Source organism: Bradyrhizobium sp. CCBAU 45394, assembly GCF_028128655.1.
Lineage (GTDB): Bacteria > Pseudomonadota > Alphaproteobacteria > Rhizobiales > Xanthobacteraceae > Bradyrhizobium > Bradyrhizobium diazoefficiens.
Genome location: NZ_LBIX01000001.1, coordinates 551 through 115,230 on the forward strand (window position 1 = coordinate 551; position 114,680 = coordinate 115,230).

Below are 114,680 nucleotides of genomic sequence, written 5' to 3' on the forward strand. Positions count from 1 at the left end.
ACCAGTTGAGCCTGAGCGCCGAGCCATGATTCAAGCCACCAGACGGAAGGGCCGAATCATGCGCTACGAACTCACAGACAATGAGTGGTTTGCCATTAAGCCGATGCTGCCGAATAAGCCGCGCGGCGTGCCACGAGTGAATGACCGTCGTGTCCTCAATGGCATCTTCTGGGTCTTGCGCTCTGGAGCACCATGGCGCGACCTGCCAGAAGGCTTCGGTCCGTACACGACCTGCTACAATCGGTTCGTTCGCTGGCGACGGGCGGGCGTGTGGGCGAAGCTCATGAGTGCACTGGCTGGCGCTCATGATGCTGCCGTGCAGATGATCGACACGTCTATTGTTCGCGTGCATCAACATGGGGCCTGCATCGCAAGGAACCAGCGCCAATCGATGGGAAGATCACGCGGCGGCTTGACGAGCAAAATCCACGCGGTGGTCGATGGCAATGGTCTGCCTGTACGGCTGGCGTTGAGTCCCGGCGAGGCGCACGACGTTCGACTGGCCGGAAAACTGCTGTCTCGTCTTAAATCCGGATCAATGCTGCTCGCAGACCGAGGCTATGACGCCGACTGGATCAGGGAGCTTGCCATGAAGAAGGGCGCGTGGGCCAACATCCCGCCGAAAAGCAATCGCAACGATCCGATCTGCTTTAGCCCGTACCTCTACCGCGCTCGCAATCAAGTCGAACGGTTCTTCAACAGGATCAAGCAATGCCGTCGGGTGGCGACACGCTACGACAGGCTCGCCGCCAACTACCTTGCATTTGTTCAACTCGCGTCAATCCGGTTGTGGCTGCGCCTTAATGAGTCCGCGTCCTAGCACTACTTTGGCAGATTGTTGATTTCACCTCGATTTATTGGATTCCCGAATCAATTNCAGGGTCACAAGCCGCCGATCACGCTCAAGGTGGCAGACTTCCGCTTTGCGTTGGTAAGCCGACTTTATGAGTATANGACTAAAAAGCGGCGACTTGAATTGCCTCCCTGTCTTCAGTTGCAGACCGAGGACGGAGGACTGAGTTACTGAGCTTCGGCGATCTTCGGTCCGGATGACAGCATCTGCGCGTTGGCTGCCGAGGGCCGGTTCGACGGCGATGCCGGGTCCGGCGATCGGGAAGCGGCGTCGGGCGACGCTCCCTGCGATGGCCGACGGGCAGCGGTTGCCGGAAGCACGATCACTTTCGCTCCGACTTTCACCCGCTCATAGAGGTCCACGACGTCCTCGTTGGTCAGCCGGATACAGCCGGACGAAACCCGCTTCCCGATCGTATCGGGCTTGTTGGTGCCGTGAATTCGATACTCCGTCTCGCCCAGATACATCGCCCGGGCGCCGAGTGGGTTGCCGGGACCGCCGGCCATGAACCGCGGCAGATAAGGCTGACGCGAGACCATCTCCGCAGGCGGGTGCCAATCCGGCCATTCTGCTTTGCGAGCCACCGTCTGCTCACCGGACCATGCGAAACCTTCGCGGCCAACACCGATGCCGTAGCGCATCGCCTGCCTGTCGTTCAGAACGAAATAGAGGAATGTGTTTTGGGTATCGATGATCACAGTGCCCGGTGTCTGGTGGCTGGCGTAGTCAACCACCTGCCGGACAAGTGCGCCGGGACCGTCAGCGGCTTTTGGCGGTTCGACCAGCGGCGCCGGGGCCGGGGCCGGAATCGGAGCCGGAGCTGGCGCCGATGCATGAACCGGAGTTGCCACGTAAACCGGGGATGACGATGCCATGGCTTGGGGTGCGGACGGCTTCCCTATCGGTTGCACGCTCGCCGGGCGAGACAGCAAACCGTACCCTAACGCGGCGACGGCCACGACGCCAACTGCAACTCTCGCGGCCATCGGTAGTGCGAACGTCTTCGCCTTTCCACGTTTGGCCCGCTTGCTCATATCTTTCCCCAGGTCACCATGCCCAAGAGAGGTACCCGGCAACATTTAAGAAACTTCGAAGCGATCTCTCTCAGACTGGAACCCGTTGACGGTGGTTAACGCCGGACTCTTGCTCGGCGGAGCGCACACGCCCCGCGCTTTCGTTAACGGCGGCTTCGGGTCAGTCGCTGCTGGCCAAGCGGAGCGACTTCCGCTCTGTCCGCGACATCTGACGTTTAGAAGTCCACGCCCTAACGCGCGGCTCCGAGGCCGAGCTCCGCGAGGCGCGTTGCGAACCAGCGCGACAGCGGCTCATCGACGAGGCCGCCGACATAGACCTCCGACATCGTCACATGGTGCTTGTCCAGCACCAGCAGCACGCCGATCCAGCAGGCGAACCAGACATGCGGATCGGTCAGCGCCCGCAGCTTGTGCTGGTCGTGCGTCACCGACGTGTGATTACTCGCTTTGCGGATCTCGACGCTAAGCAAATTGTTCGGGATCTCGCGCTGATGCACGACGACATCGGGATAGATCGACTTGTCCAGATGGTCGTCGGTCGAGACGATGGTGCCGTGCGGCAGATGCAGCGTGCGTTCGCCGAGCCGGTCGTAGTTGCAATCGACTGACCAGCCGGCGAACTGCTTCTCCAGATGCACGGCGAAGCGATGCGTGATCGCGCGCTCGCCGATGTCCTTTTCGAACAGGAATCCTTCGTGGGCGTAGAAGTCCCGGAGCGCCGCGATCACCTTGTTCAGCTCGGTCTGCATCGTGCCCCCCGGCCCTCGGCGCTCCGTATGATACGCCCTACATCTGGACTTCGATCAGCCGCGGCCCGGGCTCGGCGACGGCTTCGGCCAGTGCCTTGTTGAACTCGTCCGCGTTGGTGACGGCGCGGCCGGGCACGCCCATGCCCTTGGCCAGCGCCACGAAATCCAGCGTCGGACGGTCGAGCCGCAGCATGTCGTTGGCACGCTGGCCGGGCTCGCCGGCGCCGACATTGTCGAACTCGCCGCGCAGGATCTGGTAGATGCGGTTGGCGAACACGATGGTGACGATGTTGAGGTTCTCGCGCGCCTGGGTCCACAGCGACTGGATCGTGTACATCGCGCTGCCGTCGCCGACCATGGTGATCACCTTGCGGTCCGGGCAGGCGATCGCGGCGCCGATCGAGAGCGGTGTGGAGAAGCCGATCGAGCCGCCCATGTTCTGCAGCCAGTCGTGCGGCGCGGCGGCGGCCGTCGGCGGGAAGAAGGCGCGGCCGGTGGTCAGCGACTCATCGACCAGGATCGCGTTCTCGGGGATCGCATAGGCGATCGACTGCGCGATGGACGCGTGGGTCAGCGCGCCGGTCGGCTTGACCAGCTCCTGCACTGCCTGCGGCTTGACGTCCTTGGCACTGGCCTTCACCGCGCCGGCGAGCGCTTCCAGCGCCGCGACCGAATTCTCGCCCCAGGAGGTCATGCGATGGACGTCGCAGCCTTCGGGCCTCAGCACGCTCGGCTTGTTCGGATAGGCGAAGAACGCCACGGGATCGTCGGACTCGACCAGCACGATATGGCGGAACTTCGCCAGCATCGGCAGCGCGTTCTCGATCACGTAGTGGATGCGATCGATCGAGAAGCGGCCGCGGCCGCGCGCCATCTTGGGACGGAAGGTCGGGCCCATCACGGTGCAGCCGGTCTTGGCCGCGATGCGCTCGGCCAGCGCGAGGCCCTGCTCGCTCAGCGCGCTGCCGGTCATCAGCAGCAGCGTGCCCTCGCCGTCGCCGTGCAGGATTTTTGCGGCCTGCTCGACCGCCTGCGGCGAATAGCTCGCGCGCTGCTGCTCGGCCGGGACCTCGGCGATGCCGTCGGCCTCGTTCCAGGCGGTGTCGGCGGGCAGGATCAGGGTCGCGATCTGCGGCGGCGCGCTTTTGGCGGCGGCAATCGCCGCGGCGCCGTCAGCGGCCACCGATTTGGAATCCGGCGAGGTGCGGACCCAGGACGACATCGGCCGGGCGAGGCCCTCGATGTCGGAGGTCAGCGGCGCGTTGTAGCCGATATGGTAGACCGCGTGCTGGCCGACGATGTTGACGATGCCGGAATTCGCCTTCTTGGCGTTGTGCAGATTAGCAAGGCCGTTGGCGAGGCCCGGGCCGAGATGCAGCAGGGTCGAGGCCGGGGTGCCCTTCATGCGGAAATAGCCGTCGGCAGCGCCCGTCACCACGCCTTCGAACAGGCCGAGCACGCAGCGCATGCCCGGGACGCGATCCAGCGCTGCGACAAAATGCATCTCGGAGGTGCCCGGGTTGGTGAAGCAGACGTCGACCCCACCCTTGACCATCGTCCGCACCAGGCTTTCCGCACCGTTCATTCTTTTTGCTCCCACAACCGGCGATTTCGAGTGATCCATCTGACCAATCATTGTTCGCGGCATCCGTCAAAGCAATAGGGGGCATCGCGGCCCTGCCCCGCGCCGCGACGCGCTGGTTTGGCTAACGCTTTTTGGCAAACTGGCCCGGTTGCCGATTTGGTAACGCCATTCGTTAAGGTTGGCTTGTTCGGAAAGGACTTGCCTCACGGGGCCGTGGCTTGCGAAATGCCGGCAAATATGGCCTGTGGCCTTCGTTGAATCGATTTTTTTGCTGGGGGAAACAATGATCCGGTTTTTTGCCGCGCCGATTGCCGCCATTGCACTGCTGACGGCCACCGCCGGCGGCGCCTTTGCCGAAGAGTTCGACTCGCGCGACATCATGGGCGGCGGCCCGAACTTCTTCCGCGGCGGCTCGAGCCCGATCCCCCGCACCACCGTCAACTACTCCGGCAACTATGCCCCCGGCACGATCGTGGTGAACACCTCCGAGCGGCGGCTCTATCTGGTGCTCCAGAACGGCCAGGCGCTGCGCTACGGCATCGGCGTCGGCCGCGACGGCTTCCGCTGGGGCGGGGTGCACAGGATCACCGCCAAGAAGGAGTGGCCGGACTGGACGCCGCCGTCGCAGATGCTGGCCCGCCGACCCGACCTGCCGCGCCACATGAAGGGCGGCATCGAGAACCCGCTCGGCGCGCGCGCGATGTATCTCGGCTCGACGCTGTACCGCATCCACGGCTCCAACGAGCCGGAGACGATCGGCCAGGCGGTCTCCTCGGGCTGCTTCCGCATGACCAACGACGACGTCAGCGACCTCTATAGCCGCGTCTCGGTCGGCACCACCGTGGTCGTGCTGAACAACTGAAGCGCAATTGCCTCCACGCACGTGATGTGCTCCCTCTCCCGCTTGCGGGAGAGGGTTGGGGAGAGGGTCTCTCCGCAACGGGACAATCCCCCAGAGGAGAGAGCCCTCACCCGCCGCTACGCGGCGACCTCTCCCGCAAGCGGGAGAGGTTGAGGGAGCCGCGGCTTCGGCTGAATCACACGAAGTCTGTCACGCTTTTGCTACAGATGATTGGCGGGAACCCGCAGGGCGCGTGAATTTGCGGTCTTGTGCGCGCGACGCGAATACGGCAGCGTCGGGTGACGATGAGCGCATTGAATCCGCCCTCGCTTTCCCTCCGCATCGCCCTCCTGGCGCTCGCAGCGCTCACCGGTGTGCCTGACACCGCTACCATGGCCGCCGCGGGCGAATTGCCCGCGATCGCCTCGCGCCAGCGCGCCGAGAAGAAGAGCTTTACCGACAGCGAGATCGTCGAGGGTTTCCTCAAGACGGCTTTCGGCGCCGAATACCACCTCGCCGGCCGCGTCGACCGCATCCGCAAGTTCGACGGGCCGGTGCGCGTGTTCGCCGAGAGCGACCGCGCCGATCGCAAGACCCAGCTCGCCAAGGTCGTCGCCGACATCGGCACGCGCGTGCAGCATCTCGACATCGCCATGGCCGGCAGCAGCGAGGCGGCGAACGTGCGGGTGAAGCTCGTGCGCGACCGCGATCTGTTCCGCACCATCTCGAGCTTCTACGGCGCGGAGAAGGCGCGCGAGATCCGCACCTCGCTCGATCCGCAATGCCTGTCCGGCTTCCGCAAGAACGACAATTTCGAGATCGAGCATTCCGACGTCATCCTCACCGTCGACAACGGCGACTTCACCTTCCTCGACTGCGCCTATGAGGAGCTGCTGCAGTCGCTCGGTCCGATCAACGACACCACGAGCGTGCCCTGGACCATGTTCAACGACAACGTCTCGATGGGCTATTTCGACGTCTACGACCAATACATCCTCAACCTGCTCTACGACCCCCGCATCAAGCCCGGCATGACCGTGCTGGAGGTCAAGGCGGTGCTGCCCGCCGTGCTCACCGACGTGCGCGCCTGGGTGAGGCGGGTGAACGATCTGAAGGAGTGAGGGATTCTTACCTCTCGCCGCCTCACACCTTCCTTGCCTTCGTCATCAGGAACTGCTGGCGCATCACGTTGTGGCCGGCGTCGAAATACTCCGAGATCAGCGCCTCGAACTCGGCACGGAAGCTCTTGAGCTTGTCCGGCTCGTCCTTGTACTGGGCGACGAGCTTGATCAAGGGCCCGATCGTCGATTCCATGGTGCGGCGGAAATGCTGCGGGCTGAGTGCCGACGGCGTCATCATGTCCATCTCGAAAGAGAGATCCTTCGCTTTCCCTGCGAGACGCTCGGCGACGATCTTCGGATCGCCCCACAACACCGGTGATGCCACGCCCTCGGGCGGCGGCAGATGGCGGCCGATCATCGCGAACATCCGTCCGACATACAGATGCGGCGGCCAGGTGGAGAACGCGATGGTGCCGCCAGGCTTCAGCACGCGCAGCATCTCGCCGATGGCAACGTCCGGGCGCGGCGCGAACATGTGGCCGAACTGGCTGAGCACCACGTCGAACTCGTTGTCGCCATAGGGCAGGCTTTCCGCGTCGCCGTCGACGAAGTCGACATCGAGGTTCGCCAGTTGCGCATGCTCGCGGGCGCGCTCGATCAGAACCGGCGACAGGTCGAGACCCCTCACCTTTGCCCCGCGACGCGCCGCCGTGATCGCGACAACGCCGGTGCCGCATCCGACGTCGAGCAGCCTTTGACCGGCGGCAACGCCGGCAAAACCGACGAGCTTGGCGGCGGTCGGTGTCGTGAAAACCTCCATCGGCGTGAACAGCGACCAGGCTTCCTTCTGGACAGCCTTGAAACTTGCAAACGGATCCTGCGCGGTCATGGAACTCTCCCATCGCTCGAGGTCGATCCCCATGAGGCGGGCGACGGGCGCGGAAGGTTCAACGCGGGCTGATGGTCGCGGCACTGCGTTCCGGCTGGCGGACCGCCTCACCTGGCATCGGCATACACCGTGGCGCGCGACACGCCGAGATGGGCGGCGATGATGTCGGAGGCGCGGCGCACCTGCATGCCGCCGGCATCGCGCAATTCGCGCAGCAGGGTGCGGCGGTCTTCCGTGGAGAGGGCGCGGGGCGTGGTGGCGCGGCGCGCGGCGAACCGGTCGATATGGGCGCGGATGGCGTCGGCGCCGACGGGGTTGAGGGATTCGGGCGGATTGTTTTGCGCATCGACGCTGACGAACTGGCCGATCGCGCTCTGCAAACCCTGGAACAGCGTCAGATCGACGTTGAGGCAGAGGGCGGCGACGTATGAACCGTCCGCGCCCTTGATGCCGATCGAGGTGCTCTTGGCCTGCCGTCCGTCGGCGAAGCTGTTGGCGTAGTTCGAGATCACCTGCGCGTAGTTGGGATCGGCGATGCGGGCGAGGCCAAGCTCGGTCGCGCCCTGGCCGACCTTGCGGCCCGACAGGTTGTTGTGAATGGCGACGATCGCGTTCGTGGGATCGGTGAGATCGTGCAGCACGACCTCGCAGAAGGGCGCAAAGGTCTCCCCCAGCCCCTGCGCGATCTGCTGCAGCTGGTCGAACAGCAGCTTTCGTTCGGCCGTGGCCCTGCCCGATGCGGCGGACGCGGATTTGCTGCGGCTCATCGCCCGGCCCTACTGCACGAGATCGGCGACGATTGTGGCGGCCTTCAGCCCCGTGCCGGTGAGCACCGCGACCGTGGTCTCGTTCGCCTTGATGGCGCCAGCGGCGGAGAGCTTGTCCAGCGCGGCGGCTGCGCTGGCACTGGTCGGCTCGGCGAACAGGCCTTGCCGTGCAAGTCGTCGCAGGGCGGCGACGATCTCGTCCTCGGCGAGCGCAACGGTGCCGCCGCCGCTCTCGCGCAAGGCGGCGATGATCTCGCGCAGACGCAGGGGATTCTTGATCGCGGTGCCCTCGGCGATGGTCTTGCTTACCTCGCGCGCGACCGGCGTATCGACGCCGGCCTTGAAGCTCGCATCGATCGGCGAGCAGTTTTGCGGCTGCGCCGCGAACAGGCGCGGCAGCTTCGCGATCTGGCCGGCCTTCAGCAGCTCGCGGAAGCCGAAGGCGCAACCGAGCAGGCTGCTGCCGGCGCCGACGGGGACGATGACGTTGTCGGGGGCGCGGAAGCCGAGGTCTTCCCAGATTTCATAGGCGAGCGATTTCGTGCCTTCGAGAAAGAACGGCTGCCAGTTGTGGCTGGCGTAAAAAGTCTGGCTCGACTGGCGGATCGCCTCGGCCTCCGATTCCTCTCGCGGCCCCTCGACGAGCTGCACCGCCGCGCCATAGGCGCGCACCTGCGCGATCTTGGCCGGCGACGTCGAGGCCGGCGCCAGGATCTTCACGCGCATGCCGCCGGCGGCACCCAGCCCCGCCATCGACGAGCCGCCATTGCCGGAAGAGTCCTCCAGAATGGCGTCGACACCGATCTGCCGAAGGAAGGACAGCATCACGGAGGAGCCGCGGTCCTTGAAGCTGCCGGTCGGGTTGAACCATTCGAGCTTGAACAATGGGCGCAGGTCGCCCCATTCCTGCGCGACTAGCGGCGTGCGGCCCTCGCCGAGCGTGATCGGATTCTTGATCTCGACCGGCAGCGCCGCCCGGTAGCGCCACAGCGATCGCGTGCGCGGCTCGATCTCCTCGCGCGAGATCCCGGCCCCCGGCGTCACCAGCAGCGGCGTGCGCTCGTCCGAGCACCAGCGCGGCTGGTCGAGCGGATAGAGCTTTCCGGTGCGGGGGTCGATGTAGCTGGCGGCGGGCATGGCAGGCTCCATGGCAGAGACGATCTATACGCTTTGTCTGATTATATACGTTCTGTCCAGTCGCGGCGCAATCGCCACAACACCTCTTGAAAACAGGAAAACTAAAATTATTTCAAATCTTTAGGTCTACCGCACGGATCGAACGGCAGGGTTCGACCGGAGCGAGGGCGCGGGATTCACGCGGACCGGGCTGGTTCGCCGACGATGGAATTTGGCGATGAACGCTTGCCGGGCGCTGCACCATTAACTTGTCTGTCGCCGTCGGCCGCTACAATATGTTGGATTGAGCTTGCGCCGCCGGTGCTCCGCATTGGTAACGCAAAGTGAGCCAGGCCCGTCCGAGCGGCGGGCCGTTGGCTTTTTGGGAGCCTGGACATGAGCCGCGCGAACCGTACCGATCACATCCGCCTGACCTCCCATCCGGAGCCGGGCAGGAAGGCCGCCTTTCCGATCCATTGGGGCGCAGCCGATGCGCGCACCCGCGGGCCGATCATCGGCACGGTGTCGCGCGCTGGGGATCGCAACGTGATCGGCAGCCATGGCGGCTCCTATGCGATGTACCGCGCGCTCGCCGTCTCCGCCGGGGCGCTCGATCCCATCAGGCGTCCCGACCTGACCAACACGTTTCCGGCGGCCACCATCGGGCCGTTTCCGCAATGGAACGATCCCGCCAAGATCGTCGCGCTCGACCCCTGGGGGCATCTCGTCGCCGAGAATTTTGGCAAGGAGATCGCCGAGGGCTCCGACATCCGGCCGAGCATCGCGGTGACGCGCGCCCGGCTCGACCTGCCCGAGATCCGCGAGGCGCTGGCCGCAAAACGGCTGCGCGCCGACGGCGAGGTCGTGCATGCCAATGGCAGCGTGTCGGTGGTGAAGATCGCGATCGATCCGGTCTGGTATCTGCCGGGCCTCGCCGCGCGCTTCGGCACCGGCGAGACCGAGCTGCGCCGCACGCTGTTCGAGCAGACCGCCGGCATGTTCCCGGAGCTGGTGACGCGGCCGGACATGAAGGTGTTCCTGCCGCCGATAGGCGGCACCACGGTCTACATGTTCGGCGACGTCAGCAAGCTGCCCGACCATCGCACCAAGATCACCTGCCGCGTGCATGACGAGTGCAACGGCTCCGACGTGTTCGGCTCCGACATCTGCACCTGCCGGCCCTATCTCATCCACGGCATCGAGGAATCCGCGCGCGGCGCGCAGGAGGGCGGGCTCGGGCTCGTCGTCTACAACCGCAAGGAAGGCCGCGCGCTCGGCGAGGTCACGAAATTCCTGGTCTACAACGCCCGCAAGCGCCAGGAGGACGGCGATGCCGCCGCCGCCTATTTCGAGCGGACCGAATGCGTCGCCGGCGTGCAGGACGCGCGCTTCCAGCAATTGATGCCGGATACCATCCACTGGCTGGGGCTGAAGCGCATCGACCGCTTCCTGTCGATGAGCGACATGAAGCACGACGCGCTGACCTCGCAGGGCATCGACATCGTCGAGCGCGTGCCGATCCCGCCGGAGCTGATTCCAGCCGACGCCTATGTCGAGATCGCGGCCAAGAAGGCTGCCGGCTACTACTCGACCGACATCGCGCCGGAGAAGGACGTCAACGGCGTGGTCGGGCGTTCGCTGGAAAAATACTGATCGATTGATGGCGGACACCAGAGAACAACAGGCCCGCTCGCTGCTCACCGCAACAGCGGTTCGCGCGCGCGCCGGGCAGATGCTCGAGCTTGGCCTCAAGCGCGGGCTCAGCCACTTCACGATCGATCTCGACCGCATGGACGGCGTTGCGGACGCGGTGCTCGCGGTCACGCGAAAAGCCTATCCGACGCTGGACGTCCCCTTCCACGCCCGCTGGCGGCATTTTGTGCTCGGCGGCGGCGATCGCTGGGCGCGCCTTGCCGACGCCGCGTCGTGGCCGGACCGCGCCGCGCGGGCGCGCGCGGAGTTCGACCTTGCCATCGTCAGCGTGCTGCTCGATGCCGGCGCCGGCGCTGCCTGGCGCTATCGTGACGCGGTGACGGGCGAAAGCATCGGCCGGTCCGAGGGGCTTGCGATCGCGAGCCTCGACATGTTCGCAAGCGGGCTCTTCTCCAGCGATGCCCGCGCGCCGTTCAGGGCCGACGCCGACGTGCTCGCAAAACTGCCGCTTGCCGCCCTCACCTCTGCGTTTCAGGTCAGCGACGCCAATCCGCTGCTCGGCCTCGACGGACGCACGGATCTGCTGCGGCGTCTGGGCAAGCAGGTGGCGGACCGCGCCGAGGTTTTCGGCCTGCACGATACGCCGCGGCCCGGCGGCCTGTTCGACCATATCGCGGCGCAGGCTGTGGGCGGCGCCATCGCCGCGCCGGCGATCCTGTCCGCGGTGCTGAACCAGCTCGGGCCGATCTGGCCGTCGCGGCTCGAGCTTGCCGGGATTCCGCTCGGCGATTGCTGGCGCCATCCGGCGATCAAGGCGGATGATGCGACCACGGGCCTCGTGCCGCTGCACAAGCTGTCGCAATGGCTGAGCTATTCGCTGATCGAGCCGCTCCAGCGCGCCGGCTTCGCGATCACCGATATCGACGGCCTGACCGGACTTGCGGAATACCGCAATGGCGGCCTGTTCGTCGATCACGACGTACTGCGCCTGCGCGATGCCGCTGATGCCGGGCGCGCGCATGCGGTGGATTCCCTGCTCGTCGTGGAATGGCGCGCGCTGACCGTCGCGTTGCTGGATCGTCTTGCCGAACCGGTTCGTACCAAGCTCGGCCGCACGCCTGACACCTTGCCGCTCGCCAGCATCCTGGAAGGCGGCACCTGGGCCGCGGGCCGCGCCATCGCCTTCGCACGCCGTCCCGACGGTTCGCCGCCGCTCAAGGTGATCAGCGACGGCACGGTTTTCTGACCCTCTCCCCCTGTGGGAGAGGGTGGCTTCGCGAGAGCGAAGCCGGGTGAGGGGTATGTCTCTGCGGGCATATCTCTCACCGGAGTTTGCTGAAACAGACCCCTCATCCGGCGCTTCGCGCCACCTTCTCCCACAAGGGGAGAAGGAAGAAGCGCCGGCTGGTTGCATTTCAATCAACGCGCATTTCGTTAGGAGCGTTACATGGAAGGCGTCACGATCGTCGATCATCCGCTGGTGCAGCACAAGCTGACGCTGGTGCGGGACAAATCCATCTCGACCAAGTCGTTTCGCGAGCTGATCAAGGAGATCGGCATGCTCCTGTGCTACGAGGTGACGCGCGACCTGCCGCTCGCCGACACCGTCATCGAGACGCCGCTGGCGACGATGCACTCGGCCAAGATCGCCGGCAAGAAGCTGGTGTTCGTGCCGATGCTGCGCGCCGGCACCACCTTCGTCGACGGCATGATGGACCTGGTGCCGACCGCCCGCGTCGCGCATATCGGGCTCTACCGCGAGCCGCACAGCTTTGCCGCGGTCGAATATTTCTTCAAATCGCCGTCCGACCTCGGCGAGCGGCTGGCGATCGTGGTGACACCGGTGGTCGCCACCGCCAACACGGCCGTCGCCGCGATCGACCGGCTGAAGGAGCGCGGCGCCAAGGACATCCGCCTCGCCTGCCTGATCGCAGCGCCGGAAGGGTTGGAGCGGCTGCGCGGATTGCATCCGGACGTGCCGATCTGGACGGCCGCGGTGGACGAAGGTCTCGACGAGAACGGCTTTATTTTGCCGGGCCTCGGAGACGCCGGCGACCGCGCCTACGGGACGCGGTAGTTCAGAGCACGATGTTAGGTTCGGTCCGCTGTCCGTGGCTTACCTCTCCCCAGCGGGGAGAGGTCGGATTACGCCTGGCGATGCGAAGCATCGTCCAGTGCAATCCGGGTGAGGGGCCGCGGCGTTCAGTGAGAGTGCAACCCCTCACCCGGATCGCATCTTTCGATGCGATCCGACCTCTCCCTACGGGAGAGGTGCTTCGAGTTCTGGGCTCGCACCAATTCAACAAAGGCTGATCCCGCTTCAGATCTTCCCGCTGCCGCAAATGCCCTTCAGCGCGTGCCACTCCGCATCTGTCAGCAGCGGCGGGCCGCTGACGGGACGATCTTCCTTGGTCATGCGGGCGAGACGGTCCTCGGTCAGCGGGTGGCTCGACAGGATCGCGAAACCGCTGCCGCCTTCCTTGCCGGTGATGCGGAACATCAGCTCGGCGGAGGGCTTCGGCGAGCGGCCGAGCGCGTGCATGATGTCGATGGCGAAGGTGTCGGCGCCGGTCTCGGCCTCGCGCGAATAGGAGGCCTCGACCACGCTGCGCGAGGCGAAGATCACGGCGGATGAGCCGGTGACGTCGCCGAACAGCAGGCCGATCAGGAACGAGGTGCCGCCGTTGTAGATCAGGCCGCGCATGTTGTCGTGATGCTTGAGATGGCCGAGCTCGTGGGCGAGGATGCCGGCAAGCTCGTCGGGGCTTTCGGCCCTGTCGAGCAGGCCCTGCAGCAAGAACACCTTGCCGCCGGGCAGCGCGAACGCGTTCGGCACCGGGGTCGGCAGCACGCCCGCGGTCATGGAATCGTCATCGAGGCCGGCGGCATCGCGCAAGCGGTTGACCAGTTTTGTGAACGCGGCCTTGCCCGCGGGGTCTTCGCACGTGCGGCCGCCGAAGATGGTCTTCACCTGGACCTCGGACGCATCGCCAATGCGGCGCTCGATCGGCTTCGGCACCAGCGGCGCGAGGCGATCGGCAGCGAGCGGCACGCCGAACAGCACGACACAGACGATCGAGACGGCGGCGGCCACCGACCAGCCGACGATTTTCGCGATACCGCGGCGCGTGGTCTGGTGCTCGTCGAGACGCATGCAGCGGACGCTCACGTCTGCCGCGAGTGCAGTATCGCGAATCTCCAGCCGTGCCAGCGGCGGCGCGGACGTCGAGGCCAGACGCAGGACACCGGCCGGACTGTCGGCACGCCGAATGTCGGCATAGGCCCAGCGAACGGGCGTCGCGCCCTCTTCAACGATCTCGAGCGCATCACCGAGCGTCAGCGTCACCTGCCGCCTGCGGCTCGACACGCCGTCGAAGTAGATCGTCGGCTTTGCGGACTGCGCCGGAGCCTCGGTGGACAACTCACTCACAGATCAGAATCCCGCGACATCGAGCCCATCGGCAAAGCCTTCGCCGAGCGCGCTGGCGAGCTCGCCGCTGCCGCGCACGTCCGCCGCGGCTCCGATGTTATGCACCTCGACGGTCTCCAGCACCTTGGCCCAGAGATCGCGCTGAAGATAGACCCGCATGATGATGTTGATCGCAAGCGCCAGGGCGAAATAGCCGATGACCATCATCGCCAGCATCGGAATGCTCTTGGCGGTATTGTCGGGGCCGAACACCTGCTCGACCGGAAGGCCGCTCAGCTTGACGACGAGCATGGTGGCACCGCCGAGATAGGCGGCGAAAATGATCGAGAGCAGCATCCACCAGCCGATCACCTTCCAGTACAGGCCGTAGAATGCGTTATGCGGCAGCTCCGAGGACAGGCTGACGCCGCCGATGCGGATGCCGTCCAGCCACCAGCGCCATTCGCGCGCCTTGAACTCGGCATAGAAGAACGGGGCGAGCGGGAAGATGACCAGCGCGATCGGGCTGAGCAGCCAGAGCCACCAGCCGCGCTTGAAGAACGTCCAGCCATCGCCTTCGAAATCGCCGGAGAGATCACCGTAATGGGTGTGCTGCATCTTGTAGCGTTCGAGCGAAGCCTCGCGCCAGGGCAGCGCCAGGCCGAGCGTCAGGAACACCAGCAGGCCCCACAGCATGGCCCGGAACGAATAGGCCCAGCCCGAGCCGTCCATCCAGAACCGTACGCCGCGCCAGACCGTGCGGGTCAGGCGATAGCGCCGCGCGCGAAAAATCGCGAACTGGCCGAAGGCATAAAAGCTGATGAAGAGCGGCGTCGAGGCAAAGCCCTGCCAGCGCTCGAACTCGATACCGATGAGGAAATAGGCGAGATAGATCGGCACGAGGATCGCCAGCGCGAACAGGAAGCCGATCAACAGCTCCTTGCCCCGGCCGGTATATTCGGCGGCGTCGCCGTCGATCGACGTGTTCGACCACAAGTGACGGCGGATGTCGGTGACGAGCCAGAACCGGTAGAAGCCGAAAGTGACCAGCTCCAGCATGGCACCTTTGGTGACCATTTTGCGGAACACGGAGCGGTCGCCGGCGAAGTCGACGCGCGTGGGCGGCAGTGGCGGCGGGACGGGCTCGGAGCCGATAGGGGCCCATTGCATGTCGTTCACGGCGGCAACCTCGGGATGTTGGCCTGTTGCGGTCAAACTATAGATCAGGGATTGGTCGATCCCCAAGACGGGTGGGTTCGATTTGCCTCGATTCCAGTCGATTTCTGGCACGTTTCCCGGTCCAACGGCGTGCGGGAGATCACGTTGACACATCTGCGTGACGGGCCCCGGATGCTCACGCAAAGGTTGGATGTGGCAAAACTCGCCCTTGCCCCGACGCAGACAACCGGCTGTAATTGCAAATCAAATACCGCAGCGCAGAATTCAACGAGAACGCGCGGTTCACGTCAGGGAGAGCGGTCATGCACGGGACCATCGAAAGCACGGCAAAGCTCGATGCATTGCGCGAGCGCGCCACGTCACTGCCGCTGGAGCAATTCGATCCCGGCGATCCTGAATTGTTCAGGACCGATACGTTCTGGCCCTATTTCGATCGCCTGCGCCGTGAAGACCCCGTGCACTACTGCAAGGACTCGATGTTCGGGCCGTACTGGTCGGTGACGCGCTACAACGACATCATGGAGATCGAGACCAACCATTCGGTATTCTCCTCGGCCTCCGCGCTCGGCGGCATCACCATCCGCGACATCGATCCCGACCTGCGCCGCGAAAGCTTCATCTCGATGGACCCGCCACGCCATGCGGCACAGCGCAAGACCGTCGCGCCGATGTTCACGCCGACGCATCTGGACAATCTCGCGCTCAACATCCGCGCCCGCTCGGCCGAGTGCCTCGACAATCTGCCGCGCGGCGAGGTGTTCGACTGGGTCGACCGCGTCTCGATCGAGCTCACCACGCAGATGCTGGCGGTGCTGTTCGACTTCCCCTGGGAGGACCGCCGCAAGCTGACGCGCTGGTCGGATATCGCCACCACCATTCCCGGCCCCGACGGCCTCGTCGCCACCGAAGACGAGCGGCAGGCCGAGTTGACCGAATGCGCCGGCTATTTCGCGCGCCTGTGGAAGGAGCGCATCGAACAGCCTCCTAAGAGCGACCTGCTTTCCATGATGGCGCATGGCGCGGCGACGCGCGACATGGACGCGAAGAACTTCCTCGGCAATCTCGTCCTTTTGATCGTCGGCGGCAACGACACCACCCGCAACACCATGTCGGGCTCGATCTACGCGCTGAGCCAGCATCCGGAGCAATATCGCAAGCTGCGCGAGAATCCGGCGCTGCTCGACAGCTTCGTGCCGGAAGTGATCCGCTGGCAGACGCCGCTGGCGCATATGCGCCGCACCGCACTCTCCGACTTCGAGTTCCGCGGCAAGCAGATCAAGAAAGGTGATAAGGTCGTGATGTGGTACGTCTCGGGCAACCGCGACGAGGAGGCGATCGAGAAGCCCTACGATTTCATCATCGACCGCGCCCGCCCGCGCACGCATCTGTCCTTCGGCTTCGGCATCCACCGCTGCGTCGGCTTGCGGCTTGCCGAACTCCAGCTCAAGATTATCTGGGAAGAGATCCTCAAGCGCTTCGATCATATCGACGTGGTCGGCGAACCCAAGCGGGTCTATTCGAGTTTCGTAAAGGGACTTGAAACCTTGCCGGTGAAGATTGCGGCGTAGATTCGCAGTAAGATGAGCGTGAACGACATCCACAAGGAAGCTGCGCCCCCTCTCCCGCTTGCGGGGGAGGGCTGGGGTGGGGGTGTTTCCGCGGGCGAGAGCCCCCAAGAGGAAAGAGCCCTCACCCGGCGCTACGCCATAGCCGAGGCTGCGCCTCGGCGTTCTAAGTGGACGGCCGCCGAAGGCGGCCTATGCCTCTCCCGCAAGCGGGAGAGGTTAGAAAAACAACTGGAGCCACGACCATGAACATCCAGACGCCGGTTAAAGTGGACAAGGCCGAACGCATGCGCAGGGCGCGCGAGGAAGCCTACGCGACCCCGCTCGCGCAGTTCCACCCCGGCGCCCCCAGGCTGTTCCAGGACGACACGCTGTGGCCGTGGTTCGAGCGGCTGCGCAAGGAAGAGCCGGTGCATTACTGCACCAACGCGCCGATCGAGCCGTACTGGTCGGTGGTGAAGTACAACGACATCATGCATGTCGACACCAATCACGGCATCTTCTCCTCCGACTCGACGCTCGGCGGCATCTCGATCCGCGACGTGCCGGAAGGCTACGACTACCCGAGCTTCATCGCGATGGACCAACCCCGGCATTCGGCGCAGCGCAAGACGGTGTCGCCGATGTTCACGCCGACGCATCTGGACGAGCTGGCAAAGTTGATCCGCCAGCGCTCGCAGACCGTGCTCGACAACCTGCCGCGCAACGAGACCTTCAACTTCGTCGAGCGCGTCTCGATCGAATTGACGACGCAGATGCTGGCGACGCTGTTCGACTTCCCCTGGGAGGAACGGCGCAAGCTGACCCGCTGGTCCGACGTCTCGACCGCGCTGCCCAAGAGCGGCATCGTCGCCTCGGCCGAAGAGCGCCGCCGCGAGATGGACGAATGCTACGCCTACATGTCCAAGCTGTGGAACGAGCGCGTCAACTCCGCCCCGCGCAACGATCTGTTGTCCCTGATGGCCCATAACGACGCCACGCGCTTCATGGACCCCGACAACCTCATGGGCAACATCATCCTGCTCATCGTCGGCGGCAACGACACCACGCGCAACACCATGACCGGCTCGGTGCTGGCGCTGAACGAGAACCCCGAGCAATACGACAAGCTGCGCGCCAACCCTGCGCTGATCGAATCCATGGTGCCGGAGGTGATCCGCTGGCAGACCCCGCTCGCCCATATGCGGCGCACCGCGCTGCAGGATACCGAGATTGGCGGCAAGCAGATCAGGAAGGGCGACCGCGTCGTGATGTGGTACGTCTCCGGCAACCGCGACGAGGAGGCGATCGACCGCCCGAACGAGTTCATCATCGACCGCCCGCGACCGCGCACCCACCTCTCCTTCGGCTTCGGCATCCACCGCTGCGTCGGCATGCGCCTCGCCGAACTCCAGCTCAAGATCGTCTGGGAGGAGATGCTGAAGCGCTTCGACCGCATCGAGGTGGTTGGCGAGCCCAAGCGGATCTATTCGAGCTTCATCAAGGGGTATGAGTCGCTGCCAGTGCGGATTCCGGGGTAGGCTCTATCCTCCGTCATTGCGAGCGCAGCGAAGCAATCCAGAATCCCTTCGCGGAGACAGTCTGGATTGCTTCGCTGCGCTCGCAATGACGAGTTCCGGGATGCACATGCGCACCAAATTCGCAGTGCCCCTGGCCCAGCTATAAAATTTCGGCATGACAGGTCGCGCCAGAAGCGAAGGGTCGGCGGCGGGCTTCTGGCCTAAACCGCATTGAGAACACTCACCGCGCGCTCGCTGCGCTCCCTCGCCCCGTTCTTACGGGGAGAGGGTTGGGGTGAGGGGCTGCATCCGCGAAGACGATGACAATTCGACTCGCGGAGACTCCCCCTCACCCGGATTGCATCTTCGATGCAATCCGGCCTCTCCCCGCAAGCGGGGAGAGGCGAAGGCGGCACCGTTCACGCGAGCCGGATGTCCCACAGGCCTTCCTTGCGGCAGGCGGCGACCTCCTCGCGCAGGAGCGCGGTGATGGCCAGCGAGGCCGTCGAGGCCGGGCGGTCGATCGGAGAAGCGAAAATGAGCTCGCGCGTCATCGGCCTGGACACGACAGCGGTTTCCAGCCGCCCGTCCGCGACCTCGCCATGGACCGACGAGGGCGGCAGCAGCGCGAAACCGAGCCCCTCCTCCACGAGGCTCGTCAGCACGCGAAACGAATCCGCCTCGAGCTGGACGTTGAGCTTGATCTTGCGCTGGGCGGCGGCGTGCTCGATCAACGCACGGAGGCCGTGGGAATGACTGGGCAGCACCAGCCGCTGCCGCAGCAGCCAGCCGATCTCGACGCTCTTCTTGCGCGCGAGGCCGCAGCCGCGCGGGCCGACCGCAACGATGTTGTCGCGGCCAAGGCTCTGCACGTTGAGATGCAGATCGGCCGAGCGGCCGTAGAGGATGGCGAGATCCATCTCGCCGCGGTGCAGCCATTCGACCAGGTGGCCGCTGTAGCTCTCGACGATGCGCAGCGAAATGCCGGGAAATGTCTCGACGCAGCGCCGCGCGAAGCGCGCCGACAGCACGCAGCTCACGGTCGGAACCAGGCCAAGCACGACCTGGCCGGACGGCGGCCCCTTGGCCGACTGGATGTCGTCGCGGATCTGGTCGATCTGCCGCACGATGCCGGAGGTGCGCGCGAGCAGAAGCCGCCCGGCCTCGGTCAGCACCATGCCGCGGCCGTTGCGCGTGAACAGCTCGACGCGCAGCTCGTGTTCCAGAAGCTTGATCTGCCTAGAGAGCGCCGGCTGCGCCACGCGCAGCGTGTCGGACGCCTTGGAGAGGCTGCCGAGCTCCGCCACGCAACTGAAGGTCCTGAGCTGCCGGAAATCCATGCTTGCCAATCCTCGAAGGCTACTCCATACGCTATAGCAAATGAGCATAGGGGGCGGGCGTTGTTTTCACAACGCCAGAGGATCGGCCGGCGTTATCTTAACTGCCGCTACAATTGGGAAACGCCATGAGTGAAGAACACCACAGCGAAGATCACGCCGACATCCGCGAAGCCGTCGCAAAGCTCTGCGCGCAGTTTCCCGGCGAATATTGGCGCAAGCTCGATCGCGAGATGGCCTATCCTAAGGCCTTCGTCGACGCGCTGACCGAGGCCGGGTATCTCTCGGTGCTGATCCCCGAGGAATATGGCGGCGCGGGCCTGAAGCTTTCCGCGGCGGCCGCAATCCTCGAAGAGATCCAGCGCGCAGGCTGCAATGGCGGCGGCTGCCATGCCCAGATGTACACGATGGGCACGGTGCTGCGGCACGGCAATGCCGAGCAGAAGGCAAAATATCTGCCGAAGATCGCGAGCGGCGAATTGCGCCTGCAGGCCTTCGGCGTCACCGAGCCGACCAGCGGCACCGACACCTCCTCGCTGAAGACCTTTGCGCGCAAGGAAGGCAACGACAGCTACATCGTCAACGGCCAGAAGATCTGGACCAGCCGCGCCGAGCATTCCGACCTGATGGTGCTGCTGGCGCGCACCACGCCGAAGGAGCAGGTCAAGAAGCGCACCGACGGCCTTTCCGTGTTCATCGTCGACATGCGCGAGGCCAAGAACAATGGCCTCGAGATCCGCCCGATCCGCACCATGATGAACCACGCCACCACCGAAGTGTTCTTTACCGACATGAAGGTGCCGGCGGAGAATCTGATCGGCGATGAAGGCAAGGGCTTTCGCTACATCCTCTCCGGCATGAATGCCGAGCGCATCCTGATCGCGGCCGAATGCGTCGGCGACGCCAAATGGTTCATCGCCAAGGCCACGAACTATGCCAAGGAGCGCAGCGTTTTCGGCCGGCCGATCGGCCAGAACCAGGGCATCCAGTTTCCGATCGCGAAAGCCTACGCCTCGATGCGCGCGGCCGAGCTGATGGTGAAGGAAGCCACCCGCAAATACGAGGCCGGGCTCGACTGCGGCGCGGAAGCCAACATGGCGAAGATGCTGGCGGCGGATGCGTCCTGGGAAGCGGCCAATGCCTGCATCCAGACCCATGGCGGCTTCGGCTTTGCCGAGGAATACGACGTCGAGCGCAAATTCCGCGAGACGCGGCTCTACCAGGTGGCGCCGATCTCGACCAATCTGGTGCTGTCCTTTGTCGCCGAGCATGTGCTCGGCATGCCCCGCTCGTACTGAGGCGGCGATCATGGGAGCACTTGACGGGATCAGGGTGATTGCGGTCGAGCAGGCGGTGGCGGCGCCGTTCTGCTCCTCGCGCCTGGCGGATGCCGGCGCGGAGGTGATCAAGATCGAGCGGCCGGAAGGCGATTTCGCCCGCGGCTATGATGCGGCGGCCAAGGGCCAGAGCAGCTATTTCGTCTGGCTCAACCGCGGCAAGCAGTCGGCGGTGGTCGATCTCGCCACCAAGGAAGGCTGCGCCGAACTGGAGAAGCTGATCGCGAGCGCCGACGTGCTGATCCAGAACCTCAAGCCGGGCTCGATGGACAAGCTCGGCTTCTCGCGCGAGCGGCTCTTGAAGGACTATCCGAAGCTGATCTCGTGCACGATCACCGGCTATGGCGACGAGGGTCCCTACGCGCACCGCAAGGCCTATGACCTCCTGATCCAGGCCGAGAGCGGGCTTGCCTCCATCACCGGCAACCCTGATGGCGCCTCGCGCGTCGGCATGTCCATCGTCGACGTCGCGACCGGCGCCACCGCGCATGCGGCGATCCTGGAGGCGCTGATCGCGCGCGGGCGCACCGGCAAGGGCGCAGACATTCGCATCTCCATGTTCGACGTCATGGCCGACTGGTGCACCGTGCCGCTGCTCAACTCCGAGGCCGGCAATCCGCCGAAGCGCATGGGCCTGCGCCATCCCTCGATTGCGCCCTATGGCGTGTTCACCTCGAAGGACGGCAAGGACATCCTGATCTCGATCCAGAGCGAGCGCGAGTGGAAGACGCTCTGCGTGAAGGTGCTTGACCAGCCGGACCTGCCGGCCGATCCGCGCGTCGCCAACATGGTCGAGCGCGTGCGCAACCGCGATTTCACCGACAAGACCGTCGCCGACATCTTCGGCAAGATGACGCGCGACGAGCTCTTGAAGCGGCTGTCGGATGCCGACATCGCCTTTGCCGAGGTCAACACCATGGCCGACCTCACCAACCACCCGCATCTGCGCCGCATCGAGGTGGACACGCCGAACGGCCGCGTCAGCTATCCCGCGCCGGCGCCGATCATCGTCGGCGAAACGCGCAGCTATGGTGCCGTGCCTGGCATCGGCGAACGTCCATCCAAGAAATAACAAGAGCGAGGCATCATGACCGGGAAGCTCGACATCGATCACTTGCGGCAATGGATTGGCCGCAGCACGGAGGCCACCGACATCGTCACCGCGCAGCTCGTCATGGGCTTGCGCGCGACGCTGTTCCAGGAGGTCGGCGAGCCGAAAAAGGGCGATGCCGCACCGTTCACGGTGCACTGGTGCCTGGCGCAGCCGGTGTTTCCGATGTCGATGCTCGGCCCTGACGGCCACCCGACCCGCGGCGGCTTCCTGCCGCCGGTGCCGCTGCCGCGCCGGATGTGGGCCGGCGGCGAGATCGAATTTTTGCAGCCGCTCTGCGTCGGCGATGAATCGACGCGGACCTCGCGCATTGCCGACGTCACGGTGAAGACGGGCTCGACGGGCACGCTGTGCTTCGTCGCGGTCGAGCACACCGTGACCTCGCCGCGCGGCGTTGCCATCCGCGAGCGGCAGGACATCGTCTATCGCGAGATGACGAGCGGCGCGCCCGCTGGCGCCAAGGCCCCGCCTCCGCCGCCGAAGGCGCAGCATCGCGAGACCCACGTCTCCGATCCCGTGCTGCTGTTCCGCTATTCCGCGCTGACCTTCAACGGCCACCGCATCCATTACGACCGCGACTACGTCACCAAGGTCGAAGGCTATCCGGGCCTGATCTTCCACGGCCCGCTGCAGGCGGCGCTCATCATCGAGCTGGCGGCGAAATTGCGGGGCGGCAAGGCGCCGAAGAAGTTTACCTATCGCGGGCTTCAGCCGCTGTTCGAGGGCACCGAATTCTCCATCAACGCCAACGACGGCGGCGAGAGCATGGAGCTGTGGACCGCGAACGCGGAGGGGCAGCCGACGATGAAGGGCACGGCGGTGTGGTGATAGATACACCGTCATTCCGGGGCGGTCCGCAGGACCGAACTATGGTGCGCAATTGCGCACCTGAGAATCTCGAGATTCCGGGTTCGCTTCGCGCCCCGGAATGACGAGCCAAACAATAGGCACGCGGGAACGGAAACCATGTCCAAGAACGGCAAGGCCGGCAGCAAGTCCGTCACCGTCAAGCAGGCCACGATCGACCTGCTGCGCTCCTTCGGCATCGACAGGGTGTTCGGCAATCCCGGCTCGACCGAGCTGCCGTTCCTGAGCGACTGGCCCGACGACATCGACTACGTGCTGGCGCTCCAGGAAGCCTCCGCGGTCGGCATGGCCGATGGTTACGCGCAGGCGACGCGCAATGCCGGCTTCGTCAATCTGCATTCGGCGGCCGGCGTCGGCAACGCGCTCGGCAACATCTATACCGCGCATCGCAACCAGACGCCGCTCGTGATCACCGCGGGCCAGCAGGCGCGCTCGATCCTCCCCTTGCAGGCGTTCCTCTATGCCGAGCGCGCGTCGGAGTTTCCGCGGCCATACGTGAAGTACAGCGTCGAGCCGGCGCGGCCCGAGGACGTGCCGGCCGCAATCGCGCGCGCCTATTACACCGCGATGCAGCCGCCCTGCGGGCCGACCTTCGTCTCGATCCCGATCGACGACTGGACGCATGCCACGGCGCCGGTCGAGGCGCGCAAGGTCAGCCGCGAGATCGGACCCGAGCCGGAGGCGATGAAGGCGCTGGTCGCGGCGTTCGGTTCAGCAAAACACCCTGCCCTCGTCGTCGGCCCCGGCGTCGACCGCGCCGGCGCGGTCGATCTGATGGTACGCGTCGCCGAGAGAGCCAAGGCGAGCGTCTGGGTCAGCCCGTTCTCGGCGCGATGCTCGTTCCCCGAGCGTCATCCGCAGTTCGCGGGCTTCCTCCATGCCTCGCCGGCGCAACTCTCCGACGCGCTGCGCGAGCACGATCTCGTCGTCGTGGTCGGCGCACCCGTGTTCACCTTCCATGTCGAAGGGCATGCCGCAATCTTCGACGGCGGCGCGACGATCTTCCAGATCACGGATGATCCGGACGCCGCAGCCGTGACGCCGGTCGGCACCAGCATCGTCGCCACGATGAAGCCGGCGCTGAGCCTGCTGCTCGACCTGCTGCCGGAGAGCAAACGGGCGACGCCCAAAGGCCGCACGCTGCCGCCGGCGCCGCAGGCCGCCGATCCCCTGCCGGTCGAATTCCTGCTGCACTCGCTGGCGCAGGCGATGCCCGACGGCGCATCGCTGGTCGAGGAAGTGCCCTCGCACCGGCCGGCGATGCAGAAGTTCATGCCGATGCGCGGCCAGGACAGTTTTTACACCATGTCGAGCGGCGGCCTCGGCTACTCGCTGCCGGCCGCGGTCGGCATGGCGCTCGGCAAGCCGAAGAGCCGCACCGTGTGCCTGATCGGCGACGGCTCGGCGATGTATTCGATCCAGGCGCTGTGGACCGCCGCGCAGCGCAAGCTGCCGCTGACCGTCGTCGTCATCAACAATTCCGGCTACGGCGCGATGCGCTCGTTCAGCCAGGTGATGCAGGTGAGGAACGTGCCCGGGCTGGAGCTGCCGGGCATCGATTTCGTACGGCTTGCGGAGGGCATGGGCTGCCACGCGGTGCGGGTGAGCAAGGCCACCGAGCTCGGCGAGGCGCTGAAGCGCGGGATGGCGCACGAGGGCACATGCCTCGTCGAGGTGGTCGTGGATTCGGCGGTGCCGGTGCTTTACGGGCAGAAGCATTAGAGAGGCACGCCACATCCACATCGTCGTCCTGGCGAAAGCCAGGACTCATTACCACCGCCGGATATTTGGCGAAGGTTGGTAATGACAATCTCGCGCCACAACTGCGCCCTGGGGTAATGGGTCCTGGCTTTCGCCAGGACGACGGCGGAATGTGCCGCACCACCGCCCGAAACTACGACGCCAGAAATCCTCCGTCCGCGGCCAGCATGTGCCCGACCACGTAGGACGCGGCGTCGGACGATAGCCACACCACCGCTTCCGCCACCTCCTCCGGGCTCCCCATCCGCCGCAACGGCAGGCCTGCGGCTACCGTCGCGACGTCGCCGACGCCGGCACGCAGCATCATGTCGGTGACGACGCGGCCGGGGGCGATGGCGTTGATGCGGATGCCGCGCGGGGCGTTCTCCATGGCGGCTGAGCGCGTCAGCGAGATCGCCGCGGCTTTCGAGGCCGAATAGAGCGAGAAGCCGGGATTGGGATTGCGCACGCCGCTGACGGAGGCATTGACGACGATGCTGCCGCGGCCTTGCGCCAGCATCGCCGGCAATTGATGGCGCAGGCACAGGAACAGCGCGCGGACATTGGTGTTGAACACGCTGTCGTAGATCTCCGTGCCTTGCTCTTCCAGCGGCGCGCGGCGCTCCTGGAAGCCGGCATTGTTGAAGGCAACATCGAGCCGGCCGCAACGCTCGACGGCGGTTCCGACGAGGCGCGCGACGTCGTCCTCGCGCGTGATGTCGGTCTTGAGCGCGATCGCGGCCGCGCCGACCTCGCGGCACGCCGCAGCGGTCGCCTCGATCTCGGCTTCGCGCCGGCCCGCAATGATGAGCGCTTCCGCGCCTTCGGACGCCATCCGTAGCGCGGTGGCGCGGCCGATGCCGCTGCCGCCGCCCGTCACCAGACAGACCTTGCCCCTCATCCGCTGACCAGCCGGCAAAGTTCCGCTCATGGGCCACTCCAAAACGCTTGCGGGCGCCGCTGCACGCATATAGTTGTATGATACAACTATATGCCAAGAGTCAAGATGGCCGGGCTTTCTCTGATCGACGACATCCGCGCCGCCTCGCGCCTGATGGTGCGCGAGCTCGGCTTCATGGATGCGACGGTGGCGGCGTCGGACTATCCGCCCTCAGCCGTGCATACCATTCTGGAGATCGGCATCCGCGGGCCGATGACCTCGGGCGAGCTCGGCGATTTCCTGCGGCTGGAAAAATCCAGCGTCAGCCGCCTGGTGCGCAAGCTGATCGATTGCGGGGAACTGAAGGAGACGCCTGACGAGCTAGACGCACGCAGCAAGCTGCTGTCGCTGACGGCCAAGGGCCGGCGCACGCTGGAGGCGCTGCATGAATTCGGACGGCAGCAGGTGCGCGGCGCACTGGCGGCATTGACGGAGGCCGAGCAGCGCACGGTGCGCGAGGGCATGATGCTCTATGCCCGGGCGTTGCGGCAGAGCCGGGTGGAGGACGAGGCGGAGACGGCAGCGTAGCCCGAGCCTCGCCATCGTCGTCCTGGCGAAAGCCAGGACCCATTACCCCAGGGGGTAGTTTGGCGAAGACTCGTCGTTCGGTACGACGACCTCCCACAATAGATAGATCACGCGGTATGGGTCCTGGCTTTCGCCAGGACGACACCGAGATGGCGGCACCAGCCCTCCCTATTTCCCGAACTCTTCCCGCATCTTCGCCTGGATCTTCGCCATGCCGCCGATCCAGCGGTCGTAGTTCTCGGTCTTCTTGCGCATGTAGCCGAGCACCTGGGGGTGCGGCAGGATCAGGAAGGTTTCCTGCGCCAGGCCCGCGAGCACGTCACTTGCGACCTGCTCGGGCGTAAGATCGCCGTCGCCGGATTGCGGGCCCTTCGGGATCGAGCGCAGCATGTTGGTGTCGACGCCCTGCGGGCAGAGGATCGAGACCTTGATGTTGTCGGCCTTGTGCGAGATCGCGAGGTTCTCGGCAAAGCCGACCGCGGCGTGCTTGGTGGTGGAATAGGCGGGGCTGCCGACCTGCGACAGCAGGCCCGCGGCCGAGATGGTGTTGAGGAAATAGCCGCCGCCCCGCGCCTTCATCCGCGGGACCAGATGCCGGGCCGCGTAGACATGCGCCATGACGTGGATCGCCCAGCTCCGCTGCCAAGGCTCGTCGGAGGCGCCGCCGGCATTGACCGACATCGGATCGAAGCCGCCGCCGATGCCGGCATTGGAGCAGAACAATTCGATCGGTCCGAACTGCCGCTCGGTCTCCTCGATGACGTGGGCGATCTCTTTTTCCTGCGCGACGTCGCATCTGAAGGCTGCGCCATCGACCATGGCAGCGACGGCCCTGGCGTTGGCGGCGTCCATGTCCGCGACGACGACCTTGGCTGCGCCCGCCTTGTGAAACGCCTCGCACAGCGCCTTGCCGATGCCGTTTGCGCCGCCCGTGACGACCACGACCTTGCCGGTCACCTGCATGCGACGTCTCCTCTTTTCTTATAGCGCTTCGCTTGTCTTATACCGCTCTTATACCGCTTGGCTTATTCCGCGTCGCGGGTCCTGCTCAGCTCAACACGAGGTCGAGCACCGCGGTATAATGGCACGCCGCACCGGCCAAGACAAAGCCGTGCCAGATCGCATTCTGGAAGCGCAGCCGCCGCCAGGCATGGAAGATCACGCCGAAGCTGTAGAGCAGCCCGCCCGCAAGGATGAAGCCGAGCACCAGCGCGGGCAGCGCCTTGACCACCGCGTCGTAGAGCATCACGCCGCTCCAGCCCATCGCGAGGTAGATGCCGACCGCGACGCGGTCGAACCGGCCGGGATAGCGCAGCTTCAGCACGATACCGACGATCGCCACGCACCAGACGCAGACGAGCAGCGCCAGCGCGAAGACGCTGGCTTTCAGCTCCAGGATGAACGGCGTGTAGGTCGCGGCGATCAGGAGATAGATCGCCGAATGGTCGAAGCGCCGCAGCAGCCATTTGACCGGCGAGACCGGCCAGAGATTATAGGTCGCCGACAGCACCAGCATCGAGAGCAGGCCGGCGACATAGATCGAGACCCCGACGATGTCGGTGGCGTCGGCATAAAGCACCGCAAGCACCACCAGAACGGTCGCGGCGACGGTACCGGAGAACACACCAACCGCATGGATGATCCCGTCGGCGATCAGCTCGGCCCGGTCGTAGTTCCAGCCGATCGCGTCGGCTGCAGCATGGACGGAGGTGGATGCAAACTGTTTCAATTGGAAGACGGTCATGGCAATCCGCAAGGCAAGACAATGCCCTTGTTGTATGGGTCTTTCGGGATCGGCGCGTCGTTCAAACGGCTGATTTACCGACAAAGGCGGTGGAAGTATGAAGCTTGATTTTCCTCATGCAATTGCCACCTTTGTGAACAGCTTCACTTTTCCGCCCGCCGAGATCCCCTAACGTTCACATGGCATTCAGTTTCCAGGATATGGTCGAAGAGGCGCGCCTGTCGGCCCGGGCGCTGATCGACTATGGCGAGCACTTCTTCAATCCGACGGTGCGGCTCGGGGTCACCGGCCTGTCGCGGGCCGGCAAGACGGTGTTCATCACCGCGCTGATCCATGGGCTGACGCGCGGCGGCCGGTTTCCGGTATTCGAAGCCTATGCCTCGGGCCGGATCGCGCGGGCGCATCTCGCGCCGCAGCCGGACGATGCCGTGCCGCGCTTTGCCTATGAGACCCATCTGCGCGCGCTGGTCGAGGAACGGCACTGGCCGAATTCGACCGTCGACATCAGCGAGCTTCGCCTCGTCGTCGACTACCAGCGCCACAACGGCGCCGATCGCACCCTGACGCTCGATATCGTCGACTATCCCGGCGAGTGGCTGCTCGACTTGCCGCTGCTGCAAAAGAGCTACGAGCAATGGTCGGCGGAGAGTCTTGCGCTCTCGCGCGAGGCGCCACGCGCTCATCTTGCCGCCGGCTGGCACGCGCATCTTGCCACGCTCAAGCCTGACGCGCGCGAGGACGAGCAGGCGACACTGACAGCCGCAGGGCTCTTCACCGATTATTTGCGCGCGTGCCGCGAAGAACGCTTTGCCATGAGCCTGCTGCCGCCCGGCCGCTTCCTGATGCCCGGCAATCTCGCAGGCTCCCCGGCGCTGACCTTCGCGCCGCTCGACGTGCCCGTCGGCGGCCAGGCGCCGGACGGCTCGCTGTGGGCGATGATGGTGCGCCGCTTCGAAGCCTACAAGGACGTCGTGGTGCGTCCTTTCTTCCGCGATCACTTTGCGCGCCTCGATCGCCAGATCGTGCTGGCCGATGCGCTCGCCGCGTTCAACTCCGGACCCGAGGCGCTGCACGATCTCGAAGCCGCGCTCGCCGGCATTCTCGACTGCTTCAACATCGGCCGCAGCACCTTCCTCACCAGCCTGTTTCGGCCGCGCATCGACCGCATCCTGTTCGCGGCGACCAAGGCGGACCACCTGCATCATTCCAGCCACGACCGTCTCGAGGCCGTGCTCCGCCGCGCCGTGACGCAGGCGGTGGCGCGCGCGGAAAATACCGGCGCGCAGATCGACGTGGTGGCGCTCGCCGCGGTGCGCGCCACGCGCGAGGCGCAGGTCGCCCACGGCCGCGACAAATTGCCGTCGATCCTGGGAACACCGGCGGCGGGCGAAAGCGCCGGCGGCGAGTTCTTCGACGGCAACACGGAGGTTGCGACCTTTCCCGGCGACCTGCCCCTGGATCCCGAGCCGCTGTTCAACGGCACGGATGCCTTCCGCGGCCTCTCGACCGAGGCCGCCGAGAAGAGCGACTTCCGCTTCCTGCGCTTCCGCCCGCCAAAGCTCGCGCGCGAGGGTGACGGCGAGCCGGCGCTGCCACACATCCGCCTCGACCGTGCCTTGCAGTTCCTGATCGGAGACAAGCTCTCATGAACGAGCGATCCCCGCCGCGGCGGCCGGCGACGTTCCGGCTCGACGATCCCGGCGTCGTCGTCACCGAAGCCGACGAGACGGCGCGGCTCGGCCGCGGCACCATCCAGATCACGCCGGAGCACGATCCAGCGACATTGCCGGTGCCGATTGAAGCCGTGCTGCCCGCACGACGCGGCCTCCCCTGGGGCGCGCTGTTCTGGTCCGGCCTTGCCGGGCTGACGCTGCTCGGCGTCGGGCTCGGCGTGGTTCATCTGATCGAGGATTTGTTTGCGCGCAGCGAAAGCCTCGGCTTCGTCGGGCTCGCCTTCGCATTCGTCACCGCGCTTGCGCTCGCGGTGGTGATCGGGCGCGAGGCGTATGGACTGGCGCGCCTCGCGACGATCGAGAAACTGCATCAGCGCGCAGCCGCAGTCCTTGCCAGCGACGACCGCAAGGAGAGCCGCGTCATCGTGCAGGACCTCCTGAAGATCGCGCACCAGAATCCGCAGCTCGCACGCGCCCGCGCCACGCTGGAGAGCCACACCGGCGAGATCATCGACGGCGCCGACATGATCCGCCTCGCCGAGCGCGAATTGATGTCGCCGCTGGATGCGGAGGCGCGACGGCTGGTGTCGTCAGCCGCGCAAAAGGTCTCGATCGTCACGGCCGTTTCGCCCCGCGCGGCGATCGACGTGATGTTCGTGTTCGTCGCCGCGCTGCGTCTGATCCGCCAGCTTGCGTACCTCTATGGCGGACGGCCCGGCGCGCTCGGCATGATCCGCCTGCTCCGCCACGTCATCGCCCATCTCGCCATCACCGGCGGCATGGCCGCGAGCGACAGCCTGGTGCAGCAGATGCTGGGCCACGGGATTGCAGCGAAGCTGTCGCAGCGGCTGGGCGAAGGCGTGCTCAACGGATTGCTGACGGCGCGGCTCGGATTGGCCGCGATCGAGGTGACACGCCCGCTGCCCTTCGCGGCGCTGCCGCCGCCGAAGCTGTCGGATCTCGCGACGGATCTGCTGCGGAAGAAGGAGGGCGAGGAGGAGTAGCTTCTTCGCCTCTCCCCGCTTGCGGGGAGAGGCCGGAGCGCATCGCCAGATGCGATCCGGGTGAGGGGGACTCTCCGCGAGTCCAACTGTCACCTCCCCCGCGGAGACTCCCCCTCACCCCAACCCTCTCAGCGCGAGCGAAGCTCGTCGCGCATCGGCCTTCGCCAAGGCTTCGGCGGACAAGAGCGGGGAGAGGGAGAGGAAAGCCAGCACCCGCCACTGGAACAGCGGCGAATCCTTCGGCGGGGACAGCTCCGGGGTCCAGCCGGTGAGCTTTTCAAGCACGTAGGTATCGGTCAGAACACCGCGCCAGCGGCGTTCGACCCGACCGAGCTGCTCGCGCTTCGCGGGGATGTTCTCCCACAGCGATAAACGATTGTCGGGCTCGCGCCCGACATAGATGCCGGAATGTCCCTTGATCCGATCGATGCCGGGATCGCGGAAATCCTGGAAGCGGCCGCGCTCGTTGATCTCGATGACAGGCACGCGGCCCCTGAACAGCCAGCGCATCATGGCATAGGTGCGGTAGTCCGTGGTCGCGATCCAGGTCGCGCCGGTCTCGTCCAGCGCAGCCTGCGCGCGCGCTGCAACCTGCTCGTAGCCGGCTTCGGCGCCGATCGGATCGATCTTGCCGAGGAAATTCCAGGGCGCGGCGACGTAGTAGAGGAACACGATGACGACGAAGGCGATGCCCGAGACGATCGCCGTATTCGCCCAGAACAGGCTCGACCGGATCATCCGCGCCGACCATTTTTCACGCGGCAGCATGACGAGGTTCACCGCCGCAGCCGCGAAGCCGACGGGCCACATGAACATCGGCCAGGTGTCGCCGACCCGGAGCGTCAGCGATTTCACGAGGAAATAGAGGAACGGCACCAGCACCGCGGTGGACAGCAGGATCGCGACCGGCTCGCGCGTGCGATAGCCGCGCCATGCCGTGATCACGAGGCCCGACAGCACCACCGGGAACATGACGAAGCCGACCAGACCGAATTGCAGGCCGATGTAGTCACCGACGGTGCGGAGCGAGATGCCGTAGTTGGCGGTGGCGCGCACGCCCTGGAACCGGAACGAGGCCCAGTCGTGCTGCGCATTCCAGATCAGCACCGGCGAGAACACGGCGATCGCAACCAGCACGGCCAGATAAGGGTAAGGACCGCGCAGCCAGCGCCAGCGCCAATCCGGCACGAGAAGAAAAGCGGCCACCGCCGGCGCGAACATGATCACGGTGAATTTCGACAGCATCGCCAGCCCGGCGAACAGGCCGGCCGCCAGCCACCAGCGTCCATCATCGCTCTGCGCCAGCCGCACCAGCGACCAGATCATCGCGACCGCGAACGGGATCATCGCGACGTCGGGGGCGACCTTGGCCATCAAGAGGCCGTAGTAGAGCGCAGCCTCCGGCATCAGCACCGCCAACACGACCGCACGCGCATCATGGGTGAGGCGGCGGACGATGTCGGCGAGCAGGAGTTGCGTCACCAACATCGCGACGATGCCGCCGAAACGAACGCCGAGCGCAGTGTCACCGAAGATCGCGGTGCCGAAACGGATGAGCCAGGCGATGCCCGGGGGATGATCGAGGAAGCTGAGCGCCGCCTCCTTCGACCAGGTCCAGTAATAGGCCTCGTCGGTGCGCAGCTCGATCGCGGAGGCGTAGACGATGCGCAGCAGCGTCATCGCGGCGATGACGAGCACGGCAGCAAGGATGAGACGGCGTTCGGCGCCGTCTGGCTTCGCGGAGATGTCGGGAGCGATCGTCACGGCCGCGCTTTTCCCCGACTTGGGAGGGGGAGTCAATGTGGGGGATATTGCCGCCATCTGCCGTCGTCCCGGACCAACGAGCGAAGCGAGTGCAGATCCAAGACCCATACCCACAGGGAGGGGTTTGGCGAAGACTCGGAGTTACCAGCCTGCCCGCAACTACTCCCTGTGGTATCGCGACGAGCGCAAGCGCTCGCGCGGGGGTCCCGGATCGGCGCGCGCCTGTGGGCGCGCTTGTCCGGGACAGCGGAGGCTGACCGCGGCAGCGCGCCTTTGCCCACCCTACGGTTTCGTAACCTTGCCGCGCATGTGATCCCGAAAACTGTCCACCGCTGGAATTAAACGCTAGGCTGGCTGTTCTCCTTCATGAACTGATACAACCGAATCATGGCCACCGCTCCTGTCCACATGCCCGAACTCGTCCGCGCGACCAGCGTGCGGCAGGTGCGGCTTGTCTGCGGCGTCATCCTGTTCTCCTATGTGATCAGCCATTTCCTCAACCATGCGCTCGGCAACGTCTCGGTCGATGCCATGGAGGTCGGGGTCTACTACCACACCGCATTCTGGCAGTTCCTGCCGGTCGCGATCGTGTTCTACGCCGCCGCGCTCACCCATATGGGGCTCGGCATCTATGCGCTGTATCAGCGGCGGCAGTTCCGCTGGCGAACGATCGAGCCGCTCCAGCTCGTGCTGGGCTTGAGCATCCCCGCCCTGGTCATGGCGCACGTGATCGGTGTGCGGCTCGGCCAGACGCTGTACGGACACCAAAAACTCTATCCGCAGGAACTCTACCTGTTCTTCGTCGCGTCGAACCGCATCTGGACCATGACGATCCTGCTGATCATCGCCTGGATCCACGGCTGCATCGGCATTTATTTCTGGCTCCGCCTCAAGCCATTCTTCACGCGCGCCGCGCCCTATCTGCTCGCGGCCGCAGTGCTGATCCCGACGCTGGCGCTGCTCGGCGTCTATCAGGGCGGCCGCAGCGTCGCGATCGAAGCCGACGACGGGGAATGGCGCACGCACAACCTCACCCGCCGCCAGGTCGGCACGGTCGCGGAAGCCGACACGCTCGACCGCATCACCGGCGGCCTCACCATCGGCTATGTCGGCCTGCTCGGACTGGCGCTGGCCGCGCGCGGCGTGCGCGCCTTGCGCGAGCGGCGCGGCGGCATGATCGCGCTGTCCTACGGCAACGGCAAGACCGTGCGGGTCCCCAAGGGCCTCTCCGTGCTGGAAGCGAGCCTGCGCCACAATGTGCCGCATGCCAGCGTCTGCGGCGGCCGCGCCCGCTGCTCGACCTGCCGCATCCGCATCATCGGCGATCATGGCGCCCTGCCCGAGCCGTCACAGCGCGAGGCCTTCGTGCTCACCCGTGTCGGTGCCACCGACCCTTCGATCCGCCTCGCCTGCCAGCTGCGGCCGACGTCGGATCTCTCCTTCTTCCAGCTCTTCACGGCGCATACGCTCTCAGCGAGCGGGCAGGCCTCGACGCCCGCCAGGATCGGCCAGGAGCGCTATCTCGTCAGCCTGTTCGTGGACATGCGCGGCTCGACGCAGCTCGCCGAAAAGCGGCTGCCGTTCGACACCGTCTTCATCGTCAACCGCTTCCTCGGCGCGGTCTCGCAGGCCGTGGTCGAGAACGGCGGCCAGCCGAACCAGTTCGTCGGCGACGGCATGCTGGCGCTGTTCGGGCTGTCAGCCGATCCGCAAGAGGCCTGCCGGCAGGCGCTGAAAGCCGCCGCAGGCATCGCCACGCATATCGACGAGCTCAACGAGCTCCTGAGCCACGATCTGCGCCAGCCGATCCGCTTCGGCATCGGCATTCACGGCGGCGAGGTCATCATCGGCGACATCGGCTATCGCGATCACATCGTGTTCACGGCGCTGGGCGACGCCGTCAACGTCGCCGCCCGCCTCCAGGATATGACCAAGACGCTGGCCTGCGAGGCCATCGTCTCGGAGGAGGTCCGCCGCACCGCGGGCCTCGCCGACGACGCGCTGCCGCAGCAGGAGGTCGCGATCCGCGGCCGCGACGAGCCGATGGCCGTGCGCGTGGTTGCGGACGCCACGGAGCTGGCGATGCTGGTCGATCGCGGCGCGCGGGTGGCGGCGTAAGACAACAACGAGCGCGGTGCGCTCCCTCTCCCGCTTGCGGGAGAGGGTTGGGGAGAGGGTGTCTCCGCAACGGGACAGTCCCCTAGAGGAAAGAGCCCTCACCCGCGCCTTCGGCGCGACCTCTCCCGCAAGCGGGAGAGGTGGAGCGCACCACCGTCGCGGCGACAGCTCGACTCTCATTACGAACGCAACACCGGCTTGCTGCAACGCAGCGGCATGGGCCTGCTGCGAAAGCACGAATTGACTTCATCGGCATCGTTGCGACAGATGAATGCAGGATCGCGGTGATGACCGCGAGCCAACGAAAAGCTCCGGGAGGGGACCAGATGTTCGATCGACGCGACCTGCTCAAGGGAGCGGGGCTTGCCGCCATGGCGGCCACACTGAATTCAACCAAAGCGCTGGCGCTGGACACCGTCACCCTGCCCTTCGCCAACGGCGAACGGCCGCTGGTGAAATATCCGCAGAAGCGGCCGATGATCGGCCTAACCAGCCGGCCGCCGCAACTCGAGACCCCGTTCGCGGTGTTCAACGACGGCCCGATCACGCCGAACAACGCATTCTTCGTGCGCTATCATCTCTCGGACCTGCCCTACAATCTCGACCCCGACAAGTTCACGCTCGAGATCAAGGGCAAGGTCGACAAGCCGCTCAAGCTGTCGCTCAAGGACATCCGCAAAATGAAGGCGACCGAAATCGTCGCCGTCAACCAGTGCTCCGGCAACAGCCGCGGCTTCTTCGAGCCGCGTGTCGCCGGCGGCCAGCTCGCCAACGGCGCGATGGGGAATGCACGCTGGCGCGGCGTGCCGCTGAAGACCGTGCTCGAGATGGCGGGCGTGCAGGCCGGTGCCAAGCAGGTCACGTTCAACGGCATGGACGGCCCGGCCAGCGACAAGACGCCTGACTTCGTCAAGGCGCTCGACATCGATCACGCCAGCGACGGCGAGGTGATGCTGGCCTACGGCATGAACGGCGAGGACCTGCCGTTCCTCAACGGCTTCCCGCTGCGCCTGATCGTGCCCGGCTATTACGGCACCTACTGGGTCAAGCACCTCAACGAGATCACCGTCATCGACAATGTCTATGACGGCTTCTGGATGAAGTCGGCCTATCGCATTCCTGATACCCCGAACAATGCAATCGAGCCGGGCACCACGCCGAAGGCGACGATCCCGATCAACCGTTTCACCATCCGCTCCTTCATCACCAGCGTGCCTGACGGCGCCAAGCTGAAGGCGGGAGCTACGACGCTGCGCGGCATCGCCTTCGACGGCGGCAAGGGCATCAAGGACGTCGCGGTCTCCACCGACGGCGGCAAGACCTGGACGAGCGCGAAGCTCGGCAAGGATCTCGGCAAATACTCGTTCCGCGAATGGAAGCTGCCGGTGAAGCTCGCGGCCGGCACCATTGAGCTCAAGGTTCGCGCCACCGGCAATGGCGGCGAGACCCAACCGGATCAGCCGCGCTGGAACCCGGCGGGTTATTTGCGCAACGTCGTCGAAACCGTCCGCGTCAGCGTGGCCTGAGGGAGAATGATCATGCAGCGCACCGTTCTCCTCGCCATCTCGCTCGCTCTCGCCGCCGGCATCAGTGCCGCGACCGCGGCGCCCGTCAATTACCAACTCCCGGACGAGGTCGCCGCCTTCAAGCCCGGCCCCAATCTCGAGGTCGTGCAAGGCAATTGCAGCGCCTGCCACTCGGCCGACTACATCAACACGCAGCCGCCGATGAAGGACAAGAAGGGCTTCTGGCAGGCCGAGGTGACCAAGATGATCAAGGTCTATGGCGCACTGATCGACGATGCCGATGTCGGCAAGATCGTCGATTACCTGGCCGCGACGTATTGACGGAGCGCGGGCCAATTGACCGCGAAACGGGCAAAACCGGCAAAAACGCCGCGAAGTTGAGCGGAATTCGGCAAAAGGCTGATGTGGTTTGAGCTACCAAGCCTGCCACAATCCGCGTATCCTGTTAGGACCGAACCGGCCGGTTGGCGGGGACTGGCGGTTCGAGATCTCGGAGGAAGACCCGCGGAGAAGTCGTGATGGCTAAAGGTACGGTCAAGTGGTTCAACCCGACGAAGGGTTATGGATTTATCCAGCCTGCGTCGGGTGGCAAGGATGTGTTCGTGCATATCTCGGCAGTGCAGAAAGCCGGTCTGTCGACCCTCAACGAGGGACAGACGGTTGAATACGAAGAGATCGCAAACCGGGGCAAGACCTCCGCAGAAAACCTCAAAGTATAAGCCCGCCAGCGTTTCGCTGCCTCCCGGATCAAATCCGGGAGCGAGGCCAAGAAAATTTCAGAAGACGGCCAGTGCATTCGACGACGGGCGTTGCGACTGCACACGGATAGCTATTTTTTCCGCGAAGACCGCTCATTCAACGCTACGGCAATGACAATCGCGACGGCACTTCCCTAGCCCACCGGCAACGGTGCGTCGCGCTTGATCTCCTCCATCACCGCGTAGGTCCGCGTCTCGCGCACGCCCGGCATCGACAGCAGGGTCTCGCCGAGGAAACGCCGATACGCCGTCATGTCCGCAAGCCTCGCCTTCACAAGATAGTCGAAGCCGCCGGCAACCATGTGACACTCCAGGACTTCAGGCGCGAGTTTCACCGCGCGCGCAAAGCGCTCGAAATTGTCCGGCGTGGTCTTGTCGAGCAGCACCTCGACGAACACCAGAAGCCCGAGGCCGAGCCGGTGCGGATTGAGTCGCGCGCCGTAGCCTTCGACAAAACCCTCGCGCTGCAAGCGCTTCAGCCGCTCGCCGATCGATGTCGGCGACAAGCCGATGCGTTCGGCGAGCTCGACATTGGCGATTCGCCCATCCTCCTGCAAAATCGAGAGGATTCTCCGGTCTAATCGATCAAGTTCCATATTTTATCTGGCTATAGTGGCATCTATCTTCATTTACTAAGGCAAATCGGCTAACTTGTCTATCGAACTCCGGTAACGCGGGCCTTATCCTGGATTTGAGCCACAGGACACGCCATGCCGAACATCCAGCCTCCCTTCACCGCCCCCTACGCGCCCGATGATGCCGAGATCGCCGCGCGCCTGTTGCCGGCGTCGCATCTCAGCCCGCCGCAGGAGGCGCGGATCGACCGCACCGCGACACGGCTGATCGAGGCGATCCGCAAGCGCGACGACCGGCTTGGCGGGGTCGAGGACATGCTGCGGGAGTTCGCGCTCTCGACCAAGGAAGGCCTCGCACTGATGGTGCTGGCGGAGGCGCTGTTGCGCGTGCCGGACGCGCGCACCGCCGACCAGTTCATCGAGGACAAGCTCGGCGAGGGCGACTTCATCCATCACGAGACCAAGTCCACCGCCTTCCTGGTCAACGCCTCGGCCTGGGCGCTCGGCCTGTCGGCGCGGGTGATCCAGCCCGGCGAGACGCCCGACGGCACCATCGGCCGGCTGGTGAAGCGGCTCGGCGCGCCGGCGGTGCGCACCGCCACGCGCCAGGCGATGCGGCTGATGGGCAATCATTTCGTGCTGGGTGAGACCATCGAGCAGGCGCTGGAGCGGGGTAAGCCGCGCTCTGGCCAGAAGACGCGCTACTCCTTCGACATGCTCGGCGAAGGCGCGCGCACCGCGGCGGACGCCAGGCGCTATTTCGACGCCTATGCCAGCGCGATCGAGACGATCGGCAAGGCGGCCGGCAACCATGCCCTGCCCGACCGGCCCGGCATCTCCGTCAAGCTCTCGGCGCTGCATCCGCGCTTCGAGGCGATCAGCCGCGCGCGCGTGATGGTCGAGCTGGTGCCGCAGCTGCTCGATCTGGCGCAGCGCGCCAAGGCCCATGATCTCAACTTCACCGTCGACGCCGAAGAGGCGGACCGGCTGGAGCTGTCGCTCGACGTGATCGCGGCAATGCTGGCCGATCCCTCGCTCAAGGGCTGGGACGGTTTTGGGCTCGCGATCCAGGCCTATCAGAAGCGCGCCAGCGCAGTGATCGACTATGTCGACGCGCTCGCCCGCGCCCATGACCGCAAGCTGATGGTGCGGCTGGTCAAGGGCGCCTATTGGGACACCGAGATCAAGCGCGCGCAGGAGCGCGGGCTCGACGGCTATCCCGTGTTCACGCGCAAGGCGATGACGGATCTGAACTACGTTGCCTGCGCGCAAAAGCTGCTCGGATTGCGGCCACGCATCTTCCCGCAATTCGCCACCCACAACGCGCTGACGGTCGCGACCGTGCTGGAGATGGCCGAGGGCAGCAGCGGCTTCGAATTCCAGCGCCTGCACGGCATGGGCGAGGCGCTCTACGAGCAGCTCGCCAAGGATCACGCAGACATCGCCTACCGCACCTACGCCCCGGTCGGCAGCCATCGCGACCTGCTCGCCTATCTGGTGCGGCGCCTGCTGGAGAACGGTGCCAACTCCTCCTTCGTGGCGCAGGCAGCCGATTATCGCGTCCCGGTCCCGGCGCTGTTGCAGCGTCCGGCGGATGCGATCGTCCGGCCGCAGGCGGCGGCGCATCCCAGGATTCCGCTCCCCTGCGATCTGTTCGCGCCGGAGCGGCGCAATTCGCGCGGCGTCGAGTTCGGCGCGCGCACCGCGCTCGACCAGCTGCTGACCGACGTCAAGGCCGAGACAGCCGACCTCAAGCCGATCGCCGATGCAACGCCGGACCAGGCCAATGCAGCGGTGGCCGCAGGGCGCGCGGGTTTCGCCGGCTGGAGCCGGACGCCCCCGGGCACACGCGCGGCGGCGCTGGAGCAGGCCGCGCACCTGTTGGAGAGCCGTAGCGCCCATTTCATCGCGCTATTGCAGCGGGAGGGCGGCAAGACGCTCGACGATGCGCTCTCGGAGCTGCGCGAGGCCACCGACTTCTGCCGCTACTATGCCGCGCAGGGCCGCAAGCTGTTCGGCAGCGAGACGGCGATGCCAGGCCCGACCGGCGAGAGCAATGCGCTCGCCATGCGTAGCCGCGGCGTCTTCGTGGCGATCTCGCCGTGGAATTTCCCGCTGGCGATCTTCCTCGGCCAAGTCACGGCGGCGCTGATGGCCGGCAACAGCGTTGTCGCAAAACCCGCCGAGCAGACGCCGCGCATCGCGCGCGAGGCCGTAGCCCTGCTGCACGAGGCCGGCATCCCCGAGAGCGCGCTGCATCTCGTCACCGGCGACGGCCGCATCGGCGCCGCGCTGACCGCGCATCCCGATATCGCCGGCGTCGTCTTCACCGGCTCGACCGAGGTCGCCCGCAGCATCAACCGGACGCTCGCGGCCAAGGACGGACCAATCGTGCCGCTGATCGCGGAGACCGGCGGCATCAACGCCATGATCGCAGATGCCACCGCGCTGCCGGAGCAGGTCGCCGACGACGTCGTGACTTCGGCGTTTCGTTCCGCCGGCCAGCGCTGCTCGGCGCTGCGGCTGCTGTTCGTGCAGGAGGACGTCGCCGACCGCATGATCGAGATGATCGCGGGCGCGGCACGCGAACTGAAGATCGGCGACCCCAGCGACGTCGCAACCCATGTCGGGCCGGTGATCGACGTCGAGGCCAAGCAGCGCCTCGATGCGCATATCGCGCGGATGAAGACGGAGGCGCAGCTGCACTTTGCCGGTCCCGCGCCGGAGGGCTGCTTCGTCGCGCCGCACATCTTCGAGCTCACGGAGGCCGGCCAGCTCACCGAGGAAGTGTTCGGCCCGATCCTGCATGTCGTGCGCTATCGGCCCGAGAACCTCGAACGCGTGTTGCAGGCGATCGAGCGCACCGGCTACGGGCTCACGCTCGGCGTCCACTCCCGCATCGACGACAGCATCGAGGCGATCATCGACCGCGTCCAGGTCGGCAACATCTACGTCAACCGCAACATGATCGGCGCCGTGGTCGGCGTGCAGCCGTTCGGCGGCAACGGCCTGTCCGGAACCGGCCCGAAGGCCGGCGGCCCGCACTACCTCGCGCGCTTTGCCACCGAGCAGACCGTGACGATCAACACGGCTGCGGCCGGCGGCAATGCTGCCCTGCTGGCTGGGGAGGAGTGAGTCCCGGAAGGAGCGTTGCATCCCGCCGAAACATCGGTCTAATGCAGCCTTGATCCGGCCCGCGCCAATTCCAGCGCGCGGGAAACAACAAGAGCGAGGGAGCAACGCCGCGATGGACAAGGGCATTTTTGCGGGGCTGAAGGTTCTGGACTGCGCGAGCTTCATCGCAGCGCCCGCGGCCGCGACCGTGCTGTCGGATTTCGGTGCCGACGTCATCAAGATCGAGCCGCCCGGCGCCGGCGACCCCTACCGCAACCTGCCCAACCTGCCGGGCTACCCGACCGGCGAGCACAATTTCGCCTGGCTGCTGGAGGCCCGCAACAAGAAGAGCCTCGCGCTCGATCTCTCCAAGCCGGAGGCGCAGGCGGTGCTCTACAAGCTGGTCGAAGAGACCGACGTCTTCATCACCAACATGCCGCCGCCGGTGCGCACCAAGCTCGGCATCACCTATGACCACCTCGCCCATCTCAACGACCGGCTGATCTACGCCTCGTTCACCGGCTATGGCGAGAAGGGCGAGGAAGCCAACAAGCCCGGCTTCGACAGCAACGCCTATTGGGCGCGCTCCGGCCTGATGGACCTCGTTCGCGCCGATACCGATACGACGCCGGCCCGCTCGGTCGCCGGCATGGGCGACCACCCCTGCGCGATGGCGTTGTACAGCGCGATCGTCACCGCGCTCTATCAGCGCGAGAAGACCGGCAGGGGCTCGCATGTCGCTTCCAACCTGATGGCGAACGGGGTGTGGGCGGCGAGCGTGCTGGCGCAGGCAAAACTCTGCGGCGCCAAGTTCGGCGAGCGGCGCCCGCGCGAGCGCGCGCTGAATGCGGTCGCCAACCACTACCAATGCAAGGACGGCCGCTGGCTGATCCTGTCGCTGCTGAGCGAGGAGAAGCAGTTTCCGACGCTGGCCAAGTGCCTTGGCCGCGAAGACCTGATCACCGATCCACGTTTTGCCACCAAGCCCGACCGCCACGCCCGCTCGGTCGAGCTGATCAAGATTTTCGACGAGACTTTCGCCACCAAGGACCTTGCCGAATGGCGCAAGATCCTCGACGGCAACGGCCTCGTGTTCGGCATCGTCGGCATTCTGGACGACATCCCGAACGACAAGCAGATGCTGGACAACGAAGTGCTGGTGCCGTTCGAGAACGACACCATGCTCACCATCTCCAGCCCGATCTGGGTCGACGGCACCAAGAAGGTGCAGCCGCGCAAGCCGCCCGGCGTCGGCGAGCACAGTGACGAGATCTTGCGCGGAGCGGGATACGACGAGGCAGCGATCAAGCAACTGCGGTCAAACGGGGCGGTGGGGTAGGACGCGCTAGCGCGTCTTGATGAAGCACATGCCGATGCGGCGCGAGGCCGCGGCAGCCTGACAGGTCAAACCTTTGGCACAGCTCCATGACGTAAAACTCTTGTCCGGCGCTCCCGATCCCGCATCTTGCAAAAGACAATGCGCCCCCCAGCCGTCCTGATATTCGGTGCCGGCCAGTTCCTGGCTGCCGCGGGTCTGCGGCCGGCTGGCGAATCCGCGTGAGAAATCAGGCCGCTGTCCGGCCGCGAACGCGGTCAGGATGTCGCGGCGGCGAAGCTGGTCGCCAAGGAAATGCGGCGAGGCCGGCACGATGGTGGCATTGGACGGCTTGTCCGCCAGCCAATCCACGCCCGGAAAATGGAAGCCGCCGATGCCGCGGGTCTGGTGACAGCCGGCGCAAGTGACGTCGTTGAGACGGCGCTGGAAGCCCGCGACCGAGCGGATGTTCTGCATGTCACCGCGCGCGGTCGCTTGCTTCAACGCGCTAACCACATCGCTGTCCGTGAAGACGGGATTGTCCTTGCCCTCGCCTTGCATCATGCCGAACTCCGGCTGCAACGCGGAGGCATCGAGGCCGGCCGGTGTCGGCACCACCGCGGCCTTGGCCAAAAACTTCTCGGGGATCAGCACCGTGCCGCGATCGAACTCGCGCAGATGGTCGGGCGCGAGCAGCCACTCCTTGAAGTCGCGCCGGAGATCATTGTCCGCAAAAATCCGGTCGCGATCGATCTGGTTCTCCAGCGTCGATTCCTCGAACGTCTTCGTCGCGGCGTCGTACTTGAACACCTTGAGCAAATAGTCCGAGCGGAAGTCGTGCAGCGCCGATTTCGGCGCGATCGAGACCTGGATGTTGGTCTCGATGCGATCGAGCATGGCATCGTAAGGATAGAAGCCGCCGCCGATCAGCCCCTGCCAGTCGCCATTGTCGAGCCAGCGCCGCGCGACCTCGGCGCAGGTGACCGGCTTGCCGTTCGAGGCGATCTGGCGGGCCTCGCGCGCCTTCAGCACCAGGTTGAACGTCATCGGCAGGCGCGTCGCCGTCTTGCTCCCGTCCGGTCCGGCGTCGAAACGGGTGAGCCGATAGATCAGGCGGATCTCGCCGCAGGAATCCTCCGCGACATAGGCGCGGTCCATGCGGTTGACGATGCCGGCCAGCACGAAACGCGTGTTGGGGGATTTCAGCGCGGCCCGATCGAACAGCTGCACGTCAAAGCCTTCGCCGACGCCGATGGTCTCGCTCGGCCATGCCGCCTTGTGTCCCGCGATGTAGCGATCGAACTCCGCGTCGATTGCCGGCGGAATTGGCGCAAGCTGCGGCATCGAGGAGAACAGCAGATCGTTCGTGAGCGGAAAGTTCGCGTTGCGCTCCGGCCATAACAGGCGCGAGATCGTGAGCGCATCGTTCTGGTCGAGCCTGCGCAGGACATCGGGATCGGTGATCGCCGTGCCGCGCGTGAGCTGTGCATTCTCCGCTGCCGATAGCGACATGGCGCCACCAAGAAGCACGACGACAGCAAGGAGAATTCGCAACACGCGGCTCATGCCTTCAGTAACACCGCGCAAGGACCCCTATTCAAGCAAAAAGGCGCTTCACATGGTGGTGAAGCGCCTCTTCGAAAGTTGAATTCCGACAGCTTAGCGCGCGACGATCAGGCCCTTGCTGGTGACAACCACCCAGCGGCCGTCCTGGCGGCGGATCGCATCGACGCGGCCAACGCCGGGAATGGGATCGCCGGCATAAACCTCGTAAAGGCCGCCCCTGCCCTCGATCAGCGCGCCGCCATTGGCGACGTCGCGCAGGACCCAGCCCTCGATCGTCGGGAGCCGGCCGACCTCGGTCTTGGGCGCGGCGGGCACCGGAGCCGGTGCGGCGGCAGCGGTCGCAACCTGGGTCGGCGCGATCGAGCCGGTGGTCTCCCTGGCGGGTGTGGCGGCAGCCTGCGCGGGGGCTGCGGGCGGCGTGGCACGGAGCTTGTCCACGGTCTCGGACAGTTTTGCGATCCTGGCCATCGGCTCGGCCTGCGCCTTCTCGAGCTTGTCGAGACGGTCGTTGGCCCGGTTGAACTGGTTGAGACCGGTCTTGGAGGTGTGCTCGACATTCGCCTTGAGCGCGACGAGGTCGGCATCGATCCGCGCGACGGAGGCATCGAGCGCGCTGGTGTCGGCGACCTGCGCTGGCGCCGGAACCGGAGCTGCAAAGTGCATCATGCCGGCGGTCGCGAGCGCGCCGCTGATCGCGCCGACGCTGGCGGCAATCGCCACCACCGCGGCCATCGCCGACAGGCGACGCTTGCCGCCGGCCTCGCGCGGCTCGTCCGCCTTCACGTGGGGGGCGAAATCCTCGCGGTCCCAGGCGCGATCCGAGGGGGGCATGACGATGAGCTTGCCCGGCTTCGGCTCGGGCCCGGATTCAGCCTGCGGCGTGGCGCTGAACTTCGGCACCTCGATCCTCGAGGCTTCGATCCTGGGCGGCTCGACCTTGACTGGATCGGCTTTGGGCGGCGTCTCATGGTCGGGGGCAATCGAAGGGGCCTCGATCCCGGCAGCCTCGACGGCCTGCGGCGCGGTCGCGGCGGCTTCGACGCTCGTCTGTTCGCCGGTCTCTTGGGCAGCCTGCTCAGCCATTGGTTCGCTCACGGCTCAAATACTCCACTCTGGATTGACCTTTTGGTAACTTTCATTGCTTGCGAAATCCTTACCTTCGGACCCGCTTACCGAAATTTTAGGAAGTCATCAGGGGCCGAATTTGGCCGGGAAAGTGGAACCGGTGTGGCGGGCGTGAAACAATTTGTAACCGGGGGAAGATGAACGGCAGGGCAACGGTCGGGCCGCCGCCCTTCGAGGACAGCCGAAGAAGCGGCCGCCTCGAGCGACAACCGCTTCGCGGTTGCGCGGGGGTACGGTGAGAGAGTTGGGCGCGCGAAGCAATCCAGACTGCCACCGCGGAAAGACTCTGGATTGCTACGCTACGCTCGCAATGACGGCGTGCGGATTACTGGCAGGCGCTCACATCGTCACCGGCGCATCCGGCAGCTCGTTGCGATGCGGGCCCTGCGGAGGAAAATGCTTTGCCAGCTCGCGCGACACGGCTGCGATGCCTTCGATCACGCCGCGCTCGAACTGGCCGGACCTGAACTCCGCCTCCATCGCGCGGCAGATGGTCTCCCAGCCCGCCGCCCCCACCTTCGCGTCGATGCCGCGGTCGGCGATGATCTCGACGTCGCGATCGGCGAGCAGGAGATAGATGAGGACGCCATTGTTGTGCGCGGTGTCCCAGATGCGCAAATGCGAGAACACGTCGAGCGCGCGCTCGCGCGCCGGCTGGTTGCGGAACAGGGGGCCGCCGTCGAGCGCGCCTTCGACGACGAAGCGGACCTGGCCGGAATGGGTGGTCTCACCCTGCTTGATCGCCTGCTCGATGCGGGTGAGCACCTTTGGCGGAAAAATCCGCTTTGCCCGCCAATGATGCTGCACCAGATGTCTGGCAATGCGCTTGATGCTCATGCCGCTACCAGCTCCCCGAGGCGCCGCCGCCGCCAAAACTGCCACCACCGCCGCTGAAGCTGCCGCTGTCGCTGCTGCCCGACGATCCGCTGCTCCAGCCGCCTCCCGAGGATCCGCTCGACCACGAGCCCCGACGCGACGACCCCGTACTTGGTCCCATCGCGGAAACCACATCGGCGATGAATCCGATGATGAAGCCGGCGACGCCGAGCACCATGGCAAGCCCGAAAGAACCGAGAATGAGCCAGGTCAATGCTGCGATGATGCCCCCGGTCACCAATGATCCGAGCAGCCGCCCCAGCATGGCCCGGAAGAACCCGCCGACCCCGATCGAGGCGAACACCGTCACGAAGAAGAGCGGCCCGATATCGTCCAGATTGCCGAAATTCACGCTGGGCGAGGGAACCGGCAGCGGCTCGCCGTCGATGACGCGGATCATGCGATCGACACCATCCGAGATGCCGCCGCTGAAATCGCCCGTTCTGAATTTCGGTGTGATGATCTCGTCGATGATCCGCCGCGAGGTGACGTCGGTGAGCGCGCCTTCGAGGCCGTAACCGACCTCGATGCGCAAATGCCGGTCGTTCTTGGCAACGACGAGGATCGCGCCATCGTCGACCTTCTTGCGGCCGACCTTCCAGGCCTCCGCAACCCGGATCGAGAACTGCTCGATCGTTTCCGGCTGCGTGGACGGCACGATCAGCACGGCGACCTGGCTGCCTTTGCGCGTCTCGAAGTTGCGCAGTTTTTGCGTGAGCGCAGCAATGTCGCCGCTGGAGAGCGTGCCGGTCTGGTCGACCACGCGGCCGGTGAGCTGCGGCACCGCGACGTCGGCGAAGGCGGGGAATGCGAAGGCGAGGAGGAGTGCGAAGGCGAACCACACACTCAGTGTCATCGCCCGGCTTGACCGGGCGATCCAGTATTCCCGAGACGGCAGCGAGATACGGAAAGGCCGCGGCGTACTGGATTCCCCGCTTTCGCGGGGAATGACAGTGGTGGGCGTGGCGCGCATGAGAGGCGAACGCACTTACTTCGATGGCGCGGGCGCAGGATTGAAATCGACCTTCGGCGCGGTCGAGATCTCCTTCTCGTTCTCGACCGAGAAGTTCGGCTTCTCCTTGTAGCCGAACGTCATCGCGGTGAGGTTGGTCGGGAACGAGCGGATGGTGACGTTGTAATCCTGCACCGCCTTGATGTAGCGGTTGCGCGCCACCGTGATGCGGTTCTCGGTGCCCTCGAGCTGGGACATCAGGTCCTTGAACAGCGCGTCCGACTTGAGCTGCGGATAGTTCTCGGTGACGACCAGGAGGCGCGACAGCGCGCTGGAGAGCTCGCCCTGGGCGGCCTGGAACTTCTGGAAGGCCGCGGGGTCGTTCAGCACCTCCGGCGTTGCCTGGATGCTGCCGACCTTGGCGCGGGCATTGGTCACGCCGAGCAGCACGTCCTTCTCCTGCTGGGCAAAGCCCTTCACCGAGTTGACGAGGTTGGGCACGAGATCGGCGCGGCGCTGATACTGGTTCACGACCTCGGACCAGTTGGCCTTGATCTGCTCGTCCTCGCTCTGGATCGCGTTGTAGCCACAATTGGTGAGGCTGAGCGAGGCCAGCGCCGCCAGCACGGTCAGGATCTTGCGCATCAAAATTTCTCCCGGTGGAATCCGGCGCAAACTATCAGAAGGGCCCTGGCGAGTGTCGAGATTTCTTCTCGTCATTCCCGGGCGATGCGACGGGACCGCGCAAGCGCGGCCCGGAGCATCGAAGAATCTCGAGATTCCGGGTTCGCTTCGCGCCCCGGAATGACTGCAACAAGCATATGCGCGCCCCATCGCCAGCCGATTGACGCAAGCCCCTTGCCTATCACCGGCCAACATAGTCAACTCAACGAAACAATAAGACCAAACGGAAACGCCAGGGGGAACGCGATGTCCTCGTTCGAGACCATCCTCGTGGAGCGGCCGGAGCCGGCGATTGCCCGGGTCGTCATGAACCGGCCCGATGCGCGCAACGCGCAGAACCTGCAAATGACCTACGACCTCAACGCTGCCTTCGATGCCGCGGTGCAGGACGACACGGTCAAGGTGATCATCCTTGCCGGCAACGGGCCGCATTTCTCCTCGGGCCACGATTTGCGCCCGGGCGGCAAGAATGAAGCGGGCGTCGATTTTCCGCCGATCGGAAATTGGGGCGGCTTCGCCGAAGCCAACGCGCACGGCCGCTTCGCGCGCGAGCAGGAAATATATCTCCAGATCACGCGCCGTTGGCGCAATCTGGCAAAGCCTGTTATCGCCGAGGTGCACGGCAAGTGCATCGCCGGCGGCTTGATGCTGGCCTGGGCCTGCGACCTCATCGTCGCCAGCGACGATGCGCAGTTCTGCGATCCCGTGGTCGCCATGGGCGTCTGCGGCGTCGAATGGTTCGTGCATCCTTGGGAGCTCGGGCCGCGCAAGGCCAAGGAATTCCTGTTCACGGCCGACAGCTGGAGCGCGCAGGAGGCGCATCAGCTCGGCATGGTCAATCAGGTCGTGCCACGCGCGGAGTTGTCATCGCGCGTGCTGGAGCTGGCGCGCCGGATCGCATCAAAGCCGTCCTTCGCGCTGAAGCTGACCAAGGAGGCGGTCAATCGTTCGGTCGATGTGATGGGCCAGCCGGCTGCAATCGACCAGGCCTTTGCCCTGCATCAGCTCTGTCACGCCCATAACCTTCAGGAGTTCGGCATGATCGTCGATCCATCGGGCCTGCATCCCTCCGTGCGCAAGCCGCCGGCGGCCGCGGAGTAGACGCGATGGACCTCAATCTGAGCGACGAGCAACGGCTGCTGCGCGAAAGCGCGGAACGCTTCGTGGCCGAGAGCTACGATGCCGATCATCGCCGCAAGATGGCGAACGATCCGCTCGGCTTCAGCCCGGCGGTATGGACGCAGTTTGCCGAGCTCGGCTGGTTGGCGTTGCCGATCCCGGAGCAGTTTGATGGGCTCGGCGGTGGTGCGGTCGAGATCGGCATCTTGATGGAAGCCTTCGGCCGCGGGCTGGTGTCGGAGCCTTATGTCGCAACCGTCGTGCTCGGAGCCGCGCTGATCGACAGATGCGGCAGCACGGCGCAGAAGCAGGCGAGCCTGCCGAAGATCGCGGACGGGTCGTTCAAGCTGGCGCTTGCGCATTCCGAACGCGCAGCGCGGTTCGATCTCGCCAAAGTTGCGACCGCAGCCAACAAGACCGCGCAGGGCTGGCGTCTTGCCGGCAGCAAGATCGCCGTGCTCGACGGCCATGCCGCCGACGAGATCATCGTCTCCGCGCATATTCACGATCATCGGGGGCCATCGGGGCGGATCGGCCTGTTCCTGGTGCCGGCAACGGCGCCAAGCCTCTCGATCTCCGACTATCCGCGCCTCGGCGGCGGGCGCGCGTGCAATATCGAGCTGCCCGACGTGCATCTTCCGGAGGATGCCCTGCTCGGCGACGGCAAGGATGCGCTGCCCGCAATCGAATGGGCCGTCGACCGCGCCATGGCCGCGCTCGGCGCGGAAGCCGTCGGCATCATGCAGACGCTGCTGGAGACGACGCTGGAATACACCAAGATCCGGAAGCAGTTCGGCCGGCCGCTGTCCGCCAACCAGGTGATCCGCCACCGCCTCGCCGACATGGCGATGCAGGTGGACGAGGCGCGCTCGATGGCGCTGCGCGCCGCGCTGAAGGCAGACAGCACGCCGATCGAGCGCGCGCGGGCCGCGTCGGGCGCGAAGGCGAAGATCGGAAAATGCGCGCGCTTCGTCGGCGAGCAGTCGATCCAGCTTCACGGCGGCATGGGCGTCACCGAGGAGCTCGAGGTCGGCGCCTATTTCAAGCGGCTGGTCGCCTTCGACACGCTGTTCGGCGGCAGCGCGCACCACTATGCCCGCCACGCCCGGCTTGGCCGCGCCGGCGTGCCGGCCTGAACCGAAAGGAGCGCATCATGGACCTGTCGTTCAATGCCGAGGAGCGCGCCTTCCAGGACGAGGTGCGCGGCTTCATCGCCAAAAATCTCACCGAGGAGATGAAGCGCGCGACCGCGCTGACGCCCTCGGTATTCTCCGACCCTGATATCGGCATGGCCTGGCAGCGCGCGCTGCACAGGCAGGGCTGGGGCGCGCCGGGCTGGCCGGTCGAATATGGCGGTCCGGACTGGACGCCGGCACAGCGCTGGATTTTCGAGACCGAATCCGCGCGCGCCGGCGTGCCCAATGTGAATGTCATGGGCGTAAAGATGGTCGGGCCCGTCATCATCGGCTTCGGCAGCCCTGAGCAGAAGAACTTCTATTTGCCGCGGATTCTCTCCGGCGAGGATTATTGGTGCCAGGGCTACTCCGAGCCGGGCTCCGGCTCCGACCTGTCTTCGCTGAAGACGCGCGCGGTGCGCGACGGCGACCACTACATCATCAACGGCACCAAGATCTGGACCACGCATGCCCACCACGCCAACCGCATGTTCGCGCTGGTGCGCACCGGCGACGGACCGCGGCAGCAGGACGGCATCAGCTTCATCCTGATCGACATGAAGACGCCGGGCATCACGACGCGCCCGATCCTCACCATCGGCGGCGACCACGAGGTCAACCAGGTGTTCTTTGACGACGTGCGCGTGCCCATGGCCAATCGGGTCGGCGAGGAAGGCAAGGGCTGGACCTACGGCAAGTACCTGCTCGAATTCGAGCGCGGCTCGGGCATCGCCTCCGCCAAGCTGCGCGAAGGGCTGAAGGCGGTCGCGGACCTTGCCGAGTCGGACCTGACCGGCCGCGCGATCGACAGTCCTGACATCGCGACGCGCATTTCGGAGGTCGAGGTCGACATCGACGCGCTGGAGATGACCGAGCTGCGCGTGCTCTCGGCGCTCCAGACCGGACAGAATCCCGGCGCGGTGTCGTCGATCCTGAAGCTGCGCAACAGCGAGATCCGCCAGGCCGTGACACGGCTGGGCGCTGACGTGATCGGCCACGACGCCCTCGCCGTCGAGCCGATGCGCCCGCTCTACAAGCTCAACCACGAGCCGGCGATACCCGAGGACATGCTGACGGTGGTGCCGGAATATCTCAACGGCCGGGCCTACACGATCTTCGGCGGCACGTCCGAGATTCAGCGCGACATCATCGCGAAGATGATGCTGGGGATTTGAAGGCAAAGCTCGCGCAACGCATTCGGTGTCGTCCCGGCGAAGGCCGGGACCCATACGCCGTGACGAAGTTGGCGTGCGAAGCTGGTAACCACCGATCTTCGCCAAACCAGGCTCGGTGGTTATGGGTCCCGGCCTTCGCCGGGACGACAGCTAAGATTGCCGCAACAGCGCGGGCTATGCCCCCACCTTCGCGTCCCTGATCGCCTGCCAGATCTTCTGCGGCGTCAGGGGCGTGTTGAGCTGGGTGATGCCGAGCTCGGCGAGCGCATCCATCACGCCGTTGGTGACGCAGGGCGGGCCGCCGATGGCGCCGGATTCGCCGCAGCCTTTGGCGCCGAGCGGGTTGGTGCGGCAGGGCGCGGAATCGTCCAGCGTCACCTCGATCGGCGGCACGTCGCCGGCGCGCGGGATGCAGTAGTCCTGATAGCTCGCGGTCAGGAGCTGGCCGTCGGCATCGTAGGAGACGCCCTCATAGAGCGCCTGGCCGATGCCTTGCGCGACGCCGCCATGGATCTGGCCCGTCACCAGCATAGGGTTCACGGCAACGCCGACGTCGTCAACGGTGGTGTAGCGCACGACGCGGGAGACGCCGGTTTCGGGGTCGATCTCGACCTCGCAGATATGCGTGCCGTTCGGCCAGCTCGGACCGTCAACCTCGCCTTCCGAATCGACGCTGAGTTTTGCGCCGCTCTCCTTCTCGGCAAGGTCGAACAGGCTGATGCGGCGGTCGGTGCCGACCACGGTGAGCATGCCGCCCTGATATTCGATGTCCTCGATCGACGTCTCGAGCACGTTGGCCGCCTTCTCGCGCGCCTTCTGGATCAGGTCGTTGGAGGACACCGCGACCGCCGTGCCGCCGACGAACAGCGAGCGCGAGCCGACGCTGCCAAAGCCCATCGCCAGATCGGTGTCGCCCTGGACGACATCGATCTTGTCCATGGCAATGCCGAGCGTGTCGGCGATCATCTGGGTGTAGGTGGTCTGCAGCCCCTGCCCCATCGCCATGGTGCCGGAGTGCAGGACGACGCGGCCCTGCGAGGTCGCGTGCAGGCTGACCTTCTCGGTATGGGCGCGGCCGCCGGTCCATTCGATGTACGACGTGAGCCCGCGGCCGTAGAGCAGGCCCTTCTTCTTCGCGGCCTTCTTGCGCGCGGCGAAGCCGTCCCAATCGGCAAGCTTCACCGCGCGGTCCAGCATATGCGCGAAGGCACCGGAATCGTAAACCTGGCCCGCAGCATTGGTGTAGGGCAGCTGCGCCGGCTTGATGTAGTTGGCTTTCCGGATCGCGCGCGGATCCATGCCGATTTTTCGCGCGGCGGCGTCGAACAGGCGCTCGACGATGAAGACGGCCTCGGGCCGGCCCGCACCGCGATAGGCACCGACCGGCGCGGTGTGGGTCATCACCGACTTCACCTCGAAATGCACCAGCGGCAGATCGTAGACGCCGGTCTGCACGAACGGCCCGAGCACCAGCGGAATGATGTTGGCGGCCCCCGAAGAATAGGCGCCGGTGCAGCCGATCGACTTGACCCGATAGGCCAGCACCTTGCCCTTCTCGTCCAGCGCGAAGGACGCGGTCGAGGTGAGGTCGCGGCCGTGGGTGCCGCCGACGAACTCGTCGGTGCGGTCGCCGCGCCAGCGGATCTTCCTGTTCAGCTTGGTCGCGGCGTAGGCGACGATGCCGTCCTCGGGATAGAGGTTGGTCTTCTGGCCAAAGCCGCCGCCGATGTCGCCGACCAGCACGCGGACGCTGTCCTTGGGGCGCTTGAGCACGGCTTCCGCCAGCACGTCGCGGGTCGAGGCCGGCGTCTGCGACTGCACGTGCAGGAGGAGACGTTCGGTCTTCTTGTCGATCTCGGCGATGGTCGAGCGCGGCTCCATCGCGGAGGGCACGAGGCGCTGGCTGATGATGTCGAGCTCGACCGTGTGCGCGGCCTTGGCAAAGGCCTCGTCCACCTTGGCGGCATCGCCGTAAGCCATCGCGCCGACGATGTTGTCGGGCGCCTCCGGCCACACCACAGGCGCGCCGGGCTTCACCGCCTCGACCGGGTCGACCACCGCGGGCTGCACGTCGTATTCGATCACGATCGCCTCGGCCGCGCTCTGCGCTTCCGCGCGGGAGGCGGCGACCACGGCCGCCACCGCTTCGCCGGTGTAGCGTACGATCTCATGGGCGAGCAGCCGGCGCGGCGGCACCGTCATCGGCTTGCCGTCGGGGCGCTTGAAGATGCTCAGCGTCGGGATGCTGCCGATATCGTCCTTGACGAGATCCGCACCGGTGTAGACCGCCGTGACGCCGGGCATCCCGGCCGCGGCGCTGGTGTCGATCGAGACGATCTTCGCGTGCGCATGCGGCGAGCGCAGCACGTGCAACCACAGCGCGCCGTCCTGCGGCTTGTCGTCGATGAATTGCCCCTTCCCGGTCAGCAGCCGCTGGTCTTCCAAACGCTTGACGGGCTGGCCCGCTCCGAAACGCAAATTGCCGGGAAGAATGTTCATTCCGTGGGGTCCTCGAGGTCTTTTCGAAACTGCGGGCAGCCTTTTAGCGGATCGACCGGGGGCATACCAGCCGCGGTTTTGGGCGGGATATCCACGATTTCGGCATGCGGTCCCGCAAATCTGCGATTCCGTAGGGTGGGCAAAGGCGCACTTGCGCCGTGCCCACGGTCGCTCAACGAACGCGATCAAGATGGTGGGCACGCTTCGCTTTGCCCACCCTACGCACTGCGCATCGCCCCGGAATGACGGCTACGCCAGCTCCCGGAGCGCTGTCTCCACCACCTTGCGCGCATCGGCCGTCAGCGCGGCCTGCGGCGGGATGGGATCGCCGACGTCGTAGCCCTGGATCGAAAGGCCGGCCTTGATGCAGGCGGCGAGGTTGAAGCGGGCGAAGGCTTCGTTGATCCGCCACAGCCTGCGCTGGAGCGCCATGGCCTCGTCCCAGCGGCCCGCCCGGCAGAGGTCGTAGAGCGCGACGCTCTGGCGCGGGATGATGCAGGCAGGTCCCGCCATCCAGCCGAGCCCGCCGATCAGCATCACCGCGGCCGGAATGTGGGCGGAGGCCGAGAACACCCGCAAGGAATCGCCGCAGCGGTTCATGATCGAGAGCAGTCGGCCGGTGTTGGTCGAGGCGTCCTTGATGTAGCCGATGCGCGGATGCTCGGCGAGGCGCGCGATGATTTCGAGGGTGAGGTCGGAGCGCTGGAATTGCGGATTGGTGTAGATGACGACGGGAATGTCCACGGCGTCCGCGATGGCGCGGAAATAGGATTCGACCTGGGTATCGGCGAGCGGGAAATACGCCTCCAGGATCGCCAAAATGCCGTCGGCACCGAGCTTCTGATAGGCCCGCGCCTGCGCCACCGCATCCGCGGTCGAGGTGGAGGCGACGCCGGCCACCACGGGCACGCGGCCCTTCGCGGCTTCGATCGTGGTCTGCACGACCGCCGTGCGCTGGGCGGCATTGAGATAGGCGAACTCGCCGGTCGAGCCGAGCGGCGTCAGACCATGCACGCCGGCACCGATCAGGTCGTCGCAGAGCTTTGCGAGCACGCTCGTCCGCACCGTGCCGTCGGCATCGACGGGGGAGACGAGGTAGGGGAAGACGCCGTGGAATTCGGACATGTCGGGGGCTCCGGAAGCTGGCACCCGACGGGTATTACCAATGCCCGCCCCGGCGATCAAACCTTGAGCAAGCGCACCCGCGTGCCCCAGGGATCGACCGCCTCCAAACCGTCGGCAAGCGCTGTGACCTTCACACCGCTCTTGCGCAGGCGCTCTTCTTGAGCGGCGAGCAGCTCCTGCTTCGCCATCACCAGCGAGAACCAGGCGAGACCGGTTGTGGAATCGTCGCGCTGGCCGGCGCCCTGGCTCTGCCAGACGTTCATGCCGAGGTGATGGTGATAGCGGCCCGACGACAGGAACGCCGCGCCGTTGCGCTTGCGGGTCGGGTCGAGGCCGACGGTGCCGTGGTAGAAGTTCTCGGCCTGCGCGAGATCGCCGACGCGCAGATGCATGTGGCCGACGCGCATTCCGTCCGGCGCCTTGGCATAGTCGGGAACGCGCGTATTGGTCAGCGACAGCAGGTCGGGGATGTTGAGCTCGTCGGTCGCCATCTTCACGCTGCCCTCGCTCCACTGCCATTGCGAGGGCTCGCGGTCGGCATAGACCTCGATGCCGTTACCTTCGGGGTCGTCGAGATAGACGGATTCGCTGACGAGATGGTCGGCAAAGCCCGACAGCGGCACGCGATGCGAGGCGGCGTGCACCAGCCAGCGCGCGAGATCCTTGCGGGTCGGCATCAGGAAGGCGGTGTGGTAGAGGCCTGCGGCATTGCGCGGCTCGATCGCCGCATCGGGACGCGCCTCGAGCACGAGCAGCGTGATGCCGGCCGTACCGAGCTTCGCAGCGCTGGCGGAGCGCTCCATGACGGTCAGCCCGATCACATCGCGGTAGTAGTCGGCAACCGTGTCGAGATTCTTGACCCGGAGCGTCACCATGCCGACCCGCATCGGCGTGCGGCTGGCATAGGTCGGCCCGCCGCCTTGCGCAGTCCCCTCGGCGCGTGCGGCAGCCGCGGCCGCCATCGCGAGCGAGGTGGCGCCGGCAAGTTGGAGCAGGGTGCGGCGGGTGAGATCGATGGTCATCGGTCGGGGCTCGCTGGAAACGTCTAAGGCCGTACGGCGCAATGTCGACCGATTGCTACACGTTCCCGTGAACGGCTCCCAATCACATGTTCGTCGGCCGGCGCCGGCACTTTCCTGGCCACCCGGCCAGTTTCGCTACCGCGCGCGACATCCCAGATTGGGGACAACTTACAGGAGACCGCCATGACCGCCCCAACTCCACTGTCCTCACTATCGTCCGCGCTCGCGGATGTCGTGGCGCGCACCGCGCCCTCCATCGTCTCCGTGCACTCGCATCGCTCCCGCGCAACCGGCTTCGTCTGGAAGCCCGGCCTGATCGTCACCGCCGACGAGGCGTTGGCCGACGAGGGCGAGGTCGAGATCGGCCTCCCCGACGGCAGCCGGGTCGCCGCCACGATTGCCGGCCGCGACCACACCACCGACATCGCGCTGCTGCGCACCGAGGCCGGCGTCGCGCCGGTCAAGCTCGCCGCGACGGTCCCGCCCCTCGGCGCGTTGTCGGTTGTCGTGGCCACCAACCGTGATACGCCGAGCGCCGCGCTCGGGATGGTATCGGCGTCCGGCAAGAGCTGGCGCTCCTTGCGCGGCGGCGACATCGATGCCCGGATCGAGCTCGACGTTCGCCTGCGTCCGGGCCAGGAAGGCGGCCTTGCGCTCGATGCGACCGGTGAAGCCTTCGGCATGGCCGTGCTCGGACCAAGGCGCGTGCTGGTGATCCCGACGGCGACGATCGAGCGCATCGCGCCGCAACTCGAAGCCCGCGGCCGCATCGCGCGCGGATATCTCGGGCTAGGACTCCAGCCCGTGCGGCTCGACGACGGCATCGGCGCCATGGTGATGAATGTCGACAAGGCCGGACCTTCGGCGGCGGCCGGCATCCGCCAGGGCGATGTGATCGTCGCGGTCAACGACCAGAAACTCTCCGGCGTGCGCGCGCTGTCGAGAACGCTGGGACCTGCGAGCGTCGGCGCTGTGGTCGATGTCGCGGTGCGCCGCGGCGGCGAGCCGATCAGCTTCAAGGTCACGGTCGGCGAGAGGCCGGAGGCGTGAGCGAGGAGAAGCTACCGGAGATCGTGCTGTCCCTGGAGATCGACGATCCCGCCCTCGCCGATCGCCTGGCGGCGCTGCTCGGCAATGTCGCCGGGCTGCGCCTTGCCGCGCCCGGCGAGCAGGCCGCCGCGACGATCGTCGCCCGCGATCCGCGCAGCATGCCCGAGGACATCGCACTGACGCAGCGCGAGCTCGACGTGCTGGCGCTGATGGCCGAGGGCGCCTCCAACAAGATGATCGCGCGTCAGCTCGGCATCTCCGTGCACACCGTGAAATTCCATGTCGGCTCGCTGCTCGACAAGCTGGATGCCACCGGCCGCACCGATGCGGTGGCGCATGCCGCGCGCCGCGGCGTGATCGAGCTCTGAGCGGCGCGGTTCAATCGCCGATCGCGGTCTGCGCCAGCTCGCGCATGCGGTCGGTATCGACGACGCGGCCATGGCTGATCACGATGCTGGGCGGGCTGTGGAAGCGCAGCGCCTCGGTGACGTCGGCCTGTTCGAGCACGACCAGGTTGGCTGCGCAGCCGAGCCCGAGGCCATAGCGCTCGAGGTTGATCGCCGTCGCGGCGCGCGTGGTGATCATGTCGTAGAGCGTCTCGAACTCGCTCTTCTTCGTCATCCACAACAGATGCGAGGCGAGGAACGCCACCTCCAGCATGTTGTTGCGGCCGAACGGATAATAGGCGTCGGAAATGTCGTCCTGGCCGAGGCAGACATTGATGCCGGCACCGAGCAATTCCTTCACCCGCGCGTGCAGCGGGCCGTTGTGCGGATTGCTGACGACGCTGACACGGGCCTTTCCGAGCAGCACCTTCAGCTCGCGGAGATAGTTCTCGGGATAGAGCGCCATCGCCCGGCAATGATGGGCGAGCGCCCGGCCCTCGACGCCGCGCGCGATCACCGCGCGCGCCATCATGTCGAGCGTGCGCATGTTGGCGTCGCCGACGTCGTCTAGCAGCATCGAGGTTTCGGCGCCGTGCTCGGCCGCGAGGTCGAAGCAGAACGCGACATGGCGGCGCATGTCCTCTTCGTCGGCTTCGATCCAGGGAATCCCGCCGACGACGTCGGCCCCGAGCGCCATCGCCTTGCGCATCAGGCCCTCTGCGCCGGGCTCGCGAAACAGGCCGTCCTGCGGGAATGCCACGACCTGGATGTCGACGATGCCGCGAAACTCCTCGCGGATCGCGAGCAGCGCCTTGACGCCCTCCAGCCGGGCCTTGGCGTCGACGTCGGCGAAGGCGCGGATGTGGAGGTTGCCGTGGAGCGCGGCGAGCGCCACCGCGCGCCGTGCGTTCGGGACGATCCAGGACGCGTCGTAATTGCTCTTCACCGCTGCGGCGAGATCGACCGCCTTCGCCGCCTCGCTCATGCCGCCGCCCTGATAGGCCTCTAGCGCCGCCTCCGAGATCATCGGCAGGGTCCAGACCTTGCAGAGGTGCAGGTGCGGATTGACAAAGGCCGGCGTCACCAGGCCGCCCTTGGCATCGACGAAGGCCTGTGCGCCGGGATCGAGCCGGTTGCCGATCGCGGTGATCACGCCATCGGTGATCCCTATGTCGACGATCTCGCGGCTGCGCGTGCGAGCATTGGTGATGACGAGGTCTGGCAGGCGGGGCATTGCAGGACTTCCACTCGGTACGCGTGCAATCATGCAAGTTGGGTGCCGGGCTGCGCAGGCAGCGGAAACCGGAGCTGGACCGTCAGGCCCGGCGCATTGTCATGCAGCGCAATCTCGGCGCCATGAAGGCGCGCGACCGCGGCGACGAGGCTGAGACCGAGGCCGTTGCCCGGCGTGTAGCGGCTTTGTTCGAGACGGTAGAACCGCTTGAAGACGTGATCGCGCGCCTCAGCGGGAATGCCCGGACCGTCGTCGGCGATCGTAATCATGGCGCCGCCATCGGCGCTGCGGCAGGTCACCGTCACCTGCCCGCCTTTGCGGCCGTGCTTGATCGCGTTGTCGACGAGATTGGCGACGGCGTCGAACAGCAGGTCGCGGTCGCCCGTGATCGCGACCTCGCGGTCGCCGCCGAGGCTGAGACGCGTCGCAACCTGCTCGGCGGCGGCGTCGTAGAGCTCGACGACCTCGCCGGCGATCTCGGCGAGATCAAGCGCGCGAAAGGCGCTCCTGCGGGCGCGGGTCTCGATCTCCGAGATCCGGGTGATGGAGGCGAACATGCCGAGCACGGCATCGAGATCGGCGATGGTGTCTCCGATCAGCGCGGCATCCGCCTCGCTGTTGCGCGGGGTGTGATAGGCCTTCTCGAGCCGGCCGCGCATGCGCGTCAGCGGCGTGCGCAGGTCGTGGGCGACGTTGTCGCTGACCTGCTTGACCTCGCCCATCAGCGTCTCGATGCGGTCGAGCATCTGGTTGAGGTTTTCGGCGACGCGGTCCCACTCGTCGTGGCTGCCGCGCAGGGGAATGCGGCGGTCGAGACCGGACAGCATGATGGCACGGCTGGTGGCGTTGATCTCCTCGATCCGCCCCACCGTGCGCCGGGTCACCAGCACGGCTGCGAGCCCGGCGAGCACCAGGAGCAGCACCGCGACCGCGACCATGGCGAGTTCGATCGTGCCGGTGAAGCCGTCGCGATCGCCGGCGGAGCCGAGCCGGCTCTCCACATAGGCGAGCGTACCGAAATAGACGTAGGCCATGATCGCCGCGACGATCAGCCCGAATGCCGCGATCGCGATCAGCGCCAGACGGAAGGTCGAGGAGCGGAGCGTCTTAGCCAGGAGCACGGAGACAATATCCGATGCCGCGGATGGTGTGGATTAGCGGATAGGCCTGGGCGTCGTCGACCTTGCGGCGGACGCGCCCGACATAGACGTCGATGATGTTGGTCGAGGGATCGAAATGCAGGTCCCAGACATGCTGGAGCAGCATCGCACGCGAGACGACGCGGCCCTCGTTGCGGACGAGATATTCGAGCAGCTGAAACTCGCGCGGCAGCAGCGGAATCTTGCGGCCGCGGCGGCTGGCGTTGCGCGCGATCAGGTCGATGGCGAGGTCGCCGACGCGCAACAGCGTCTCCTTGGCGATGGTCTCGCTGCGGCGGCCGAGGGCCTCGAGCCGCGCAAGCAGCTCGACGAAGGAGAACGGCTTGACGAGATAGTCGTCCCCGCCGGCGCGCAGGCCGCGCACGCGGTCGTCGACCTCGCCGAGCGCGGAGATGATCAGGAAGGGCGCCGCGATGCCGTCGTCGCGCAATTGGCGCATCACGGTGATGCCGTCGATGTCGGGCAGCATGCGGTCGATGGTGATCACGGCATAGTCGCGGGCGGCGCCGTGGCTCAGGGCTTCGCGCCCCGTGGCGGCGAGATCGACCTCATAGCCAGAGGTCGTCAACTCTTCGACGAGCTGGCCTGCGGTTTCCGGATCGTCCTCGACGACCAGGATGCGGCGGTGACCTCCGGTCATGCAAAACTCCGCGCGACGATCGCCACCAGACTATCCCGTTCCGGGGCTGAGCGGAACCGCCCGATGGCGATCGCGACAATGGTGCGGTACGGCGATGCGACTACCAATAGTCTCCGCACACATTGACCCATTGCCACCCATAGGGCGTCCAGCTCCTGCGCCAGCAACCGTCGTCGTAGTAATTGGCGTAGTAGAAGGGCGCGCCAACGAAGGCGAACCGGTGGAAGCGATGATGGCGGAAGAAGAAAGCATGGCGGCCGATGAAGGGCCTGCCGTGCCAGCCCGTGCCGGCGAAACGCGGCCCGAAGGCGGCGCGGGTCGCGAGCGGCGCACCGGCAAAGCGCGGCCCGATCGCAGCGTGGGCGGTCATCGGCGAGCCGGCGAAGTGGGCGCCACCGAAACGAGCACCGCCCATGCCGCCGACATGCATCCCGCCGAAGCCACCGGCGTGCATGCCGCCGCCGAAATGTCCACCGCCGCCAAAGCCACCATGTCCTCCGCCGCCGAAGCCGCCGTGTCCTCCGCCGCCGAAACCACCACCGTGGCCGCCGCCCCCACCTCCACCTCGGGCGAGAACGGGCGAAGCGACCGCCAGCGTTGCAGCCATGGCCGCCGCGACGATGCCGGTGAGAAGCCTGCTGTTCATCTGAATATCCTCCTTGTCGCGGCGACGGTCGCGCCGCTCCGGGGGAACAGATGAGGAAAATGCGCCCTCACCTTCAACTTACAAATGCGCCAGATTCTGACGCCGGTGTTAGGGAGGCCCAACTCTCTCGCTCCCTCGCCCCGTTCTTACGGGGAGAGGTTGGAGATCACACGCGCTTGCCGCCGCTCTTCTCGGCGGCGCGGCGCAGGGCTTCGGCGAGGGCGCCGCCGCCGGAGGATTCCTGCTTGCGCGGCGCCGACGAGGTCATGCGGGCCGCATTGCGCGAGCCATTGTCGCGCTGCATGCCGGGGGCGTCCTTCTTGGCGCCGACCTCGTCGTCGAGCCGCAGCGTCAGCGAGATGCGCTTGCGGGCGACCTCGAAGTCCAGCACCTTCACCTTGACGATGTCGCCGGGCTTCACCACCTCGCGCGGGTCCTTGATGAAGGTCTTCGACATCGCCGAGATGTGCACGAGGCCGTCCTGGTGGACGCCGATGTCGACGAAAGCGCCGAAGGCGGCGACGTTGGTCACGGTACCCTCGAGGATCATGCCCTTCTGGAGGTGCTTGATCTCCTCGACACCCTCCTTGAACACGGCGGCCTTGAACGCCGGACGGGGGTCGCGGCCGGGCTTTTCGAGCTCGCGCAGGATGTCGGTGACGGTCGGCAGACCGAAGGTCTCGTCGACGAAATCCTTCGGCTTCAGCGTGCGCACGATCTCGCTGCTGCCGATCAGCGCCTTGATGTCGCTCTTGGTGGCCGCGAGAATCCGGCGCACCACCGGATAGGCTTCCGGATGCACGCCGGACGCATCGAGCGGATCCTCACCGCCGAGAATGCGCAAAAAGCCCGCGCACTGCTCAAACGCCTTCGGCCCGAGGCGCGGCACGTCCTTGAGCGACTTGCGCGACCTGAACGGGCCGTTGGCGTCACGATGTGCCACGATGCTCTGCGCAAGGCCCGAGCCCACGCCCGACACGCGGGCGAGCAGCGGCGCCGAGGCGGTGTTGACGTCGACGCCGACGGCGTTCACGCAATCTTCGACCACGGCATCGAGCGACTTGGCGAGCTTGGCCTGGCCGAGGTCGTGCTGATACTGGCCGACGCCGATCGCCTTCGGCTCGATCTTGACGAGCTCGGCAAGCGGATCCTGGAGGCGCCGCGCGATCGAGACCGCGCCGCGCAGGGTGACGTCGAGACCGGGCAGTTCCTCCGAGGCGAAGGCCGAGGCCGAATAGACCGACGCGCCGGCTTCCGACACCACGATCTTGTTCATCTTCAGCTCGGCCAGGCCCTTGACGAGATCGCCTGCGAGCTTGTCGGTCTCGCGCGAGGCCGTGCCGTTGCCGATCGCGATCAGCTCGACACGGTGCTTCAGGGCAAGCTTGCCGAGGATTGCGAGCGACTCGTTCCACTGCCGCTGCGGCTCGTGCGGATAGATCACGGCGGTATCGACGACCTTGCCGGTCGCGTCGGTGACGGCGACCTTGACGCCGGTCCGGTAGCCGGGATCGAGCCCCATGGTGACGCGGGTGCCGGCGGGCGCGGCCAGCAGCAGGTCGCGCAAATTGGACGCGAACACGCGCACGGCCTCGGTCTCGGCCGCGTTCCACAGCCGCATGCGCAGGTCGATGTTGAGATGCACCTGGATCTTGGTGCGCCAGGCCCAGCGCACCGTGTCGATCAGCCAGCGGTCGCCAGCGCGCTTGAGGTCGGCGATGCCGAACCGCTTCATGATCTTCAATTCGTAGGCGCTGGGCACGCCCGGCGGCGGCGCCTCGGCTTCGGCCTGAATCTGCAGGTCGAGGATTTCTTCCTTCTCGCCGCGGAACATCGCCAGGATGCGGTGCGACGGCAGCCTGGTCAGCGGCTCGGAGAATTCAAAATAGTCGGCGAACTTTTCGCCCTCGGTCTTCTTGCCATCGCGCACCTTGGAGGCCATGCGCGCATTGGTCCACATCTCCTCGCGCAGCGCGCCGATCAAATCGGCGTCTTCGTCAAATCGCTCGACCAGGATGGCGCGGGCGCCGTCGAGTGCGGCGGCGGCGTCAGCCACGCCCTTCTCGGCGTTGACGAAGCTTTCCGCCACGACCTTGGGATCGTTGCCGGGCTCCGCCATCAGCTGATTGGCGAGCGGCTCGAGGCCGGCTTCCTTGGCGATCTCAGCCTTGGTGCGGCGCTTCGGCTTGAACGGCAGATAGATGTCTTCCAGGCGCGCCTTGCTGTCGGCGGCCATGATCGTGGCTTCGAGTGCGGCATCGAGCTTGCCCTGCTCGCGGATCGATTCGAGGATCGCCTTGCGGCGGTCTTCAAGTTCGCGCAGGTAGCCCAGGCGCTCCTCCAGGGTGCGCAATTGCGCGTCGTCGAGCGCACCGGTCGCTTCCTTGCGGTAGCGGGCGATGAAGGGAACCGTGGCGCCGCCGTCGAGCAGCGTCACCGCTGCCTCGACCTGCTCGGCCCGAACCCCAAGCTCCTGCGCAATTTTCTGGTTGATATTTGCCACGCGAGAATCCCTCTCTCCAAGCACGCGACGCAAACCGAAATCCGGTCGCGGGACGCCGCTTATGGACCAACCCAGGTTGATTCATCAAGGTGCCGCGCGCAACCGTCGACAGACGATTTTTTTGTTGAACCGATGCGATCTCGCCACAATCGTGGGGATGCGGCGGGCGCGGTTGGTATGAAGACTCTATCCTCTTGTCGTCCTGGCGAAAGCCAGGACGACGACGGGGATTGACAGCCGCCTCCGTTCCACGGCTGTTTGCACCGCCGGACCACCGAACTCCACACGAGGACTGCAATGCGGACGACATCGGTCGGCGTCTTCAAGATCGTCACCAAGGGCCCCGGTGACGTCTCCGGCCTCATGGCCATGATCGGCTCCGGCGCGATCGATCCCAAATCGATCCTCGCCATCCTCGGCAAGACCGAAGGCAATGGCGGCGTCAACGACTTTACCCGGGAATATGCCGTCGCCGCGCTGTGCACGGCGCTGGCGCCACAGCTCGGCTTGTCCCCCGAGGAGGTCGAGCAGCGCATCGCTTTCGTGATGTCCGGCGGCACCGAAGGCGTGCTCAGCCCGCATATCACGGTGTTCACGCGCCGCGAGGTCGAGCGGCGGCCGGCGGGCTTGTCAGGCAAGCGCCTGAGCATCGGCATGGCGCACACGCGGGACTTCCTGCCGGAGGAGCTCGGACGCGCCGCGCAGATCGCGGAGACGGCCGCGGCCGTGAAGGCCGCGATGGCGGACGCCGGGATCACCGACCCCGCCGACGTCCATTTCGTGCAGATCAAGTGCCCGCTGCTCACCAGCGATCGCGTCGCGGCCGCAAGCGCACGCGGCAACAAGACGGCGACGACCAGCGCCTACGGTTCGATGGCCTATTCGCGCGGCGCCTCCGCGCTCGGCGTTGCGGTCGCGCTCGGCGAGACCGGCTCGGACATCAGCGACGGGGACGTGCTGCGCCGCTACGATCTGTTCTCGAAGGTGGCATCCACCTCGGCCGGAATCGAGCTGATGCACAACGTCGTCATAGTGCTCGGAAATTCGGCGGCATCGGCCAGCGAATTCGAGATCGGCCACGCCGTGATGAACGATGCGATCGACGCCGCCGCTGTGACGTCGGCGCTGAAGAGTGTCGGGCTTGGCGTCGCGCCGCAAGCGGAAGCCGGGCGCGAGCTCGTCAACATCTTCGCCAAGGCGGAGGCCTCGCCCGATGGCAGCGTGCGCGGCTTTCGCCACACCATGCTGGAGGACACCGACATCAGCTCGACGCGCCACGCCCGCGCCGCGGTCGGCGGCCTGATCGCGGGCCTTGCCGGCACCGGCGCAGTCTACGTGTCCGGCGGCGCCGAGCATCAGGGCCCGGCGGGCGGCGGGCCGGTTGCGGTGATCGCGCGACTATCGGATTGAGACGGCCGGCCTCCCCGGTCCTGCGACCTCTCCGCCCCATGCAACCCTGCCCTTCGCGCCGGCTCAGTTGATTCACGCAGGGTCCATGCGAAAGGAAGGACCGCCGCATCTAGAGGATTTGAATTTCATGACTTTGCCGATGAGCTGGAACGAGTGGGCGCAGCATGATGGCGTGGGGCTGGCGGCGCGCGTCCGCAAGGGCGAGCTGACGCCGAAGGAATTGGCCCGCCAGGCCGCTGCTGCCGTCGCCAAGGTCAATCCGGCGCTGTCGGGCGTGGTCGAGCTGTTCGAGGACGTGATCGCCGATCCGGCCAAGGACGGCGCCAACCTCGCCGGCCCGTTCGCCGGCCTGCCCTTCCTGATGAAGGATCTCGGGCCGACCATGAAGGGTCGGCTCCAGGAGATGGGTTCGCTGCTGATGCGCGGCAATCGCGCCGCCGCCGATACGTTCCTGACCGGTAAATTCCGCCAGGCCGGACTGAACCTGATCGGGCGCACCACGACACCGGAATTCGGCGTCTGCAGCTCGGCCGACAATCCGGCCGTCTACGTCACGCGCAATCCCTGGAACACCGACTACACCACCTGCGGCTCGTCGGCAGGCAGCGCCGCGATGGTTGCCGCCGGCGTGGTGCCGATCGCGCATGCGACCGACGGCGGCGGCTCGATCCGCATTCCCGCCGGCGTCAACGGTAATATCGGGCTGAAGGTCTCGCGCGGCGTGTTCTCGCTGGCCCCGCACATGTCCGACCTCACCGGGCTCGTCTCGATCCAGGGCTGCCAGTCGCGCTCGGTGCGCGACACCGCCGCCTTCGTCGATCACGCGCGCGGGCCTGCGCCCGGCGAGTTCATGCCGTTCTGGACCACGGCGCAGCCCTATTCCGAGATGATCAAGCGCGATCCGGGCAAGCTCCGCATCGCGCTGTCGCACACGTGGGGCGATTACACCGCGACGCCGGAGATCGCCGCCGAGCTGGAGAAGACCGGCCGCTTCCTCGAAGGCCTCGGGCACCATGTCGACTACGCACTGCCCGAGCTCGACTTCCGTGCGGCGTTCGAGGCGCAGACGATGTGCTACATCTCGAATTTTGCGGTGGTGATCTCGAACATGCTGGCCGCGCGCGGGCTGGACAAGCCGCCGGAAGATCTCATCGAGCCGATGAACATCAGGATCTGGGAAGCCGGCCGGCACACCAGCTTCGCCGAGCGGGCGAAGATGCAAGGCGTGTTCAACACGACGTCACGCGGTTTCGGCGCGTTCTTCGAGCAGTGGGACGTGATCCTGACGCCGATCACGGCGCTGCCGACGCCGAAAGTCGGCACCAGGGAATATCTCACCATCTCCGACAATCCTGACGTGCTCGACTGGTTCGGCAATCTCTGGCGCTTTTTCGCCTTCACGCCGCTCGCCAATCTCTGCGGCATGCCGGCGATCTCGATGCCGATGGCAACCCAGGACCACGACCTGCCGCTCGGCATCCAGGCGATCGCCAAGCAGGCTAATGACGGCCTGCTCCTGCAATTCGCCGCCCAGATCGAGCGCGCGCTCGACGGCAAGTGGAACGGCGGCAGAAAGCCGAAGGTGCATGTGAGCTGAGGAGCTGCGGTCGCAATGACATGCGATCGCGCTGCCGCCTCAGTTCTTCATCGCCGGGATCTCCTCCGTCGGCTGCTGCTGCCCCTGCTTGTACATCGCGAGCGCCTTGTCGAGCGCTTCGCGCAAGGCCAGCGCGGCGGCCACGCTGCAACGCAGGTGCGCGGTCTGGACCACTTCGACCCTGACCGCGGCTCCGACCGGCATCAAGAGGTTCGCGGCGAGCTCGACCTGGATCGCGCCGTTGTGATGGCCGAAGCAGGACGCGCCGTCGAAATAGATGATCGGCGCCCGCTCGGAGCTCGAGCTCGAAATGGTGACGGGCCCCTGATTGGTGCCGGGTGTTTCGGGGTCGGCCATAAGCGCTCCTTGCGGCTAGTCGAACGAACGAAGCGCCCACCATCGGCGCTTCGGACCGCCCTGTCGAGGCCCAACCGCCCGCAGGCCTGCCGTGCGACCCGTATTCGGGGTTTTGCGCGGCGCCCGGCACTGGTCTAGAACATCGCCATGTCCAGCTCATCGACGTCCGGCCTACCTGCCACGCTCCCGTTCGAGGAACTGGCCGAGGCCATCAAGGGCCGCCGCTCCGACTACGGCCATATCAGCGGGCTGCAGCTCGACCGCTTCGCACCCGCCGAGGCCTGGTCCAGCCTGCCCTACCGTCCCGTCTTCGTCGGCGACACCGAGACCGGGGTGCTGCATGGCGGCGTCGTCACCGCGATGCTGGACGAGAGCTGCGGCATGGCCGTGCAGCTCGCGCTCGACGGCACGCGCGCGATCGCAACCCTCGACCTGCGTATCGACTATCAGAAGCCGGCGACGCCGGGCCTCGACATCAAGGCGCATTCGGTCTGCTACCGCACCACGCGCTCGATCGCCTTCGTACGCTCCACCGCGTATCAGGAGTCCGAGGACGATCCGGTCGCAACCGCAACGGCCTGCTTCATGATCGGCGCCAACCGCACCAACATGCTCGCCGACCGCAGGATGGATTCGCGCAGCATCCCGACCCTGGGGGCGCCGGAGGATCCGGATGGCCCGTTCGCCCGCAGCCCGTTCGCGCGCTGCCTCGGCATCCGCGTCAACGACGACGGCACGCTGGCGATGCCGTTCTCGCCGAAGATCATCGGCAATCCGATCCTGCCCGCGATCCATGGCGGCATGACCGGCGCCTTCCTCGAGACCACGGCGATCATCGGGGTGGCACGCGAGCTCGGCGCCGCCGCGCCGCCCAAGCCGATCGGGCTGACCATCAACTACTTGCGCTCCGGCCGCGCGCTCGACAGCTTTGCCAATGTCTCGATCGTCAAGCAGGGCCGGCGCATCGTCGCCTTCGAGGCGCGCGCCTGGCAGGACGATGCGGACAAGCCGATCGCCACTGCCTTCGGCCATTTCATGCTGCGGCCGACGCCTGGAAACGACGAGGAATAGGCCTATTTTACTTGACGGCGGGGGCCTGGAACCACAACGATAGCGCGTTCCCCGTGAGAGGTATTGGGTTGCGGCATCCGATCGACATCATCGCCATGTTCGCCGCCATGTGGCTGCTGGCGTCGATGGTGCTCGACGCGGTGACGCCGAAGGAGCTGACCGCGGTGCTGATCGCCATCGCGATCGGGCCTGCCGTGGTCATCACCGCCGTGTTCTACTATCTGCGCTGCCCGCGCACGGATTTCGCGGTGATGTTCGCAGCGCTGTGGCTGATCTCGGACATCGCCATCGCCTTCATCTCTCCGAAGGAGCTGCCGCATTTCCTGATCGTGCTCGGCTTCGTGCCGGCCCTGCTGATCGGCAGCGTACTGCACTGGCAGCGCTTCCAGCGCCGCCACGAGCGGTTGCATGTGCCGTCGGCGAAGCGCAGCTAACGCGGCAGCAGGTTCGTCTTCGCAAGATCGAGCACCTCGTCGCCGCGGCCGTTCATCACCGCGCGCAAGACCCAGAGGCTGAAACCCTTGATCTGCTCGCTCGTGATGGTCGGCGGCATCGACAGCTCCTGCTTGGCGGTGACGACGTCGAGCAGCGCGGGCCCGTTGTAGGCCAGCATCTCCTTCACCGCGCCCGGAAGCTCGCCGGGGTCCTCGACGCGTTTGGCAAAAATGCCCATCGCGCGCGCCATCGCCGCGAAATCAGGGTTTTGCAGGTCGACATTGGTGTCGACGAAGCCGGCGGCCTTCATCTCCAGCGCAACGAAGCCGAGCACGCCGTTGTTGAAGACGACGACCTTCACCGGCAGCTTCATCTGCGTCAGCGTGATCAGATCGCCCATCAGCATGGTGAAGCCGCCGTCGCCCGACAGCGAGATCACCTGGCGGCCGGGCTGCGAGGCCTGCGCCCCGATCGCCTGCGGCATCGCATTGGCCATCGAGCCGTGCACGAAGGAGCCGATCAGCCGGCGGCGACCGTTCATCTCGAGATAGCGCGCCGCCCACACCGTGGGTGTGCCGACATCGGCGGTGAACACGGCATCCTCGGACGCATGGTCGCTGACGACCTTGGCGAGATATTGCGGATGGATCGGCTTGCTGCCGGGGGTGCCCCTGGCGAGCGAGTCCAGCCCCTCGCGCGCCTTCTTGTAATGCGCGACGGCATCGTCGAGATGCTTGCGCTGGGTCTTGGTCTTCAGCAGCGGCAGCAGCGCCTCGATGGTCAGCTTGACGTCGCCGATGAGGCCGAGGTCGATCTTGCAGCGTCGGCCGAGATTTTCCGGGCGGATGTCGATCTGCGCGATCTGGCAACCGGTCGGGAAGAACTGCTTGTAGGGGAAATCGGTGCCGAGCATCACCAGCGCGTCGCAGGCGTGCATGGCGGCATAGCCCGAGGAGAAGCCGATGAACCCGGTCATGCCGACATCGTAGGGATTTTCGTATTCGACGTGCTCCTTGCCGCCGAGCGCATGCACGATCGGGCTCTTCAAGGCCTCCGCAAGCTGCATCAACGGCGTATGCGCGCCGGCGCAGCCACGGCCGCAGAACAGGGTGATGCGCTCGGCGCCGTTCAGGAGGTCCGCGAGCGCCTTCAGCTCATCGGCCTCAGGCACGACTTTCGGCGCCGACAGCGCGAGCCCCCGCGCCGTCGACAGCGCGCGCCTCGGCGGATCGCGGAACGCGACGTCGCCGGGCATGGCGATGACGGCGACGCCGCGCAGGCCCACGGCCGCGCGAATGGCGTTCTCGATCACGAAAGGCAGCTGGCTCGCATCCGAGACCAGCTCGCAATAATGGCTGCATTCCCGGAACAGGTTTTGGGGATGGGTTTCCTGAAAGTAGCCGCCGCCGATTTCGGCCGACGGAATCTGCGCCGCGATCGCCAGCACGGGGACGCGGCTGCGATGCGCGTCGAACAGGCCGTTGATCAGATGCAGATTGCCCGGGCCGCAGGAACCTGCGCAGACCGCAAGGCTTCCGGTCATCTCGGCTTCGCCGGCGGCTGCGAACGCCGCAACCTCCTCATGCCGGACGTGGATCCATTCGATGGTGCCGCGACGCCGCAGCGCCTCGGTAAAAGCATTCAGGCTGTCGCCGACGATGCCGTAGATCCGCTTGACGCCGGCCTGTTCGAGCGTTGCCACGAACAGATCGGCCACGTTGTTGATCGCCATGTCGGTCTCCTGATCTCGCTGATTCAGCAAGATAGGATAAAGCGCGGCCGTGACGGGATCACGGCTGGTTTATTGCAGCTTCAGTCTTTCACAATCGCCCGATCGTAGGCCGCGATCGTCTGCTTTGCGCGCGCTGCGACATCGGCCGCCGACATGCCGGGCTTGTAGAGGCTGGAGCCAAGCCCGAATGCGGTGACGCCGCCCTTGATATACTCCGCAAAATTCTGGTCGGAGACACCGCCGACGGCAGCGATCATCACGCCGGCCGGCAGCACCGCGCGAATCGCGGCGATACCGGATGCGCCGAGCACGCTCGCCGGAAAGAATTTCAGGCCCGATGCGCCAGAGCGCGCGGCAAGCAGCGCCTCGGTCGGCGAGAACACGCCCGGCAACGTCACCATGGCGTATTGATGCGCACGCGCGAGCACCTGCGTATCCACATTCGGCGAGACCATCAGCTTGCCGCCGACGTCATTGAGACGATCGACATCTGCGGTGGTCAGCACCGTGCCGGCGCCGATCAGCACGCCGGCCGGCGCGAGCTTCGCAGCGGTGGCGATCGAGCGGAACGGATCGGGCGAATTCAGCGGGATCTCGATCGCGGTCATGCCGGCCTCGATCAGCACGCTGACGATCGCCTCGGCCTCCTCCGGCTTGACGCCGCGCAGGATCGCGACCAGCGGACGCTTCATCGACGGAAAGGGAACACTCATCTCAGGAAATCCTTCTTAACTCGTCCAGATCGCCGCCGCCGCCATCGACAGGCCGTGGCGAACGGCTTCATCCGCATCGATCGGCCGCGGCGTCACCGACACCGCATCGAAAGCCAGCTGATACAGCGTCGCCAGCCGCCCTGACGCAACCAACGTGATGCCGGCTTTGGGCACATTGCCAGAGAGACCCGCCGCCAGCTCGGTGCCGATCAACGTGCCCGACAGCGTCTCGCGCGCGGCGGCCGGCGTGCCGCCGAACAGCAACTGCCGCGACCGCGCACCGAAGAGCAGGTTGGCGGCGAACGCCGGCGCCTCGAACGCGGCTTTCACCGCCGCCTTGAAGCTTGCAACATCCTCGGCGTCATCGGCGCCTGCGACCGCGAGTGACAGAATCGTCTCGCGCGAGATCACACTGAACAGCTCGCCGGTCATGAAGGTGGAGAAATGCTCGACCGTGCCGTCCTTCACCTGCACCCATTTCGAATGCGTGCCGGGCATGCAGACCAGCGCTTCGCCGGCGGCCTTAAGGCCGAGCGCGCCGAGCAACTGCGTCTCCTCGCCGCGCATCACGTCCGGCGCGCCTGCGTCGCGCTGCGCGATGCCGGGCAGGATGCGGATGTCGCGCGCCTCACCCGGCACCCGCACGGCCTGCTTCAGGATGGAGGTGAGCGGTGCCGGCGTGTCGACATAGCCGGCCTCGACCCAGCCGGTTTTGGCGCCGGCCATACCGCAGACGAGAACGGGCAGATGATCCGGTGCTTCGACGGCGGAAAGATGCGATTGCAGCACACCGGCAAATCCGGTCTTGGCCGCGGCCAGCATGCCCTCGCCACTGCGGCGTTCGGCCAGGACCTGGCCGGCCCGATCGACCAGCCACAGGCGGAAGCTGCTGGTGCCCCAGTCCACCGCGACATAGGCGGGTTCGCTCATCTCGGTTCTCGTCCTCGTCTCACCGGCAAGACGCCGTCTCGCGACAATGAGACGACGGCTGGCAAATTCGCCCCGGGATATCGGCTATTGCCGCCGCAAACCAGCGTTTTATCGCAGGTCTGAGACGCTGCCGCGCTGGCACACCGCTTGCTCATGCATCCCCACTCACATCCGTGAACCGCGCACCAAGACGCGTCAATTGTGGAGAGGAAACCCATGGAGATCGGCTATTTCACGATGCCTTCGCACCCGCCGGAGTGCGGCCTGAAGGAAGGAAACGACTGGGACCTGCAAGTCATGCGCTGGCTCGACGAGCTCGGCTATCAGGAGGCCTGGGTCGGCGAGCACCACACCGCGCCCTGGGAACCCAATCCCACGCCGGATCTCCTGATCGCGCAGGCCTTGATGCAGACCAAGCGCTTGCGCATCGGGCCGGGCGGCTTCCTGCTGCCCTATCACCATCCCGCCGAGCTCGCCAACCGCGTCGCGATGCTCGACCATCTGTCCGAGGGACGGCTCAATTTCGGCGTCGCGGCTAGCGGCCTGCCGAGCGACTGGGCAATGTTCAACGTCGACGGCATGAGCGGGCAGAACCGCGACATGACGCGCGAAGCGTTGGAGATCATCCTGAAGATGTGGACCGATCCCGCGCCCTGGACCTACAAGGGCAAATTCTGGACGGTGACCAAGCCGGACACGATGTTCGACTTCCTCAAGCCTCACATCAAGCCGTTGCAGGCGCCGCATCCGCCAATCGGCGTTGCCGGGCTGTCGAAGAACTCGGACACGCTGAAGCTCGCCGGCGAACGCGGCTTCATCCCGATGAGCCTCAACCTCAACCCGGCCTATGTCGGCAGCCATTGGGATTCGGTCGAGATCGGCGCCGCCAAGACCGGACGCAAGCCGAACCGGCAAGACTGGCGGCTGGTGCGCGAGGTCTTCGTTGCCGACACCGACGAAGAGGCCTGGAAGCTCTCCACCGGCGACATGATGGGCCGGATGATGCACGAGTACTTCCTGCCCCTGCTCGGCCATTTCGGCTTCAAGGACTATTTGAAGCACGCGCCCGACGTGCCCGACAGCGACGTCACCGTCGAATATTGCGCCAAGCGGAACTGGATCGTCGGCTCGCCCGCGACCGTCGCCGAGAAGATCGAGAAGATCTACGACGAGGTCGGCGGCTTCGGCGTGCTGCTGGTGTTCGGCTTCGACTACAAGCACAAGGCAGAGGCCTGGCACCACTCGCTCTCGCTGCTCAGCAGCGAGGTGATGCCGCGCCTGAAGCATCTCGGCTCCGCGAAGAAGGCGGCTTGACCCGACGCGGATGCGGCGCGATCGTGCCGCATCCGCACCCGTTTCGGAGATCTCCGCGTGAGCGTGGACGCAAAGGACTTCAAGCAGGCGATGCGCCAATGCGCCGGTGCCGTCGCGCTGGTCACGGTCGGTGCCGAGCACGGCAAGCGCACCGGGCTCACGGTCACCTCGGCCTGCTCACTGTCGGACAATCCACCGTCGCTGATCGTCTGCGTCAACCGCAACGCCAGCGCACATACGCGGATCCGCGAGGAAGGCGCCTTCGCAATCAACTTCCTGCACGAGGACCACGCGCTGCTGGCACTCACCTTCAGCGGCCAGAAGGGCGTCAACGGTGACGACCGCTTTGCGTTCGGGCAGTGGACGCGCGGAGCCACCGGCGCACCCGTGCTGACCGACGCGGTGGCCGCGTTCGATTGCGAGCTGGCGCAGGAATTCGAAACGAAGACGCATTCGATCTTCGTCGGCGAAGTCCGCGGGGTGTCGCATTCCGACGGGGCCGCCCCGCTGGTCTATCTGCGCAGCAGCTTCCACGTACCCCACGAAATCCGCGGCACCGTTACAGTCGGCGATCTCGATTCTAGGCATCTGAGCTGGACGGATTTTTCGTAAGGGCGGCATCGCCGGTGCGCTCCCTCGCCCCGCTTGCGGGGAGAGGGTTGGGGTGAGGGGGACTCTTCGCACGGGAGGTGACAGTTGGACTCGCGGAGAGTCCCCCTCACCCGCCGCGCTTCGCGCGTCGGCCTCTCCCCGCACGCGGGGAGAGGCGAAAGCCCGCGGCTCGCTCCTCGTTCATCTCCAACCGAAAGCACTACTGCGCGGTCTCGATCTTCAGGTGCTTGATCTTGCGATACAGCGTCGCGCGGCTGAGCTTCAGCGCACGCGCCGCCTCGGTCACACGACCGCCATGCTTGCGCAGCGCCTCGACGATCGTCGCGCGCTCGGCCGCCGCGAGGTCCGGCTCCGCCGCACGGCCGCCGAACAGCGGCAGATCGAGATCGGCATCGGTGACGACACCGTTCTCCGCCGTGCAGCCGGCAAGCCGCAGCACATGGCGGAGCTGGCGCATGTTGCCGGGATACGGATAGGCCGACAGCAGCGCCCAGGCCTCGTCCGAGAGGCGGCAATTCGGCGCTTCCTCGCGCGCGATCTGGCGAATGATGTCGTCGCGGTCGGCGCGCTCGCGCAAGCTCGGCAGCTTCACCTCCATGCCGCGGAGACGAAAATAGAGATCGGCACGGAAGGCGCCCTCCTCCGCCATGCGGCCGAGATCGCGATGGGTGGCGCTGATCAGGCGGATGTCGACCGGCACCGGCTTGAGCGCGCCGAGCGGCCAGACCTCGCGGTTTTCCAGCACGCGCAAGAGACGCGTCTGCAGCGCGATCGGCATGTCGCCGATCTCGTCGAGGAACAGCGTGCCGCCGTCGGCCTGCACGATCAGGCCCTTTGAGCCCTCGCGCCGCGCGCCGGTGAAGGCACCGGCCTCGTAACCGAACAGCTCGGCGTCGATCAGGCTCTCCGGCATCGCCGCGCAGTTCAGCGCGACATAATGGTTGCGGGCACGGTTGCTCGCCGCGTGAATGGCGCGGGCGAACACGTCCTTGCCGACGCCGGTCTCGCCATGCAGCAACACCGGCAGATTGCGATCACCGATGCTCCTCAGCCGCTTCACGCTTTTGATCAGGCCAGGATCGCGGCCGGCGAGGCGGCTCAAAGCATCGAAGCGATCGACAGGCGCATCGCGGCGCGGAGCGTGTGGACCCGTGAAGGATTTGGCGTGCAGCGGCGGGGCGACATGGCCCTCGCCCAACGGACTGCCGTCGGCGCGGCGCAGCTCGACAACATCGTCCGCACTGCGCGCGGCGTGATGATCGAACTTGACGTAACGCGACAGATCGATGCCCGATGCGATCATGCCGTCGGTGAGGCCGAGCAGCGCACGCGCGGAACGGCAGGCGCCGACGATACGGCGGTCGTCGTCATAGGCGAGCAGGCCGCTGCCGCCGTCACCCGGCACCGTCGCGATCCAGGCGTTGCGGAAATGGCCGCGGAAGATCGCACCCTCCATCCGCCGCGTCGCCTCCATCGTCACCGCGAGCGCGAGCTGATGCGCGGCGCGTTCGAGATCCTCGCGGCAGGAGGTGATGTTGATGGCACCGGCGAGCCGGCCGGCCTGGTCGAACAGCGGCGCCACGGCGCAGGAGAACATGTGCCACTGTGCGCGAAAATGCTCGTCGCGATGCACCAGGATCGGCTTCTGCTCGGCCAGCGCGGTGCCGAGCCCGTTGGTGCCCTCGAAAGTCTCGGCGAAATTCGAGCCGGTGTAGATCTTCCAGTCCAGAAACATCTTCGCGTCGGCTTCGCCCGGCAGCCGGCTGAACAGCATGGTCGCGTTCACATCGGCCAGATTCACACAGTAGCCGGCGTCGCGCAGCACGCGGGCGAGATCGTCGAGCTCGGGCGTTGCGAGCCGGATCGTCTCCTCCATCGGCTCGGCGACATGCCGGATCTCGGCCTCGGTGAGCGTTTGCGGCGGGCCCTGGCGGGCGGGATCGAGCTTGTGGCTGATCAGGCAGCGCCGCCACGAATTGGCGATCCGCGAAGAGGCATCGACGTCGGCCACATGATTGGCGACGGACAAGACACGGGCGACATGGTTCGAGGCCGAAAGGCTGGCCATCGCGGACGTCTCCACCCTGTATTATTGTGCAAAGTCTGGCAGCACGGGCGGGGATGTCAATCGGGAACCGGGAACTGAGGCGCGGCGCGCTGTCTCTAGACGTCATTCCGGGGCGATGCGATGGGACCGCGCAAGCGCGGCCCGGAGCATCGAACCCGGAATCTCGAGATTCTCAGGTGTGCAATTGCACACCATAGTTCGCGCTGCGCGCGCCCCGGAATGACGGCATCATCAAGATTGCTGCACTGCCCTCACCAGGTATCGATGCAGGGCCGCTTCTTCGTCGTCCTCGGCTCGGGCTTCGGCACCGACCTAAGCCCCGCCATGATCCAGCGCCGGGTTTCGGCGGGGTCGATGACGTTGTCGATCTCGAACACGGACGCGATCGAGACCGCCTTGCCGTTGGCATAGAGCTCGGCGACCTTGTTGCGATAATAGGTCTCGCGCTCTTCGGGGTCGGCGATCGCCTCCATCTCCTTGCGGAAGCCGAGGCGGACATAGCCCTCGAGGCCCATGCCGCCGAACTCGCCCGTGGGCCACGCCGCGGTGAAGAACGAGGCGTGGAAGCCGCCGCCGATCATCGACTGTGCGCCGAGGCCGTAACCCTTGCGCAGCACGATGCCGAACAGCGGCACGGTGAGGCTCGCGCCGGTCACGAACATGCGCGAGACGTGCCGCACGATCGCGGTCTTCTCGGCTTCCGGGCCGACCATGAAGCCGGGCGTGTCGCAGAGCGAGACGATCGGCAGATCGAACGCGTCGCAGAGCTGGAGAAAGCGCGCGGCCTTGTCGCCGGCATCGGCATCGATCGCGCCGCCGAGATGGCGCGGGTTGTTGGCGATCAGGCCGAACGGCTTGCCCTCGATGCGGATCAGCGCGGTGATCATGCCGACGCCGTAGTCGCGGCGCAGCTCCAGCACGCTGTCCCTGTCCGCGACGAGATCGATCACGCTGCGGATGTCGTAGACGCGCAGGCGGTTCTCCGGAATGGCGCGGCGGAGCAGACGCTGGTCGGCGGCCTGCCAGTCGGTCACCGCGCCCTGAAAATAGGACAGGTATTTTTGCGCGACGCGCGTCGCCTCCTCCTCGTCCTCGACGAGGATGTCGATGACGCCGTTCGGCGACTGGAACGAGACCGGGCCGACCTCGGCCGGATGGTAGACGCCGAGGCCGCCGCCCTCGATCATCGCGGGGCCGCCCATGCCGATCGAGGCGTTCTTGGTGGCGATGATGACGTCGCAGCAACCGAGCATCGCGGCATTGCCGGCAAAGCAATAGCCGGAGACGACGCCGATGACGGGCACCAGGCCGGAGAGCCTTGCGAACTGCACGAAGGACGGGCCGTCGAGCCCGGTCATGCCGAGCCGGTCGGTATCGCCGGGCCGGCCGCCGCCGCCCTCGCCGTAGAACACCAGCGGCACGCGCCAGTCTTCCGCCAGCGTCAGCATGCGGTCGATCTTCTTGTGGTTCATGTGGCCCTGCGTGCCCGCGAGCACGGTGTAGTCATAGGCCACGACGATGCAGCGCGCGCCCTCCGGGCCGAACTTCTCGCCATTGACGGTCGCAACGCCCATGACGAGGCCGTCGGCCGGCGTGTTCTTGATGAGGTCGTCGAGCTTGCGCCGGCGGCGCTGGGCCGCGATCGCGAGGCTGCCGTACTCCATGAAGGAGCCGTCGTCGACGAGCTGCGCGACGTTCTCGCGGGCGGTGCGCTGGTTGGTGTTGCGGCGGCGCTCGACCGAGGCCGGCCGGTTCGCATCGAGCGTGTTGGCCTGGCGCGCGATCAGCTCGGCGAGATCAGGACGGATGTGGTCGAGGTCGACATCGGCTTCCGCCGCCGACGCGTCGGCCGCGACGTCGAGCGGCTCCAGATACAGGATCGGTTCGCCGTGCATCAAAGTGGCGCCGTCTCCGGCGACGAGCTTCGTGACCCTGCCGCCCTGCTCGGCCATGACGAGATGCTCCATCTTCATGGACTCGATCACGGCAAGCTGCTGGCCGGGGCGCACGACTTCGCCTTCCTTCACCTGGATGGTGACGATGGTTCCCTGCAGGGGTGCCGCGACCATCACCGCGCCTTCAGGCACGGCCTGCGTAATGTGCGTCTCCATGCCGTGACCGCCGCCTCGCTCGGTCGGGGCGAAGTAGAGCGGCTTGGCTGCGCCATCGGCCGCCTCGACCAGTTTCGCGATGTTGCGATCGATGAAATCGGTCGCGATCCGGTTGGTCCTGAAATCGGGATGCGCGAGCACCGCCTGGAGGAAGGCGATGTTGGTGACGACGCCGTCGATCCGGAATTCGCGCAGGGCGCGCGAAGCCTTGGCGACCACGTCATGCCAGGCCTCGCCCGGCGTATGCACGATGACTTTTGCGAGCAGCGAATCGAAGGCCGCGCTGGTCTTGTAGCCCGCATAGCCAAAACTATCGACACGGACGCCGGGCCCCGACGGCGGCTCGAACAAGGCGAGCACGCCGCCGGTCGGATGCGTCGCGCCAGTCTCGTCCAGCGTCTCCATGTTGACGCGGAGCTGCATGGCGTAGCCGCGCGGCTTCGGGATCGATCCCTGCGCAAGGTCGAGCGAGGCCAGCGTGCTGCCTGCTGCGACCGCGAGCTGGGCGCGGACGAGGTCGAGGCCCAGCACCGCTTCCGTCACGGTGTGCTCGACCTGGAGCCGCGGATTGGCCTCGATGAAGGCAAAGCTATCCTCCGCCGTGCCGTCGACCAGGAACTCGAAGGTACCGAGATTGTCGTAAGCCGCGGCGGTCGCGAGTTGCCTCGCCGCCTCGATGATGCGGCCGCGCAAGGGCTCGCTCAGCGACGGGCTCGGCGCCACCTCGACCAGCTTCTGGTGCCGGCGCTGGATGGTGCATTCGCGCTCCCAGAGATGAGAGACCGCACCATGACGGTCGCCGATGATCTGCACCTCGATATGACGCGCCTGGCGGATCAGCCGCTCGGCATAGACGCCGTCGAAGCCGAATGCCGCCTTGGCCTCGGACTGGCAGCGCGCATAGGCTTCCGCCAGATCGGCCGCATTCTCGACCACGCGCATGCCGCGGCCACCGCCGCCGGCCATCGCCTTGATCACGATCGCCGCGTTGCCGCCAAGCGACGTGAAGAACGCCGTGATCTCCTCGAGCGACGAAGGCCCGCTGGTGCCGGCGATGATCGGCACGCCGCAGCGTTTGGCCAGTTGCCGTGCCGCGACCTTGTCGCCAAACAGTTCGAGCGCTGTCACCTTTGGCCCGACAAAGGTGATCCCCTGCTCGCCACAGGCCTTGGCGAACGCGGCATTCTCGCTCAGAAAACCGTAGCCGGGATGCACGGCATCGCAGCCGGCGCCCTTCGCCGCCGTCACCACGGCCTCGATGTCGAGATAGGCCCGCGCGCCGCGGCCAGGGATCTCGAGCGCCTCGTCGGCGACACGCACATGCAGCGACAGCGCGTCGTCTGCAGGGTGGATCGCTACCGTCGCGATGCCGGCATCGGCCGCCGCGCGCGCGATGCGGATGGCGATCTCGCCGCGATTGGCTATCAGGAGTTTCTTGAACGACATGATGTCTCTCACTCAGACTGCGGCGGGCAGATTTGGATCGAGGTCCTGCTTCTTCACCTTGCCCGTCGCCGTCAGGGGCAGAGCTTCGATGATGCGAATCTCCGGGACCTTGTAGACGGCCATGCGCTCGGCGCACCAGGCACGCAGGCTCTCTGCCGAGATGGTACCGACCGCCTCCGGCTTGAGCTGGATATAGGCCACCGGCACCTGCCCCTTGTCGGGATCGTCGCGTCCGACCACGCCCGAGCCCAGCACCTTCGGATGCTGACCCAGCAGCGCCTCGATCTCCGGCGGGAAGACGCTCATGCCCTTGACCTTCAGCATCTCCTTGCGGCGGCCGAGGAAGTGCAGGAAGCCGTCCTTGTCGATGCTGCCGATGTCGCCGGTGCGCAGCCAGCCATCGACGAGCGACTCCGCGGTCGCCTCCGGCTTGTTCCAGTAGCTCTTGAGCAGCGACGGGGTGCGCACCCGGATCTCGCCTTCCGCACCGAGCGGCAGCAGCGCGCCGGTCTCGAAATCGGTGATCTTGAACTCGGCGCCGGGGACCGGCAGGCCGACGAAGATCGGCTGGCTGTTCAGATCGAAATCGTCGTCCTGGAAGCCCGATGTGAAGGTGTTGGAGGTGTGGGTCTCGGTCATGCCCCAGGCCGCCTCCACCAGGATCGTGCCGGTGAGGTCCTTCCAGCGCCTGCGATAGTCCGCGTTGAGCTTCTTGACGAAGGAGACGACGCGCACCTGCTTCAAGGACAACAGGTCGAACTCGCTCCAGCGCGGATGGTCCATCAGCTCCACCGCTCCGTCGACCGGCATCGCGGTGATCGTAACCTTGTACTTGTCGATCGCGGCCATCGCGCCGACGGCATCCCAGCGCGCCAGCAGAACCAGCGTCGCGCCGGAAAACAGCGGAAAGATCAAGCCAAAGTTCTCACCGGCAATCCAGAACTCCGGAAAGAACGACAGGAACACGCTGCGCTCGTCGGACAGGACCGAGATGCCGTAATTGGCGGCGGCGGTGTAGACCATGTCGCGATGGGTGTGAACGCAGCCCTTGGGCATGCCGGTGGTGCCGCCGGTGTAGTTGAGCGCAGCGACCTCATCGAGGCCGGGCGGCGGCAGCGGCGACGGCGCGGGCATCGCGGCAAGCGCCGGCAACAGATCGGTCGCGCCTGCGGCCGCGATGCGCGGCGCGCGGATCGATTCCGGCGTGGGAAACGCAGGCGCCGCCGGCACGACATCGGCAAAGCTGGTGACGATGATCTCGCGCAGCCGCACCTCGCCCCTCACCTGCTCGACGACGGGGATGAGCTGGTCCAGTGCCACGATTACGACGGCCTGGGTATCGTTGAGTTCGTAGGACAGCTCGAACGCGCGCGACAGCGGGCTGACGGGGACGTGGACCGCGCCGAGCTTCAGAATTCCGAAGAACACGATGTGAAATTGCGGGCAGTTCGGCAGGAAGACGGCGACGCGATCGCCCTTGCGCACGCCCTTGGCCTGCAACAGTGCCGCGAAGCGGTCGCTCTGCCGGTCGAGATCGGCGTAGGTGGTGACGTGCCCGTAGAAGATCACCGCTGGACGCTCCGGGCTCCGCTTCGCCCAGGCGCGCAGATATTCCGTCAAGGGAACTTCGCCGTGCAGATAGTTCGGCGAACGCGGCATGCCCTTCGGCCACGCCTTGTCCCACAACCCGCGCAAGGTGGCGAGGTAGTCCTTCTCGTTGAGGGCCGCGCTCATGACGTCTTCCCCGTGTTGCTTTTCTTTTCATAAGGCACGCACGTGCCGTCAATCGACATCGTTACACGTCGAGCACGGCAGACTTCATGTCAAGGAAAACAGTTTTCCGCATCACGGCCGATGCCGCGGCGCGGAAAAAGCGGACGTCACGCCGCGACGAGGCGAATGATCCGCCTCACGGCCGATGGGATCGGCGCGATGACAGGGACAGTGAACATCGGCTGAAGCTCGCGCGCGGCTTCCCCCAGCGGCCCGCCGCCGATGATGACAGCTTCCGCCCCGTCCCGCGCGATGCAGGCCTCGACCGCGCCGGCGAGGGCTGCGCGCAGCTGCGCCGGATCGCGCATCAGCTCTTGCGGATCGCCTTCGGCAAAGCGCGTGCCGGTGTAGCGCGATCGCAGCCCCAGCGCCTCCGGCAACGCCTCGATCTTCGACTTGAGCAGCGGTGTCGTGGTCGCCACACCGAAGCGGCGGCCTCCTGCGGCGGCCTCCAGCATCGACGACTCGCCGATGCCGACCGCAGGCAGCTTCGTCGCAGCCCTGATTCCGGCGAGACCGGGATCGCCGAACGCTGCGACGATGATGCCGTCCGGGGAAACTCGATGCGTCCGCGCGATCTCCTCGACCTCGGCGGCGGCCGCCTCCAGCGCCTCCGCCGACACGATCATCTGCGGCGCGCGCATTGCCGTGGCGCCGACGATGTCGAAACCGGCCACGGCGGCCGACTTCGCGATGGCCACCATCATCGCGGTGGTCGCCTCGAGACTGTTCGGATTGATCAGGAGGATGCGCGCGCGCCGATCGGAATTCTGGGCCATCCTACCGCTATACTAGGCCGCCCGCACGCCGGCAACGAAGGCGCTGACCTCGTTCTCGAGCGATTGCAGTTTCTGCGTCAGCCGGCCGCTGGATTGCAGCACGAGGCCGGCGGCCTGGCCGGTCTCGGCGGTCGCATCGGTCACGCCGGAGATGTTTTGCGAGACCTGATCGGTGCCGGACGCCGCCTCCTGCACGCTGTGCGCGATGGCCTGCGTCGCCGCGCCCTGCTCCTCGACGGCGGCTGCGATCGACGAGGAGATCTCGTTGACCTCCATGATGGTGGCGCGAATGCTCTCGATATTGCCGACGACCTGATTGGTCTCGGCCTGGATCGCGGTGATCTGCGCGCCGATCTCGTCGGTCGCCTTCGCGGTCTGGCTCGCCAGCGACTTTACCTCACTCGCGACCACCGCAAACCCCCTGCCGGATTCGCCCGCACGCGCCGCCTCGATGGTGGCGTTGAGCGCGAGCAGATTGGTCTGCGAGGCGATCTGGTTGATGAGGTCGATGACCTCGCCGATCTTGTGCGCGGCGGCGGCAAGCCCCTGCACCGTATCGTTGGTGCGCTGGCCGTCGGCGGCCGCCTTGTCGGCCACCGTCGCGGCCTGCGCGACGCGCTGGCTGATCTCGGTGATCGAGGACGACAGCTGGCCGGCGGCGGAGGCCACCGTCTGCACGTTGCTCGACGCCTGCTGGCAGGCCGTTGCCACGAAGCTGGCGCGATCGGTCGCCTTGTTCGCGGTCTCCGACATGCCTTGCGCGGCCTGCTGCATCGCGCGCGCCTCATCGAACACGTCGCGGACCACGGCCTGGACACTCGCCTCGAACTTGCCGGCGAGATCGGCCATCGTCCTGCGCTTCTCGTCGTCGGCTCGCTGCTTCGCCTCCTGCTGCTCGGCATGCATCCGGCCCACGGCCGACGCATTGTCCTTGAACACGGCGAGCGCGTTGGCGAGCCCGCCGACCTCATCGCGCCGATCGGTGTAGGGCACGTCGAACGCACTGTCGCCGGCGGCGAGGCGTTCGGTCAGCGCCGTAATTCCTGCCAGCGGCTTCGTGACGCTGCGGCCGATCACGAAGGAGGCACCGAGCACCAGCACGAGCACGACAAGACACACCAGCGCGAACGTCGTCGCGTTCTGGCGGAACACGGCATCGACGTCGTCGAGATAGATGCCGGTGCCGATGATCCAGCCCCAGGGCGCAAAGCCCTTCACATAGGAGATCTTCCCGACCGGCTGGTCGAAGCCGGGCTTCGGCCAGAGATAGCTGTAGAAGCCGGCGCCCTGCTTGCTGACGACGTCAACGAAGCCCATGAACAGCGCGTTGCCGGCGGGGTCCTTCATCCCCGAAAGGTCCTTGCCGTCGAGCTCGGGCTTGATCGGGTGCATGACCATCCTGGGGGTCATGTCGTTGATCCAGAAATACTCGACCTTGTCGTAGCGCAGGCTCTTGATCTCCGCCATCGCGGCAGCCTGCGCCTGCTCGCGCGGGAGTTTTCCGTCGCTCTCGAGCTTCTGATAGTGCGCCAGGATGCCGTAGCCGACGTCCACCATGTGCTGCGTCTTGGCCTGGCGATCGGCGACCATCTGCGTGCGCAGGGTCGAAAGCGCGATCGGCGCCAGCGCGATCATGCCGAGGAGGCTGATGCCGACAATCAGGACCAGCTTGAAACTGATGCGGGAGAAAATCATCCGGGCTCGCAAAATTGGAAGGGCTGATATGCCAGTTTATCCCGCTCCCCTTAGCAAAGCTTTAAGCATTCGGGTTCCCCAAATCCCCGCAAAATCGCGTGGGCGCTCGGCGGCATGCCGTATGCGGCCCGGCAGGTTTGCGGGGCCGGCCGCATCCGAGATCCGAACGCTTCAAATCTAGAAGACCTCGATATCGGCCCTCGACGCGTTGACTTGCGACAGGCTCTGGCGGAACGATCAACGCAGATCGTCAGCGCCAGACGCGGCGTGCGCCCAGCCCAAGGCCACAGGCTCAATGCATCAATCGACATACGCCAAGCCCATCGACCTTCCCGCACTGACCGCAGCCGAGCGACTCTTCATCTGGGGATTTCGTGCCAAGGCGCGCAGCGGAAGCGCCGTTCCGACCGCGGCCGACATCCAGCAGGTGTACGACCATTTCCGCGTCGGCGATGCCGTGCCGTCGCTGGAATCGATCATCGAGATCTTTGCCTGCACGGCGCATACGGCGATCGAAGTGCATTGCCCCACCTGTCCGCGCATGTCGGAGAGCGAGCACGGAATCCTGCGGGCGATCGCCGCCGCGCAGAAGGAGCGCGACGATGTCGCGCGCGAGCAGTTCGAGTGCTGGCTGCCGCCGGTGGGCGCGGATTGGGCGCTGGCGCCGGTCCGGGGACTTGCGACCATCTTCCGCATGGCCGGCCTCATTCTGCCTGATCGGCATGTCGAGCCTTTTGACCAGGACCGGACAATGGTGATGAAGAGCTGGCTTGTGGGCAGTCCCACGTTGCATTGATGAGATCGTTCATGATGGAGGCTGCGAGCAATTCCGTGCCTGACCCGGAAGCCGGCCAGTCGCGGCTCTGCCCGCTTCAAGCCGCGCTTGCGACCCGTCCCGGCGTCGAAAGCTACGATCAATTCTGCCGCGTCGCGCTTTCGCTGTTCCGCTTCATTGGCGCTGCCTATGCGACCGGCGCGTCCGATTGCTGGGAGGCGGCCTATCGCTTCGCCGACGAGGCGCCCGGCATTGCCGACAGCCCGCTGCTGGTCGCGCGAGCGGCTGCGCTCGTCAGGATCCTGCGCAGCGGCCGGCCATGCGAGCTGTGCTTCTTGCCACCGTCGTGCCGGCGCCTCTCGAAGGACGAGACGGAGTTGATGCGACTGCTGTCGGTCGCGCGCAGCAAGCAGCCCGGTGAACTCGAGACAATCGTCTGCGGGTTCGTCGGCTCCGGGAAAGAGGATGCGACAACGCGGGCGGTCAACGCGCTTGCCTGCTGCTGACGCCTAACCTCCGGCCTTGCCGAGCACGAGATCGATCGTGTGGGACGCGATCTTGCGCAGCTGCGCGTCGTCGCCGAAGGCCCGTTCGAGCACGGCGAGGCCGCGCGTCACCGTGATGATGTGGAGCGCTGCGACCGCGGGATTGCCGTTGAACTCGCCGCGTTTCGCGCCTGCCGACAATGTGTCCTGAACCAAAGCGGTGATGCGCGAGATGAGGTTCGCAAAGGCCTGGCGCGCGTCCTCGTCGAGCCCCTCGCCTTCGACCGCACCGAGCTCCATCAGGCCGCGCGTGGTCGGACATCCGCGCGGTGGCGAGCCCGAGCGGAAATTCACGATGGTCAGGTCGAAGAATGCGGTGAGGCGTTTTCGCAAACTGCCGGCACCGAGCGCCTTTTGCAGGGCGAGGAGGTAATCGCCCGCGTAGCGCTCATAGGCCTGCAGGAACAGCGCCTCCTTGCTGCCGAAGGCATTGTAGAGGCTGCCGCGCTGGACGCCGGCGTCGCGCGCGATGTCGGACAGCGAGGTGCCGCGCACGCCCTTGCGCCAGAACTGGTCGAACGCAATGCGCAGGACGTCGTCGTGGTCGAACTCGCGCGGTCTCAAATGTCGATCCTCGGCCTGAAAGTATTTGACACGTTGTCAAGAACGTGTTTTCTCGACATGGTGTCAAAAACCAATTGGGATTGATAGCCCGTTTCGTCAATGAGCCGGACCGCCGGCGCGCACCATGCGCCCTGGCCGGTCGGCCCGCATGCAAAGGGACCAGCTCATGCCTCTCCTCCACATCTCGATGCGCGCCGGAAAGCCCGACGCCTACCGGCAGGCGATCCTCGACGGTCTCTACCGCGCCATGCGCGAGGCGCTGAACGTGCCCGAGGGCGACGAGTTCATGACCATCAGCGAGCATGACCCCGCGAACTTCCGCTGCGGCAACGCCTACGGCGTCGAGCGAAGCGAGGACGCCGTGCTGATCCAGATCACCGTGTTCGCCTCGCGCACCCCTGAGCAGAAGAAAGCGCTGTACCGGCGGATCGCGGAGCTGCTCGGCGAGAACCCGGGCATCCGGCCCGAGGACGTGTTCGTGAACGTGCTCGATGCCCCCGGGGAGAACTGGTCGGTCGGCCACGGCCTCGCGCAGTTCGCGTGAATTTGCCGGACGCGGAGTTGCCCGCGCCCCCTTGAGAATTGCCGGCCGGAAGGGTCTGATAGGCGGCGGAGGAAACCTCCGCCGAGCCGAACCCGGGACCTGAGCCGCATGACCATGTCGGTCGAGTAATTGTGGAGCCTGCCTGAAACCGCGCTGGTCGGCGCCTACGCAGAGGCGCGGCGCCGCTACGCGGAGAAGAAGTTCGAGCGCGACACCCAGCGGGCGCGGCTCGAATGGATGCGCGCAAAGCTGTTCGTCAACACGCAGGGCAATGTGACCGAGCGCAAGATGGCGGTCGACGTTTCCGAGGAGCTGGCGCGCAAGGGCCAGGAGGTACGCGAGATGACGCGCGATCTCGACATGCTGAAGATCGACGTGGACGTGATCGACACCATGATCCGGCTGCGCGGCGCGCACGGCGCCCCGCCGGTTCATGCCGAAGAGGCGGCCGAGAAACCGGCCGAGCCGGAGGGGGAGTGAGATGGCTGCGTTCCGCGGAAGCTGCCTGTGCGGCGAGGTCGCGTTCGAGGTCGAGGGTCCGTTCGATCGCTTCCTCAACTGCCATTGCTCGCGCTGCCACAAAGCGACCGGGACCGCGCATGCCTGCGAGGTGATCGTGAAGGCGGGGGCGCTGCGCTGGCTGCGCGGGGAAACATTCGTCGCGCGCTTCGATCTGCCCAATGCACGAAGCTTTGCGACCGCGTTCTGCAAGAGCTGCGGCAGCCCGATGCCGCATCTCACGCGCAGCGGACGCGAAGCGATCATCCATGCCGGCGCGTTCGACGAGCCGCTGGGCGCGGCACCTGACCGGTACGTGCATTGGACGTCCCGCGCGGATTGGTACGCCTACGGAGACGGATTACCGGTGGAGGATTGAGGCTCAGCTTTGTGCATGCCCACCGTGGCGGCGGTGATACGCACTTGGCGACGGCCAGCTCCAGTCCTTCAGTGTCGTTCGATCCGGCTCGAAGATCTCGATCTTGAGCGGATGACATGCCGCGGCATCGCTGGAATGGGTTGCGCTACAGTCGCCACCGGGACAGGCTGACAACGCGCCGAGCAGGTCGATCTCCGCGAGAAATTCGATGAAGTCGCCGGGACGGACCGGACTTGCCTTCATGAAATATTGGTGCGTGTCCTTCGTGAGGCCGGTGCACATGAAGACGTTGAGTACGTCGTGGATATGATGCTCGATCGCGAGTGGCTCCATCTTGAGCTCGGCGGCAAGCGCGCGGGACAGGTTGGAATGGCAGCAGAAATCGTAAGCCGTGCCGTTCAACAGGAGATTTGTATAGGGGTCGCAGCGCGTGCCGATGACATCATGAATGCCGGCGCCGTCCTCGTCGAAGCCGTACCAGCCGAGCGTGTCGTGACTGATGGTCGCCATCGGCCGAAAGTAGGGCATGTTGCTCCAGAGCCGGTCCCCGATGCCGACATGCGTACCATGGAGCGCCCGCGTCTTGCCGCTGAAGAAGCGCTCGGAGAGATCCTCTGCATTCCAGAGATTGAGGTCGCCGACCTGAGGGCCTTCGATGCTGACGATGCGGAAAAACTGGCCGCGCGCCACGCGAAATGTTCTGGCATCGCGTGGCGGCACGGTGAGCTCGTGCGTCTTGACCATCGTGCGGCGAGCCTGCTCAAGCGCGGCCAGGTCGGGCCCGGGCATCGTGCCGGCCGGATAGACGATCGTCGGCTTGGCGGCGCGGCGCGAAGCGGCGTCTGCGGGTGCGATTTTGGGCGACATGCCAAGCTGATCCCTGTGACTGCAGTCCATCCTACCGCCTCATCTCACCCACTCGCAACGCACTCCGCCAGGATCCCGTCGAGCTCGGCCTTCGAGAGAACGCCGAGCTCGGCGATGAAAACGATGCGTGACCGCGGCACGCCTGGTGTCGGCGCCTCACCCGGCGCCAGTGTTGCGCGGCCGCCGGCGAACTGAAACACCGTCAGGCGGCCGGGCTGCTCGACGGTCTCAAACAGGCCCTTGGCGCGGGCAAGCTTCGGCGCCAGCCGCCCGATGGCCTGCTGCAAGCGCGGCAGCGAGATTGGGTGGTCCGAGGTCCAGCTCAACGTCTCGAAGCGTTCCTCTGCCGGCCGCCGCGGCCCCGGCTCGCGTGTCGCGGGCGCGCGATCGATGGCTGCGGGAAACAGCAGCGCGGCGGGAATCTCGCCGTGCTGCGCATCGACCACCACGGCGGGGACGCGCAGCGCGCGGATGGCTTCGCGCATGCGGGCACCCGCGCCCTCGTCCGCCAGATCCAGCTTGCTGAGCGCCACGATATCGGCGACGCGCAGCTGCGCGCGCACCAGCGCGTCATCCAGGGCTGACGGCGGTGTGCCTGCATCCATCACGCAGAGCACGGTTTCCAGCGGCGCCTCGCGCAGGATCACCGGATCCATCAGGTTGCGCACGATGTCGGAGGGATCGGCGACGCCGCTGGTCTCGATGACGATATACTCCGGCTTCGGATCACGCCGCAGCAGTGTCGACAGCGTGCGGAGCAGATCGCCTTCGAGCGAGCAGCAGATGCAGCCGTTGGCAAGGCTCACCACGCCGTCGCTCGCGCCCGCGATCAGCTCCGCATCGATGTTGATCGCGCCGAAATCGTTGACCACGGCGGCGATGCGCCGTCCCTCCGCATGCGCCAGCAAATGGTTGACGACCGTGGTCTTGCCCGCCCCCAGAAAGCCCGTCACCAGGAGAATGGGGACCGGCATAGGTCAGCCCTCGACGACCGGGCGGCGCACCGGCCGGCCGGGCCGCGCAGTCACATCCAGAATGCCGTCGCTGATCAGCGCCTGGCCGCTGACGACGAGATGCCGCACGCCCTCGGACGGCCGGTTCATCGCCGTGAACGTCGCGCGGTCGCTCAGCTTCTCGTAATCGAACACGACGATGTCGGCATCGGCATCCTTTGCGAGCCTGCCCTTGGCGCGCATCGCGGGCGTGCTCTGCGACAGGATCTCCGCAGGGATCAGCGCACATTTGCGCACGCCTTCCAGCAGCGACACCGTCTTGCGCTCGCGCACCCATTCGCGGATGAATTTTGTGAAGCAGCCGGCCGAGCGGGGATGCGAGGTGGCGTCATCCGGCAGCGGCCAGGCATCGCCGGTGTAAGTCTTGCCGTCCGACGTCGTCCACGGCATCGCGTCGGACGCGATGGCGCCGCCGGGATACAGCACCGACATGTCGAGCAGGTCGCGGTGATGCGAATTGTTCTCGGTGTCGAGGATGTGCCAGAGCACCAGCGAGGACGGCTCTTCGGCCTGCGCCTTGAGCAGCTCCGCGCGATCATGGAAGCGATAGCCGTCGGTCACGCGCTGCACGGAATCGTAACCGGTGCCGTTGCGCTCGACGAATTGGGGATCACTGAAGAAGGCCGCGGCCAGCACAGTCGAACCGGTGCCGTAAGGATAGGCCTCGACCGTAATGGGCAGGCCCTGCGCCTGCGCCTTCTCGACCAGCACGCGGCAGCGCTCGATGTCGGTCTTGCTCGACGAGTTGAAGTGGCAGATGTGCATATGCGCGCCGGTGGCGCCGGCATAGCCGATCAGGCGGATATAGGCCTCCGCCGCGCTCTCGGGGTCGATGCGCGACATGTAGGCGACGTGGGTGAAGGTCGGCACGTCCTGCTTCGCGGCGAGCTGGCAGACCGCGGTCAGCTCCTGCACGCCGGCGCCCGGCGCGTAGGCGTTCAGGATGCCGATGCCGATGCCGCCCTCGTTGAGGCCGCGCGCGAGGCGATCGAGGATGCCGGCGACCTCCGCATCGCTCGCCACATTGTCCATCCAGCGGCGGTCGCGCATGGCGTTGCCGAACGCCTCGAGCGAGCTCTCCGCGTTGGAGCCCGTCATCGCGCCGATGCGCGCAAAAGCCCAGTTGGTGGCGGCGCCGTAGTTCAGCACGCGCCCCTTCCTGGCCTGGCGCTCATACCAGGATGCGACCGGCAGCACGCCGGCCTCGAGATCGAGCGTCGTCGTCACGCCGTCGAACGCCTGCATGCGATCCGCCGGGATCGACTGGCCATGCGCGTGCAGGTCGATGAAGCCCGGCGCCACCACGAGCCCGGCGGCGTCGATCACCCGCTCGGCGCCGCCGAGCGAGGAGCCGACGGCGGCGATCTTGCCGTCCACCACCGCCACATCGCCGATGGCATCCATCCCGCTCGCGGGATCCACCACCCGGCCGCCAGAGATCACCAAACCGCTCATATCGTCACTCCGCATGCCATTGCCAAAACCTCCAAAGACCCGGCAGCAGCTTCGGAGGTGCGTCTGGGCCGCATAGAGGCAGATTTTTGTGACAACGACCACCGCCGCGGATGCCGATGCAGCATGCATATTGCCGCGCGGCTGTCGCGGGGACGCGCATACGAGATGCAGTCTCGGGTTGCATCCCGGCAAATGCCAAGCTATGGGATGCGCGCAATTTCATTTTTGGAGGCGACCATGTCTACGACTGCACGCTTCCCGGGTTCGATGCGCGATATTTGACGCGCTTCCCGGGATCGGTTCCCGGGTGAGACCACCAAGCCCTGCATCAGATCGAATCTGCCGCGACCTATTGGCGCGCGTTTGCGAACCTATTGTCATGACATCCAATCTCAAGCCGACCCCTGATCGGGGCGACCGGCGTTGCGACCTGCTGGAAAGCCGGCTGCGGCGATATCACCCGCGCTTCCAGGGCGCGGTGCGCGCCTTGGCCGTGCGGCATCCGCGCATTGCGGACCTTGCCGCAAGCTTTCCCGCGCGGCTCTTCGCGCTTGCTGTTCCGCGGCGGGGGCTCGATCCTGCACGCGCGATTGCGTGCGTGATCGACGGCCATGCCCTCGCGGAGGCGGCGCCTGCCGCCGACGCCCCGCTGTGGCTGCGCAAGCTGCCTCCGGAGACGTTTGCGCGTCCGATCCCGCGATTGCCCGACGGCGAACTCTTTCGGCGACAGATCGCGAACCACCTTCCGCGCTCTCCCAAGCTCGCGCCGACATGGCTTCAGCTCGTGGCCGATGCCGCTGAGCGCGCGCACGAACCGATGGCGGCGTGGATCGCGCGTGAATTTGCGCGCGAGCCGCGACGGGTGAAGCCTGCACGGCTGCGGCTGATTTGTCTCTGGGCCTGGTATTCGACCGAGCCCGCGACGTTGGGACATGATCTGATCGAGAGGCCATGGACACCGGACATGCGCATCGATGCCGCACGTTCGGCCGCAGAGAATTGGCGGACGATCGTGGCCCTGCATGCGAACCTCGGCCGCCAGCCGATCGCCGATATGTGGCTGCGCCCCGGCCGGGTGGCGGGCTACGAATTTTTGCCGCTGGATTCGATTGCCGCCATCACCGAGGAGGCGAAAGCAATGAGGAATTGCCTCAACACCTATGGCCAGAACCTCGCGCACAACCGGTCGCGGGTCTTGACCCGAATGCGGATTATTTCGCTGAGCTGGAAGCTTTGACTGCGCAAGGGTGGCTTCGGTCCACGTGATCGTCGTGTCGACGCTTGTGCATCCTGCATGGATCTGCACAGCACCCATTCCAAGGCAACGGCGGCGTCTCTCAGGGCACGACCAGTTTCTTGCGAATGGCATAGCGGACCAGTTCGGCCGTCGACGACATTCCGAGCTTGCGCATGGCCGACGCACGATGGGTCTCGACCGTCTTCACGCTCAGCTTCAAAATGACGCTCATGGATCTGTTGGTATGCCCTTCCGCAATCAACTGGACCACGCTCTGCTCGCGCGACGTCAGCAGCATGTCCGACCTGCCATGCTTGTTGAGCTGGTAGTCATGGAGCAGCTTCTCCACCAGGGCGCTGGTGAAGTAGGGCCTGCCGTCGAGCAGCGCCTCGATTGCGGAAATCAGGTGCTTCTTGGCATCCGACTTGAACAAGAAGCCGCGGACTCCCGCCAGAACGGCTTCGGACAGCAGTTCCTCGTCTTCATGCATCGTCAGGATCAGCACCTCCGTGCGCAGATCAAGTGCCTTGAGCCGGCGGCTGACCTCCAACCCGTTCATGAGTGGCATCGAATAGTCGACGATGACGATGTCCGACATCGTCTCCACGGCCAAACCGACGGCCTGCTCGCCATTGGTCGCTTCGCCGGCGACGATCCAGTTGGACTGCGTTTCGACAATCGCGCGAAGCCCTGAACGTACGACTGCATGATCATCCGCAATCAAGATGCGTTTCATGGCGTCGTTCTCGTTTTCCGGCCGCAATCGATGGAGACGGCCGGCAGCAGCAAGGTCGAACGATCATGCCGATCATGGCTCGAAGCGCCATCCTGCAAAACCCTGAACTGCCTCGGCGAATGTACCGACGTGGCCGGCTTCAAGGAGACCCCACGGACCGACGCGCCGTCATGCCTCAACCAGCTGCGCACGAACGGCGTACCGGACCAGACCTGCGGTTGAGTTCACGTCCAGCTTGCGCATCGCAGCCGCTCGATGTGCCTCTGTCGTCTTGACGCTGAGGTTCAGGATCGCGCTGATGCCCTTGTTGCTGTAGCCTTCGGCTACCAGCTTGACGACAAGCTGCTCGCGTGGCGTAAGCCCGCGGCCCCGGTCTACTTCGCCGCCCGCGCCGTGATCCAGCTCGTTCCGACAGCTTTCGCTGCAAAATCGCTTATGCACCAAAAGCGCGTCGACGGCCGCCAATAGCGATCTGTTCGCATCCGATTTCGTCAGAAATGCGCGTGCACCGGCCTCGAAGGCCTGCTGAGCGAGCAGACCGGACTTGTGCACCGTGAAGATCAGAACCTCCGTCTGCAGCGGATAGTCCCTGATCCGCCGCGCAACCTCCACACCCGTCATTCGCGGCATGGAGAAGTCGACGATAGCCACGTGCGGCCGGCTTTCGATTGCCGCAGTCAACGCCTTGCTGCCGTCGTTCGCCTCGGCAACCACCTCCCAATCCGCCCGCTGTTCGAGCACCGCTCGCAAGCCCAATCGCACCGCCTCGTGATCATCTGCGATAAGAAAGCGTTTCATGGCAGAGCACTCCAATGTCGCTATACGGCAGCCATGTCCACCCGCCACCGATAACCTTCTTCTTCTTGCCTCAGTGGGTGCCAGCTTGGGCCCTCCCGAAGCCCGTGGCCTTTCGCCGGCCAGGCTTGTTCGTCGTCAGCCCATGCGGAAACACCGCGCGCAGGATGGTGCCGGAGAGCTGTGTTGCCGGATCGGAGTGGATATCCAATGACCCTCCGATCTGTTCGAGCCGTGCCCTCATCGCGGGAATACCGACGCCGACGGATATGGTTTTCGCACCTTGCTTCGCGTAGTCGGCGCGCATCCCTCGCCCATTGTCGGTGACCGTCAATCGAAAATGACGGCCGATCGGGTCGATAACGATGCTCACCTCCGTCGCTTGCGCATGGCGGAATATGTTGGTGAGGGCTTCCTGGACGATCCGCAGCAAGGCGCGTTGCTTCTCGTAAGACAGCCTATCGACGTCGGGCACGATCCTGGTCGTGACCCGCAACGAGGTGCGGGCCGCAAATCCATCGGCGTAGTGCTCGATCGCGGCTTTGAGCCTGTCGACCGTCAGATTCTGGGGGTGTAGCAGATAGGAAAAGGCACGGATTTCCCTGAGTGCCTCATCGATAGACGCGTCGATCTCACCGCAAAGCCGTTCGGCGCCGACCGCGTCGCTCATTTCACGCCGGAGCCGCATGAGACCGAGACTCGCGGCAATCAAATGCTGACATGTCGAATCATGGAGATCGGAAGCAATCCGCTGCTGGATATCCTCCTGGATGGACGCCAGATTGGCAATGACTTGAACATCATCGACACCTTCGGTCGCGGTTTCGAATGCACCATGGCGCACGATACGATGGCTGCCGATCAGCCGGATCGCGCTACCCGCCACGGGATCCACAACCGGAGCGATGGTCGTCTCCATATTTTGCCGCCGGTCGCCAAATGCGAGACGATGGCGAATCCTCACTTCCGTTCCTTCCGCGAGACAGGCGCGAAGGGCTTCATAGATGGATCTGGCGTCATCCCTGCTCATGCAGCTGGAGACGTCCATCTCCCTGATGTCTTCGGACGAGATGCCGAGATGCTGCTCGAATGCCGGATTGATCCCCTCATAGACGAAGCGTCGGCCAGGCGAAGGGCGCACGACGAAGAGAAAGTCAGCCGAGCACATCCAGTACAGCCGGTCGCTGGCCTCTTCGAAATCGAGCCGGAACGACCCTGTGCCGCTGGTTCGAATTGGCTCGGAAGCGGGAAAGCTATGAGGCTTCACGGTACGCGCTCACTCTGCTGCGGCAACGCCCGACATTGAAGCTCGATATCGAGAGTCGCCGTCCTGCCCCGCAGGCGGGGCATCACCCTGGATCAGAGTACGCCCGTGGGGTCCGCAGATTATACACCGTTAGGTTGATAGCGCCATAAGTAGAAGTAGCGCGAGATTAGAATCTCGAATTCGTGAGGGGAGAGCTGAAGGGATCAAATATGCGGTTCGTGCCGGACCATTCGGCACTGGACTCAAAAGAGATGCAACAAATGCTAAAGTGCCGCCAATAGCCTTCACGAAACGGCGCGAGAGGATAACAGCTTCCCTGATACGCAAGCAGCGCCCTCCGAGAATCATGCATATCGTTCTCGGATCAACATCGGACGACACTCTACCAGGCGCTAGCGGGTTCCGGCTCCGCTCGCGCTGGATTTCCTTTTCTTTCCGGCCTTCGCGCTCGGAGAAGGCTGCTGAGGCGGCGCGATCACCAGCGGATGAGACGGCACTTGGAGGCGGTGAGTGGCGGCGTCGTCCCTGAGTGCATCAGTATCCAGGCGCTGGCTTCGGTCGACAGAATCGCGCGGGTCTGCGGCGGCAGACGGCGCCGCTAGCCCAACGGCGACTCCCATCAGCACCCACGCGCATTTCATCATCTTGCAGGCCCCTCAAAAAGCGAAGTCAAGTCGAGGACCGATCCTGAGGTCCCGGTAGCGCCGCACAGCAACGTTCGATGTACGCGCTTCGTACAACACACTGGTCGTCAGCGACACGTTGCTGGTAAAATTGTACTTCACACCCAGGTCCGCCGAGTAGATCTGGTCTTGCCGCCCCCGGTTCAGCCCGTCTGTGAACCAGAAGGCTTCGAACAGCGGCGTGCTCACGATTGACCATTTCGGATCGAGCTTGACTTCGATGCCAAGCAACGCATCGAAGCGCCAGCGGCGAGCTTCCGCAAGGTCGGAAAACCGGTAGGTCACAAGCAACAGCGGCGAGAGTGTCACATTATTCATGCGGAAGTCGCGCGCCACTGAGCCCATCACGTCATGCGAGGTGAAGGCAAGGTCCCGGTAGACTCCATCGAAATCGTATCGGTTCTCGTAGATGGCGGAGAAGCGCCAGCCGTCCCAATTCTCGGTCAGGCGCGCTCCCACGCGTGCGACTGCAGCGTTGCCATCCTTCTCCGTCGCAAACGCCTCGTATTGGGCGCGGGCGTAGAGCCGGTATGAAAGGTCATTGGTCAGATTCCCGTCCAGCCGGACGCTCACGTCGGGCTCATAGTAGAGATCCGATTTGCGGTTGTCCCGGCTGAACAAAGCATTGTCGGTGAAAGTCGGCGCGACGGAACCGACGACGCTCCACGACGGAGCGGAGTAATACGGCACGGGACTGCTCGCCTTCAGCTCGGTGAGATCAACATCCGCGGCCCACGCGGTGCTTGTTCCAAACAATCCAACGACCGGCAACAGAACGATAGATCCACGCATGGCATGCCCCGATGGCTTCTGCGTACACCAGGAATCGCCTTAGATTGGGCAACGATTGTGGCGTGTTAGTGATAGGACTTTAAATCAAGGATTGAACCGACAGATTGCCATTTCGTAAAATGCCGGAAGCTCCCGACGCTGCGAAAGAGACGCCGGGGAACTCACGCTGCACGTGACCCGATCGGCTGCGTTGCCTCCAAGCAAAGGCGGAACCGCGCGCGCGCGTGGCACGCTGGCCTCGCGGCCGACCCACTCGATCCGCCTAATAGTCCACCGCGTCCCTGGTGATCGGACAGGTCATGCAATGACCGCCTCCCCGGCCCCGCCCCAGCTCTGCACCGACGATGGTGATCACCTCGATCCCTTCCTTGCGCAGCAAGGTGTTGGTGTAGGTATTGCGGTCATAGGCAAACACCACGCCCGGGGACGCGCAAACCAGGTTAGCGCCGCTGTCCCATTGCGTTCGCTCGCGCATATAGGCGTTGCCGCCGGTCTCGACCACGCGCAGCTTCTTCAGGCCGAGCGCTTCGGCCACGACATCCACGAACGGCTTTTCGTCCTTGCGCAGCTCGAGGCCGGCGGAATTGTCGGCCGGCCGGTAGGAAAAGGCCGCGATGTTGTTGACGATGTCGGGATAGAGCAGAACGCAATCCCGGTCCGCGAACGTGAAGACGGTATCCAGATGCATTGCGGCGCGGAGCTTCGGCATTGCAGCCACGATCACGCGCTCGGCCGCCTTTTTCTTGAACAAGGCCGCGGCGACCTGGCTGATCGCTTGCCGCGAGGTGCGCTCGCTCAACCCGATCAGGACGTTGCCTTTGCCGATCGGCATCACGTCGCCGCCTTCCAGCGTCGCCAGACCGTGATCCCGCGTCGGATCGCCCCACCAGACATTGACCTTGCCGGCGAAATCCGGATGGAACTTGTAGATGGCGGTGGCGAGAATCGGCTCTTCATGCCGCGCCGGCCAATAGAGCGAATTCAGCGTGACCCCGCCGTAGATCCAGCATGTCGTGTCCCGCGTATACAAGGTGTTGGGGAGCGGCGGCAGCAGATACTCGGTCATGCCGGCGGCCTCGCGGACGAGCTTGAGCATCTCGCCGCCATGGGCGTCCGGGAAGTCATGGGTCGAAACGCCCCCGATCAGCGTCTCGGCCAGATCGCGCGGCGTGAGGCTCTCCAGATAGCCCCGCAGTTCGTTGACGAGACCGAGACCGACCTGATCGGGAACAACCTGGTTGTCGAGGATCCACTTCCTGCCCTCAGGGATCGCGACCGTCTCGGTCAGCAGGTTGTGCATCTCGACCACTTCGATGCCGCGATCACGCATCTTCTGGACGAAATCGAAATGATCGCGCTTGGCGTTTTCGACCCACAGCACGTCGTCAAACAGCAGGGTGTCGCAATTGGAGGGCGTGAGGCGCTGATGGGCGCGGCCGGGTGAGCAGACCATGACCTTGCGGAGCTGACCGACCTCCGAATGAACGCCAAAGGCTCTGTTGGATTCCGATGCCTGCTTTGCCATGGGACTGCCCTTGAGGGTTGCCTTGCCTAGATCGTGATGTAGCCGGTGGCCAATCCGTGGATTCCGACAGCCGCGCCGACGGCGGCTGCGATGAAGATGCCCCACTCGACGGCCGTGAAGACCCTCGCCTTCTGTTCCAGGCGCGCCCAGAAATAGAGCGCCGTGCCAGGCGCGTAGAGGATCAAGGACAGCAGCAGGAACTTCATTCCGGCCGAATAGATCAGGAACAGCGTGTAGATGACGGCGATGCCGGCAAAGATCGTGTCGCGCGTTCGCTCGCTACCGCTCTTCTCATAGGTCTCGCCCCGCCTGACGAGCAGGAGCCCGTAGGCCGCAACGAGGAAGAACGGAATGAGTGACATCACGCTCGTCAGATTGAGCATCAACGCGAACGCATCCTGCGACCAATAGGTGCTGATGACGAAGAGCTGGACGATCACGTTGGTGAGCCAGAGCGCCGCGGCCGGCACCTTGTTCGCGTTCTCCGTGCCGAACAATGCCGGCATATCCCTGGTCCGGCCGGCGGCGGAGAGCACCTCGGCACAGATCAGCGACCAGGCGAGATAGGCCCCCAACACCGAAACCAGAAGTCCGATGCTGACGAAGATCGCGCCCCAATGCCCGACCACGGCCTCCAGGACCGTCGCCATGGACGGTTGCCGCATGCCGGCGATCTCGGCGCGGAGAAGCACGGCGTATGGCAGCATGGTGACGAGCACCATCAGGCTCGTGACGATCGCAAACCCCAGCAGGGTCGCAGCACCGACATGCGCGCGCTCCTTGGCGTAGCGTGAATAGACGCTGGCGCCCTCGATGCCGAGAAAGACAAACACCGTGACCAGCATGGTGGCGCGGATCTGCTCGAACAGGCCCTTGTCCGGCATGCCCTCGCCGCCCCAGAAATTGCCGCGGAACATGTCGGCGTTGAACGAGACAATCAGGATAACGATGAAGACCAGGATCGGCACGATCTTGGCGACAGTGACGATGGTGTTGATCGCGGCCGCCTGCTGCACGCCGCGCAGGATCATGAAGTGGAACAGCCAAATTCCGATCGAGGCGACGATGATTGCGGTGACCGTGTTGCCATCCCCAAAGACCGGAAAGAAGGCGCCCAAGGTCGACTTGATGAGGACCCAATAGGATACGTTGCCGATGCAGCTGCCGATCCAGTATCCGAATGCCGACAAGAAGCCGGGATAGTCGCCAAATCCTTCCTTCGCATAGGCATAGACGCCGGCATCGAGCTCGGGCTTTCGCTCGGCCAGCGCCTGGAACACCCGCGCGAGGGTGTACATGCCGCCGCCGGCAATGCACCAGGCGAAGATCGCGCCAAACGGACCGGTGGCGATGCCGAAAGTTCTCGGCAGCGAGAAGATCCCCGAGCCGACCATCGAGCCGACCACCATCGCGGTCAATGCGAACAGGGAGAGCTTTTGGATTGACGGCGTCCCAGTCATGTGAAGACCTCGCGACGCGCGGGTGCGCGGCATCCTGGCCGAGCGACTTTGCCGGCCGTCGCACGATGCGCCTTGGGCGACACCTGGAATATCGGGTGATTACCTAGTCGCGCGTCGGGATTTCCCTCGCCGGAAACAGCCGCTCAAGACGACGGTGGAGCGGAGGCCATGGCTGGTCCCTTCTCCCCGAACCAGGTCACGTACAATGTCGGCAGCAAGACAAGCGTCAACACGGTCGCGACCAGCAGGCCGCCCATGATTGCAACCGCCATCGGCCCCCAGAATACGGTTGGAGCAATCGGGATCATGCCGAGAACGGTCGACACCGCCGTCAGCATGATGGGGCGGAAACGGGAGCTGCTGGCATCCACCGCCGCGTCCCATGGGCTCTTGCCCTGCGCGCGCTCCGCATCAATCTGGCTGATCAGAATCACCGCGTTCTTGCTGATCATGCCGAGCAGGGCGAGAACGCCGAGAATGGTGACAAAGCCCATCGGCCTGCCGGACAGCAACAGCGCGGCCACAACACCGATCATCCCGAGCGGGGCCACGCTAACGACCATGACCAGCCGCGGGAAGCTCTGCAACTGGACCATCAGAACGGTGAACATCACGAACAGCATCATGGGCACCACAGCGAGCACGGAGGCCTGCGATTTCCGGCTCTCTTCCACGGTCCCGCCGACGGCCACGCCGTAGGATGCAGGAAGCGTCTTCCTCAGCTTTTCGATCGCGGGCGATAGGGCATCCACCACCGTATCTGGCAGCGTTCCACCGCCGATGTCGGCACGCACCGTCAGGGTCGGAATACGGTCGCGCCGCCAGATCAGGGGATGCTCCTGATGATATCCGAATGTCGCAAACTGGCTGAGCGACACCGTCTTTCCTCCAGGCAGCGGCACCTGGAGCGTGCGCAGGTTGGACAGCGAAATGCGCTGTTCGTCGATAGCCCGGGCCACCACGTTGACCAGATAGATGTCGTCGCGGACCTGGGTGACGACTGCGCCAGATATCACGGTGTTCAATACGCTCGATATCGCCTGCGAGCTCAGGCCGAGACGGCGCGCTTCATCCTGATCGACGTAAATCCGCAGCTGGCGCTCCGGCTCCATCCAGTCAAAGTTGATGCTCTTTGTCCTGGGATCGGAGGCAACGATCTGCCCGACCTTGAGCGCAATCTCACGTACCTGCTCCACATCGGGTCCGCCAACGCGATATTGCAGCGGCCATCCGACAGGGGGGCCGAGGCCGAGAGGCGAAACCGACGCGACGGCCGCCGGAAACTGCTCCGCGAGAAGACGCTCCAGCCTCGCCTGCAGGCGCTCGCGCGCTGCGACGTCCTTTGCCACCACAACCGCCTGCGTGAAGGAATCGTTCGGAAGCTCCACGCTCAGTGGAAGATAGAAGCGGATCGCGCCGCGCCCCACATTGGTGCTCCAATGACGGACGTCCGGATCGGCGGCCAATGCCGCATCCAGGCGCTTGGCTGCCGTCTCGCTCGCATGGATCGATGCATTCTGCGGCAGGGTAAGGTCCACGAGCAATTCGGGTCGATCGGACGACGGAAAGAACTGCTGCGGGATCAACGGAAGCGCGAGAACGGACGCGACAAAGAGCGCCAGCGAGATCGCAATCGTCGGCCACTTGGCGCGCATCGCCAGCGTCAGAAAATTCCGATAGAAACGGAACATCGCGCCAGGCTCGGCAGCCCCCTTCTGCACCGGCGGGACGAGAATGACGACACCCAGCAAGGGCGTGAAGACCACGGCAACGAGCCACGACACCAGGAGCGCGATCGCAACCACCGCAAACAGCGAGAACGTATATTCGCCGGCCGAGCTCGCGGCAAACCCGACCGGGATGAAGCCCGCGATCGTCACCAGCGTTCCGGCGAGCATGGCAAAGGCATGACTGCGGTAGGCAAACGTCGCAGCGTCGACCTTGCTGTCGCCTTGCGCCAGCCGATTGAGCGTTGCGTCGGTGGTCGTCATCGCGTCGTCGACCAGCAGTGCGAGCGCGATGATCAGCGCTCCCAGCGATATTCGCTGCATGTCGACGCGAGCGATCTCCATGATCGGAAACACGATGGCCAGCGTCAACGGAATGGCAAGCGCGATGATGAGGCCGGGACGGATTCCGAGGCTGATGAAGCTCACCACCAGGATGATGGCGATAGCCTGAAGGAGCGAGGTCATGAATTCGCCGATCGCGCCTCCCACCACGACGGCCTGGTCGGCAACGAGGATCGGCTCGATTCCAATCGGGAGATCGGCGGTGATCTCCGCCATCACCTTCTTGACGTTTCGGCCGAGCGCAAGAATGTCGCCGCCGTCGCGCATTGCGATGGCAAGCCCGATTGCGGGCTGGCCGTTGACCCGGAACATCGGTTGCGGCGGATCCACGTAGCCGCGCCGCACCTGCGCGATGTCGCTCAGCCGAATCGTGCGCCCTCCTGCGACGAAATTGACGCTGGCAATGTCCTGCTCCGACTGAAAACCGCCCGACACCCGCACGGAGATGCTTTCCTTGCCGGTCTGGATCACGCCCGCCGGGCGGACGATATTCTGCGATTGCAGCGCGGCGAGCAGAGCCGCCCGATCGACGCCCAAGGTCGCGAGCTCCTGCTTGGAGAATTCGACGAAGATCACTTCGTCCTGCGCACCCAGGAGCTCGATCTTTGACACATCCGGGACCTGAAGCAATCGAGAACGGATGCGCTCGACGTGATCCCGCAACTCCCGTTGCGTGAAGCCGTCGCTGGTGAAGCCGTAGACGATGCCGAACGTGTCACCGAAGTCGTCATTGAAGCCCGGACCGACAACTCCGGCAGGCAAGGTGTGCCGCATGTCGCCGATGCTCTTTCTCACCTCATACCAGGTGTCGGAAACCTGCCTCGCGTTAGCACTTCCTTCCAGGTTGACGAAAATGGTGACGAGACCCGCCCGGGTGAAGCTGCGCAGGAAGTCCAGATGGGGCGTCTCCTGCAATTGGCGCTCGAGCCGCTCAGTCACCTGCTTCATCGTCTCTTCGGCCGTTGCCCCCGGCCAGGCCGCCTGAACGACCATGGTCTTGATGGTGAAGGAGGGATCCTCGTTTCGACCAAGCCGGAAATACGCCAGGCCCCCGGCGATCACGGCAACGATCATGACATAGACGACAAGCGAGCGATGCCTGAGGGCCCAGTCGGAGAGATTGAGCCCGGTCATGGCTCTGCCCCGAGCACCCGAACCTTCTGGCCCGGATGAAGCGCCTGCACGCCCGCGGTGACGATGATTTCTCCGGCGTCCAACCCCTGCGAGACGATGACCTGTGCCTGGTCGAAACGCAGGATATCGACATTGCGCGCCGAAACGAGGTTCGTCGAGGGATCGACAATCCACACCGCCGGCTGTTGATTGATCCGCGTCAACGCGGTGGCCGGGATGTCGATCACCGGACCGGAACTGGTTTCGACGCGGCCATTGACGGTCGCGCCGAGCCGCATCGCCGCCGGTGGGTCCGTCAAGCCGACCTTGACCTCGAAGGTGCGGGTGACCGGATCGGCTTGAGCCGCGATCTGACGAATGCGGCCTCGCGCCGTAATCTTCGGATCATCCGTCAGGCTGACGGTCACCTGCACATCGGCCGGGGCTGATCTGACCATCTGAGCGGGAACATCGAAGATCGCGTCGCGGCCGTCCTGCCTCGCGATCCGCGCGATCATTTGTCCGGCCTGAACGACCTCGCCGGCCGCCGGCCCGGTCGCGGTGATCTTGCCCGGTGCGTCGGCTCGCAGTTCGGTGAAACTGACGAGATCGTGCGCAGAACTCAATTGTGCCTCCGCAGCCTCGACCTGCGACTGGGCGGTCTGTCTTGCTTGCGTCGCCGCCTCGAAATTGGCACGCGTGGTCCACCCTTGTGCCAACAGCGTCTCCTGGCGCTCGTAATGGTTGCGTGCCTGCGTCAACTGGCCCTGTGCAGCGGAAAGAGCGGCCTTCGCCTGTCGCAATGTGCTCAGCTCGTTCTGAGGCTCGAGTTGCGCCAGCAACTGCCCGGCCTCGACCCTGTCACCGAGCCTGGTGTCGTTCGCAAGCAGACGTCCGGAGATCCGGAAAGCGACGCTGACTTCGTCCTCCGCCTCGATGCGCCCCGTGAAGGTCAGCGGCACCAGGCTCTCACGCTTCTCGATCGTCGTGGTCCGGACCGGACGCGGAGACGCTTCCTTGGTTTCCACTTGACGGTCACACGCAGCCAGGACCGACGCGGATGCAGCCGCCACCAGCGTCAATGCAATGGCTTGCCGAGATGTCGTTCGGCGACCGCGCATAGCCAAGCTCCTGAAACGTTGCCGGGCAGGTCCGCCTTTCCCGAGGTTGCGATTTCGCGATATCGCCGCTCGGTATTCTTGCCCAGGGGATCGACCGCACACATCGGCAAATCTACTCGGTGCGGCCGGATGCAATCGCGGTTACGGCGCAACGCAAACGCAGGCAGAAACCCGACGAGGCGTGACAGTCCGTCGGAGAGCGCTCTAGGGAATTCCTGACGCCTGATCAGGCAATCACCCAATATCGCCGGTCTTATCAAGAGCGCACGGTTGCGCACCCAGATGAAGCGATCGAGCGCGTCGGCTTGATGAATCAGGAGGGTTCAAGATGCGAAAGTTGATCCTAGTTGCGGCGGCGATCTCGGCAATGCTGACCATCGCGCCACAGACTGCATCGGCACAGACCCAGCAGAACCAATGGTGCTCCAAGTTCAAAGGGATGGTGAACTGCAAGTACTCCACCCAGGATCAGTGCCAGGCGTCCCGGAGCGGAAGAGGCGGCACCTGCTTCCCTCGGCAGGCGTCACGCTAGTTGCGTGGCAGGGCAGCGAGAGCCCATCCAGGGCGATGGCGTCGAACGATCCGCTCGTGGACGCCATTCGAACCGGTGTGGATGCTGTTGTATCGCTACGCCAACCCCCGTTTCGACACATCGACGGGTTCTCGGCTGCGGCCGCCGACAGCGCCGCCGCCGGAATCCCGTCCTTCAATGCACAAGGCCTGGTTTTCGAAACATCGCAGAACGGCGCGAGCTGACCCGCCGCCAGCCGAGGACTCCGACGTGAGCGGACCCTCAGGAAAACGAGACGCGCGTACGGGCGTCGGGGCGTCCTGGCGAAGCGCGGCGTCCCGAGCGGCATGGTTCCTCTGCCTTTGGCTCGTGCTTGCCGGCACCTCTGTCGATGACATTCCTGCCGCAACAATCGCCGTCGCGACGGCAACCTGGACGAGCTTGCGTTTGCTGGAGCCTGGCACGTCGCGGCGCTCACCTCGCGCCATCCTCCGACTGGCGCTTCTGTTCCTGTACCAGTCCATTGTGGCCGGAGTGGACGTCGCAAGGCGCGCACTCGATCCCGGCCTGCCGCTGCGCCCGGGATTTGTCGCGTATCCAACCCGTCTTCCGCGTGGCCTGCGTCGCAACGTGTTCGCAACGCTCACCAGCCTGTTGCCAGGCACCGTGCCGGCCGGAGAGGAGGAGGCGCAACTCCTCTATCACTGCCTCGACGTCGATCAGCCCGTGATCGCCGAACTTGATCAGGAGGAGGCGGCCTTGGTTCGAGCGCTTTACAATGACTGAGTTCCTGACGGTCGTGGTCGGTTTCATTCTGGCAATGCTGGCGCTTGGACTGATGTCGATCCTGCGTGGCCCCGGCGACGCTGACCGGGTCATGGCGACGCAACTGATCGGGACCGGAGGCATTGCGACGCTGCTGCTGCTCGGCACCGTAGCGAGCATACCCGCAGCGATCGACGTGGCTTTGACCCTGGCGCTGCTCGCCACCTTCGCCTCCATCGCGTTCGTCAAGAAGGGGCTTTCCCGCTTCGAGGCCGATGGGACCGCATCAACGGAGGACGAATGAGCCTCGCACGCGACATGATGACGATTGCAGCGGTGTCGGCCGGCGCGTTCTTCTTTCTGGCGGGCACGGTCGGCCTGCTTCGCTTTCCCGATACCCTGACGCGTCTGCACGCGCTCACCAAGGCGGACAACCTCGGCCTCGGCCTGGTCGTGCTCGGACTGCTCCCGCAAGCAGCGGGTCTTCGCGACGGGTCGAAGCTGGTTGGTATCTGGCTGCTCGGCCTGCTCGCGGGCGCCACCGTCTCGCAACTGATTGCGCGCGCGGCGCGCCAAGGCCAGTTGAACCGATGAGCATTGCGACGGTCTTTGAAATTGTCCTTGCCGCGGTCGTGCTGACCCTCGGCGTCTGGACGATCGTCGTGCCCGAGACGTTTTCGGCCACGGTCGGGTTCGTTGCCTATGGACTGCTGGTGGCACTGATCTGGGTACGCCTCGACGCTGCCGACGTTGCTCTGACCGAGGCCGCAATCGGCGGCGGCCTCGGTGGCGTCTTGCTGCTGAGCGCGGCGGCGCGATTGCGGGATGCCGACATGATGGCGGACGAAGCGCCAGGCAAACTGCTGCGAGCGGGCGCCGCAGCGCTGTCCGTGCTGACGGCTGCGGCGCTGGCCGGCGCGGTCCTGTGGCTGCCCGATTCCGCTCCGACGCTTGCTCCGGCTGCTGTTGCAAATGCCTGGGCAACGGGTCTGTCCAACCCCGTCACCAACGTGCTCATGGCGTTCCGCGCCATGGATACGATGCTCGAGAAGATCGTGCTGTTGCTGGCCATCGTCGGCGTTTGGTCGCTTGCGCCTGACAGTGCGTGGGGCGGCCGTCCCGGGCCGCGCCACCAAGCCGATCCACGTGGCGTTCTCGCCTTTCTTGCGCGGCTGCTGCCGCCGGTTGGCATCGTCATCGGGATCTATATCCTCTGGACCGGTTCCGACCATCCCGGCGGAGCTTTTCAGGGCGGCGCGATTCTCGCGTCGATGTGGCTGCTGGCCGTCATGGCCGGATTGGCGGACACACCGCTCGTGAGCGATCGATCGGTACGGTTCATCCTCGTTGCCGGGCCCGGCCTGTTCCTGCTCGTCGGCCTTGCCGGCCTTCTGTTTGGCGCCGCGTTCCTGTCCTATCCGCCAGCGCTGGCCAAGCCGCTGATACTTGGCATCGAGGTCGCAATGACCCTGACGATCGCAGCGACGCTCGGACTGCTGCTCGCCGGCGTACCGGAACGGGGCATGGAGCCGTGAGCGGCGTGACGGTGTTCGGATTGTGCGCTGCTGCCACGGTCGGACTTGGGCTCTACGGCCTGATCACGAAGCCCCAGCCCCTCCGCAAGATCATCGCCTTCAATCTGCTCGGCAGCGGCGTATTCCTCCTGTTCGGCGTCGTTGGACGGCGCGGTGCGGCGGCGGGGATCGGCAATGATCCGGTGCCGCAAGCCCTGGTGATCACCGGCATCGTCGTCGCGTTTTCCGCAACGGCTTTGGCGATTGCACTGCTGCTGCGGCTGTTCCAGACGAGTGCCTCCATGGCGCCGCGCAGTCGCGCCTCGCCGCGCGATGACCCAGATCAGGCCGGTGGCTGATGCTGCCCCCTGCCCCAGCGCTGGACGCGACAACAACCCCAAGCGGCTTCCTGCTGGTGCTGTCGATTGCCATACCCATCGCGGGTGTTCTGCTAGCCTTCGTTCTGGGCGAGCGACACATCAGGCTGGTCGCATTCGCGACGATCCCGCTGGGGCTGGTGATCGTCGTAGCGATTCTGGCAGCAGTTGCGCAGCGCATGGGCCCTCTCGTTTACCTGCTCGGCGCCTGGCCGCCGCCGCTGGGGGTGGCGCTGCGCGCGGACGAATTGTCGGCCGTGATGCTTGCGGCGACCGCAGTCGTGATCTCCGCAGTCGCCGTCTATGCCGGTACTGAATTCTCCGTGACAACGACGGAGGCGCGCGCGCCATTCGTGTTCTGGATCCTGCTGCTGGCGGTCTGGGCCGCGCTGAACACAATCTTTGTCGGTGGAGACCTCTTCACGCTTTATGTTGCCCTGGAATTGCTGACATTCGCCGCGGTGCCGCTGGTCTCGCTGGATGGCCGTCCGGAGACCCTGCGCGCGGCGATACGCTATCTGCTCTTCGCATTGCTCGGCTCCGTGCTCTATTTGCTGGGCACGGCGCTCCTCTATGGTCTTCATGCCACCCTGGATATCGTGCTGTTGTCGCACCGGATTGGAGCACAGCCTGCCTCGCTCGTCGCGGCGGCATTGATGACATCAGGTCTTCTGGCCAAGACCGCACTCTTTCCGTTGCATCTCTGGCTGCCGCCTGCCCACGCAGGCGCGCCGGCTGCCGCTAGTGCGATCCTGTCTGGCCTCGTCGTGAAGGGATCTTTCTTCATCATCGTGCGGCTCTGGTTCCAGGTGATGCCCGGGCTGCCTGGTTTCGCCGCCGCACAACTGCTCGCCGCGCTGGGAGCTGCGGCAATCGTGCTCGGAAGCGTCCTCGCCTTGCGCCAGGAGCGACTGAAGCTCCTGATCGCGTATTCGACGCTGGCCCAGATCGGGTATCTCTTCCTGATGTTTCCGCTCGCGTTCAATGCCTCGGGTCATCTGGAGAGTGGCGAGGCCCTGGCGGGCGGCCTGCTGCAGGCTGCCTCTCACGCCACCGCAAAGGCGGCGATGTTCATGGCCGCCGGATCGATCTACGCCGGGCTGGGCCACGATCGCATCGCGGGGCTCGGCGGTATCGCGCGCGTCCTGCCCTTGAGCGTCCTGGCGTTTGCCATCGCCGGCATCGCGCTGATGGGCGTGCAGCCGAGTGGCGCGTCCCTGGCGAAAGACCTGTTGCTTCAGGCCGCGACCGAGAGGGAGCAATGGTGGTGGGCGGTCGTGCTCCAGGCAAGCGGGGCGTTCACTGCCTCCTATGTCGTGCTGGTTCTGGCTCATGCGCTGGCCCCTCCGGACAAGTCTGTTGTATTGACCGACCCGGCACCGCGCCTTCCGGACGTGGCGGTGCTCGTGCTGGCGCTCTGCTCGTTATTGCTTGGCCTCGTGCCCTGGGAACCGTTTCTGCCTGTCCAGCGCATCTCGCCGTCAGGTCTCTTAGATCTCGAAACTCTCTCCAAATTCCTCTTGCCTCTCCTGGGAGGCGTCGTGCTGGCAATCCTGCTCCGCCCCTGGCCGCACCCGCTTGCGTCTTCGGTGCGTTGGAGGCTCGCCATCGGCGTGTTCGATTCATTCCGACGCGGCTGCTGCGCGTTCGGTGGCTATGTTGAAAGGGGCAACGGTGTCCTGTGCGAGTGGCCGGCGGCAAGCATCTGCCTTCTCATGCTGGCCCTGCTGTTCGGCGTGTTGATGCTTGTGGCCGCGTGAGGCGCCGGCTCATGCATCGGCCGGGAACAGGTGAGGCCCAAGAACAGGTCAGGCCCAAGTGTTCCCCATCGCCATGATCAGGAACATTCATCCCGACGCCTCAGGGTTTTCTCCGATCCCGCGCCGGTGAACCGACGGCTAATCTCTGACAACGCATCCCGCCAGCGGCGCTGGCGTACCAGGCTTGGCCGGGAGTTGCGATCCAGCAGGAGGTCTTCATGTCCGATTTAGTGGCGATCGTATATCCATCCGAAGCGAAGGCTGAGGAAGTTCGTCAACGGCTGCTCAACCTGCAGAAGGAATATCTGATCACGATCAGCGATGCCGTGATCGCCGTGAAGACCGATTCCGGGGGCATCAAGCTCAATCAACTCGTCAACACGACGTCGATGGGAGCGGTAACCGGTGGTTTCTGGGGGCTTCTGATTGGCATGATTTTCCTCAATCCGATCCTCGGTGTCGCCGTCGGCGCGGCCTCCGGCGCGCTCGGCGGCGCGTTATCCGATTTCGGCATCGACGACTCCTTCATGAAGGAATTGTCAGCGTCGCTCCACACCGGCAACGCCGCCCTGTTCGTCCTGATCAAGAGTATGACCGCCGACAAGGTACTGAAGGAGATCAAGGACGCCGGAGGGACCGTGCTGAAGACGTCTTTGGATGATACCAGGGAACAGGCCCTGCGCGACGCGCTAGCAAGCGCCGCGGAGCGACCGGCGGCCTGACAGCCCTTTGGCCGCTCAGCGCCGGCTGCCGGCCAGACGCAGCAGCATCATGAACAGGTTGATGAAGTTGAGATAGAGCGACAGCGCTGAAATCACCGACTTGCGGCCAGCCGACGTTTCATCGTCCCCGCTGTCGTACATCGCCTTGATCCGCTGGGTGTCGTAGGCCGTGAGCCCCGCAAAGACGCCGACACCCACGACCGAGATCAACCAGTCGAGCCCGCTTGATTGCAGGAAGAGGTTCACCAGGCTGGCAATGATGACCCCGATCAGGCCCATGAACAGGAAAGTGCCGAGACCGGACAGGTCACGCCTTGTGGTGTAGCCGAATACGCTGAGCGCTCCGAACATCGCGGCCGCGATGAAAAACACGCGCGTGATCGAGGCGCTGGTGTAGATATGCAGCAGTATCGAGAGCGAGACCCCGACCAGCGCGGCATAGATGAAGAACAGAAGCCGCGCCGTTGCCGCCGACAGCGTATTGATGCGCGCGCTGATGAAAAAGACCAGCGCGAGCGGCGCCAGTATGAAGACCCACATCAACGGACTCTGCAGCAATGCGGGACCTGTGAGCTGATAGGTCAGCCAGGCCACAACGGCGGTCACGCCGACGCCGGCCGCCATATAGTTGTAGATGCGCAGCATGTAGCCGCGCAATCCAGCGTCCACCGCGATTGCGTCAGAGGTCGCCAGGTTCTGATCGTAGTTTGACATCGCTTGCCTCCTCGCGGAGCCGTTGGGAGGCAGCGACCCTATTCCTCTGCCCTCGCACGGGATATCGGACAATCACCTGATATCCCGGGGGCACGATCACCCTACTCGGCCTGCAAATGCGGCACGCCGGCCCTTCAGTTGTGGCGATTTCCGCCTTACGGAATCGTAAGATGGTGCTGCCGCTTGCGTTCGTCTTTCCGAGCACGACCCTTACGCATTTGTCACTGGAAGCGGCACGCTTTCCGGCCTAATCGGCCGACATGCGGTACTTCTTTCACATCGTCGACAAATACGGCCTCTCGCCGGACGAGAGCGGATGCGAGCACGTTGACCAGCACGCGGCGATGCTGCATGCCCGTCGCATTGCAGAAGAGCTCGCCAAGGCCGGGGAATTCGTCCGGTCGGGCTTCGTGTTTGTGGCCGATACTGCTCCCGGACTTTCGTCCGGTCGCAACTGAGGAAAGACGAGGCTGGCCGGACCAGGTCCGGCCTACTGGTTTCCTGCCACTGCTCTCTACATAGAATCACGGATGTTCGAGCAGAAGGGCTGCTCCTAAGGTCTTCGCCAAGGGGTGGCCGGCGCTCCACCGTCGCAAAGGTTTGTCGCGCCTGCCCGATCTCCGATTGGAAGGCCAGCTTGCACCATGGCGCCTCCATCGAGCCAGGCCGATCAAAGGCTCTCCCGGAATGCGCTCATCGCGCTCGTGATCGGGTCGATGGTCGGTTCCGGTATCTTTGCATTGCCTGCAGCGTTCGGGCGGACCACGGGCGCGCTCGGAGCGATGATCGCCTGGGCCATCGCAGGCACGGGCATGCTGATGCTCGCCTTCGTGTTTCAGACCTTGTCACAGCGCAAGCCGGACCTCGATGCCGGCATCTATGCCTATGCCAGGGCCGGATTTGGCGACTATATCGGCTTTGCTTCGGCCGTCGGATACTGGATCGGTTGCTGCCTTGCCGACGTCGCCTGCCTCGTCCTGATCAAGGCGACGCTCGGACAGTTTTTCCCGGTCTTCGGCGACGGCACGACGCCGGTGGCGATCGCTTCGGCGTCCGTCCTGCTCTGGGGCGTGCACATTCTGCTGCTGCGCGGCATCACGGGGGCGGCCGCGCTCAATACGATCGCGACCTACGCTAAAATCATCCCGATACTATTGTTCATCGTCGTCGCCGTCATCGCCTTCGACGGCGCGCTCTTCTCCATTAATTTCTGGGGCACGGAGCAGCCGGCCGTTTCGAAGGTAGTCGCGCAGGTTCGCGGCACGATGCTGCTGACGGTGTTCGTGTTCGTCGGAATTGAAGGCGCGAGTGTCTACTCCCGTTACGCCCGGAGCCGCACCGATGTCGGATTCGCAACCCTTGCCGGCTTTCTGACGGTTCTGTGCCTCCTCGTCCTCGTGACGCTCCTGTCGTACGGCGTGCTGCCACGAGCGGAGCTGGCGGATCTCCCGACACCATCCATGGCCGGCGTGATGGAGGCGGTCGTCGGCCGCTGGGGCAGTGTGTTCATCAGCGTGGCACTCCTGATCTCGGTCCTCGGCAACTACCTGTCCTGGTCGCTGTTGGCGGCCGAGATCCTGCATTCCGCCGCGATCCACCGCACCATGCCCTCCTTTCTCGCCACGGTGAACGTGTACAAGGTCCCTGCCGGCGCGCTCTGGCTCACCAACTGCGTCATCCAGATTTTTCTGCTCGTCACCTGGTTTGCGGAATACGCATTCACGCTTGCCTTGAAGATGACGAGCGCGATGACGCTGATCCCATATTTCTTTGTTGCGGCGTACGGCCTGAAGCTCGCCTGGACCAGCGAGGCCTATCACGCCGGCGAGCACGCCCGGATTGTCGACTGGATCCGCTCGGCCATCGCGACAGTTTACGCGGCCGGCATGATCTACGCAGGCGGGCCCAAGTTTCTCCTGCTGTCGTCGATCCTCTATGCGCCCGGCACGTTGCTGTTCCTTCTCGCAAAACGCGAGCGCAAGGAAGCGATCTTCCGGCCGTTCGAAATCATCCTCTTTGCAGCGATCACGATCGCCGCATGCGCCGGCGTCTACGCGCTGGCCACCGGAGCCATCTCGATTTGAGTCCTTGTCCCTGGCTACATGGAGGCGGATATGTGCACCCGGGCCATCTGTAGCGCCTTGATCCTCGGCGGATTGGTGGCGGTCTCCGCATATCCAACCCTGTCGCTGGCCCAGTCGACCGAGACCGGCGTGTCTGCCCAAAAAGATGCCGGCGCGCCGGCACCGAAGAACGCGGCGCCCAACACCAATACGAACCCGACGAAGCACCGTTACTGGCGTCATCGCGGCGGAAAGCATCCGCACTATGGCAGCCGGCGCGTCCGGACCTAGGCGCAAACGACGTTAGCCCACTCCAGCGATTGGACCGATCCATGAGCGAGTCCAGGACAGGACCGGAGAAGCTCCACGAGGTCGTTCTGCGCGACACGTCCGCCGATCTGCCGGACGCGCGACGCAGCATTCTCGCGACCGGGCTCACCCTGCTCGCCGCATGCGTCTTCCTGTTTCTGGCGTGGCAGACGGTGTCCAGTCTCCTGCTCATCTTCGCAGGCGTGTTGTTCGCCGCATTTCTGGACGCGTGCGCAAGGGCTCTGGCGCCGGTCCTTCCGCTCAATCGCGCCTGGCGCCTGACGCTGGTCCTGTTGCTGTTCTCCGCTCTGTCGGGGTTTGGAATGGTCTGGGGTGCGGGCAAGCTGCCGGAGCAGACGCGCCTCCTGCTGAAGGTCATGGACAGCCAGATCGACGTCCTGCAGGAGCATCTCCTGTCATATGGCGTTGACCTCCTCGGCCCGGAATGGGGCCGCGACTTTGCACAATGGCTGTTCTCGGATCAGGGCCGCTTTCTCAGCCATGCACAATTTCTGCTCGGCGGAGCCTCAACTCTTCTGACCGGCGCGCTGGTGATCCTGTTCCTCGGGATCCTCTTTGCCTTCGATCCGAACAGCCATCGCGAAAGCCTGGTCATGCTGGTGAAGCAGTCCTATCGCGCGCGGACAAGAGCCGTCATGGACGAGATAGGCACCGTCATGCGGCTGTGGCTGGTCGGACAGCTCATCCGCATCATCCTGATGACGCTGTGGGTCTGGATCGCACTCTACCTCATCGGGCTGCCCGGTCCTTTCGTGCTCGGATTGCAGGCCGGCCTGTCGAATTTCATTCCGTATCTCGGACCCATCGTGGCCGCAATTCCGATTGCGCTCGTCGCAATGCCACTCGGCAGTTCGCTGCTGATCTGGGCCGTCCTGATCTACACGATCATCCAGTCAGTCGAAGGCTATGTGATCGGCCCGCTGATCCAGCGTCAGGCGGTCGAGATCCCGCCTGCCTGGACGCTGGTCGCCATCGTCATTCTGGGCGCGCTGTTCGGCGTCCTGGGCATCGCGCTGGCCATGCCACTGGTCGCGATCGGCCGCGTCGCAATCATCCGATTCTACGTCGAGGACTACCTTGGCGACAACCTCAAGCAGACATTCAACGACGGTAGATCGTGACTGGATAGCCCATGAGCAAGATCGATGTACAACGGAACGTGGGTACGGAGCCTCCCTCGCCTCGTCCCGGAATGGCTCATTTCCTGTGGCAGCAGCTTCCTTATGTCGTGGCGCTGGTGCTCGCTATCGCAGGCGTCGCCTATACCAACGTCTCCCACCAGCCTCTCGTCGGCTACTGGGAATTCCTGGCGCTTGCCATCTGCGTCGTCTGCGTCGTTACCAAATGGCCGGAGGCCCAGGGCAAAGAGGCCCAGCTCCGATTGATCTGGACCCAGGCGCTGCATTGGATTGCCGTCCTGGTCACGATGAACATCATACTGATCTCGGGCGTCCAGCAGTTGCTTCCGACACCGGCAACCGGCCTCGTCCTGCTGACGTTGCTCGCACTCGGCACGTTCCTTGCCGGCGTCAGCCTGTTGTCGCTGCAAATCTCGTTCCTCGGCCTGGCGATGGGCGTGGCCGTCCCGGCAATCTCCTGGCTGAAGCAGTCCGTCTTCTTCTTCCTGCTGGGCGCGGTGCTGCTGATCGGCCTCGGCATCACGTTCTGGCTCCGCCAGGACAGCCGACCGAGGATTGCGCCCTCCGACACCAACAGCCAAGTGGAGGCTTGAATGCGAATGACACGGCCTGTTGCAGTCTTCGCCACATCCGCGCTGCTATGCATCGCCAACCTGCCCGCGCGCGCCGAAACGTTCAGGGTCGGCCGGCTCCTCTGCTTGAGCAACCCGCGCGTCGGGCTTGTGCTCGGATCGGTGCAGTCACTGCGCTGCACATTCTTTGCGAGAAACCCGCCGAGGCAGTTCATCTATGAGGGACGGATCCGGCGCGTTGGCCTCGATCTCGGCGTGACCAGTGCAGGCAGCCTGTCGTGGGCCGTGCTCGCCAAGAACTCGCGGATCGGCTCCGCCACCCTGCGCGGCAACTATGTCGGCGCGAGCGGCAGCTTGGCATTCGGCCCCGGTCTCGGCGCCAACGTCCTGATCGGCGGCTCGCGCAGGAGCGTGATGTTGCAGCCGCTGTCGATCGAGCGATCGATCGGAATCAATCTCGCGGCTGGTGTCACCAATCTGACGCTGGGTCCGCGCGGCAGCCGCTAGCTCGCAACCGCGATCCCGCGCGCGATCGCCGGATTCCGGTGGGCTCACGAGAACATTCCCACCCCGTCGCTCAGGGTTTCGTCGGATGTCGACGGCGCGGGCTCGAAGCTACCATCCCAAGCGTGCCGATCATCGCGCGGATCAGGAGGATGGCATGACAGTCTATGACAGCCGGTCGGACATCGGGGTTCTGGGCTCGCCTCCGCTGTGGGTCTGCGCTCTCCTCGGCATCGTGATGATCGCCGCCGGCATCGCGGCTCTCAGCGACGTGGTTTTCGCGACGATCATCAGCGTCAAGCTGATCGGGCTGACGGCTATCGCGGCCGGCGCATTCGAGATCATGCATGCCTTCTGGACCAAGGGATGGGGCGGCTTCCTGTGGCAGATCCTTCTCGGCGCTCTCTATCTCGCCTTCGGGCTTGTGCTGCTCACCCAGCCGGCTTCCGGTGCCCTGATCCTCACCTATTTCCTCGGCGCGGTGCTGCTCGCCTCGGGCGTCATTCGATGCGTGCTGAGCTTCGCCCATTGGCGACAGAACGGATGGATGATGCTGATCTCCGGCATCTTCGGACTGCTCGCGGGCGTGCTGATCCTGTTCAGCTTTCCGACCATCAGCGTCTGGGCCCTCGGATTCCTGCTTGGCGTCGACCTGATCTCGCACGGCCTGGCGTGGCTGCTTTACGCGCTTCAGTCCGTGCGGCGAACTGCGTAACGATGGAGAAGATGATGATGGACGCTCCCACCCGTCGAGCTTTCCTTGGCTTTGCTCAGAATGCCGTTGCTGCCGCGGCGATCGGCGCTGTCGGAGTTCGTCTGATTGAGACTGCGGAAGCGATGCCGATTGCCCACGATCTTGGCCAGGCCGGCGAGCCGTCGGAGCTCCTGACGCAAGCTCAGTGGTGGGGACCCCCAGCCGGTCCCGGTTGGGGACCTGGTCCGGGCTGGGGCCGCCCACCGCCACGCAGGCGCCGATGGGTTTGCTGGTGGCATCGCGGCCGTCGTCGTTGTGGATGGCGGTGGCGCTAGGAGCCCCCTCTTAACTTGCGCAATCCGCCGGGAGCAGATTTGCCACGAAGGCGATGGAGGCGATCGTGCGCCACGTGAATCAATGGCTCCTGTGGGCCGCTCTGATAGCTCTTCTCGTGGTGGCAGCCGCCTTCTGCGTGTCGGTATGGCAGGCAACTCCATCGATGCCGCTTTACCGCAACATCATCCTCGGAGGGGCCGTCGTCCTGATGCTGGTGTTCGGCTGCGGCCTGATCGCGCTGATGTTCTATAGCCGTCGCAAGGGTTATGACGAGCCCGCGCGCAGCGATCGGATACGGCGGGAGTAACGAGGCGCTGGTGAAGCACCGACCCGGCCCGGCTCTTAGGTCTGGAGCAAGGAGCGGACAATGACCCTTGCTGGCGTCTCGATCAGGCTGCTGGCGGCAACTCTCCTGACGATCATCGCCGGTGGGACCGCCCGGACACAACCTGCCGCGGCCGGAGCCCCTGCGGTCGGCGTCGTGGAAGCGACCAGGCGGCCGATCACCGAGACCAGCGAATTTCTTGGACGGATCGAGGCGATCAATCGGGTCAGCGTCGTCGCGCGCGTGACGGCATTTCTGGACAAGCGCCTGTTCGACGAGGGC

105 protein-coding genes (1 of these 105 cut by a window edge) are annotated in these 114,680 nt (G+C 65.4%); 56 read left to right on the plus strand and 49 right to left on the minus strand.

The annotated features are described in order from the left end of the window. Window positions 1-58 precede the first annotated feature (58 nt). Window positions 59-820 carry an IS5 family transposase gene (locus tag WN73_RS00005; protein ID WP_271550994.1) on the plus strand — a complete coding sequence of 254 codons (762 nt, stop codon included), beginning with the start codon at window positions 59-61 and terminating at the stop codon, window positions 818-820. Window positions 821-1,020: 200 nt separating this feature from the next. On the opposite strand, the gene WN73_RS00010 is transcribed toward WN73_RS00005, so the two are convergent. The 3 genes from WN73_RS00010 to WN73_RS00020 all read right to left on the minus strand — a co-directional run bounded on the left by WN73_RS00010 (window position 1,021) and on the right by WN73_RS00020 (window position 4,221). Then, complete coding sequence (locus tag WN73_RS00010) at window positions 1,021-1,887, minus strand: L,D-transpeptidase (RefSeq protein WP_028172958.1); 867 nt, start codon at window positions 1,885-1,887, stop codon at window positions 1,021-1,023. 230 nt (window positions 1,888-2,117) lie between these two features. Further along, window positions 2,118-2,636: a hypothetical protein gene (locus tag WN73_RS00015; RefSeq protein WP_028172957.1), complete on the minus strand. Its 519-nt coding sequence runs from the start codon at window positions 2,634-2,636 to the stop codon at window positions 2,118-2,120. Window positions 2,637-2,673: 37 nt separating this feature from the next. Further along, window positions 2,674-4,221 (minus strand): acetolactate synthase large subunit, encoded by a 1,548-nt coding sequence (locus WN73_RS00020; RefSeq protein ID WP_028172956.1) that lies wholly within the window; start codon window positions 4,219-4,221, stop codon window positions 2,674-2,676. A 283-nt stretch (window positions 4,222-4,504) separates the two neighbouring features. Here WN73_RS00020 and WN73_RS00025 point away from each other — a divergent pair, with 283 nt between their 5' ends. Both WN73_RS00025 and WN73_RS00030 read left to right on the plus strand, forming a co-directional pair. After that, a complete protein-coding gene (locus tag WN73_RS00025) occupies window positions 4,505-5,083 on the plus strand; it encodes a L,D-transpeptidase (RefSeq protein WP_028172955.1) in 579 nt (192 codons plus the stop codon). A 284-nt stretch (window positions 5,084-5,367) separates the two neighbouring features. After that, window positions 5,368-6,183, plus strand: coding sequence for a DUF2927 domain-containing protein (locus WN73_RS00030; RefSeq protein ID WP_028172954.1), 816 nt, complete (start codon window positions 5,368-5,370; stop codon window positions 6,181-6,183). Between the two features lie 22 nt (window positions 6,184-6,205). Here WN73_RS00030 and WN73_RS00035 read toward each other — a convergent pair whose 3' ends face one another. From WN73_RS00035 to WN73_RS00045, 3 genes are all read right to left on the minus strand, one after another. Beyond that, window positions 6,206-7,012: a class I SAM-dependent methyltransferase gene (locus tag WN73_RS00035; protein ID WP_271550786.1), complete on the minus strand. Its 807-nt coding sequence runs from the start codon at window positions 7,010-7,012 to the stop codon at window positions 6,206-6,208. A gap of 107 nt (window positions 7,013-7,119) precedes the next feature. Next, window positions 7,120-7,779: a helix-turn-helix transcriptional regulator gene (locus WN73_RS00040; RefSeq protein ID WP_161536246.1), complete on the minus strand. Its 660-nt coding sequence runs from the start codon at window positions 7,777-7,779 to the stop codon at window positions 7,120-7,122. A gap of 9 nt (window positions 7,780-7,788) precedes the next feature. After that, window positions 7,789-8,916 carry a threonine synthase gene (locus WN73_RS00045; RefSeq protein WP_271550792.1) on the minus strand — a complete coding sequence of 376 codons (1,128 nt, stop codon included), beginning with the start codon at window positions 8,914-8,916 and terminating at the stop codon, window positions 7,789-7,791. A 375-nt stretch (window positions 8,917-9,291) separates the two neighbouring features. Here WN73_RS00045 and WN73_RS00050 point away from each other — a divergent pair, with 375 nt between their 5' ends. From WN73_RS00050 to upp, 3 genes are all read left to right on the plus strand, one after another. Next, window positions 9,292-10,548, plus strand: coding sequence for a GTP cyclohydrolase II (locus tag WN73_RS00050; RefSeq protein ID WP_028172951.1), 1,257 nt, complete (start codon window positions 9,292-9,294; stop codon window positions 10,546-10,548). Between the two features lie 7 nt (window positions 10,549-10,555). Beyond that, window positions 10,556-11,794, plus strand: a complete 1,239-nt coding sequence (locus WN73_RS00055) for a URC4/urg3 family protein (RefSeq protein ID WP_271550796.1) — start codon at window positions 10,556-10,558, stop codon at window positions 11,792-11,794. Window positions 11,795-11,995: 201 nt separating this feature from the next. Continuing rightward, window positions 11,996-12,625, plus strand: coding sequence for a uracil phosphoribosyltransferase (gene upp / locus WN73_RS00060; protein WP_011089974.1), 630 nt, complete (start codon window positions 11,996-11,998; stop codon window positions 12,623-12,625). A gap of 243 nt (window positions 12,626-12,868) precedes the next feature. Here the strand turns inward: upp and WN73_RS00065 are convergent, their stop codons facing one another. Together WN73_RS00065 and WN73_RS00070 are read right to left on the minus strand one after the other, a co-directional pair. Beyond that, window positions 12,869-13,978, minus strand: a complete 1,110-nt coding sequence (locus tag WN73_RS00065; RefSeq protein WP_271550801.1) for a M48 family metallopeptidase — start codon at window positions 13,976-13,978, stop codon at window positions 12,869-12,871. A gap of 3 nt (window positions 13,979-13,981) precedes the next feature. Then, window positions 13,982-15,136 carry a YjgN family protein gene (locus WN73_RS00070; RefSeq protein ID WP_038965475.1) on the minus strand — a complete coding sequence of 385 codons (1,155 nt, stop codon included), beginning with the start codon at window positions 15,134-15,136 and terminating at the stop codon, window positions 13,982-13,984. A gap of 302 nt (window positions 15,137-15,438) precedes the next feature. On the opposite strand from WN73_RS00070, the gene WN73_RS00075 reads away from it, so the two are divergent. Together WN73_RS00075 and WN73_RS00080 are read left to right on the plus strand one after the other, a co-directional pair. Continuing rightward, window positions 15,439-16,704 carry a cytochrome P450 gene (locus WN73_RS00075; protein ID WP_028172947.1) on the plus strand — a complete coding sequence of 422 codons (1,266 nt, stop codon included), beginning with the start codon at window positions 15,439-15,441 and terminating at the stop codon, window positions 16,702-16,704. A gap of 242 nt (window positions 16,705-16,946) precedes the next feature. Then, window positions 16,947-18,221: a cytochrome P450 gene (locus WN73_RS00080; protein WP_271550805.1), complete on the plus strand. Its 1,275-nt coding sequence runs from the start codon at window positions 16,947-16,949 to the stop codon at window positions 18,219-18,221. 398 nt (window positions 18,222-18,619) lie between these two features. Here the strand turns inward: WN73_RS00080 and WN73_RS00085 are convergent, their stop codons facing one another. Continuing rightward, window positions 18,620-19,540 (minus strand): LysR substrate-binding domain-containing protein, encoded by a 921-nt coding sequence (locus WN73_RS00085; protein WP_271550807.1) that lies wholly within the window; start codon window positions 19,538-19,540, stop codon window positions 18,620-18,622. 125 nt (window positions 19,541-19,665) lie between these two features. Between WN73_RS00085 and WN73_RS00090 the strand changes: the two genes are divergently transcribed. From WN73_RS00090 to mdlC, 4 genes are all read left to right on the plus strand, one after another. Next, window positions 19,666-20,835, plus strand: a complete 1,170-nt coding sequence (locus tag WN73_RS00090) for an acyl-CoA dehydrogenase family protein (RefSeq protein WP_271550809.1) — start codon at window positions 19,666-19,668, stop codon at window positions 20,833-20,835. A 10-nt stretch (window positions 20,836-20,845) separates the two neighbouring features. Further along, window positions 20,846-21,946, plus strand: a complete 1,101-nt coding sequence (locus tag WN73_RS00095) for a CaiB/BaiF CoA transferase family protein (protein ID WP_060910657.1) — start codon at window positions 20,846-20,848, stop codon at window positions 21,944-21,946. 15 nt (window positions 21,947-21,961) lie between these two features. After that, window positions 21,962-22,813: an FAS1-like dehydratase domain-containing protein gene (locus WN73_RS00100; protein ID WP_271550814.1), complete on the plus strand. Its 852-nt coding sequence runs from the start codon at window positions 21,962-21,964 to the stop codon at window positions 22,811-22,813. A 138-nt stretch (window positions 22,814-22,951) separates the two neighbouring features. Continuing rightward, window positions 22,952-24,574 (plus strand): benzoylformate decarboxylase, encoded by a 1,623-nt coding sequence (gene mdlC / locus WN73_RS00105; protein WP_271550816.1) that lies wholly within the window; start codon window positions 22,952-22,954, stop codon window positions 24,572-24,574. A 172-nt stretch (window positions 24,575-24,746) separates the two neighbouring features. Here the strand turns inward: mdlC and WN73_RS00110 are convergent, their stop codons facing one another. Next, window positions 24,747-25,523 carry an SDR family NAD(P)-dependent oxidoreductase gene (locus WN73_RS00110; protein ID WP_271550818.1) on the minus strand — a complete coding sequence of 259 codons (777 nt, stop codon included), beginning with the start codon at window positions 25,521-25,523 and terminating at the stop codon, window positions 24,747-24,749. A gap of 75 nt (window positions 25,524-25,598) precedes the next feature. Here WN73_RS00110 and WN73_RS00115 point away from each other — a divergent pair, with 75 nt between their 5' ends. After that, on the plus strand, window positions 25,599-26,060 hold the full coding sequence (locus WN73_RS00115) for a MarR family winged helix-turn-helix transcriptional regulator (protein WP_271550820.1): 462 nt from the start codon (window positions 25,599-25,601) through the stop codon (window positions 26,058-26,060). Between the two features lie 168 nt (window positions 26,061-26,228). Here the strand turns inward: WN73_RS00115 and WN73_RS00120 are convergent, their stop codons facing one another. Both WN73_RS00120 and trhA read right to left on the minus strand, forming a co-directional pair. Next, window positions 26,229-27,023 (minus strand): SDR family oxidoreductase, encoded by a 795-nt coding sequence (locus tag WN73_RS00120; protein WP_011089986.1) that lies wholly within the window; start codon window positions 27,021-27,023, stop codon window positions 26,229-26,231. 85 nt (window positions 27,024-27,108) lie between these two features. After that, complete coding sequence (gene trhA / locus WN73_RS00125; protein ID WP_011089987.1) at window positions 27,109-27,804, minus strand: PAQR family membrane homeostasis protein TrhA; 696 nt, start codon at window positions 27,802-27,804, stop codon at window positions 27,109-27,111. 179 nt (window positions 27,805-27,983) lie between these two features. Between trhA and WN73_RS00130 the strand changes: the two genes are divergently transcribed. Next, window positions 27,984-29,453: a YcjX family protein gene (locus WN73_RS00130; protein ID WP_271550825.1), complete on the plus strand. Its 1,470-nt coding sequence runs from the start codon at window positions 27,984-27,986 to the stop codon at window positions 29,451-29,453. Continuing rightward, window positions 29,450-30,481: a YcjF family protein gene (locus tag WN73_RS00135; protein ID WP_028172938.1), complete on the plus strand. Its 1,032-nt coding sequence runs from the start codon at window positions 29,450-29,452 to the stop codon at window positions 30,479-30,481. Before WN73_RS00130 ends, WN73_RS00135 begins: the two co-directional genes overlap by 4 nt. A 114-nt stretch (window positions 30,482-30,595) precedes the next feature. On the opposite strand, the gene WN73_RS00140 is transcribed toward WN73_RS00135, so the two are convergent. Then, window positions 30,596-32,161 (minus strand): glycosyltransferase family 39 protein, encoded by a 1,566-nt coding sequence (locus WN73_RS00140; RefSeq protein ID WP_271550998.1) that lies wholly within the window; start codon window positions 32,159-32,161, stop codon window positions 30,596-30,598. Window positions 32,162-32,632: 471 nt separating this feature from the next. Here WN73_RS00140 and WN73_RS00145 point away from each other — a divergent pair, with 471 nt between their 5' ends. The 4 genes from WN73_RS00145 to WN73_RS00160 all read left to right on the plus strand — a co-directional run bounded on the left by WN73_RS00145 (window position 32,633) and on the right by WN73_RS00160 (window position 36,608). Next, the gene (locus WN73_RS00145; protein ID WP_271550828.1) at window positions 32,633-34,363 is read left to right on the plus strand and encodes an adenylate/guanylate cyclase domain-containing protein; all 1,731 of its coding nucleotides are present in this window, start codon (window positions 32,633-32,635) and stop codon (window positions 34,361-34,363) included. Between the two features lie 326 nt (window positions 34,364-34,689). Further along, entirely contained in the window at window positions 34,690-35,889 is a 1,200-nt protein-coding gene (sorA, locus tag WN73_RS00150) for a SorA family sulfite dehydrogenase catalytic subunit (protein ID WP_271550830.1), read from the plus strand. Between the two features lie 12 nt (window positions 35,890-35,901). Then, window positions 35,902-36,210, plus strand: coding sequence for a SorB family sulfite dehydrogenase c-type cytochrome subunit (gene sorB, locus WN73_RS00155; RefSeq protein ID WP_271550832.1), 309 nt, complete (start codon window positions 35,902-35,904; stop codon window positions 36,208-36,210). A gap of 197 nt (window positions 36,211-36,407) precedes the next feature. Further along, complete coding sequence (locus tag WN73_RS00160; RefSeq protein WP_008563500.1) at window positions 36,408-36,608, plus strand: cold-shock protein; 201 nt, start codon at window positions 36,408-36,410, stop codon at window positions 36,606-36,608. A gap of 173 nt (window positions 36,609-36,781) precedes the next feature. Here WN73_RS00160 and WN73_RS00165 read toward each other — a convergent pair whose 3' ends face one another. Further along, window positions 36,782-37,243, minus strand: a complete 462-nt coding sequence (locus WN73_RS00165; RefSeq protein WP_011089995.1) for an Lrp/AsnC ligand binding domain-containing protein — start codon at window positions 37,241-37,243, stop codon at window positions 36,782-36,784. 114 nt (window positions 37,244-37,357) lie between these two features. On the opposite strand from WN73_RS00165, the gene putA reads away from it, so the two are divergent. Further along, entirely contained in the window at window positions 37,358-40,357 is a 3,000-nt protein-coding gene (putA, locus tag WN73_RS00170) for a bifunctional proline dehydrogenase/L-glutamate gamma-semialdehyde dehydrogenase PutA (protein ID WP_271550837.1), read from the plus strand. Between the two features lie 112 nt (window positions 40,358-40,469). Next, window positions 40,470-41,675: a CaiB/BaiF CoA transferase family protein gene (locus WN73_RS00175; RefSeq protein WP_028172933.1), complete on the plus strand. Its 1,206-nt coding sequence runs from the start codon at window positions 40,470-40,472 to the stop codon at window positions 41,673-41,675. A gap of 6 nt (window positions 41,676-41,681) precedes the next feature. Here WN73_RS00175 and WN73_RS00180 read toward each other — a convergent pair whose 3' ends face one another. The 5 genes from WN73_RS00180 to WN73_RS00200 all read right to left on the minus strand — a co-directional run bounded on the left by WN73_RS00180 (window position 41,682) and on the right by WN73_RS00200 (window position 46,815). Beyond that, window positions 41,682-43,217, minus strand: coding sequence for a hypothetical protein (locus WN73_RS00180; protein WP_271550839.1), 1,536 nt, complete (start codon window positions 43,215-43,217; stop codon window positions 41,682-41,684). Between the two features lie 93 nt (window positions 43,218-43,310). Continuing rightward, window positions 43,311-44,300, minus strand: a complete 990-nt coding sequence (locus WN73_RS00185; protein WP_271550841.1) for a hypothetical protein — start codon at window positions 44,298-44,300, stop codon at window positions 43,311-43,313. Between the two features lie 381 nt (window positions 44,301-44,681). Next, on the minus strand, window positions 44,682-45,179 hold the full coding sequence (locus WN73_RS00190; RefSeq protein ID WP_060910642.1) for a TPM domain-containing protein: 498 nt from the start codon (window positions 45,177-45,179) through the stop codon (window positions 44,682-44,684). Window positions 45,180-45,183: 4 nt separating this feature from the next. After that, window positions 45,184-46,074: a TPM domain-containing protein gene (locus WN73_RS00195; protein WP_060910641.1), complete on the minus strand. Its 891-nt coding sequence runs from the start codon at window positions 46,072-46,074 to the stop codon at window positions 45,184-45,186. Between the two features lie 132 nt (window positions 46,075-46,206). Then, window positions 46,207-46,815, minus strand: coding sequence for a LemA family protein (locus tag WN73_RS00200; protein ID WP_028172928.1), 609 nt, complete (start codon window positions 46,813-46,815; stop codon window positions 46,207-46,209). Between the two features lie 285 nt (window positions 46,816-47,100). Between WN73_RS00200 and WN73_RS00205 the strand changes: the two genes are divergently transcribed. From WN73_RS00205 to WN73_RS00215, 3 genes are read left to right on the plus strand one after another with little or no spacing between them, the layout of a single operon-like run. Further along, on the plus strand, window positions 47,101-47,955 hold the full coding sequence (locus tag WN73_RS00205) for an enoyl-CoA hydratase (protein ID WP_028172927.1): 855 nt from the start codon (window positions 47,101-47,103) through the stop codon (window positions 47,953-47,955). 5 nt (window positions 47,956-47,960) lie between these two features. Continuing rightward, complete coding sequence (locus WN73_RS00210; RefSeq protein WP_271550848.1) at window positions 47,961-49,109, plus strand: acyl-CoA dehydrogenase family protein; 1,149 nt, start codon at window positions 47,961-47,963, stop codon at window positions 49,107-49,109. 17 nt (window positions 49,110-49,126) lie between these two features. Beyond that, entirely contained in the window at window positions 49,127-50,323 is a 1,197-nt protein-coding gene (locus tag WN73_RS00215; protein ID WP_271550850.1) for an acyl-CoA dehydrogenase family protein, read from the plus strand. 174 nt (window positions 50,324-50,497) lie between these two features. Here the strand turns inward: WN73_RS00215 and WN73_RS00220 are convergent, their stop codons facing one another. From WN73_RS00220 to WN73_RS00230, 3 genes are all read right to left on the minus strand, one after another. Then, entirely contained in the window at window positions 50,498-52,822 is a 2,325-nt protein-coding gene (locus WN73_RS00220) for a xanthine dehydrogenase family protein molybdopterin-binding subunit (protein ID WP_271550852.1), read from the minus strand. Window positions 52,823-53,071: 249 nt separating this feature from the next. Further along, window positions 53,072-53,947, minus strand: coding sequence for a dihydrodipicolinate synthase family protein (locus WN73_RS00225; RefSeq protein ID WP_271550854.1), 876 nt, complete (start codon window positions 53,945-53,947; stop codon window positions 53,072-53,074). Between the two features lie 56 nt (window positions 53,948-54,003). Continuing rightward, the gene (locus WN73_RS00230) at window positions 54,004-54,969 is read right to left on the minus strand and encodes a VOC family protein (protein ID WP_271550857.1); all 966 of its coding nucleotides are present in this window, start codon (window positions 54,967-54,969) and stop codon (window positions 54,004-54,006) included. 183 nt (window positions 54,970-55,152) lie between these two features. Here WN73_RS00230 and WN73_RS00235 point away from each other — a divergent pair, with 183 nt between their 5' ends. Next, window positions 55,153-56,019, plus strand: coding sequence for a S1C family serine protease (locus tag WN73_RS00235; RefSeq protein ID WP_271550859.1), 867 nt, complete (start codon window positions 55,153-55,155; stop codon window positions 56,017-56,019). Continuing rightward, window positions 56,016-56,387, plus strand: a complete 372-nt coding sequence (locus WN73_RS00240) for a response regulator transcription factor (RefSeq protein ID WP_060910633.1) — start codon at window positions 56,016-56,018, stop codon at window positions 56,385-56,387. Before WN73_RS00235 ends, WN73_RS00240 begins: the two co-directional genes overlap by 4 nt. Before the next feature lie 10 nt (window positions 56,388-56,397). On the opposite strand, the gene WN73_RS00245 is transcribed toward WN73_RS00240, so the two are convergent. From WN73_RS00245 to WN73_RS00265, 5 genes are all read right to left on the minus strand, one after another. Then, window positions 56,398-57,639: an amidohydrolase family protein gene (locus tag WN73_RS00245; RefSeq protein WP_271550861.1), complete on the minus strand. Its 1,242-nt coding sequence runs from the start codon at window positions 57,637-57,639 to the stop codon at window positions 56,398-56,400. Between the two features lie 29 nt (window positions 57,640-57,668). Next, window positions 57,669-58,760 (minus strand): sensor histidine kinase, encoded by a 1,092-nt coding sequence (locus tag WN73_RS00250; RefSeq protein ID WP_060910631.1) that lies wholly within the window; start codon window positions 58,758-58,760, stop codon window positions 57,669-57,671. Beyond that, entirely contained in the window at window positions 58,747-59,439 is a 693-nt protein-coding gene (locus WN73_RS00255; protein ID WP_011090013.1) for a response regulator transcription factor, read from the minus strand. The genes WN73_RS00250 and WN73_RS00255 overlap by 14 nt, the downstream gene beginning before the upstream one ends. 100 nt (window positions 59,440-59,539) lie before the next feature. Beyond that, the gene (locus tag WN73_RS00260) at window positions 59,540-60,085 is read right to left on the minus strand and encodes a hypothetical protein (RefSeq protein ID WP_161536275.1); all 546 of its coding nucleotides are present in this window, start codon (window positions 60,083-60,085) and stop codon (window positions 59,540-59,542) included. A 166-nt stretch (window positions 60,086-60,251) separates the two neighbouring features. Then, window positions 60,252-62,588, minus strand: a complete 2,337-nt coding sequence (locus WN73_RS00265) for a Tex family protein (RefSeq protein WP_271550868.1) — start codon at window positions 62,586-62,588, stop codon at window positions 60,252-60,254. Window positions 62,589-62,885: 297 nt separating this feature from the next. Between WN73_RS00265 and WN73_RS00270 the strand changes: the two genes are divergently transcribed. Together WN73_RS00270 and WN73_RS00275 are read left to right on the plus strand one after the other, a co-directional pair. Then, on the plus strand, window positions 62,886-63,998 hold the full coding sequence (locus WN73_RS00270) for a ring-opening amidohydrolase (protein ID WP_060910629.1): 1,113 nt from the start codon (window positions 62,886-62,888) through the stop codon (window positions 63,996-63,998). Window positions 63,999-64,125: 127 nt separating this feature from the next. Then, window positions 64,126-65,595, plus strand: a complete 1,470-nt coding sequence (locus WN73_RS00275; protein ID WP_271550874.1) for an amidase — start codon at window positions 64,126-64,128, stop codon at window positions 65,593-65,595. Between the two features lie 39 nt (window positions 65,596-65,634). Here WN73_RS00275 and WN73_RS00280 read toward each other — a convergent pair whose 3' ends face one another. Beyond that, the gene (locus WN73_RS00280; RefSeq protein WP_028172914.1) at window positions 65,635-65,952 is read right to left on the minus strand and encodes a hypothetical protein; all 318 of its coding nucleotides are present in this window, start codon (window positions 65,950-65,952) and stop codon (window positions 65,635-65,637) included. A gap of 147 nt (window positions 65,953-66,099) precedes the next feature. On the opposite strand from WN73_RS00280, the gene WN73_RS00285 reads away from it, so the two are divergent. Next, on the plus strand, window positions 66,100-67,023 hold the full coding sequence (locus tag WN73_RS00285; RefSeq protein WP_271550877.1) for a PaaI family thioesterase: 924 nt from the start codon (window positions 66,100-66,102) through the stop codon (window positions 67,021-67,023). 68 nt (window positions 67,024-67,091) lie between these two features. After that, complete coding sequence (locus tag WN73_RS00290; protein ID WP_028172912.1) at window positions 67,092-67,457, plus strand: hypothetical protein; 366 nt, start codon at window positions 67,092-67,094, stop codon at window positions 67,455-67,457. On the opposite strand, the gene poxB is transcribed toward WN73_RS00290, so the two are convergent. From poxB to WN73_RS00305, 3 genes are all read right to left on the minus strand, one after another. Continuing rightward, complete coding sequence (gene poxB / locus WN73_RS00295) at window positions 67,454-69,190, minus strand: ubiquinone-dependent pyruvate dehydrogenase (protein WP_271550879.1); 1,737 nt, start codon at window positions 69,188-69,190, stop codon at window positions 67,454-67,456. The two genes, WN73_RS00290 and poxB, sit on opposite strands and share 4 nt — an antisense overlap. Window positions 69,191-69,270: 80 nt before the next feature. Further along, a complete protein-coding gene (locus WN73_RS00300; RefSeq protein WP_028172910.1) occupies window positions 69,271-69,903 on the minus strand; it encodes a 2-dehydro-3-deoxy-6-phosphogalactonate aldolase in 633 nt (210 codons plus the stop codon). Between the two features lie 15 nt (window positions 69,904-69,918). Continuing rightward, complete coding sequence (locus WN73_RS00305) at window positions 69,919-70,833, minus strand: 2-dehydro-3-deoxygalactonokinase (RefSeq protein WP_271550883.1); 915 nt, start codon at window positions 70,831-70,833, stop codon at window positions 69,919-69,921. Between the two features lie 216 nt (window positions 70,834-71,049). On the opposite strand from WN73_RS00305, the gene WN73_RS00310 reads away from it, so the two are divergent. Next, window positions 71,050-72,147, plus strand: coding sequence for an LLM class flavin-dependent oxidoreductase (locus WN73_RS00310; RefSeq protein ID WP_161536281.1), 1,098 nt, complete (start codon window positions 71,050-71,052; stop codon window positions 72,145-72,147). A gap of 57 nt (window positions 72,148-72,204) precedes the next feature. After that, window positions 72,205-72,759, plus strand: a complete 555-nt coding sequence (locus tag WN73_RS00315) for a flavin reductase family protein (RefSeq protein ID WP_028172907.1) — start codon at window positions 72,205-72,207, stop codon at window positions 72,757-72,759. Window positions 72,760-72,958: 199 nt separating this feature from the next. Here WN73_RS00315 and WN73_RS00320 read toward each other — a convergent pair whose 3' ends face one another. The 5 genes from WN73_RS00320 to WN73_RS00340 all read right to left on the minus strand — a co-directional run bounded on the left by WN73_RS00320 (window position 72,959) and on the right by WN73_RS00340 (window position 82,631). Then, entirely contained in the window at window positions 72,959-74,827 is a 1,869-nt protein-coding gene (locus WN73_RS00320) for a sigma-54-dependent Fis family transcriptional regulator (protein WP_271550889.1), read from the minus strand. A gap of 251 nt (window positions 74,828-75,078) precedes the next feature. Beyond that, window positions 75,079-78,384 (minus strand): acetyl-CoA carboxylase family protein, encoded by a 3,306-nt coding sequence (locus WN73_RS00325; protein WP_271550890.1) that lies wholly within the window; start codon window positions 78,382-78,384, stop codon window positions 75,079-75,081. A gap of 12 nt (window positions 78,385-78,396) precedes the next feature. After that, on the minus strand, window positions 78,397-80,118 hold the full coding sequence (locus tag WN73_RS00330) for an AMP-binding protein (protein WP_271550892.1): 1,722 nt from the start codon (window positions 80,116-80,118) through the stop codon (window positions 78,397-78,399). A 146-nt stretch (window positions 80,119-80,264) separates the two neighbouring features. Further along, window positions 80,265-80,936: an aspartate/glutamate racemase family protein gene (locus WN73_RS00335; RefSeq protein WP_271550894.1), complete on the minus strand. Its 672-nt coding sequence runs from the start codon at window positions 80,934-80,936 to the stop codon at window positions 80,265-80,267. A gap of 12 nt (window positions 80,937-80,948) precedes the next feature. Beyond that, window positions 80,949-82,631: a methyl-accepting chemotaxis protein gene (locus tag WN73_RS00340; protein WP_271550896.1), complete on the minus strand. Its 1,683-nt coding sequence runs from the start codon at window positions 82,629-82,631 to the stop codon at window positions 80,949-80,951. Window positions 82,632-82,926: 295 nt separating this feature from the next. Between WN73_RS00340 and WN73_RS00345 the strand changes: the two genes are divergently transcribed. Together WN73_RS00345 and WN73_RS00350 are read left to right on the plus strand one after the other, a co-directional pair. After that, window positions 82,927-83,427 carry a hypothetical protein gene (locus WN73_RS00345; protein WP_060910621.1) on the plus strand — a complete coding sequence of 167 codons (501 nt, stop codon included), beginning with the start codon at window positions 82,927-82,929 and terminating at the stop codon, window positions 83,425-83,427. Between the two features lie 11 nt (window positions 83,428-83,438). Further along, the gene (locus WN73_RS00350) at window positions 83,439-83,912 is read left to right on the plus strand and encodes a hypothetical protein (protein WP_161536287.1); all 474 of its coding nucleotides are present in this window, start codon (window positions 83,439-83,441) and stop codon (window positions 83,910-83,912) included. 3 nt (window positions 83,913-83,915) lie between these two features. Here WN73_RS00350 and WN73_RS00355 read toward each other — a convergent pair whose 3' ends face one another. Beyond that, window positions 83,916-84,515 (minus strand): TetR/AcrR family transcriptional regulator, encoded by a 600-nt coding sequence (locus WN73_RS00355; RefSeq protein WP_038965445.1) that lies wholly within the window; start codon window positions 84,513-84,515, stop codon window positions 83,916-83,918. A 166-nt stretch (window positions 84,516-84,681) separates the two neighbouring features. Between WN73_RS00355 and WN73_RS00360 the strand changes: the two genes are divergently transcribed. The 3 genes from WN73_RS00360 (at window position 84,682) to WN73_RS00370 (ending at window position 85,936) form a co-directional block, all read left to right on the plus strand. Then, on the plus strand, window positions 84,682-85,059 hold the full coding sequence (locus WN73_RS00360) for a tautomerase family protein (protein WP_011090034.1): 378 nt from the start codon (window positions 84,682-84,684) through the stop codon (window positions 85,057-85,059). 129 nt (window positions 85,060-85,188) lie between these two features. Next, window positions 85,189-85,539: a hypothetical protein gene (locus WN73_RS00365; RefSeq protein ID WP_271550905.1), complete on the plus strand. Its 351-nt coding sequence runs from the start codon at window positions 85,189-85,191 to the stop codon at window positions 85,537-85,539. 1 nt (window position 85,540) lies between these two features. Further along, a complete protein-coding gene (locus WN73_RS00370; protein ID WP_271550908.1) occupies window positions 85,541-85,936 on the plus strand; it encodes a GFA family protein in 396 nt (131 codons plus the stop codon). Between the two features lie 3 nt (window positions 85,937-85,939). Here WN73_RS00370 and WN73_RS00375 read toward each other — a convergent pair whose 3' ends face one another. Genes WN73_RS00375 through WN73_RS00385 form a run of 3 tightly spaced genes read right to left on the minus strand, consistent with a single transcriptional unit; the run spans window position 85,940 to window position 89,286 of the window. Then, entirely contained in the window at window positions 85,940-86,803 is an 864-nt protein-coding gene (locus WN73_RS00375; RefSeq protein WP_271550909.1) for an urea carboxylase-associated family protein, read from the minus strand. A 44-nt stretch (window positions 86,804-86,847) separates the two neighbouring features. Next, complete coding sequence (locus WN73_RS00380; RefSeq protein ID WP_271550911.1) at window positions 86,848-87,777, minus strand: CobW family GTP-binding protein; 930 nt, start codon at window positions 87,775-87,777, stop codon at window positions 86,848-86,850. Window positions 87,778-87,780: 3 nt separating this feature from the next. Next, window positions 87,781-89,286, minus strand: coding sequence for an amidohydrolase family protein (locus WN73_RS00385; protein ID WP_271550913.1), 1,506 nt, complete (start codon window positions 89,284-89,286; stop codon window positions 87,781-87,783). 337 nt (window positions 89,287-89,623) lie between these two features. Here WN73_RS00385 and WN73_RS00390 point away from each other — a divergent pair, with 337 nt between their 5' ends. Further along, complete coding sequence (locus WN73_RS00390; protein WP_271550915.1) at window positions 89,624-90,508, plus strand: hypothetical protein; 885 nt, start codon at window positions 89,624-89,626, stop codon at window positions 90,506-90,508. Between the two features lie 100 nt (window positions 90,509-90,608). On the opposite strand, the gene WN73_RS00395 is transcribed toward WN73_RS00390, so the two are convergent. The 8 genes from WN73_RS00395 to WN73_RS00430 all read right to left on the minus strand — a co-directional run bounded on the left by WN73_RS00395 (window position 90,609) and on the right by WN73_RS00430 (window position 102,072). Then, entirely contained in the window at window positions 90,609-91,244 is a 636-nt protein-coding gene (locus WN73_RS00395) for a response regulator (protein WP_011090041.1), read from the minus strand. Between the two features lie 168 nt (window positions 91,245-91,412). Then, a complete protein-coding gene (locus WN73_RS00400) occupies window positions 91,413-92,042 on the minus strand; it encodes a response regulator (RefSeq protein ID WP_028172893.1) in 630 nt (209 codons plus the stop codon). A 70-nt stretch (window positions 92,043-92,112) separates the two neighbouring features. After that, window positions 92,113-93,306, minus strand: a complete 1,194-nt coding sequence (locus tag WN73_RS00405) for a sensor histidine kinase (RefSeq protein WP_011090043.1) — start codon at window positions 93,304-93,306, stop codon at window positions 92,113-92,115. Between the two features lie 656 nt (window positions 93,307-93,962). Next, window positions 93,963-94,781, minus strand: a complete 819-nt coding sequence (locus WN73_RS00410) for an outer membrane beta-barrel protein (protein WP_161536295.1) — start codon at window positions 94,779-94,781, stop codon at window positions 93,963-93,965. A gap of 262 nt (window positions 94,782-95,043) precedes the next feature. Next, entirely contained in the window at window positions 95,044-96,306 is a 1,263-nt protein-coding gene (arcA, locus tag WN73_RS00415; RefSeq protein ID WP_028172891.1) for an arginine deiminase, read from the minus strand. A 26-nt stretch (window positions 96,307-96,332) separates the two neighbouring features. Further along, window positions 96,333-97,766: a basic amino acid/polyamine antiporter gene (locus WN73_RS00420; protein ID WP_028172890.1), complete on the minus strand. Its 1,434-nt coding sequence runs from the start codon at window positions 97,764-97,766 to the stop codon at window positions 96,333-96,335. Window positions 97,767-97,909: 143 nt separating this feature from the next. Beyond that, window positions 97,910-100,972, minus strand: a complete 3,063-nt coding sequence (locus WN73_RS00425) for an efflux RND transporter permease subunit (RefSeq protein WP_271550923.1) — start codon at window positions 100,970-100,972, stop codon at window positions 97,910-97,912. Beyond that, window positions 100,969-102,072: an efflux RND transporter periplasmic adaptor subunit gene (locus WN73_RS00430; protein WP_028172888.1), complete on the minus strand. Its 1,104-nt coding sequence runs from the start codon at window positions 102,070-102,072 to the stop codon at window positions 100,969-100,971. Before WN73_RS00430 ends, WN73_RS00425 begins: the two co-directional genes overlap by 4 nt. A 328-nt stretch (window positions 102,073-102,400) precedes the next feature. Between WN73_RS00430 and WN73_RS00435 the strand changes: the two genes are divergently transcribed. From WN73_RS00435 to WN73_RS00475, 9 genes are all read left to right on the plus strand, one after another. After that, window positions 102,401-102,604, plus strand: coding sequence for a DUF3551 domain-containing protein (locus WN73_RS00435; RefSeq protein WP_028172887.1), 204 nt, complete (start codon window positions 102,401-102,403; stop codon window positions 102,602-102,604). Between the two features lie 35 nt (window positions 102,605-102,639). Then, window positions 102,640-102,828 carry a hypothetical protein gene (locus WN73_RS00440; protein ID WP_131234198.1) on the plus strand — a complete coding sequence of 63 codons (189 nt, stop codon included), beginning with the start codon at window positions 102,640-102,642 and terminating at the stop codon, window positions 102,826-102,828. 25 nt (window positions 102,829-102,853) lie between these two features. After that, window positions 102,854-103,369: a Na+/H+ antiporter subunit E gene (locus tag WN73_RS00445; RefSeq protein WP_011090050.1), complete on the plus strand. Its 516-nt coding sequence runs from the start codon at window positions 102,854-102,856 to the stop codon at window positions 103,367-103,369. After that, window positions 103,362-103,652 (plus strand): monovalent cation/H+ antiporter complex subunit F, encoded by a 291-nt coding sequence (locus tag WN73_RS00450; protein ID WP_028172886.1) that lies wholly within the window; start codon window positions 103,362-103,364, stop codon window positions 103,650-103,652. Before WN73_RS00445 ends, WN73_RS00450 begins: the two co-directional genes overlap by 8 nt. Further along, on the plus strand, window positions 103,649-103,942 hold the full coding sequence (locus WN73_RS00455) for a monovalent cation/H(+) antiporter subunit G (protein WP_011090052.1): 294 nt from the start codon (window positions 103,649-103,651) through the stop codon (window positions 103,940-103,942). The genes WN73_RS00450 and WN73_RS00455 overlap by 4 nt, the downstream gene beginning before the upstream one ends. After that, entirely contained in the window at window positions 103,939-104,883 is a 945-nt protein-coding gene (locus tag WN73_RS00460) for an MnhB domain-containing protein (RefSeq protein ID WP_011090053.1), read from the plus strand. Before WN73_RS00455 ends, WN73_RS00460 begins: the two co-directional genes overlap by 4 nt. Beyond that, a complete protein-coding gene (locus WN73_RS00465; protein ID WP_011090054.1) occupies window positions 104,880-105,221 on the plus strand; it encodes an NADH-quinone oxidoreductase subunit K in 342 nt (113 codons plus the stop codon). Before WN73_RS00460 ends, WN73_RS00465 begins: the two co-directional genes overlap by 4 nt. Beyond that, the gene (locus WN73_RS00470) at window positions 105,221-106,999 is read left to right on the plus strand and encodes a complex I subunit 5 family protein (RefSeq protein WP_028172885.1); all 1,779 of its coding nucleotides are present in this window, start codon (window positions 105,221-105,223) and stop codon (window positions 106,997-106,999) included. The genes WN73_RS00465 and WN73_RS00470 overlap by 1 nt, the downstream gene beginning before the upstream one ends. A 218-nt stretch (window positions 107,000-107,217) precedes the next feature. Then, on the plus strand, window positions 107,218-107,721 hold the full coding sequence (locus tag WN73_RS00475; protein ID WP_011090056.1) for a DUF1269 domain-containing protein: 504 nt from the start codon (window positions 107,218-107,220) through the stop codon (window positions 107,719-107,721). 15 nt (window positions 107,722-107,736) lie between these two features. Here WN73_RS00475 and WN73_RS00480 read toward each other — a convergent pair whose 3' ends face one another. After that, on the minus strand, window positions 107,737-108,435 hold the full coding sequence (locus WN73_RS00480; RefSeq protein WP_161536301.1) for a Bax inhibitor-1/YccA family protein: 699 nt from the start codon (window positions 108,433-108,435) through the stop codon (window positions 107,737-107,739). Between the two features lie 260 nt (window positions 108,436-108,695). Here WN73_RS00480 and WN73_RS00485 point away from each other — a divergent pair, with 260 nt between their 5' ends. From WN73_RS00485 to WN73_RS00525, 9 genes are all read left to right on the plus strand, one after another. Then, on the plus strand, window positions 108,696-108,893 hold the full coding sequence (locus tag WN73_RS00485; protein WP_039187040.1) for a DUF6894 family protein: 198 nt from the start codon (window positions 108,696-108,698) through the stop codon (window positions 108,891-108,893). Between the two features lie 186 nt (window positions 108,894-109,079). Then, entirely contained in the window at window positions 109,080-110,519 is a 1,440-nt protein-coding gene (locus WN73_RS00490; RefSeq protein ID WP_028172883.1) for a basic amino acid/polyamine antiporter, read from the plus strand. A 30-nt stretch (window positions 110,520-110,549) separates the two neighbouring features. After that, entirely contained in the window at window positions 110,550-110,789 is a 240-nt protein-coding gene (locus tag WN73_RS00495) for a hypothetical protein (RefSeq protein ID WP_028172882.1), read from the plus strand. Between the two features lie 41 nt (window positions 110,790-110,830). Beyond that, entirely contained in the window at window positions 110,831-111,949 is a 1,119-nt protein-coding gene (locus tag WN73_RS00500) for an AI-2E family transporter (protein ID WP_028172881.1), read from the plus strand. Between the two features lie 11 nt (window positions 111,950-111,960). Further along, the gene (locus WN73_RS00505; RefSeq protein ID WP_028172880.1) at window positions 111,961-112,560 is read left to right on the plus strand and encodes a hypothetical protein; all 600 of its coding nucleotides are present in this window, start codon (window positions 111,961-111,963) and stop codon (window positions 112,558-112,560) included. After that, a complete protein-coding gene (locus WN73_RS00510; RefSeq protein WP_011090061.1) occupies window positions 112,561-113,046 on the plus strand; it encodes a DUF992 domain-containing protein in 486 nt (161 codons plus the stop codon). Window positions 113,047-113,200: 154 nt separating this feature from the next. After that, a complete protein-coding gene (locus tag WN73_RS00515; protein WP_028172879.1) occupies window positions 113,201-113,758 on the plus strand; it encodes an HdeD family acid-resistance protein in 558 nt (185 codons plus the stop codon). 379 nt (window positions 113,759-114,137) lie between these two features. After that, window positions 114,138-114,380, plus strand: coding sequence for a hypothetical protein (locus WN73_RS00520; RefSeq protein ID WP_231166631.1), 243 nt, complete (start codon window positions 114,138-114,140; stop codon window positions 114,378-114,380). Between the two features lie 60 nt (window positions 114,381-114,440). Continuing rightward, window positions 114,441-114,680 carry the 5' end (the start) of an efflux RND transporter periplasmic adaptor subunit gene (locus WN73_RS00525; RefSeq protein ID WP_271550941.1) on the plus strand. It continues 1,005 nt past the right edge of the window, so only the first 240 of its 1,245 coding nucleotides appear in the window; the start codon lies at window positions 114,441-114,443; the stop codon falls past the right edge of the window.

Bases quoted from the DNA above. Each gene is read 5' to 3' on its own strand.
- sorA (WP_271550830.1), top strand. From the start codon at position 34,690: ATGTTCGATCGACGCGACCTGCTCAAGGGAGCGGGGCTTGCCGCCATG.
- WN73_RS00130 (WP_271550825.1), top strand. From the start codon at position 27,984: ATGGCATTCAGTTTCCAGGATATGGTCGAAGAGGCGCGCCTGTCGGCC.
- WN73_RS00260 (WP_161536275.1), bottom strand. From the start codon at position 60,085: ATGAACAGCAGGCTTCTCACCGGCATCGTCGCGGCGGCCATGGCTGCA.
- WN73_RS00500 (WP_028172881.1), top strand. From the start codon at position 110,831: ATGAGCGAGTCCAGGACAGGACCGGAGAAGCTCCACGAGGTCGTTCTG.
- sorB (WP_271550832.1), top strand. From the start codon at position 35,902: ATGCAGCGCACCGTTCTCCTCGCCATCTCGCTCGCTCTCGCCGCCGGC.
- WN73_RS00080 (WP_271550805.1), top strand. From the start codon at position 16,947: ATGAACATCCAGACGCCGGTTAAAGTGGACAAGGCCGAACGCATGCGC.
- trhA (WP_011089987.1), bottom strand. From the start codon at position 27,804: ATGACCGTCTTCCAATTGAAACAGTTTGCATCCACCTCCGTCCATGCT.
- arcA (WP_028172891.1), bottom strand. From the start codon at position 96,306: ATGGCAAAGCAGGCATCGGAATCCAACAGAGCCTTTGGCGTTCATTCG.
- WN73_RS00440 (WP_131234198.1), top strand. From the start codon at position 102,640: ATGGCGTCGAACGATCCGCTCGTGGACGCCATTCGAACCGGTGTGGAT.
- upp (WP_011089974.1), top strand. From the start codon at position 11,996: ATGGAAGGCGTCACGATCGTCGATCATCCGCTGGTGCAGCACAAGCTG.
- WN73_RS00455 (WP_011090052.1), top strand. From the start codon at position 103,649: ATGAGCCTCGCACGCGACATGATGACGATTGCAGCGGTGTCGGCCGGC.
- WN73_RS00380 (WP_271550911.1), bottom strand. From the start codon at position 87,777: ATGCCGGTCCCCATTCTCCTGGTGACGGGCTTTCTGGGGGCGGGCAAG.
- WN73_RS00400 (WP_028172893.1), bottom strand. From the start codon at position 92,042: ATGAAACGCTTTCTTATCGCAGATGATCACGAGGCGGTGCGATTGGGC.
- WN73_RS00430 (WP_028172888.1), bottom strand. From the start codon at position 102,072: ATGCGCGGTCGCCGAACGACATCTCGGCAAGCCATTGCATTGACGCTG.
- WN73_RS00175 (WP_028172933.1), top strand. From the start codon at position 40,470: ATGGACAAGGGCATTTTTGCGGGGCTGAAGGTTCTGGACTGCGCGAGC.
- WN73_RS00270 (WP_060910629.1), top strand. From the start codon at position 62,886: ATGCGGACGACATCGGTCGGCGTCTTCAAGATCGTCACCAAGGGCCCC.
- WN73_RS00230 (WP_271550857.1), bottom strand. From the start codon at position 54,969: ATGACCATCGATCTCACCCGCCGCACCCTGCTCCAACTTGCCGGCGCC.
- WN73_RS00460 (WP_011090053.1), top strand. From the start codon at position 103,939: ATGAGCATTGCGACGGTCTTTGAAATTGTCCTTGCCGCGGTCGTGCTG.
- WN73_RS00195 (WP_060910641.1), bottom strand. From the start codon at position 46,074: ATGACACTGAGTGTGTGGTTCGCCTTCGCACTCCTCCTCGCCTTCGCA.
- WN73_RS00395 (WP_011090041.1), bottom strand. From the start codon at position 91,244: ATGAAACGCATCTTGATTGCGGATGATCATGCAGTCGTACGTTCAGGG.
- WN73_RS00115 (WP_271550820.1), top strand. From the start codon at position 25,599: ATGGCCGGGCTTTCTCTGATCGACGACATCCGCGCCGCCTCGCGCCTG.
- WN73_RS00200 (WP_028172928.1), bottom strand. From the start codon at position 46,815: ATGCGCAAGATCCTGACCGTGCTGGCGGCGCTGGCCTCGCTCAGCCTC.
- WN73_RS00320 (WP_271550889.1), bottom strand. From the start codon at position 74,827: ATGGCCAGCCTTTCGGCCTCGAACCATGTCGCCCGTGTCTTGTCCGTC.
- WN73_RS00165 (WP_011089995.1), bottom strand. From the start codon at position 37,243: ATGGAACTTGATCGATTAGACCGGAGAATCCTCTCGATTTTGCAGGAG.
- putA (WP_271550837.1), top strand. From the start codon at position 37,358: ATGCCGAACATCCAGCCTCCCTTCACCGCCCCCTACGCGCCCGATGAT.
- WN73_RS00180 (WP_271550839.1), bottom strand. From the start codon at position 43,217: ATGAGCCGCGTGTTGCGAATTCTCCTTGCTGTCGTCGTGCTTCTTGGT.
- WN73_RS00410 (WP_161536295.1), bottom strand. From the start codon at position 94,781: ATGCGTGGATCTATCGTTCTGTTGCCGGTCGTTGGATTGTTTGGAACA.
- WN73_RS00495 (WP_028172882.1), top strand. From the start codon at position 110,550: ATGTGCACCCGGGCCATCTGTAGCGCCTTGATCCTCGGCGGATTGGTG.
- WN73_RS00470 (WP_028172885.1), top strand. From the start codon at position 105,221: ATGCTGCCCCCTGCCCCAGCGCTGGACGCGACAACAACCCCAAGCGGC.
- WN73_RS00515 (WP_028172879.1), top strand. From the start codon at position 113,201: ATGACAGTCTATGACAGCCGGTCGGACATCGGGGTTCTGGGCTCGCCT.
- WN73_RS00035 (WP_271550786.1), bottom strand. From the start codon at position 7,012: ATGACCGCGCAGGATCCGTTTGCAAGTTTCAAGGCTGTCCAGAAGGAA.
- WN73_RS00510 (WP_011090061.1), top strand. From the start codon at position 112,561: ATGCGAATGACACGGCCTGTTGCAGTCTTCGCCACATCCGCGCTGCTA.
- WN73_RS00275 (WP_271550874.1), top strand. From the start codon at position 64,126: ATGACTTTGCCGATGAGCTGGAACGAGTGGGCGCAGCATGATGGCGTG.
- WN73_RS00475 (WP_011090056.1), top strand. From the start codon at position 107,218: ATGTCCGATTTAGTGGCGATCGTATATCCATCCGAAGCGAAGGCTGAG.
- WN73_RS00385 (WP_271550913.1), bottom strand. From the start codon at position 89,286: ATGCGGAGTGACGATATGAGCGGTTTGGTGATCTCTGGCGGCCGGGTG.
- WN73_RS00045 (WP_271550792.1), bottom strand. From the start codon at position 8,916: ATGCCCGCCGCCAGCTACATCGACCCCCGCACCGGAAAGCTCTATCCG.
- WN73_RS00235 (WP_271550859.1), top strand. From the start codon at position 55,153: ATGACCGCCCCAACTCCACTGTCCTCACTATCGTCCGCGCTCGCGGAT.
- WN73_RS00330 (WP_271550892.1), bottom strand. From the start codon at position 80,118: ATGAGCGCGGCCCTCAACGAGAAGGACTACCTCGCCACCTTGCGCGGG.
- WN73_RS00205 (WP_028172927.1), top strand. From the start codon at position 47,101: ATGTCCTCGTTCGAGACCATCCTCGTGGAGCGGCCGGAGCCGGCGATT.
- WN73_RS00050 (WP_028172951.1), top strand. From the start codon at position 9,292: ATGAGCCGCGCGAACCGTACCGATCACATCCGCCTGACCTCCCATCCG.
- WN73_RS00055 (WP_271550796.1), top strand. From the start codon at position 10,556: ATGGCGGACACCAGAGAACAACAGGCCCGCTCGCTGCTCACCGCAACA.
- WN73_RS00040 (WP_161536246.1), bottom strand. From the start codon at position 7,779: ATGAGCCGCAGCAAATCCGCGTCCGCCGCATCGGGCAGGGCCACGGCC.
- WN73_RS00210 (WP_271550848.1), top strand. From the start codon at position 47,961: ATGGACCTCAATCTGAGCGACGAGCAACGGCTGCTGCGCGAAAGCGCG.
- WN73_RS00015 (WP_028172957.1), bottom strand. From the start codon at position 2,636: ATGCAGACCGAGCTGAACAAGGTGATCGCGGCGCTCCGGGACTTCTAC.
- WN73_RS00490 (WP_028172883.1), top strand. From the start codon at position 109,080: ATGGCGCCTCCATCGAGCCAGGCCGATCAAAGGCTCTCCCGGAATGCG.
- poxB (WP_271550879.1), bottom strand. From the start codon at position 69,190: ATGGCGATCAACAACGTGGCCGATCTGTTCGTGGCAACGCTCGAACAG.
- WN73_RS00100 (WP_271550814.1), top strand. From the start codon at position 21,962: ATGACCGGGAAGCTCGACATCGATCACTTGCGGCAATGGATTGGCCGC.
- WN73_RS00340 (WP_271550896.1), bottom strand. From the start codon at position 82,631: ATGATTTTCTCCCGCATCAGTTTCAAGCTGGTCCTGATTGTCGGCATC.
- WN73_RS00245 (WP_271550861.1), bottom strand. From the start codon at position 57,639: ATGCCCCGCCTGCCAGACCTCGTCATCACCAATGCTCGCACGCGCAGC.
- WN73_RS00280 (WP_028172914.1), bottom strand. From the start codon at position 65,952: ATGGCCGACCCCGAAACACCCGGCACCAATCAGGGGCCCGTCACCATT.
- WN73_RS00350 (WP_161536287.1), top strand. From the start codon at position 83,439: ATGATGGAGGCTGCGAGCAATTCCGTGCCTGACCCGGAAGCCGGCCAG.
- WN73_RS00360 (WP_011090034.1), top strand. From the start codon at position 84,682: ATGCCTCTCCTCCACATCTCGATGCGCGCCGGAAAGCCCGACGCCTAC.
- WN73_RS00140 (WP_271550998.1), bottom strand. From the start codon at position 32,161: ATGACGCTGCTGCGCATCGTCTACGCCTCCGCGATCGAGCTGCGCACC.
- WN73_RS00435 (WP_028172887.1), top strand. From the start codon at position 102,401: ATGCGAAAGTTGATCCTAGTTGCGGCGGCGATCTCGGCAATGCTGACC.
- WN73_RS00285 (WP_271550877.1), top strand. From the start codon at position 66,100: ATGTCCAGCTCATCGACGTCCGGCCTACCTGCCACGCTCCCGTTCGAG.
- WN73_RS00005 (WP_271550994.1), top strand. From the start codon at position 59: ATGCGCTACGAACTCACAGACAATGAGTGGTTTGCCATTAAGCCGATG.
- WN73_RS00420 (WP_028172890.1), bottom strand. From the start codon at position 97,766: ATGACTGGGACGCCGTCAATCCAAAAGCTCTCCCTGTTCGCATTGACC.
- WN73_RS00255 (WP_011090013.1), bottom strand. From the start codon at position 59,439: ATGACCGGAGGTCACCGCCGCATCCTGGTCGTCGAGGACGATCCGGAA.
- WN73_RS00075 (WP_028172947.1), top strand. From the start codon at position 15,439: ATGCACGGGACCATCGAAAGCACGGCAAAGCTCGATGCATTGCGCGAG.
- WN73_RS00325 (WP_271550890.1), bottom strand. From the start codon at position 78,384: ATGTCGTTCAAGAAACTCCTGATAGCCAATCGCGGCGAGATCGCCATC.
- WN73_RS00185 (WP_271550841.1), bottom strand. From the start codon at position 44,300: ATGGCTGAGCAGGCTGCCCAAGAGACCGGCGAACAGACGAGCGTCGAA.
- WN73_RS00505 (WP_028172880.1), top strand. From the start codon at position 111,961: ATGAGCAAGATCGATGTACAACGGAACGTGGGTACGGAGCCTCCCTCG.
- WN73_RS00095 (WP_060910657.1), top strand. From the start codon at position 20,846: ATGGGAGCACTTGACGGGATCAGGGTGATTGCGGTCGAGCAGGCGGTG.
- WN73_RS00220 (WP_271550852.1), bottom strand. From the start codon at position 52,822: ATGAACATTCTTCCCGGCAATTTGCGTTTCGGAGCGGGCCAGCCCGTC.
- WN73_RS00010 (WP_028172958.1), bottom strand. From the start codon at position 1,887: ATGAGCAAGCGGGCCAAACGTGGAAAGGCGAAGACGTTCGCACTACCG.
- WN73_RS00310 (WP_161536281.1), top strand. From the start codon at position 71,050: ATGGAGATCGGCTATTTCACGATGCCTTCGCACCCGCCGGAGTGCGGC.
- WN73_RS00345 (WP_060910621.1), top strand. From the start codon at position 82,927: ATGCATCAATCGACATACGCCAAGCCCATCGACCTTCCCGCACTGACC.
- WN73_RS00085 (WP_271550807.1), bottom strand. From the start codon at position 19,540: ATGGATTTCCGGCAGCTCAGGACCTTCAGTTGCGTGGCGGAGCTCGGC.
- WN73_RS00215 (WP_271550850.1), top strand. From the start codon at position 49,127: ATGGACCTGTCGTTCAATGCCGAGGAGCGCGCCTTCCAGGACGAGGTG.
- WN73_RS00370 (WP_271550908.1), top strand. From the start codon at position 85,541: ATGGCTGCGTTCCGCGGAAGCTGCCTGTGCGGCGAGGTCGCGTTCGAG.
- WN73_RS00375 (WP_271550909.1), bottom strand. From the start codon at position 86,803: ATGTCGCCCAAAATCGCACCCGCAGACGCCGCTTCGCGCCGCGCCGCC.
- WN73_RS00480 (WP_161536301.1), bottom strand. From the start codon at position 108,435: ATGTCAAACTACGATCAGAACCTGGCGACCTCTGACGCAATCGCGGTG.
- WN73_RS00225 (WP_271550854.1), bottom strand. From the start codon at position 53,947: ATGTCCGAATTCCACGGCGTCTTCCCCTACCTCGTCTCCCCCGTCGAT.
- WN73_RS00485 (WP_039187040.1), top strand. From the start codon at position 108,696: ATGCGGTACTTCTTTCACATCGTCGACAAATACGGCCTCTCGCCGGAC.
- WN73_RS00145 (WP_271550828.1), top strand. From the start codon at position 32,633: ATGGCCACCGCTCCTGTCCACATGCCCGAACTCGTCCGCGCGACCAGC.
- WN73_RS00305 (WP_271550883.1), bottom strand. From the start codon at position 70,833: ATGAGCGAACCCGCCTATGTCGCGGTGGACTGGGGCACCAGCAGCTTC.
- WN73_RS00025 (WP_028172955.1), top strand. From the start codon at position 4,505: ATGATCCGGTTTTTTGCCGCGCCGATTGCCGCCATTGCACTGCTGACG.
- mdlC (WP_271550816.1), top strand. From the start codon at position 22,952: ATGTCCAAGAACGGCAAGGCCGGCAGCAAGTCCGTCACCGTCAAGCAG.
- WN73_RS00090 (WP_271550809.1), top strand. From the start codon at position 19,666: ATGAGTGAAGAACACCACAGCGAAGATCACGCCGACATCCGCGAAGCC.
- WN73_RS00300 (WP_028172910.1), bottom strand. From the start codon at position 69,903: ATGAGTGTTCCCTTTCCGTCGATGAAGCGTCCGCTGGTCGCGATCCTG.
- WN73_RS00030 (WP_028172954.1), top strand. From the start codon at position 5,368: ATGAGCGCATTGAATCCGCCCTCGCTTTCCCTCCGCATCGCCCTCCTG.
- WN73_RS00190 (WP_060910642.1), bottom strand. From the start codon at position 45,179: ATGAGCATCAAGCGCATTGCCAGACATCTGGTGCAGCATCATTGGCGG.
- WN73_RS00135 (WP_028172938.1), top strand. From the start codon at position 29,450: ATGAACGAGCGATCCCCGCCGCGGCGGCCGGCGACGTTCCGGCTCGAC.
- WN73_RS00160 (WP_008563500.1), top strand. From the start codon at position 36,408: ATGGCTAAAGGTACGGTCAAGTGGTTCAACCCGACGAAGGGTTATGGA.
- WN73_RS00335 (WP_271550894.1), bottom strand. From the start codon at position 80,936: ATGGCCCAGAATTCCGATCGGCGCGCGCGCATCCTCCTGATCAATCCG.
- WN73_RS00120 (WP_011089986.1), bottom strand. From the start codon at position 27,023: ATGCAGGTGACCGGCAAGGTCGTGGTCGTCACGGGCGGCGCAAACGGC.
- WN73_RS00450 (WP_028172886.1), top strand. From the start codon at position 103,362: ATGACTGAGTTCCTGACGGTCGTGGTCGGTTTCATTCTGGCAATGCTG.
- WN73_RS00425 (WP_271550923.1), bottom strand. From the start codon at position 100,972: ATGACCGGGCTCAATCTCTCCGACTGGGCCCTCAGGCATCGCTCGCTT.
- WN73_RS00110 (WP_271550818.1), bottom strand. From the start codon at position 25,523: ATGAGCGGAACTTTGCCGGCTGGTCAGCGGATGAGGGGCAAGGTCTGT.
- WN73_RS00020 (WP_028172956.1), bottom strand. From the start codon at position 4,221: ATGAACGGTGCGGAAAGCCTGGTGCGGACGATGGTCAAGGGTGGGGTC.